The sequence below is a fragment of the Hamadaea sp. genome (assembly GCF_013362815.1).
In the GTDB taxonomy this organism is placed as follows: Bacteria; Actinomycetota; Actinomycetes; order Mycobacteriales; family Micromonosporaceae; genus Hamadaea.
In genome coordinates this window covers 1-113,030 of record NZ_JABFVK010000030.1, presented here as the reverse complement: position 1 = coordinate 113,030, position 113,030 = coordinate 1, and the positions used below count along the sequence as shown (strand labels likewise).

At 68.6% G+C, this 113,030-nt stretch carries 106 protein-coding genes and 2 tRNA genes; 68 read left to right on the top strand and 40 right to left on the bottom strand.

Annotated elements, in window-relative coordinates; genetic code table 11:
• Window positions 1-4 precede the first annotated feature (4 nt).
• The 7 genes from HOV77_RS34790 (at window position 5) to HOV77_RS16570 (ending at window position 8,688) form a co-directional block, all read left to right on the top strand.
• On the top strand, window positions 5-151 hold the full coding sequence (locus tag HOV77_RS34790; RefSeq protein WP_363260386.1) for a DoxX family protein: 147 nt from the start codon (window positions 5-7) through the stop codon (window positions 149-151).
• 66 nt (window positions 152-217) lie between these two features.
• On the top strand, window positions 218-1,450 hold the full coding sequence (locus HOV77_RS16595; protein ID WP_290863215.1) for a mechanosensitive ion channel domain-containing protein: 1,233 nt from the start codon (window positions 218-220) through the stop codon (window positions 1,448-1,450).
• Between the two features lie 112 nt (window positions 1,451-1,562).
• Window positions 1,563-2,093, top strand: a complete 531-nt coding sequence (locus HOV77_RS16590) for a hypothetical protein (RefSeq protein WP_290863213.1) — start codon at window positions 1,563-1,565, stop codon at window positions 2,091-2,093.
• Window positions 2,093-3,445, top strand: coding sequence for a hypothetical protein (locus HOV77_RS16585; RefSeq protein ID WP_290863211.1), 1,353 nt, complete (start codon window positions 2,093-2,095; stop codon window positions 3,443-3,445). The genes HOV77_RS16590 and HOV77_RS16585 overlap by 1 nt, the downstream gene beginning before the upstream one ends.
• A complete protein-coding gene (locus HOV77_RS16580; RefSeq protein ID WP_290863209.1) occupies window positions 3,442-4,752 on the top strand; it encodes a VWA domain-containing protein in 1,311 nt (436 codons plus the stop codon). The genes HOV77_RS16585 and HOV77_RS16580 overlap by 4 nt, the downstream gene beginning before the upstream one ends.
• Window positions 4,753-4,765: 13 nt before the next feature.
• Window positions 4,766-5,881, top strand: coding sequence for an AAA family ATPase (locus HOV77_RS16575; RefSeq protein WP_290863207.1), 1,116 nt, complete (start codon window positions 4,766-4,768; stop codon window positions 5,879-5,881).
• On the top strand, window positions 5,878-8,688 hold the full coding sequence (locus HOV77_RS16570; protein WP_290863205.1) for a DUF5682 family protein: 2,811 nt from the start codon (window positions 5,878-5,880) through the stop codon (window positions 8,686-8,688). Before HOV77_RS16575 ends, HOV77_RS16570 begins: the two co-directional genes overlap by 4 nt.
• Before the next feature lie 24 nt (window positions 8,689-8,712).
• On the opposite strand, the gene HOV77_RS16565 is transcribed toward HOV77_RS16570, so the two are convergent.
• The 4 genes from HOV77_RS16565 to HOV77_RS16550 all read right to left on the bottom strand — a co-directional run bounded on the left by HOV77_RS16565 (window position 8,713) and on the right by HOV77_RS16550 (window position 11,556).
• Window positions 8,713-9,213, bottom strand: coding sequence for a universal stress protein (locus tag HOV77_RS16565; RefSeq protein ID WP_290863203.1), 501 nt, complete (start codon window positions 9,211-9,213; stop codon window positions 8,713-8,715).
• Window positions 9,214-9,279: 66 nt separating this feature from the next.
• Window positions 9,280-10,095: a PHP domain-containing protein gene (locus tag HOV77_RS16560; RefSeq protein ID WP_290863201.1), complete on the bottom strand. Its 816-nt coding sequence runs from the start codon at window positions 10,093-10,095 to the stop codon at window positions 9,280-9,282.
• 23 nt (window positions 10,096-10,118) lie between these two features.
• Window positions 10,119-10,286: a hypothetical protein gene (locus HOV77_RS16555; protein ID WP_290863223.1), complete on the bottom strand. Its 168-nt coding sequence runs from the start codon at window positions 10,284-10,286 to the stop codon at window positions 10,119-10,121.
• A gap of 88 nt (window positions 10,287-10,374) precedes the next feature.
• Entirely contained in the window at window positions 10,375-11,556 is a 1,182-nt protein-coding gene (locus HOV77_RS16550; protein ID WP_290863199.1) for a serine hydrolase domain-containing protein, read from the bottom strand.
• Window positions 11,557-11,674: 118 nt separating this feature from the next.
• On the opposite strand from HOV77_RS16550, the gene HOV77_RS16545 reads away from it, so the two are divergent.
• The 5 genes from HOV77_RS16545 (at window position 11,675) to HOV77_RS16525 (ending at window position 15,597) form a co-directional block, all read left to right on the top strand.
• A complete protein-coding gene (locus HOV77_RS16545) occupies window positions 11,675-12,331 on the top strand; it encodes a response regulator transcription factor (RefSeq protein WP_290863197.1) in 657 nt (218 codons plus the stop codon).
• Window positions 12,328-13,482 (top strand): HAMP domain-containing sensor histidine kinase, encoded by a 1,155-nt coding sequence (locus tag HOV77_RS16540; protein ID WP_290863195.1) that lies wholly within the window; start codon window positions 12,328-12,330, stop codon window positions 13,480-13,482. Before HOV77_RS16545 ends, HOV77_RS16540 begins: the two co-directional genes overlap by 4 nt.
• A 57-nt stretch (window positions 13,483-13,539) precedes the next feature.
• A complete protein-coding gene (locus HOV77_RS16535) occupies window positions 13,540-14,019 on the top strand; it encodes a hypothetical protein (protein WP_290863193.1) in 480 nt (159 codons plus the stop codon).
• A gap of 85 nt (window positions 14,020-14,104) precedes the next feature.
• The gene (locus tag HOV77_RS16530; RefSeq protein WP_290863191.1) at window positions 14,105-14,692 is read left to right on the top strand and encodes an isochorismatase family protein; all 588 of its coding nucleotides are present in this window, start codon (window positions 14,105-14,107) and stop codon (window positions 14,690-14,692) included.
• Window positions 14,689-15,597 carry a DJ-1/PfpI family protein gene (locus tag HOV77_RS16525; protein ID WP_290863188.1) on the top strand — a complete coding sequence of 303 codons (909 nt, stop codon included), beginning with the start codon at window positions 14,689-14,691 and terminating at the stop codon, window positions 15,595-15,597. The genes HOV77_RS16530 and HOV77_RS16525 overlap by 4 nt, the downstream gene beginning before the upstream one ends.
• Window positions 15,598-15,720: 123 nt before the next feature.
• On the opposite strand, the gene HOV77_RS16520 is transcribed toward HOV77_RS16525, so the two are convergent.
• From HOV77_RS16520 to HOV77_RS16510, 3 genes are all read right to left on the bottom strand, one after another.
• Entirely contained in the window at window positions 15,721-16,716 is a 996-nt protein-coding gene (locus HOV77_RS16520; protein WP_290863186.1) for a LacI family DNA-binding transcriptional regulator, read from the bottom strand.
• Between the two features lie 81 nt (window positions 16,717-16,797).
• Window positions 16,798-17,232 carry a YdeI/OmpD-associated family protein gene (locus tag HOV77_RS16515; RefSeq protein WP_290863184.1) on the bottom strand — a complete coding sequence of 145 codons (435 nt, stop codon included), beginning with the start codon at window positions 17,230-17,232 and terminating at the stop codon, window positions 16,798-16,800.
• Entirely contained in the window at window positions 17,229-18,185 is a 957-nt protein-coding gene (locus tag HOV77_RS16510) for a GntR family transcriptional regulator (protein WP_290863182.1), read from the bottom strand. The genes HOV77_RS16515 and HOV77_RS16510 overlap by 4 nt, the downstream gene beginning before the upstream one ends.
• Before the next feature lie 228 nt (window positions 18,186-18,413).
• Between HOV77_RS16510 and HOV77_RS16505 the strand changes: the two genes are divergently transcribed.
• Window positions 18,414-19,619, top strand: a complete 1,206-nt coding sequence (locus HOV77_RS16505; RefSeq protein ID WP_290863180.1) for an FAD-dependent monooxygenase — start codon at window positions 18,414-18,416, stop codon at window positions 19,617-19,619.
• A gap of 59 nt (window positions 19,620-19,678) precedes the next feature.
• Window positions 19,679-21,046, top strand: a complete 1,368-nt coding sequence (locus tag HOV77_RS16500) for an exonuclease domain-containing protein (RefSeq protein WP_290863178.1) — start codon at window positions 19,679-19,681, stop codon at window positions 21,044-21,046.
• 90 nt (window positions 21,047-21,136) lie between these two features.
• Here the strand turns inward: HOV77_RS16500 and HOV77_RS16495 are convergent, their stop codons facing one another.
• The 4 genes from HOV77_RS16495 to HOV77_RS16480 form a co-directional block, all read right to left on the bottom strand.
• Window positions 21,137-22,396 (bottom strand): WD40 repeat domain-containing protein, encoded by a 1,260-nt coding sequence (locus tag HOV77_RS16495; RefSeq protein WP_290863176.1) that lies wholly within the window; start codon window positions 22,394-22,396, stop codon window positions 21,137-21,139.
• Window positions 22,393-22,914, bottom strand: coding sequence for a SigE family RNA polymerase sigma factor (locus tag HOV77_RS16490; protein ID WP_290863174.1), 522 nt, complete (start codon window positions 22,912-22,914; stop codon window positions 22,393-22,395). Before HOV77_RS16490 ends, HOV77_RS16495 begins: the two co-directional genes overlap by 4 nt.
• Window positions 22,915-22,951: 37 nt before the next feature.
• Window positions 22,952-23,024 (bottom strand) — tRNA-Arg (locus tag HOV77_RS16485).
• A gap of 10 nt (window positions 23,025-23,034) precedes the next feature.
• Window positions 23,035-23,108, bottom strand: a tRNA-Arg gene (locus tag HOV77_RS16480).
• Between the two features lie 449 nt (window positions 23,109-23,557).
• Here HOV77_RS16480 and HOV77_RS16475 point away from each other — a divergent pair.
• The 6 genes from HOV77_RS16475 (at window position 23,558) to HOV77_RS16450 (ending at window position 28,809) form a co-directional block, all read left to right on the top strand.
• Window positions 23,558-24,511 carry a threonine/serine dehydratase gene (locus HOV77_RS16475; RefSeq protein WP_290863172.1) on the top strand — a complete coding sequence of 318 codons (954 nt, stop codon included), beginning with the start codon at window positions 23,558-23,560 and terminating at the stop codon, window positions 24,509-24,511.
• A gap of 9 nt (window positions 24,512-24,520) precedes the next feature.
• Window positions 24,521-25,294 (top strand): hypothetical protein, encoded by a 774-nt coding sequence (locus HOV77_RS16470; protein WP_290863170.1) that lies wholly within the window; start codon window positions 24,521-24,523, stop codon window positions 25,292-25,294.
• A 24-nt stretch (window positions 25,295-25,318) separates the two neighbouring features.
• On the top strand, window positions 25,319-25,981 hold the full coding sequence (locus HOV77_RS16465; protein WP_290863168.1) for a nitroreductase: 663 nt from the start codon (window positions 25,319-25,321) through the stop codon (window positions 25,979-25,981).
• A 111-nt stretch (window positions 25,982-26,092) separates the two neighbouring features.
• On the top strand, window positions 26,093-27,091 hold the full coding sequence (locus HOV77_RS16460; protein ID WP_290863166.1) for a hypothetical protein: 999 nt from the start codon (window positions 26,093-26,095) through the stop codon (window positions 27,089-27,091).
• Between the two features lie 201 nt (window positions 27,092-27,292).
• Entirely contained in the window at window positions 27,293-28,255 is a 963-nt protein-coding gene (locus tag HOV77_RS16455) for a hypothetical protein (RefSeq protein ID WP_290863164.1), read from the top strand.
• Window positions 28,174-28,809, top strand: a complete 636-nt coding sequence (locus tag HOV77_RS16450; RefSeq protein WP_290863162.1) for a vanadium-dependent haloperoxidase — start codon at window positions 28,174-28,176, stop codon at window positions 28,807-28,809. Before HOV77_RS16455 ends, HOV77_RS16450 begins: the two co-directional genes overlap by 82 nt.
• A gap of 202 nt (window positions 28,810-29,011) precedes the next feature.
• Here HOV77_RS16450 and HOV77_RS16445 read toward each other — a convergent pair whose 3' ends face one another.
• A complete protein-coding gene (locus HOV77_RS16445; RefSeq protein ID WP_290863160.1) occupies window positions 29,012-29,761 on the bottom strand; it encodes an SDR family NAD(P)-dependent oxidoreductase in 750 nt (249 codons plus the stop codon).
• 116 nt (window positions 29,762-29,877) lie between these two features.
• On the opposite strand from HOV77_RS16445, the gene HOV77_RS16440 reads away from it, so the two are divergent.
• From HOV77_RS16440 to HOV77_RS16430, 3 genes are all read left to right on the top strand, one after another.
• On the top strand, window positions 29,878-30,456 hold the full coding sequence (locus tag HOV77_RS16440) for a dihydrofolate reductase family protein (protein WP_290863158.1): 579 nt from the start codon (window positions 29,878-29,880) through the stop codon (window positions 30,454-30,456).
• A 70-nt stretch (window positions 30,457-30,526) separates the two neighbouring features.
• Complete coding sequence (locus tag HOV77_RS16435) at window positions 30,527-31,264, top strand: CPBP family intramembrane glutamic endopeptidase (RefSeq protein ID WP_290863156.1); 738 nt, start codon at window positions 30,527-30,529, stop codon at window positions 31,262-31,264.
• A 49-nt stretch (window positions 31,265-31,313) separates the two neighbouring features.
• A complete protein-coding gene (locus tag HOV77_RS16430; protein WP_290863155.1) occupies window positions 31,314-31,850 on the top strand; it encodes a dihydrofolate reductase family protein in 537 nt (178 codons plus the stop codon).
• Window positions 31,851-31,860: 10 nt separating this feature from the next.
• Here HOV77_RS16430 and HOV77_RS16425 read toward each other — a convergent pair whose 3' ends face one another.
• The 3 genes from HOV77_RS16425 to HOV77_RS16415 are packed head-to-tail and all read right to left on the bottom strand — an operon-like array spanning window position 31,861 to window position 35,364.
• Complete coding sequence (locus tag HOV77_RS16425) at window positions 31,861-32,148, bottom strand: hypothetical protein (RefSeq protein ID WP_290863153.1); 288 nt, start codon at window positions 32,146-32,148, stop codon at window positions 31,861-31,863.
• Window positions 32,149-32,182: 34 nt separating this feature from the next.
• Window positions 32,183-33,028 (bottom strand): hypothetical protein, encoded by an 846-nt coding sequence (locus HOV77_RS16420; RefSeq protein WP_290863151.1) that lies wholly within the window; start codon window positions 33,026-33,028, stop codon window positions 32,183-32,185.
• The gene (locus HOV77_RS16415) at window positions 33,025-35,364 is read right to left on the bottom strand and encodes a hypothetical protein (RefSeq protein WP_290863149.1); all 2,340 of its coding nucleotides are present in this window, start codon (window positions 35,362-35,364) and stop codon (window positions 33,025-33,027) included. Before HOV77_RS16415 ends, HOV77_RS16420 begins: the two co-directional genes overlap by 4 nt.
• Window positions 35,365-35,534: 170 nt before the next feature.
• On the opposite strand from HOV77_RS16415, the gene HOV77_RS16410 reads away from it, so the two are divergent.
• Genes HOV77_RS16410 through HOV77_RS16385 form a run of 6 tightly spaced genes read left to right on the top strand, consistent with a single transcriptional unit; the run spans window position 35,535 to window position 42,240 of the window.
• Window positions 35,535-36,581: a LacI family DNA-binding transcriptional regulator gene (locus HOV77_RS16410; protein ID WP_290863147.1), complete on the top strand. Its 1,047-nt coding sequence runs from the start codon at window positions 35,535-35,537 to the stop codon at window positions 36,579-36,581.
• Window positions 36,581-38,176, top strand: coding sequence for an FAD-dependent oxidoreductase (locus HOV77_RS16405; protein ID WP_290863145.1), 1,596 nt, complete (start codon window positions 36,581-36,583; stop codon window positions 38,174-38,176). The genes HOV77_RS16410 and HOV77_RS16405 overlap by 1 nt, the downstream gene beginning before the upstream one ends.
• A gap of 36 nt (window positions 38,177-38,212) precedes the next feature.
• The gene (locus tag HOV77_RS16400) at window positions 38,213-39,472 is read left to right on the top strand and encodes a sugar ABC transporter substrate-binding protein (RefSeq protein ID WP_290863143.1); all 1,260 of its coding nucleotides are present in this window, start codon (window positions 38,213-38,215) and stop codon (window positions 39,470-39,472) included.
• A gap of 26 nt (window positions 39,473-39,498) precedes the next feature.
• Window positions 39,499-40,425: a sugar ABC transporter permease gene (locus tag HOV77_RS16395; protein ID WP_290863141.1), complete on the top strand. Its 927-nt coding sequence runs from the start codon at window positions 39,499-39,501 to the stop codon at window positions 40,423-40,425.
• Window positions 40,415-41,260, top strand: coding sequence for a carbohydrate ABC transporter permease (locus HOV77_RS16390; protein ID WP_290863139.1), 846 nt, complete (start codon window positions 40,415-40,417; stop codon window positions 41,258-41,260). The genes HOV77_RS16395 and HOV77_RS16390 overlap by 11 nt, the downstream gene beginning before the upstream one ends.
• Window positions 41,257-42,240, top strand: a complete 984-nt coding sequence (locus HOV77_RS16385; RefSeq protein ID WP_290863137.1) for a LacI family DNA-binding transcriptional regulator — start codon at window positions 41,257-41,259, stop codon at window positions 42,238-42,240. Before HOV77_RS16390 ends, HOV77_RS16385 begins: the two co-directional genes overlap by 4 nt.
• Here HOV77_RS16385 and HOV77_RS16380 read toward each other — a convergent pair.
• From HOV77_RS16380 to gap, 7 genes are all read right to left on the bottom strand, one after another.
• Entirely contained in the window at window positions 42,228-42,974 is a 747-nt protein-coding gene (locus HOV77_RS16380; protein ID WP_290863135.1) for an isocitrate lyase/phosphoenolpyruvate mutase family protein, read from the bottom strand. The genes HOV77_RS16385 and HOV77_RS16380 overlap by 13 nt on opposite strands.
• Window positions 42,971-43,633 (bottom strand): hypothetical protein, encoded by a 663-nt coding sequence (locus HOV77_RS16375; RefSeq protein ID WP_290863133.1) that lies wholly within the window; start codon window positions 43,631-43,633, stop codon window positions 42,971-42,973. Before HOV77_RS16375 ends, HOV77_RS16380 begins: the two co-directional genes overlap by 4 nt.
• Before the next feature lie 149 nt (window positions 43,634-43,782).
• The gene (locus HOV77_RS16370; protein WP_290863131.1) at window positions 43,783-45,345 is read right to left on the bottom strand and encodes a lipase family protein; all 1,563 of its coding nucleotides are present in this window, start codon (window positions 45,343-45,345) and stop codon (window positions 43,783-43,785) included.
• A gap of 31 nt (window positions 45,346-45,376) precedes the next feature.
• Window positions 45,377-45,760, bottom strand: a complete 384-nt coding sequence (locus HOV77_RS16365) for a hypothetical protein (protein ID WP_290863129.1) — start codon at window positions 45,758-45,760, stop codon at window positions 45,377-45,379.
• A 232-nt stretch (window positions 45,761-45,992) separates the two neighbouring features.
• On the bottom strand, window positions 45,993-47,432 hold the full coding sequence (locus HOV77_RS16360; RefSeq protein ID WP_290863128.1) for an MFS transporter: 1,440 nt from the start codon (window positions 47,430-47,432) through the stop codon (window positions 45,993-45,995).
• Window positions 47,433-47,434: 2 nt separating this feature from the next.
• Window positions 47,435-47,623, bottom strand: coding sequence for a heavy metal-associated domain-containing protein (locus tag HOV77_RS16355; protein ID WP_290863221.1), 189 nt, complete (start codon window positions 47,621-47,623; stop codon window positions 47,435-47,437).
• Between the two features lie 183 nt (window positions 47,624-47,806).
• Window positions 47,807-48,808 (bottom strand): type I glyceraldehyde-3-phosphate dehydrogenase, encoded by a 1,002-nt coding sequence (gene gap / locus HOV77_RS16350; RefSeq protein ID WP_290863127.1) that lies wholly within the window; start codon window positions 48,806-48,808, stop codon window positions 47,807-47,809.
• 98 nt (window positions 48,809-48,906) lie between these two features.
• Between gap and HOV77_RS16345 the strand changes: the two genes are divergently transcribed.
• On the top strand, window positions 48,907-49,479 hold the full coding sequence (locus HOV77_RS16345) for an ABATE domain-containing protein (protein WP_290863125.1): 573 nt from the start codon (window positions 48,907-48,909) through the stop codon (window positions 49,477-49,479).
• Between the two features lie 13 nt (window positions 49,480-49,492).
• Here the strand turns inward: HOV77_RS16345 and HOV77_RS16340 are convergent, their stop codons facing one another.
• A complete protein-coding gene (locus tag HOV77_RS16340; protein WP_290863123.1) occupies window positions 49,493-50,191 on the bottom strand; it encodes a hypothetical protein in 699 nt (232 codons plus the stop codon).
• Window positions 50,192-50,512: 321 nt separating this feature from the next.
• The gene (locus HOV77_RS16335) at window positions 50,513-51,190 is read right to left on the bottom strand and encodes a response regulator transcription factor (protein ID WP_290863121.1); all 678 of its coding nucleotides are present in this window, start codon (window positions 51,188-51,190) and stop codon (window positions 50,513-50,515) included.
• A 66-nt stretch (window positions 51,191-51,256) separates the two neighbouring features.
• Here HOV77_RS16335 and HOV77_RS16330 point away from each other — a divergent pair, with 66 nt between their 5' ends.
• Both HOV77_RS16330 and HOV77_RS16325 read left to right on the top strand, forming a co-directional pair.
• On the top strand, window positions 51,257-52,426 hold the full coding sequence (locus tag HOV77_RS16330) for a sensor histidine kinase (RefSeq protein WP_290863119.1): 1,170 nt from the start codon (window positions 51,257-51,259) through the stop codon (window positions 52,424-52,426).
• A 155-nt stretch (window positions 52,427-52,581) separates the two neighbouring features.
• Window positions 52,582-53,538, top strand: coding sequence for a linear amide C-N hydrolase (locus tag HOV77_RS16325; protein WP_290863117.1), 957 nt, complete (start codon window positions 52,582-52,584; stop codon window positions 53,536-53,538).
• Between the two features lie 71 nt (window positions 53,539-53,609).
• Here HOV77_RS16325 and HOV77_RS16320 read toward each other — a convergent pair whose 3' ends face one another.
• Window positions 53,610-54,899 (bottom strand): hypothetical protein, encoded by a 1,290-nt coding sequence (locus tag HOV77_RS16320; protein WP_290863115.1) that lies wholly within the window; start codon window positions 54,897-54,899, stop codon window positions 53,610-53,612.
• A 65-nt stretch (window positions 54,900-54,964) separates the two neighbouring features.
• Window positions 54,965-55,474 carry a hypothetical protein gene (locus HOV77_RS16315; protein ID WP_290863113.1) on the bottom strand — a complete coding sequence of 170 codons (510 nt, stop codon included), beginning with the start codon at window positions 55,472-55,474 and terminating at the stop codon, window positions 54,965-54,967.
• A gap of 199 nt (window positions 55,475-55,673) precedes the next feature.
• Between HOV77_RS16315 and HOV77_RS16310 the strand changes: the two genes are divergently transcribed.
• Window positions 55,674-56,390, top strand: a complete 717-nt coding sequence (locus tag HOV77_RS16310; protein ID WP_290863111.1) for a VOC family protein — start codon at window positions 55,674-55,676, stop codon at window positions 56,388-56,390.
• Here the strand turns inward: HOV77_RS16310 and HOV77_RS16305 are convergent.
• Both HOV77_RS16305 and HOV77_RS16300 read right to left on the bottom strand, forming a co-directional pair.
• Window positions 56,387-59,197: a BTAD domain-containing putative transcriptional regulator gene (locus HOV77_RS16305; protein ID WP_290863110.1), complete on the bottom strand. Its 2,811-nt coding sequence runs from the start codon at window positions 59,195-59,197 to the stop codon at window positions 56,387-56,389. The genes HOV77_RS16310 and HOV77_RS16305 overlap by 4 nt on opposite strands.
• An 87-nt stretch (window positions 59,198-59,284) precedes the next feature.
• The gene (locus HOV77_RS16300; protein ID WP_290863108.1) at window positions 59,285-60,244 is read right to left on the bottom strand and encodes a cellulose binding domain-containing protein; all 960 of its coding nucleotides are present in this window, start codon (window positions 60,242-60,244) and stop codon (window positions 59,285-59,287) included.
• A 198-nt stretch (window positions 60,245-60,442) separates the two neighbouring features.
• Between HOV77_RS16300 and HOV77_RS16295 the strand changes: the two genes are divergently transcribed.
• Complete coding sequence (locus HOV77_RS16295; protein ID WP_290863106.1) at window positions 60,443-61,381, top strand: hypothetical protein; 939 nt, start codon at window positions 60,443-60,445, stop codon at window positions 61,379-61,381.
• 2 nt (window positions 61,382-61,383) lie between these two features.
• Here the strand turns inward: HOV77_RS16295 and HOV77_RS16290 are convergent, their stop codons facing one another.
• Complete coding sequence (locus HOV77_RS16290; RefSeq protein WP_290863104.1) at window positions 61,384-61,884, bottom strand: hypothetical protein; 501 nt, start codon at window positions 61,882-61,884, stop codon at window positions 61,384-61,386.
• A gap of 175 nt (window positions 61,885-62,059) precedes the next feature.
• Here HOV77_RS16290 and HOV77_RS16285 point away from each other — a divergent pair, with 175 nt between their 5' ends.
• A complete protein-coding gene (locus HOV77_RS16285) occupies window positions 62,060-65,107 on the top strand; it encodes a glycoside hydrolase family 9 protein (protein WP_290863102.1) in 3,048 nt (1,015 codons plus the stop codon).
• 89 nt (window positions 65,108-65,196) lie between these two features.
• On the opposite strand, the gene HOV77_RS16280 is transcribed toward HOV77_RS16285, so the two are convergent.
• Window positions 65,197-66,225 (bottom strand): LacI family DNA-binding transcriptional regulator, encoded by a 1,029-nt coding sequence (locus HOV77_RS16280; RefSeq protein WP_290863100.1) that lies wholly within the window; start codon window positions 66,223-66,225, stop codon window positions 65,197-65,199.
• Window positions 66,226-66,535: 310 nt separating this feature from the next.
• On the opposite strand from HOV77_RS16280, the gene HOV77_RS16275 reads away from it, so the two are divergent.
• Window positions 66,536-67,597 (top strand): lipocalin-like domain-containing protein, encoded by a 1,062-nt coding sequence (locus HOV77_RS16275; protein WP_290863098.1) that lies wholly within the window; start codon window positions 66,536-66,538, stop codon window positions 67,595-67,597.
• Window positions 67,598-67,631: 34 nt separating this feature from the next.
• Window positions 67,632-68,258, top strand: a complete 627-nt coding sequence (locus HOV77_RS16270; protein ID WP_290863096.1) for an LUD domain-containing protein — start codon at window positions 67,632-67,634, stop codon at window positions 68,256-68,258.
• Window positions 68,259-68,327: 69 nt separating this feature from the next.
• Here the strand turns inward: HOV77_RS16270 and HOV77_RS16265 are convergent, their stop codons facing one another.
• A complete protein-coding gene (locus HOV77_RS16265; protein WP_290863094.1) occupies window positions 68,328-68,591 on the bottom strand; it encodes a hypothetical protein in 264 nt (87 codons plus the stop codon).
• Between the two features lie 83 nt (window positions 68,592-68,674).
• Window positions 68,675-69,124 (bottom strand): MarR family transcriptional regulator, encoded by a 450-nt coding sequence (locus tag HOV77_RS16260; RefSeq protein WP_290863092.1) that lies wholly within the window; start codon window positions 69,122-69,124, stop codon window positions 68,675-68,677.
• 98 nt (window positions 69,125-69,222) lie between these two features.
• On the opposite strand from HOV77_RS16260, the gene HOV77_RS16255 reads away from it, so the two are divergent.
• From HOV77_RS16255 to HOV77_RS16195, 13 genes are all read left to right on the top strand, one after another.
• Window positions 69,223-70,359, top strand: coding sequence for a substrate-binding domain-containing protein (locus tag HOV77_RS16255; protein ID WP_290863090.1), 1,137 nt, complete (start codon window positions 69,223-69,225; stop codon window positions 70,357-70,359).
• 358 nt (window positions 70,360-70,717) lie between these two features.
• Window positions 70,718-71,962 (top strand): urea ABC transporter substrate-binding protein, encoded by a 1,245-nt coding sequence (urtA, locus tag HOV77_RS16250; RefSeq protein ID WP_290863088.1) that lies wholly within the window; start codon window positions 70,718-70,720, stop codon window positions 71,960-71,962.
• A 75-nt stretch (window positions 71,963-72,037) separates the two neighbouring features.
• Window positions 72,038-72,922, top strand: coding sequence for an urea ABC transporter permease subunit UrtB (urtB, locus tag HOV77_RS16245; protein WP_290863086.1), 885 nt, complete (start codon window positions 72,038-72,040; stop codon window positions 72,920-72,922).
• Window positions 72,919-74,043, top strand: coding sequence for an urea ABC transporter permease subunit UrtC (gene urtC, locus HOV77_RS16240; protein ID WP_290863084.1), 1,125 nt, complete (start codon window positions 72,919-72,921; stop codon window positions 74,041-74,043). The genes urtB and urtC overlap by 4 nt, the downstream gene beginning before the upstream one ends.
• Window positions 74,040-74,801 carry an urea ABC transporter ATP-binding protein UrtD gene (urtD, locus tag HOV77_RS16235; protein WP_290863082.1) on the top strand — a complete coding sequence of 254 codons (762 nt, stop codon included), beginning with the start codon at window positions 74,040-74,042 and terminating at the stop codon, window positions 74,799-74,801. Before urtC ends, urtD begins: the two co-directional genes overlap by 4 nt.
• Entirely contained in the window at window positions 74,801-75,493 is a 693-nt protein-coding gene (urtE, locus tag HOV77_RS16230; protein ID WP_290863219.1) for an urea ABC transporter ATP-binding subunit UrtE, read from the top strand. Before urtD ends, urtE begins: the two co-directional genes overlap by 1 nt.
• Before the next feature lie 148 nt (window positions 75,494-75,641).
• A complete protein-coding gene (locus HOV77_RS16225; protein ID WP_290863080.1) occupies window positions 75,642-75,944 on the top strand; it encodes an urease subunit gamma in 303 nt (100 codons plus the stop codon).
• Complete coding sequence (locus HOV77_RS16220; RefSeq protein WP_290863078.1) at window positions 75,941-76,246, top strand: urease subunit beta; 306 nt, start codon at window positions 75,941-75,943, stop codon at window positions 76,244-76,246. Before HOV77_RS16225 ends, HOV77_RS16220 begins: the two co-directional genes overlap by 4 nt.
• A complete protein-coding gene (locus HOV77_RS16215) occupies window positions 76,243-77,946 on the top strand; it encodes an urease subunit alpha (RefSeq protein WP_290863076.1) in 1,704 nt (567 codons plus the stop codon). Before HOV77_RS16220 ends, HOV77_RS16215 begins: the two co-directional genes overlap by 4 nt.
• Window positions 77,946-78,605 carry an urease accessory UreF family protein gene (locus HOV77_RS16210; protein ID WP_290863074.1) on the top strand — a complete coding sequence of 220 codons (660 nt, stop codon included), beginning with the start codon at window positions 77,946-77,948 and terminating at the stop codon, window positions 78,603-78,605. The genes HOV77_RS16215 and HOV77_RS16210 overlap by 1 nt, the downstream gene beginning before the upstream one ends.
• The gene (gene ureG, locus HOV77_RS16205; protein WP_290863072.1) at window positions 78,595-79,293 is read left to right on the top strand and encodes an urease accessory protein UreG; all 699 of its coding nucleotides are present in this window, start codon (window positions 78,595-78,597) and stop codon (window positions 79,291-79,293) included. The genes HOV77_RS16210 and ureG overlap by 11 nt, the downstream gene beginning before the upstream one ends.
• Window positions 79,293-80,015: an urease accessory protein UreD gene (locus HOV77_RS16200; protein ID WP_290863070.1), complete on the top strand. Its 723-nt coding sequence runs from the start codon at window positions 79,293-79,295 to the stop codon at window positions 80,013-80,015. Before ureG ends, HOV77_RS16200 begins: the two co-directional genes overlap by 1 nt.
• Before the next feature lie 93 nt (window positions 80,016-80,108).
• Complete coding sequence (locus HOV77_RS16195; protein WP_290863069.1) at window positions 80,109-81,395, top strand: DUF1343 domain-containing protein; 1,287 nt, start codon at window positions 80,109-80,111, stop codon at window positions 81,393-81,395.
• Between the two features lie 86 nt (window positions 81,396-81,481).
• Here HOV77_RS16195 and HOV77_RS16190 read toward each other — a convergent pair whose 3' ends face one another.
• The 3 genes from HOV77_RS16190 to HOV77_RS16180 form a co-directional block, all read right to left on the bottom strand.
• A complete protein-coding gene (locus HOV77_RS16190; RefSeq protein ID WP_290863068.1) occupies window positions 81,482-82,012 on the bottom strand; it encodes a hypothetical protein in 531 nt (176 codons plus the stop codon).
• A gap of 95 nt (window positions 82,013-82,107) precedes the next feature.
• Window positions 82,108-83,073: a helix-turn-helix domain-containing protein gene (locus HOV77_RS16185; RefSeq protein ID WP_290863067.1), complete on the bottom strand. Its 966-nt coding sequence runs from the start codon at window positions 83,071-83,073 to the stop codon at window positions 82,108-82,110.
• A gap of 34 nt (window positions 83,074-83,107) precedes the next feature.
• Window positions 83,108-84,529, bottom strand: a complete 1,422-nt coding sequence (locus tag HOV77_RS16180) for a PLP-dependent aminotransferase family protein (RefSeq protein WP_290863065.1) — start codon at window positions 84,527-84,529, stop codon at window positions 83,108-83,110.
• Window positions 84,530-84,576: 47 nt separating this feature from the next.
• On the opposite strand from HOV77_RS16180, the gene HOV77_RS16175 reads away from it, so the two are divergent.
• The 12 genes from HOV77_RS16175 (at window position 84,577) to HOV77_RS16120 (ending at window position 100,162) form a co-directional block, all read left to right on the top strand.
• Window positions 84,577-85,173: a dihydrofolate reductase family protein gene (locus HOV77_RS16175; protein ID WP_290863063.1), complete on the top strand. Its 597-nt coding sequence runs from the start codon at window positions 84,577-84,579 to the stop codon at window positions 85,171-85,173.
• Window positions 85,174-85,240: 67 nt separating this feature from the next.
• Window positions 85,241-86,278, top strand: a complete 1,038-nt coding sequence (locus tag HOV77_RS16170; protein ID WP_290863061.1) for a LacI family DNA-binding transcriptional regulator — start codon at window positions 85,241-85,243, stop codon at window positions 86,276-86,278.
• Window positions 86,279-86,512: 234 nt separating this feature from the next.
• On the top strand, window positions 86,513-87,865 hold the full coding sequence (locus tag HOV77_RS16165) for an extracellular solute-binding protein (protein WP_290863059.1): 1,353 nt from the start codon (window positions 86,513-86,515) through the stop codon (window positions 87,863-87,865).
• Between the two features lie 59 nt (window positions 87,866-87,924).
• The gene (locus tag HOV77_RS16160; RefSeq protein ID WP_290863057.1) at window positions 87,925-88,863 is read left to right on the top strand and encodes a sugar ABC transporter permease; all 939 of its coding nucleotides are present in this window, start codon (window positions 87,925-87,927) and stop codon (window positions 88,861-88,863) included.
• 1 nt (window position 88,864) lies between these two features.
• A complete protein-coding gene (locus tag HOV77_RS16155; protein WP_290863055.1) occupies window positions 88,865-89,752 on the top strand; it encodes a carbohydrate ABC transporter permease in 888 nt (295 codons plus the stop codon).
• Between the two features lie 103 nt (window positions 89,753-89,855).
• A complete protein-coding gene (locus tag HOV77_RS16150; RefSeq protein ID WP_290863053.1) occupies window positions 89,856-92,786 on the top strand; it encodes a CBM35 domain-containing protein in 2,931 nt (976 codons plus the stop codon).
• 97 nt (window positions 92,787-92,883) lie between these two features.
• Window positions 92,884-94,515 carry an alpha-amylase family glycosyl hydrolase gene (locus HOV77_RS16145; protein WP_290863051.1) on the top strand — a complete coding sequence of 544 codons (1,632 nt, stop codon included), beginning with the start codon at window positions 92,884-92,886 and terminating at the stop codon, window positions 94,513-94,515.
• Between the two features lie 2 nt (window positions 94,516-94,517).
• Window positions 94,518-96,941 carry a glycosyl hydrolase family 28-related protein gene (locus HOV77_RS16140; RefSeq protein ID WP_290863049.1) on the top strand — a complete coding sequence of 808 codons (2,424 nt, stop codon included), beginning with the start codon at window positions 94,518-94,520 and terminating at the stop codon, window positions 96,939-96,941.
• 83 nt (window positions 96,942-97,024) lie between these two features.
• Window positions 97,025-98,029 carry a LacI family DNA-binding transcriptional regulator gene (locus tag HOV77_RS16135; RefSeq protein ID WP_290863047.1) on the top strand — a complete coding sequence of 335 codons (1,005 nt, stop codon included), beginning with the start codon at window positions 97,025-97,027 and terminating at the stop codon, window positions 98,027-98,029.
• A 271-nt stretch (window positions 98,030-98,300) separates the two neighbouring features.
• Complete coding sequence (locus tag HOV77_RS16130) at window positions 98,301-98,639, top strand: hypothetical protein (RefSeq protein WP_290863045.1); 339 nt, start codon at window positions 98,301-98,303, stop codon at window positions 98,637-98,639.
• A 10-nt stretch (window positions 98,640-98,649) separates the two neighbouring features.
• Window positions 98,650-99,621, top strand: a complete 972-nt coding sequence (locus tag HOV77_RS16125; RefSeq protein ID WP_290863043.1) for a hypothetical protein — start codon at window positions 98,650-98,652, stop codon at window positions 99,619-99,621.
• Between the two features lie 16 nt (window positions 99,622-99,637).
• Window positions 99,638-100,162 (top strand): hypothetical protein, encoded by a 525-nt coding sequence (locus HOV77_RS16120; RefSeq protein WP_290863041.1) that lies wholly within the window; start codon window positions 99,638-99,640, stop codon window positions 100,160-100,162.
• 10 nt (window positions 100,163-100,172) lie between these two features.
• Here HOV77_RS16120 and HOV77_RS16115 read toward each other — a convergent pair whose 3' ends face one another.
• Both HOV77_RS16115 and HOV77_RS16110 read right to left on the bottom strand, forming a co-directional pair.
• A complete protein-coding gene (locus tag HOV77_RS16115; protein WP_290863039.1) occupies window positions 100,173-101,153 on the bottom strand; it encodes an L-threonylcarbamoyladenylate synthase in 981 nt (326 codons plus the stop codon).
• Between the two features lie 4 nt (window positions 101,154-101,157).
• Window positions 101,158-102,051: an NAD(P)H-binding protein gene (locus HOV77_RS16110; protein ID WP_290863037.1), complete on the bottom strand. Its 894-nt coding sequence runs from the start codon at window positions 102,049-102,051 to the stop codon at window positions 101,158-101,160.
• 82 nt (window positions 102,052-102,133) lie between these two features.
• Here HOV77_RS16110 and HOV77_RS16105 point away from each other — a divergent pair, with 82 nt between their 5' ends.
• On the top strand, window positions 102,134-102,727 hold the full coding sequence (locus tag HOV77_RS16105; protein ID WP_290863035.1) for a TetR/AcrR family transcriptional regulator: 594 nt from the start codon (window positions 102,134-102,136) through the stop codon (window positions 102,725-102,727).
• A 90-nt stretch (window positions 102,728-102,817) separates the two neighbouring features.
• Here HOV77_RS16105 and HOV77_RS16100 read toward each other — a convergent pair whose 3' ends face one another.
• Window positions 102,818-104,200: a hypothetical protein gene (locus HOV77_RS16100; protein WP_290863033.1), complete on the bottom strand. Its 1,383-nt coding sequence runs from the start codon at window positions 104,198-104,200 to the stop codon at window positions 102,818-102,820.
• 210 nt (window positions 104,201-104,410) lie between these two features.
• Here HOV77_RS16100 and HOV77_RS16095 point away from each other — a divergent pair, with 210 nt between their 5' ends.
• The 4 genes from HOV77_RS16095 (at window position 104,411) to HOV77_RS16080 (ending at window position 107,865) form a co-directional block, all read left to right on the top strand.
• Window positions 104,411-104,968, top strand: coding sequence for a dihydrofolate reductase family protein (locus HOV77_RS16095; RefSeq protein WP_290863031.1), 558 nt, complete (start codon window positions 104,411-104,413; stop codon window positions 104,966-104,968).
• Window positions 104,969-105,095: 127 nt separating this feature from the next.
• Window positions 105,096-105,914 carry an alpha/beta hydrolase gene (locus tag HOV77_RS16090; protein WP_290863029.1) on the top strand — a complete coding sequence of 273 codons (819 nt, stop codon included), beginning with the start codon at window positions 105,096-105,098 and terminating at the stop codon, window positions 105,912-105,914.
• A gap of 113 nt (window positions 105,915-106,027) precedes the next feature.
• Entirely contained in the window at window positions 106,028-107,053 is a 1,026-nt protein-coding gene (locus tag HOV77_RS16085) for an ATP-binding cassette domain-containing protein (protein ID WP_363260355.1), read from the top strand.
• Window positions 107,050-107,865, top strand: coding sequence for an ABC transporter permease (locus HOV77_RS16080; protein WP_290863027.1), 816 nt, complete (start codon window positions 107,050-107,052; stop codon window positions 107,863-107,865). The genes HOV77_RS16085 and HOV77_RS16080 overlap by 4 nt, the downstream gene beginning before the upstream one ends.
• 260 nt (window positions 107,866-108,125) lie before the next feature.
• On the opposite strand, the gene HOV77_RS16075 is transcribed toward HOV77_RS16080, so the two are convergent.
• Window positions 108,126-109,724, bottom strand: a complete 1,599-nt coding sequence (locus HOV77_RS16075) for a cellulase family glycosylhydrolase (protein ID WP_290863025.1) — start codon at window positions 109,722-109,724, stop codon at window positions 108,126-108,128.
• 26 nt (window positions 109,725-109,750) lie between these two features.
• Window positions 109,751-111,454, bottom strand: coding sequence for a cellulose binding domain-containing protein (locus tag HOV77_RS16070; RefSeq protein ID WP_290863023.1), 1,704 nt, complete (start codon window positions 111,452-111,454; stop codon window positions 109,751-109,753).
• 681 nt (window positions 111,455-112,135) lie between these two features.
• On the opposite strand from HOV77_RS16070, the gene HOV77_RS16065 reads away from it, so the two are divergent.
• Window positions 112,136-113,030 (top strand): sigma-70 family RNA polymerase sigma factor (locus HOV77_RS16065; RefSeq protein ID WP_290863021.1); only part of this gene is annotated, 895 nt, incomplete at its 3' end.

The following is a 113,030-nucleotide window of genomic DNA, read 5'->3' as shown; positions in this document are numbered from 1 at the left end:
CGGGGTGGCCGCCGGGATCGGCCTGGTGCTCTACTTCGCGCTGGCGGTCGGGGCGCACGTCCGCTTCCGCGATCTCGCCCACATCGGCACGCCGATCGTCCTGCTCGTGCTCGCAGTAGCCGCCGTCGTCCTGCGACTTCTCACGGACTAGGGGTTTACCAGCTCGGCTGCGCCGGAATATGGGATCTTCAAAGGTGCCGGTGAAGGGAGTTGCACGGTGCCGTTGTCGATCGCGGCCGTCGGCGCGGCCGTGGCCGCGCTCATCGTCGTGGAGATCATCCATCGGGCGGTACGCCGGGCCGGGCGCCGTTCGCTGACCATGGCCGAGCTGGCCGACCACGCGCACCGGGCGTTCCAGGTCTTCGCGGTGCTCTTCGCCGTCCGGGCCGTGGTCCTCGTCTCACCCCGTACCTTCGAGCTCAAACACGGGGTCCTCCACACGATGGGCATCGGCCTGATCGTCGCCGGGGCCTGGCTGGTCGCGACGATCCTGCTGGCGCTGGAGGACGTCGCCGAGGCGCGGTTCCGCATCGACGTGCCCGACAATCGCTCGGCGCGGCGCATCCGCACCCAGATCGTGGTGGTACGCCGGGTCACCATCGCCGCGATCGTGCTGCTCACCGTCGGCGTCGTGCTGATGACCTTTCCCGAGGTACGCACCATCGGGGCCAGCCTGCTCGCCTCGGCCGGCATCATCGGCATCATCGCCGCATTGGCGGCGCAGAGCGTACTGGGGAACGTGATCGCCGGGCTGCAACTGGCGTTCAGCGACGCCATCCGGATCGACGACGTGATCGTGGTGGAGAACGAATGGGCCCGGGTCGAGGAGATCACCCTCAGCCACGTCGTCCTCCAAGTCTGGGACGACCGCCGGCTCATGCTGCCGACGTCATACTTCACCACCAAGCCGTTCCAGAACTGGACGCGTACGCGGTCGGAGATCCTCGGCTCGGTCGAGTTCGACGTCGACTGGGCGGTGCAGGTGCAGCCCATCCGCGACGAGCTGCGACGACTGCTCGAAGGCAGCGATCTCTGGGACGGGCGGGTCTGCGTACTGCAGGTGACGGACGCGATCGAGGGCCGGGTGCGGCTGCGGGCGCTGTGCAGTGCGCGCGATGCTCCGTCGCTGTGGGACCTGCGCTGCCTCGTTCGCGAGCACCTCGTCGGCTGGGTACGCGACCAGCAGCCGTCGGCCTTTGCGCGTACCAGGACGGAAATGGCCTGGATCGACGCGCGCCGGGAGTGGGCCTGGGTGGCCGCCACCCCCGCAGTCTTCCCGGCCGTGGGCCCCGAGCCCGCGCCGGAGGAGGACGCGCGAGTCTTCAGCGGCAGTCCGGACGGTGAGGCGCGCGGGCAGGCGTTCGGCGGACCGGAAGCGCCGCTGCACGACATCGTGCTGCACGAGCAGGCCGCGCTCGACGAGTTGGATGATCCTCCCGAGAGTCACTGAGCCCGCGGGCCGGATTGTCGGGGGCGTGCGGTAGAACTGTCGCGTTCACGGAACGTCCGTTTCCGCGAGCGTCCACTGTGGCGCGCGCGTTTTGCCTGGGGAGGTCGATGGCGTGCCGCCTGCTGAGTCGCCGGAACTGGATTGGGAGGCGCGCAGCGCCGCAGTGGTGGTTCCGCCCGCCCGGCCCCGCAAACTCGCGAAGGTGCCCTTCGTCGAGCTCGCCGAGGGGCGGCTGCAAGGGGTCGTCTCGTCGGGGTCGGACATCGACCGGGTCTACGTCTCGCAGTTCACCGCGGGCGACCACACGCTGAGCTGCTCGACCAACAACAACCGGCCGTGCGGCGGCCTATACGGCGACTACACCTGCAAGCACCTCGACTTGCTGATCGACGAGGCCGCCGTGCAGTTCGGGGCCGCGCGGGTCGCCCGGTACCTGCGTATCGAGGCCGAGGGCACGATCCTCCACGGCACCGATCTGGTCCGGATGACGACCTGGCGGGTCGAGCGCTCGTCGGCGGCCGGAGTCTTCGCCCGCTTCCTGCGGCACTTGTCCTATCTGGAGCTTCCGGGCACGGCCGAACCGTTGCCTGAGTTGCATTGGTTCCCGGCGACGCAATTGCCGTCGGCGAAGGCGGTGAGCTGATGCTCGGTGAATTCCTGGCGCAGACCCCCACGGGTGTCGCGGAGACGCTGGAGACGGTGGCGGCCTTCGACGAGGCGCTGACGCACGGCTTCGGCCGGTTGAGCGAAGCGCGGCAGGCAGCGCTGACCGGGCTGGCCGGAGCGTTCGGCGCGACTCCGCTGGGCGAGCGGCTCGCCGAGGCGGCGGCCAAGATCGTGGCCGGATCGCCCGGCGACGATCACGTCGCTGCGCTGGCCGGTGGCCGGTCGGCAGCGCTCGGTGCGGTGCACGACGCGCTGCTCACGGGACTCGACACCGCTCTCGGTCGGGACCGGGCGCAGTGGGAGCCGTCGCCGGCCCCTGACGCGGCGGGCGAGAACCTGCTCAGCGGCGTACGCACCTGGCTCGTCGAGCTGGCCGTGGCCGGGTGGCGCGGTGTCACCGAAGACCTCGTGAGCTCGGCCGATCCGCTGATCGAGGGCCTGCTGGCCGAGCCCGGCCGGCGTCGGCTCGCCGTGCTGCTCGACGGGTTCGCCGCCGAACTCCGCGCGTCGAGTCCACTGCTGACACTGCCGCAGTTGCCGGTCCGGCGCTGGGCCGACCTCTGGTCCCGGGCGATGCTGCTGGCCCAGCCCGGCCTCCCGGCTCACGCCGCGGGGCAACCGGTCTCCGGGCGGTTCCTGCCGCTCGGCGTCGACCTCCACGAGCATCCGACCGCGCTGCAAGCTCAGGTGCACGGCGTACTGGAGACCGGGGGAGCGGCCCGGCTGGTCCGGGTCTCGGTGAGCGCCGCGAAGGTCGACACCATCACCGGGGCCGCCGTCTGGCGGCTGCTGCGCGGCCATACGCAGCTGCTGGCAGCACTGGCCGAACGGCGCAGCCTCGACCTGACCGGCATGACGCTGCTCGGCTCGGGCGACCTGATCTGGGACGAGGCACATGCGACCGCCGGCGGACCGGCCGACCCGTTCGCCACCGCCCGGGTCCAGCTCCGGCAGGCGTCGGCGGCCCCGGTTCCGCCGCTGGAGCGGCATCCGGTGCGACTGGCCGAGCCGGTGTTCCTGGAGGCATACCAGTTCGCCGCCGACGGGCCGCTGACCGTCGACACCGACCGGATCAGCGCGGCGAGCCCGATCACGGCCGAACTGGCCGCGTCGGCGTCGGCGATGATCGGCCTGCTGCGCTGGGACGCCGGCCGGTGGCTGGTGCAGCCGCTGGCGGTGGAGACGACGGTGAAGAAGAAGCCGGTCGCGGTGCACAGCGGCGACTGGGCGATGGGACCGTCCGATCCGAAAGCCGCCAAAGCCGAGGCCGCGGCGGGCGACGCTGTCGGCGTACTGCGCGAGCGCGCGGGAAGGCTGCTGCGCAAATGACCGAGATGGACGCGCGACGGCAGGTGCTTTATTGGCGGCTGCTGGCCCGGATCTTCGACGGCGGTGAGGAGCAACCCGCGCTGGAGTCGGCGAGCATGGCGGCGGTGCAGGCGGCGGGGTTGCCCGCAGCGGTGCTCGACCCGTCGGTCTCGGTCGACACCGTGGTGCAGCGGTTCCCGGAGCTCGCCGCCGAGCTCGAAGGCCTCATGGTGCCGCCGGAAGACGACCAGGCCACCGGGGAGACCCGAGTACGCCGGGCCGCCCTCGCCTCGAAGGTGCTGCTCAACGTGTTCGCCACCGGGTCGGGCAACGTCAGCGCCACCCAGCTGGCCCAATGGCAGTCCGATGCGGGGTGGTTCGAGAAGGCGCTGGGCTGCGAGCCGGGGCAGCTGCGATCCCGGCCGGGTGCGGCCGGTGAGCTGGGCGGCGTACTGACCGGCCTCGAAGGCGACCTCGTCAAGCGGATGCAACTGCGGGAGGTGCTGGCCGATCCGAAACTGGCCAAGCAGCTCACCCCGAGCATGTCGCTCATCGAGCAGTTGCTGCGCGACAAGGACAACCTCTCTGGTGTGGCGCTGGCCAACGCCAAGGCGCTCATCCGGCGCTTCGTGGACGAGGTCGCCGAGGTTCTGCGTACGCAGGTGCAGCAGACCAGCGCCGGGACGCTGGACCGGTCGGTGCCGCCGAAGCGGGTGTTCCGCAACCTCGACCTCGACCGCACCATCTGGAAGAACCTGACCAACTGGAACCCCGAGGACGAGCGGCTCTACGTCGACAAGCTGTTCTATCGGCAGACCGCCAAGCGGACCACCCCGGCGCGGCTGATCGTCGTCGTCGACCAGTCCGGGTCCATGGTGGACTCGATGGTCAACTGCACCATCCTCGCCTCGATCTTCGCCGGGCTGCCCAAGGTCGATGTGCACCTGATCGCGTACGACACGCGGGTGATCGACCTGACGCCGTGGGTGCACGACCCGTTCGAGGTGCTGTTGCGGACCAATCTCGGCGGCGGCAACGACGGCCCCATCGCGATGGCGATGGCCCGGCCGAAGATCGCCGACCCACGTAACACCGTGATGGTGTGGATCTCCGACTTCTACGAGTTCGACCGGTCGCAACCGCTGTTCGACGGCATCGAGGCCGTGCACCGGTCCGGAGTGAAGTTCATCCCGGTCGGCTCGGTCAACAGCTCCGGCCAGCAGAGCGTCAACCCCTGGTTCCGGGACCGCTTCAAGCGCCTGGGCACGCCCGTGATCTCCGGGCACATCCGCAAACTCGTCACCGAGCTCAAGAACTTCCTCGATTAGGAGAGAACCGCTGATGACTGAAAACTTGCTGCGCGCTCCCGCCGAGGTGAAGTACGCCGAGGAGCTGGACTACCTGGAGTCGATCGACACCGGTGCCAAGCCGTTCACCTGGCGGTTGAGCCCGCGCATGGTCCGGATGTTCGTGCTCGGCTCGGAGCGGGCCGACGGCATCGACCGCCAGATCCCGCAGAAATGGTTCGGCGACCGCAGTTTCGTCGAGCGCGCCATCGTGACGCTGGCGTCGGACCGGGGCCTGTTGCTGATCGGCGACCCGGGGACGGGCAAGAGCTGGCTGGCCGAGCTGCTGGCGGCCGCGATCTGCCGCAACTCGACGCTCGTCGTGCAGGGGACCGCGGGCACCACTGAGGACCACATCAAGTACTCGTGGAACGTCGCGATGGTGATCGCCCGTGGCCAGTCGCGCGACTCGCTGATCCCGTCGCCCATCATGACCGCGATGGAGCAGGGCGTGGTCGGCCGGTTCGAGGAGCTGACCCGCTCGACCAGCGACGTGCAGGACGCGCTGATCTCGATCCTGTCCGAGAAGTACGTCTCCATCCCGGAGCTGGACGACGACAACATCGTCTTCGCCAAGCCCGGCTTCTCGATCATCGCCACCGCGAACAGCCGTGACCGGGGCGTCAACGACCTGTCGTCGGCCCTCAAGCGCCGGTTCAACTTCGTCCGCATCCCGGTCGTGACGAACAAGGCGAGTGAGGCGGAGATCGTCCGCTTCCGCACGGTCGAGCTGCTCAAGCGGCACCAGATCGAGCTGGACGTCCCGCCGACCCTGCTCGACATCCTGCTGCAGAGCTTCGCCGATCTGCGTACGGCGGCCGCCTCGGCCACCAGCGACGACGAGAAGCTGGAATCGGCGCTGTCGACGGCCGAGCAGATCGGTGTGCTGGAGGACGCCATTCTGCACAGCCAGTTCTTCGGCGACGCCCAGCTGCGGGCGCACACGCTGGCCGGTTCGCTGGTCGGATCGCTGGCCCGGCGCAGCCCGGAGGATCTGGCCATCCTCAACAAGTACTGGCACGGCGTGGTCGAGCCGCGCAGCAAGGCCGACGGCGGCGAGTGGCCGGAGTTCCTCGCGGGCGGCCGTGAGGCGATCGCCACTCTGTCATGACCGTCTTCGATCCCCTGAGGGACCAGCTGCTGGAGGCGGCGGCCGAGTTCGCGGGCGGCCCGGGCGATCTCGACGGCATCCTCGCCGGGATGGTCACCGACGTCGACCGGGCGCTGCGGGAGCCGCTGGAGATCTTCCCGGTCTGCCACCACTCGCCGGCCTCCGCGCTCGCCATGGCCCGCCGCCTGCGCGAGAAGCGGCCGCACGTCATCTACCTCGAACTGTGCGAGGATCTGCGGCCGCTGCTGGACGAGCTGCGCAACTGCCGGCTGCCGGTCGCGGTGCAGGCATTCGCGTCCGATGTGGACGGTTTCCCGCCGGACTGGTCGCCGCTGAGTGTGGTCGCGCCGATCACCGAGGCCTCGGCCGAGTACCAGGCGATCGCGTACGCCCTGGACACGCCCGGTGTCGAACTGGTCTGCGTCGACCGGTCGACCGACCACGTGTTCCAGTGGTCGCCGCGCGGTTCCTCCGCGGCTGACGCCGACGCCGACGCCGACGCCGAAGAGGACGCCGAAGGCAAGGACCTGCACGGCGACGCGGTCGGCGTCGAGATCGGCGACCTGCGCCCGCGGTTCAGCCAGCTGGAGGCGTACCTGCTGCACCATGGCAAGGTGCGGCACTGGTCGGAGTGGTGGGACCAGTACGTCGAGCAGCCGCTCGCCTCGGCCGACGCGGACTACGAGACGTATCGGCAGGTCATGGTGCTCATCGGCAGCCTGTTCCGGCGGCTCGCCCCCGGCGATCCCAGCCGGGTCACCGTCGACGAGGACCGCGAGCGGTTCATGTGGACGCGGATGCGCCAGCACCTCGCGGCGTCCGGGGCCGACGCCTCGCAGGCGCTCTACGTCTGCGGAGCGTTCCATGCGGCGAGCTACGTGCCGGAGTTCGGGCTCGCAGGCTCGGACTGGGAGATCAGCCCCCGGACCGGCACCCGCTGGCTCTACGGGCTCATCCCGTCCAGCCACTCGGCCATCGAGGCGCAGTTCGGCCTGGCCTCGGGCTCGGTCTCGATCGCGGCCGCGACCTGGGCCAAGGCCGTGACGCGGACCGGCGTCAAGCCGTTCCAGCTGCAAGGTCAGGCGGGTACGCGGAAACGGGCGGTGGTCAAGGCGACAGTGGCGCCGCCGGTGGCCGTCGCCGAACCGGTGACCGACAAGCTCACGAAGTTCCTGGCCAGCCCGCCCCGGCTGGACGGCATCGACGAGGCGGAGCTGCTCGGCTGGTCGGTGGAGATCGTGCGGCTGGCCCGTCGGCACGGATACCTGTCGAGCACGGCCGACGCGATCGCGGTGTTCGAGACGTCGATCCTGCTGGCCGGGATGCGGAACCGGGCCCGGCCGACCCCCTACGACTTCGCCGACGCCGCGGTGACCTGCATCGAGAAGGACACCGTGCCGGGTCGCCGGGACATCCGCCGGCTGTGCGAGATCATGCTCGGCGGCGACCGGATCGGCCAGGTGGGCTACAACGCGCTGCCACCGCTGGCCCGCGACGTCTACGACCGGCTGCAGCCGCTCGGCGTCAACGTCGAGGCCCGGACGATTCAGCGAGCGCTGCTGGATCTGAAGGCGCAGCCCGAGCTCGGGCCGTGCTCGGACCTGCTGTGGGTGCTCCGCCGCCTGATGCCGCCCGACGTCGTACGCCCGATCATGGGCGAGCGCACGCTGGGCCGGAAGTCCATTCAGGAGAGTTGGGACCTCGCGATCGGGCGCAGCCAGCGCTACCTGATCGAGCTGGGCTACGAAGGCGTCACCGTCGAGCAGGTGCTGGAGCAACGCCTGCGCCGGGAGGTGTGGACGCCGACGGCGACGGCGGCGGCCGCCCTGGCGGCGGTCGAGGATTCGCTGCTCTACCTGCGCAGCCGCCGATTCACCGACGAACTCGGCGCGCGGGCGGTCGAGCTGCTGGCCGCCGAGCGTACAGTCGACGAGGCTCCCGAGGTGTTGCAGCGGATCCGGCGGCTGCTCGCCTACTACCGGTCGGGGGAGCGCGGCGGGCTGCCCGCCTGGTGCGAGGACTTCGTCCGGACCGGATACGCCCACTACTGCACGCTGTTGCCGACGGCGTTCGTGGAGGACGAGTCCGGCGTACGCCAAGTGGCGGCGATGCTGGGCTTCCTGTTCGGGATGGAGAACCTGGCCCTGTCGCTGGGCTGCGACCGCGCGCAGCTCGAAATCGCCGTCCAGCAGTCGCATCCGGAGTCTCCGGCGAAGGTCGCCCTGCTGTGGGCGGCGCACCACCAGCTGGGTCTGCTGCCCATCGCCCGCCTGCGTGAGCGGGTGGACGAGTTGCTCGGCAACCCGATGGTGCTGCCCGCGATGCCGCAGTACATCAGCGGCTTCCTCCAGGCCCTGGTGCCGGTGCCGTCGCTGACCTCCTTCGTGGTCGAGATCCTGTCGAAGGCGTTCGCGCAGCTGCCCGACCCGGTACTGCTGCCGTGGCTGCCACAGCTGATCACGACGCTGAAGGATCAGGCCCCCGAGCTCGTCCCCGTCCTCGTACGCGAAGCGGGCCGGACCTTCCCCGGCACCTTGGCGGCCTTGGACACCTGGACGCCGCCGTGGTCGCCGGCCGAGGCCGCCCCGACGACGTCGGCTACCGGGCCGAGGGCCGGCGGGCCGATGGCGGAACTGCTCGTCGGCCATCCGGATGCGACAGACGCGGTCGCCGCGCTGCTCGGGGTGACCGGTTCGTGGAGCGCGCTCGGCACCGACGGCACCGACGACATCGGTTCACCGGTCGCGGATCTGATCGGTCGACATCCCGATACGGCCGAGGCGGTGGCGGACCTGCTGTCGGTCTGACAAGCGGGCCCCTACGGCACCGGCCTACGGGACGACGGTCACCGGCCAGCGCCCGGCGCGGACGAGCCGGGCGGCGACCGAGCCGATGAACCGATGCCCGGCCTGCTCGGACGCGCCGACGACCACCATGTCGGCGCGCAGTTCGATTGCGGCGTCGCGCAGCTCGGTGAACGCGTCGCCGCGGCGTACGAGGAACGTGGTGGAGATGCCGAACTCGGCGGCCCGATCCCGGATCTGCGTCCGCAGTTCCTGGATCTGGTCGTCGAACAACTGCTCCTGCGCGGCGGCAGCGGTGGCGGCCATCGCCGTCCACACCGACGGGGTCGCGACGTAGACGATGACGAGCCGGGATCGCTGACGGCGGGCCAGCCCACCGGCGTACGCCCCGGCGCGCATGCCGGTCGGTGAGCCGTCGACCCCGGCGAGGATGACCCGCGGGCCGTCGGTGCCTCGTTCGAAGGGCCCCGGATGCCACGCCGGTCCGTAATCCTCGATCAGTCCGCCGTCCGGCCAGCCGTCGCTCACCCCTTCATTATCGCCGTCGGGGTAAGAAATGGCGGCCTGGGAACACCTCCTGATGACGAAACGGAGTCATGCTGCGATCCAGTAGTCGTGGGGATCACGGCCAGGGCGGAATCCGTGCGCCTGCACCATGTCCACCGCGGTTGCGAAGCCGCGGGCGAGTTCGTCCGGTTCGTGTGCGTCGCTGCCGAAGGTGATCGCGGAGCCGCCTTCCTCGCGCCACCAGCGTACGATCTCCGGGTGCAGAGGCACGCAGGTGTTGACCTCCAGCGCACGGCCGCTGTCGGCCAGCAGCCGCAGTGCATGCCGGAACTCTTCCTCGAAGGCGTACGGGTCGAACGGCCCGGCGTGCGCGGGCCAGTAGCGAACCGGGAAGTCGATGTGCGCCAGCACCGTGAACACGTCACTCCCGGCGATCAGCGCGGCCACTTCGGCCAGGTACTGCCGAACGACCTCGGCTGGCGCCCGATGCCGGAACAGGTCGGGCGGCTCGGCGTAACCACCGTTGTCCGGCAGGCAGTGCAGAGAGCCGAGGACACGGTCGAACGGTCCGGCAGCGAGTATCTTCCCGATGGCAGGGGCGTGCCAGTGGGGTTCACCCGCCTCCAGACCGCTGAGGATCCGCAGGCCCGGAAACCGCTCGCGGCAGTCCTCGATCGATTCCAGGTACCCGGCTGCGTCAAACGGCGGCGGCGTCAGCCGCCCGTCCGGCCCGGCCACTGTGGCCAGGAAGCTGCCCTCGTCCAACTCGTCCCTGTCGACGGTCCAGACCGTGTGGTCGACGTGTTCGGTGAAGGCGATCGCAGGCAGCCCGAGGTCGACCGCCCGCGCGCATACGCCCTGCATCGTGCCCGCGAACGCGTCCCAAGACCACTGACTATGCACGTGGCTGTCCGCCGGAAGCCCCATCACGTCCAGTACTCCCCAACCAGATCATTGCCTGCCCGTGCGAGCACCGCCCCGACGGCGTACTCGCAGAAGGCGGCCGGGTCGTCGACCGGCCCGCCGAGCAAGCGCACCGCGGCCAGCACCAGCTGAGGCTGCCGCTTACGAGGCGGACGCCATGATTCCACCACATTCTTCACCGCAGGGGGCGTTCTTGTTCCGTGCGAAGGCGCCTGGCCGTTCATCCTTCGCAGGACCACCCATTGCGGTTCCGGTTCGCTACCCCTGCTCGACAATCAGCTTGCGAGCCAGGCTCGGGATCCCTCGGATGCTTTCCATCTCGTAGTTGGACATGATCACTGTCACGTACCCGCTGTCCGGGTAGAACACCAGCTCGACCACGCCGCCGATGCTCGAACCGCCGTTGTGTCCGTAGGACCACCTGTCGCCGGCGAGCGTGGCGCCCGGGCCATAGCCCGTGAACACCGCCGGCGGGTTTGGGCCGGGCGACGGCAGCATGGGCATCTTCGGGCTGAGCGTCAGCCAGGTGTAGGCGGGGTTCAGCAGCTTCTCCTCCCACAGCGCGTGGGCGAACCGCTCCATTTCGGCGCAGGTCGCGAACGCGCCGGGGGCGAAGATCTGTTCGTCGATGTTGTCGATACGGTCCGCCGACCCCTCCGGGCGATAGTAGCCACGGGCGATCCGGCGGTCCTCGCGCATCTGCGGCAGGGTGTAGAAGCCGGCGCTGTCCATCCCGGCGGCGCGGAAGATGTGCTCGCGGACGTAGTCGTGGTATTCCTGCCCGGACACCCGCGCGACGATCTCCCCGAGCAGGTGGTACGCCGAGTTGCTGTACTGGGTGCCCGCACCCGGAGGGAAGGCCAGCGTCTCCTTCCGGACGAACTCGCCGATGCCCTCCGTCACCTGCTGCACGCTGGTCCATGTGGGGGCCACCTCCCAGAACCCCGGGTCGCCGAATGGGTCGCCCAGGCCCGACGTGTGGGTTAGCAGGTGGTGGATCGTCACTCGGTCGGCGATCTCGGCCGGGAACCCTGCTAGGTGCCGGCCAACCGTGTCGTAGTAGTGCAGCTTGGTGCGCTGTGCCAACTGGGCCACCGACACGGCGGTGAACAGCTTGGCGACCGAGGCCAGGCCGAAGAGCGTATCGGGTCCGTTGGGCACCGACTGCGCCTTGTCGGCCATGCCGTGCGACCGGGAAGGGACAGTGCGGCCGCGATGTGTGATCAGCACGCTGCCGGAGAACACGTCCCTCGCCGCCATGTCTGCGATCAGCCGATCGAGTTCGCCGCCGGGCCGCAGGCCCTTCGGCACCCGCGCCGAAGGGGAGCCTGTCTGCGCGGCGGCGGGTTGCAAGCCCGTGGTCTGGACAGCCAGCCCCGCAGTGGCGGCGACCGAGGTGGCACCCAGCAGCCTGAGCGCCGTCCGGCGAGTCGTAGTCATGGTCGATCACCTTTCCTTCGTTGACTTTGACGGTGATCACATCTACCGGCCGGCGGCTATCGGCGGCCGATCGACGATCCATATGCGTTCCATATGTGGGCGTTGCGATACTGCGTGGATGCGTGTGCTCCTGGTCGAAGACGAGCAGCCCCTCGCCGGCTACATCGCGGCTGGGCTGCGCAAGCACGGCTTCGCCGTCGACCTCGCCGCTGACGGCCGGACCGCCCTGGACAAGTGCGACATCACCCCGTACGACGTAGTGGTGCTGGACCGGGACCTGCCAGTCGTGCACGGCGACACCGTCTGCCGCCGGCTCGCCGAACAGGGTGCGTCGCGGGTATTGATGCTGACCGCGTCCGACGCCGTCGAGGACCGGGTGGGCGGGCTGATGTTGGGTGCGGACGACTACCTGGGCAAACCGTTCGCGTTCTCCGAGCTGGTCGCGCGGGTCCATGCCCTGGTCCGGCGCAGCACCCCCGCCCGCCCACCGGTGCTGCGCTTCGCCGGTGTCACGCTGGATCAGCCGCGGCGTACGGCCGAACGCGACGGGCGGTTGCTGCACCTGACACCTAAGGAGTTCGGCCTACTCGAACAGCTGCTCGCCGCCGGAGGCGACGTGGTCAGCGCGGAAACCCTGCTGGACAAGGTGTGGGACGAACACGCGGACCCGTTCACCAACGCGATTCGGATCACCGTCGGCACGCTGCGCCGCAAACTCGGCGAACCGCCGCTGATCGAGACCGTGACCAGTGCCGGCTACCGGATCGCCGGATGAGGCTGACCGCCCGAGCACGTCTGACGCTGCTGCTGACAATGCTTGTGCTGGCCGCCGGAGGGGTGCTGACCACTCTGACCTATCTGCTGATGCGACAGAACCTGCGGCACCGGTCGTTCTTCAGCGAACTGGACCCGACCGGGAGCCCGTCCCCGGGCACACCCCAGCCGACGCCACCACCGGCACAGCAACTGCACGATCTTGCCGCCAGGGTGGCGGCCGACACCCTGTCTGCGCTGCTCACGCAGGCTGGTCTGGCGCTCATCGTGGTGACCGGGCTGGCCGCCGCACTTGGGTGGCTCGTCGCCGGAAGAGTGCTGCGCCCGATCCGGGCGATCTCGTCAACCGCGAGACGACTGTCCGCCGAGAACCTCACCGAGCGAGTGCCGGTCACAGCGCCCGCCGACGAGCTGTCCGCGCTGGCGGGCACGGTCAACGACATGCTCGACCGCATCCAGCGCGACGTCGCCGAGCGGGACCGGATCCTCGACAGCCAGCGGCTGTTCACCGCGAATGCCGCCCACGAGCTGCGTACGCCGCTGACCACCGCCCGCACCGCGATCGACGTCACCCTCGACGGCGACCCCGACCGCGACGAGCTGCTCACGATGGCCGACGACGTCCGCGACGCCGTCGAGCACGTGCAGCGCGTACTGGACGGGTTGCTGTTGCTGGCCCGCAGCCAGGCCGGCATCAGCGCGCGCGAACCGGCCGACCTCGCCGGCATCGTGGCCGCCGCCCTCGAATCCGCCGCACAGCGGTCGCCCGATCTGGTCATACGCGCGGATCTGCGACCGGCGCCGGTCCTCGGCGTACCCGTTCTGCTGGAACGGATGATCGGCAACCTTGTCGACAACGCAGTCCGCTACAACCGGCCGGACGGGCACCTCGCGATCTCGGCCGGCCCGGCGGATGGGCGAATCGTCTTGCGAATCTCCAACACCGGCCGGGAGATCCCTCCCGGCGAGGTGCAGACATTGCTGGAACCGTTCGTGCACGGGCAGGGAGCTCGGGTTCGAAGCGAGGGCCTCGGGCTAGGACTGTCCATTGTGCACGCCGTGACGCTCGCCCACCGAGGACGGCTCGCGGTCATCGCCAGGCCCGGCGGCGGCCTCGACGTCACCGTCGAGCTCCCAGGACACCCGGTGTGATGTATCCCGCCCGGGGGCACCATTTGTACCATTGTCAGGGCGAAGCAGAATGGGGCGGTGAGCCTCCGTGATCTTCCGCCCGTTGCCCGGTCGATGGCGGCGGCGAGCGCCGCCGTGACGGCGGCGCTCGCCGCCGACCCCGACGAGCTGCGAACCGCAGCTGCCGACCTCGCCGCGTTCGACCCGTCGCTGACCGGGCCGCTGCTCGGCGACGTGCTGCGGATGCTGCTGGAGGAGAGCCATCCCGACGGGCTCGACGCAGACGATCTCCGCTCGGTGCTGGAGACGACCACCAAGGCCGCGCTCGCTTGGCTGCCCGAGGCCGACCCCGAAGTGCTTCTCGTGATCCTGGCCGGTGCGTTGGGCGTACACCCGGAAGAAGCTGATGGGATCGCGCGGCCGCCGGCCCGCGCCGTGGCTCTGCATGCCCCGCTGCTGATCGCGGGTCTTCTGCCCGTGACCCGCCGTGGCCTGGAGTTTTATCTGGAGGCCGCGTTCCGTGAGATGGCGCGGTCGCAGACGATGGAAGCGCCGTAGAGTTCGCCGTCTGTGACCGGATCAGTCCGGTCCGAGGCATGATGGTGTCTGACGCCGACCGGCGTCCGGCGGCAGGATTTGAGGCATGAAGAAGCGAGCACTCATCGTCATCGACGTTCAGGAGTCGTTCCGGCAGCGCCCGATCTGGGCGGCGAGTTCCAACCCGGAGATCGCCAAGCAGGTCTCGCGGCTGGCCGAAACGTTCCGGGCGAACGACGAGAAGATCTTCTGGATCCTGCATGTCGAACCCGGCACCGGCGGCGTGTTCGATCCCGCGCTCGGTTTCGTGCGGCTGATCGACGGACTGGTTCCGGCCGACGGCGAGCCGGTCATCACGAAGACCTCGCACAACGCGTTCACCACCACGAACCTGCAACAGCAGCTGGTCGAGGCCGGGATCGGCGAGGTCGTCGTCTGCGGCATCCGGACCGAGCAGTGCGTCGAGACGACCGCCCGAGTCGCCAGCGACCTCGGTTACGCCGTCACTTTCGTGATCGACGCGACCGCCACCAACCCGATCGAGCACCGGGACGCCCCCGAAAGCCGGTCGCTGGACGAGATCCTCGCCGACCCGCGCACCCTCGGCGTCGAGGAGATCCTGGAGCGCACCGCGTATGCCCTGAGCGGCCGGTTCGCCACGATCGCGACGGTCGAGGAGCTGACCGGCAAGTGACCACCGTCGTCTTCCTGCTCGCTCCGGGGGTTCACCTGCTGGACCTGGCCGGGCCGGCCCAGACGTTCTCGTCGGCCGCCGATTTCGGCGCGGAATACCGGCTGGCGTACGTGGGTGAGCAGGAAGACGTGGCCGCCAACCAGGGGCTGCCGCTCCGGGCGGGCGTCGAATGGCCGTCGCTGACGGCTGACGACCTACTGGTGGTGCCCGGCTGGAAGGCGGCGTCGGCGTACAACCGCCACAAGTTCGGCGCGCAAACGCTGGAGCGGCTGCGTGACCACCACCGTCGAGGTGGGACAGTCGCGTCTGTGTGCGCGGGCGCGTTCGCCCTGGGCGAGGCCGGCCTCCTCGACGGCCGTCGCTGCACCACGCACCACGATCTGCAAGACGAACTCGCCGCGGTTTACGGCCGCGCGAGTGTGGTCCGCGACGTGCTCTACGTCGTCGACGGCCGAGTCGTCACCTCGGCCGGGATCGCCAGCGGCATCGACTTGGCGTTGCATTTGGTCGCCCAGCGCCACGGGCCGGCCTTGGCCGCGCGGGTCGCCCGCGAGATGGTCGTGTACGCCCGCCGCAACGGCGACGAACGCCAGGAAAGCGCGATGCTGCGCCATCGGGCGCACGTCAACGACGCGGTGCACCGAGTGCAGGACGTCATCGACACCCGGTACGCCGACCGCCTGCCGCTGGCGGAACTGGCCGCCTCCGGCGGGGTCAGCGAGCGTACGCTCACCCGGCTGTTCGACCGGGTGCTCGGGCTGACCCCGTTGCGCTATCAGCAACTGCTGCGACTGGAACGGGCCGAACACCTGATCGGGCACGGCGCCACGGTCGAGGCCGCCGCTCGGGCCGTCGGGTTCGAAGACGCCCGCATGCTTCGGCGGTTGCGCTCCCGTGCCGCTTAGCCCGTTTTACGCCGGCGCTATCTGCGCGATCATGAACCTTCGGTCATGCTCGGCCGGTGTGTCGTGTCCACAACGCCCTGATCGTTCCCGCGTCGGCATGATCGACGTGGCCGGGCCGAGGGGTCAGCCCCGGGTGCTTTCGCGTACGACGAGCTCGACTGGAAACCGCTGCCGGTGTGCGCTCGCGGGGATGCCTTCGAGGAGCAACCGAGTCGCAGCGGCGGCCATCTCCTCGACCGGCAGTCGCATCGTGGTGAGCGGCGGATTGGTGCAGACGGCGGCGATGCTGTCGTCGAAGCCGATGACGCTGACGTCGTCCGGTACGCGGCGGCCGCCTGCCGTGATGGCCTGGATCGCCCCGGCCGCCATGTAGTCGCAGGCGACGAAGATGCCGTCGATCTCGGGATGCCGGTCGAGCAGCTGCTGGGCGGCGCGGTAGCCGCCCTGGAGGTCGAAGTCGCCGTCGGCGGCGACCTCGGCGAGCCCGAGTTCGCGGATCGCCTGCCGGAACCCGGTACGCCGCTCGATCGCACAGGGATTGACGGCGGGACCGTGAATGGCGGCGATCCGGCGGCAGCCGAGCCGGTGCAGTTCCCGGACGGCCGCGTACGCACCACCGGTGTTGTCGGCCGCCATCCCCGGAACCATCGGAGCGGTCGGCACCAGGGAGACGACGCGGCGGCATCGGCGGTGGAACCGAGCGGCCAGCTCCGGGGTCGCGTCGGCGAGCACCGCACCCAGTGACGCGTTCGCCGCGATCTCGTCGATCGCCTCGGCGGTGTCGTCCCGGCCGATGGCGTGCAGCCGCAGTTGGGTGCTCGCCTCTTCGAGCACCGGCATCATGCCGGCGATGACCCGGCCGAAGTAGGGATGCGCGCCGAGCCAGCCTTTGGTGGAGTCGCAACCGGACACGACGACGTCGACGGCTCGCGTACGCCCGGAGGCCAGCGCCCGCGCGTGCTCGTCCGGCCGGTAGCCCAGGGCCGCCACCGCCGCCTCGACCCGCGCGCGCAGCGGAGCCGACGCCCCGGGCGCGTGGTTGATGACGCGAGACGCCGTGGCCCGCGATACTCCGGCCGCACGGGCGACGTCTTCGATGGTCGGTTTGAACTTGCTCATCGGATCGGCCTCCCCCAGCTCGGCGACTCCATCGTCACCGCAGTCGCAACGGTAGACCAGAGAGCGCTCTCAGCAGAAGGATCAGCCGCGCAGCATCTCCAGCGCCTTCTCGATGCGGCGGGCCCGGGTCTCCGGCTTCTTCGCGCCTTCGATCGCCAGCACGTGCTCGCGTTTGTGGGTGAACGCCAGGGCGTCGTACGCCGCCCGCGCAGCCGGATCGGCGTCGAGCGCGCGAGCGAAGTCCTCCGGCTCGACGATGACGCGGGGCTCGGTGTCGAGTTCGAGGGTCACCTCGACCTCCTCGCCGACGTCGACTCCCGCGGCCTGCCGGTTGGCGTTGCTCAGGCCGAGCAGGTAGCGGCCGCGCATGATGGCGACCCGGCTCTTCCAGGTATGCCCGTTCACCGTGATGACGACCGGTGGGCGCTTACCGCCGCCGAGGGAGTCGACCACCTCGGGCGGCACCTCCAGCCCGTGCATCCGTTCCGGCGGCTCGACCAGGGTGCGAAACTTCATGCCCCCATCCTTCCCGGTCCGGTCGTGTTGTGCTGCATGAACGCTTCCAGGCCGTCGAGCATCCGGCCCAACCCGAACTCGAACAGCTTGTCGAGGTCGAAGTCGAAGTCGGCGATCTTGGTGAATTCGAGGAACCGCTTCAGATGCCCCGCGCTGACGAAGTCGTGGAAGGACTGTTCCTGAGTCTGCATCCACTCGTCCTCGGTGAGCCCGGTCTCGCGCCGGGCCTCCTGCTCCGGCTCGAAGGCGGTGGCGATGCCGCGGACGAAGCTGAACATCAGGAGGTGGATGAGCATGGGGGTCACCAGGTCGAGGTTCTCGTCGTCGAACGCGCCGAGTATCCACTCCGTGTGCTGCAACGCGTTCGGAGCCATTTGCGGGCGGGTCAACGACAGCACCGGGGCGAGCCAGTGGTGCCGGTGGAACAGCCGCCATTGCAGACGGGCGGCCAACTCGAGCTGCGCGCGCCAGCCGGGCGGGCGTACGGGCGGAAAGTTGTCCTCGCCCATGACGAGATCGATCATGTGCAGGATCAGCTCGTCCTTGCTGGGCACGTAGCGATACAGCGACATCGTGGCCGCACCCAGTTCGGCCGCGATGCGGCGCATCGAGACCTCGCTCATCCCCTCGGCGTCGGCGATCTCGACCGCCTTGCGGATGATCTTCTCGCGGGTGAGCTCCCCCTCGGCGCGCCGGACCACACTCGCCGCGGGTCGGGCCGCCGTCGAGGGCGCCGACCGGGGTTCGGCGACGATCGTGCCGATGCCGGGCACGACGGTGACGACGCCGTCCTGCTGCAAAGCAGCGAGCACCTTCGTCGCGGTGGCGAGGGCGACTCCCCATTCGCGGGTGATCGCGCGGGCCGACGGCACTCGCTGGCCCGGCTGCAGGTCGCCGGTGGCGATGCGCCGCCGGATCTGGTCGGCGATGCGCTGGTAGGGCGGGACGCTCACGGCTCCTCCGTCACGAGTGCTGGCCGTACTAGTACACCACTGTCCGCGACCTGACTTTTGTAGGCCGGTTGTCGGGTCCCGGCAGCCCGCCGCGTACCGAGGTGTACTAGCACAGTACGCTGCGGAAAACCCGGGTGTTCTAGGCGCTTGCGCTGTTCTAAGCGGCGAACGTATGGTGTACGCATCATGATGTACAGCGTACATGAAGTAGCGGAAACTGGGGGAGTCATGAGCAAGACGGTCCTGATCTCCGGCGCAAGCATCGCCGGGCCGGCCCTCGCGTTGTGGCTGAAGCGGTACGGCTTCACACCGACCGTGGTCGAGATCGCGCCGACGTTCCGGCCCGGCGGCCAGGCCGTCGACCTGCGCGGCGCGGGCAAGGAAGTGGCCGAGCGGATGGGCATCCTGCCCCGCGTACGCGAACTGAGCGTCGACGAGCGCGGCATCGCCGGAGTGGACGCGCAGGGGCGGCGTACCTATGCGATGCCGGCCGACATGTTCGGCGGCGAGGGGATCGTCGCCGAGATCGAGATCATGCGCGGCGACCTGACGCAGGTTCTGGCCGAGGCGACGACCGACGTCGAGTACCTGTTCGACGACCGGATCGCCGAGCTGACCGAGGTCGCCGACGGCGTACGGGTCACCTTCGCCAGCGGGCTCGTGCGCCGATTCGACTTCGTCGTCGGGGCCGACGGCGTGCACTCCGGCGTACGCCGGTTGGCCTTCGGCCCGGAAGACCGATACGTCACGCCACTGGGTGCGTACACGGCCTATTTCACCGTGCCGGATCCCGGCGACCTGGACCACTGGTTCCTGATGTACAACGAGCCCGGCGGTTTGTGCGTGGGTATCCGCCCGGAGCGCGGCGGGACCGCGAAGGCGATGCTGACGTTCCTGTCGCCGCCGCTGGAGTTCGATCGCCGCGACCTGCGGGCGCAGCAGGAGATCCTGCGGCGCAAGTTCGGCCGGGCGGTGTGGAAGGTGCCGGAGATCCTGGCCGCGATGCCCGCGGCCGACGACTTCTACTTCGACACCATGTGCCAGGTGCATGTGGACCGATGGTGGCAGGGCCGCACGGTGCTGCTGGGCGACGCGGGCTACTGCGCCTCCCCGCTCGCCGGGCTGGGCACCAGCCTGTCGCTGGTCGGCGCGTACGTGCTCGCCGGTGAGCTGGCGGCGACGCCGGACGACCACGAGGCCGCATTCGCCCGCTACCAGCAGGAGATGGCCGCCTATGTGAAGCAGGCCCAGGAACTGCCGCCGGGCGGCGCGAAGGGCATGGCGCCGGAGTCGGCGTTCATGATCTCGATGCGAAACCTGTCCATGCGCATGAGCACCCACTGGCCGATGAAGAACGTGATGGCGAGGTTCATGTCCAAGGCGGACGCGATCACTCTGAAGGACTACAGCCCCGCGTTGACACCGGTCCGCTGAACGCAATCGATCGCAAGGGGGTACGACGCTGTCGTATCCTCTTGCGACAATCGGGGGCGATGGAGCTTTTCGCGTATGCCGAACTCGGCGTCGACGGCCATGACCTGCGGCGCGGCCCCTACGTCGTCATCGACCTGGAGACCACCGGGCTCTTCCCGGCGGAGGACCGGATCGTCGAGATCGCCATGGCCCGGGTGGAAGACGACCGGATCGTGGAGGAGTGGGCGACCCTCATCGATCCCGGTCGTGATCCCGGGCCGACCTTCCTGCATCACATCAGCCAAGACATGGTGACCGGCGCGCCGACGTTCCGCGAGATCGCCGGGGACATCCTCGCCCGGCTCGACGGCGCCATCGTGGTCGCCCACAACGCCGCGTTCGAGGAGGGCTTCCTCGCCGCCGAGCTGGCCCGGCTTCCGATTCAGGTGCCACCGATTCCGGCGTTCTGCACGCTGCGGGTCGCTCGGGAGGTGCTGGCCTCACCGAACTACCGGCTCGCCACCTGTTGCGAGGTCTGCGGCATCGACCTTCGCGACGCGCATACGGCGCTCGGCGATGTGCGGGCGACCGCCGAGTTGCTGCCTCGCCTGGTCGCCGCCGCGCCGAGCCTGCGCTATCCGGTCGCTCCGGCGACGCTACCGCGGCTGCCGCGCCAAGCCGGTCCGCGTACGCGGGTCACCCGGCTGCGCAAAGGCCAGGACGGCTGGATCCGGTCCATCGTCACCAAGCTTCCGATCTCGATGTCCGACCACGATCCGATCGGCGCGCAGCCCTACCTCGACTACCTGACCGAGGCGCTGGCCGACGGCAAGCTCACCGGCGACAAGGCCCGGCGGCTCGGTCGCCTCGCCGGGCGGGCCGGTCTCGGGGCCGACCAGGTCCGCGAGCTTCACCTGCGATTTCTTGATGGCGTACGCGATGCGGCGCTGGGCGACGGCGTGCTGACCCGACAGGAGCAACTGCGGCTCACCACGATCGCGCGACTGCTCGATGTGCCCGACTACTTCGCCGACGTCACGCCCGACCTGCCGGCGCAGCCGACCGGCACGGGCCCCCGTGTCTGGTGCAGTCCCCACGTTCCCCGTCAGACTCGCGTACGCCTGGAGGACGCGGGTTATCAGCTCGCCACGAACCTCACCCGTACCGTGGCCGCCGCCGTGCTCGCCGACACCGACGTACGCCTCCCGCAAGCCCGCCGAGCGGGCGAGCTCGGGGCACGCCTGGTGCCACTGGACACTGTGGACGCGTTCCTCGACGGTGGCCTCGAAGTCATCCCCGAACGGGACCGGCTGCCCGCGCCGGTCGCGCCGTCCGGCTGGTATCCCGACCCCACCGGCCGGCACGTCTACCGGTTCTGGAACGGTTCGGCGTGGACCGATCGGGTCAGCCCCGGCGGGACGGCGATCTTCACCGATCCCCTCCGCTGACGCGCCCCGCGTCGTCGGGGACCGCGTCGACCCCGCTCCGCTGACTCGCTGAGTGGAACGTTTGGGGGCTCGCAGGGCTCCTCCGACCCCTCAAACGTTCCACCCGCGAGATCGCCTCATCTTTCTGAACACCGCCGCGCCAGCCAGCACGACGAGACCCACCGCCACGTACGCCCAGTTCTGCGCTTGCCACGGAGACGGCTCCAGCGGCGGGCCGTCAAGCGTCCACTGTTCGAGCGCGTCGCGCGGATAGCTCGGGCAGCCGTGCGCAGCCGCTCGCAGCGGCAGGGTCTCCGGGTTCGGATCTTCCGGGAGACGCACGATGGCGCAGGAATCGTCGTCCGTCACCGAGAAGATCGGAGCACCCTGCCGCCACGCGATGAGCTTCGGCTGACCGGGCCGGCCACGGGCCGCCTCGTCCGTGATCGTTCCCGTCGCGACATCGAGCTGCTGCAGGTGATACCGCTGCTGGGCTGATTCCTCGCTGACCGTCAGGACGACCTGCCTGCCGTCCGGCGTCCAAGCGGCGCTGCCCGCGATCTGCTGCCGTTCGCCGAGCGAAACCGTGCGTTGCACGACTCCGGTCGCAACGTCGAGGATGAGCAACTCCTTGGTCTGCGTGTCGCTGCCGACGGTGATCGCGAGCCGGGTCCCGTCCGGTGAGAAAGCCGCCCGGAAGAGTTCGGCCGCAGCGACGTGCACGACGCGTACGCCGCCGTCCGGAACGCTGACGATGACGATGTTCTCCAAGCGAATCGGATCGTTGATCCGCTCGCCGTTCGGGCCGGTGGTGGGCACCACGTCGTCGCGTCCGACAACGGCGACGGCACTTCGGCTGTCTGGCGACCAAACGGCCGGCCAGTTCGACGAAAGGGCTGGACTGAGTCTGCGGGATCGGCCGGTGACCAGGTCGACGAGGTTGTCGCCCAGCAGGTAACGGCCATCCGGCGACAACGTGCCCAGCCAATCGCCGGGGTCTTCGTAGATGAGCCGGAAGGAGCCGTCCTGGCCCACGACCACCAGCGACGACTCCAGGTCGAGGCTGTGCCCCGTCTCGAACACGAGTTTTGCCGGGCCGTTCGGATCCTCGCCGAAGGTCCGCTGCCACAGATACGGCTGGGCGACCCAGGACGGAAGAATGCGGTCGTCGGCGCCGGCGACGTGTTCCCCGGTGGCGCCCGGCATCGGAAGCCACAACGCGGTCACGCTCACTATGAGGCAGGCGAGAACCGCAGCGACCCGCCGACTCCGGCGCCGGCGACGACCGCGTCGCCAAAGGTCCTCCGGCACGCGTACGCCGGGAGCTTCGTCCGCCAGCTCGGCCAGGGCTTGCCGCAGCGCTGTGGTCATCTCGACGCCTCCTGCAGATCGGCCAGTTCCGGCGCGACGGTACGCAGACGGGCCAGCGCGTCACGGGTCTGGCTCTTGACGGTGCCAGTCGACACGCCGAGAACCTGTGCTGTCTGTGTTTCGGTCAAGTCCTCGAAGTAGCGCAGCACCAGCACAGCCCGCTGTTTCGGAGTCAGTCTGGCCAGCGCCTGGCGGACGGCGATCGCCGTCGCCGTCAGCGCATGAGGATCGGCCCCGGCGACCTCCGGCACGGCGGCCACCGGCACCGGCTCTCGTCGCCACCTTCGCCACCAGGAGACGTGCTGGTGATACAGGACTCGGCGTACGTAGGGGTCCGGGTTCCCCGCCGCGACGATCTGTTCCCACCGCGCGGCGACCTTGGTCAACGTCTGCTGGACCAGGTCCTCCGCCAAGTGCCAGTCGCCGGTCAGCAGGAACGCCGTACGCGCGAGCGCCCCCACGCGGGCGTGCACGTAATCCCGGAACGAGTCCGCAGGAGTGGCTGTCGTCGCTGGCACACCTAAGTACACGCGAAGAAGCCCTCCGTTGGAGGGGTGCCCCCGGCTGGACTCGAACCAGCGACCCCCGAGTTCGGAACCCGGTGCTCTCTCCGCTGAGCTACGAAGGCTTGGAACCAGTACGCCTGGCAGGACTCGAACCTGCCACCTCCCGCTTCGTAGGCGGGCGCTCTATCCCGATGAGCTACAGGCGTTTACACGCGCCCGCCCCCCGACGGGTACGCCGTCGCGTACCCGCCCCCGTCGGGCGCGTTAGTCCGGAACCTCCGAGTCGAACGGAGTGTCTTGCGCTCCCAAAGCGCACGGGTTGCCGTCTCCCTCGTTCCGGTTGAATAAGACAGTCCACTATGGAGCGGCGGACTATGAGAATGACACCGATGAGGTCAGGAGAAAAGAAGAAAGCCGTCCGCCGGAGAGCCCGGGGACGGCGAAAGCCGAATGTGGCGCGCGCCTAGCGGCGTCGGCCATCCCGGGTGAGCGAGCCCCGTCGGGGGCACGGCAGTGCGGCGGCGAGTCGGGCTTCGCGCCAGCGTCGGCTTCGCATGTCTTTCCCCTTTCCGATCGGTCTCGCTTGACTGAACACAACGATAAGGCGTCCAAGCGAATAGTGCAACGAATTACAGCAAGCGGTATTCTGAACGCCGTGACGACCTTGGTGACTCTGGCCGACGTTCGAGCCGCTGCCGACCGCATCGCGGGAGTCGTCGTGCGTACGCCGCTGCTCCCGGTGCCGGCGGTCGGCCCGGATCTGTGGCTGAAGCCGGAGAGTCTGCAGCCGACGGGCGCGTTCAAGCTGCGGGGCGCGACGAACGCAGTACGCTCGCTGCCGCCGGAGGCGTTGGCCGCCGGGGTCGTGACGCATTCGTCCGGCAACCACGGCCAGGCCTTGGCGTACGCCGCCCGCGCGGCCGGGATCGCGTGCTGGGTGGTGGTTCCCGAAGGTGCGCCGAGCGTGAAGGTCGAGGCGATTCGCGCGCAGGGAGCGGAGATCGTGCTCGTCCCGCCCGCGCAGCGGCTGGCGGTCGCCGAGCAGATCTCCGCCGATCGCGGGGCCGCCCTCGTGCCGCCGTTCGACGATCCGGCCGTCATCGCCGGGCAGGGGACCATCGGTCTGGAGGTCGTCGCCGACCTGCCCGACGTCGACGTGGTCCTCGTGCAGGTCGGCGGCGGGGGACTGGTCTCCGGAGTGGCGACGGCGATCAAGGCGCTGCTCCCGTCGGTACGCGTCATCGGGGTCGAGCCGGAGCTGGCCGCCGAGACGGCCGAGGCGCTGCACGTCGGCACTCTCGTGCCCTGGCCGGTCGAGCAGACCTACCGGACCATCGCCGACGGCGTGCGTACCAGCCCGTCCGAGCTGACCTTCGCGCACATTCAGGCCTATGTGGACGACATCGTCACCGTCACGGAGGAGCAGATCCGGGCGGCTGTCGGCGTCCTCGCGTACCAGGCGAGGATCGTCGCGGAGCCGAGTGGCGCGCTCACCACCGCTGCATACCTGGCGGGGAAGGCGCCGTCCGGGCGTACCGTCGCGATCGTCTCGGGAGGAAACGCGGACCCGGCGCTGTTGCGCGACCTTCTGTCGCACCGAGCCGGATAATCGTGATCCGTGGGGTGGACAGCGGGGGCTGTGCGGATCGCGCGTGACGTCTTGCGCCGGATGGCGGAGGCCGAGTTGCTCGACCGCGTGTATGTGATCGCGGCGGGCACGTTCGTCTCGGCATTGCCGCTGTTGTTGCTGCTCACAGGGGCTTTGGGCACGTCGCGGCGCAGCGAGTCGGTGTTCGCGACCCAGCTCATCGGCCGGCTCGGCCTCGGCGGTTCCGCGGCCGACGCGGTGCGCACGCTACTGCCCGCGAGCCGGCTGCATTTCTACGCCGTCGGCATCGCGATCACGCTCTTCGGCGTCTACTCGCTGACCCGGCGGGTCGCGCGCGCGTACGCGGCGGTCTGGCAAATCCCGGAACTCCCGCGCAACCGGTGGTGGCGCGCGCTGGTCTGGCTGCTCGTGGAGCTAGCCGCGATCGTATCGGTCGCGGCCGTGCGCGACCTGGCCCGTGGGTCGGCCATGCACGCGCGGGTCTTGCTGTTCGTCGTCGCGATAATCATCTGGTACGCCGCGGAACTGGCCGGTCAGCGCTTGATCACCGACGGCCGTGTGCCGTGGCGAAGCCTCCACGTCTCCGCCGGACTGACAGCAGTCGGCCGCCTCGGCGTCGCGCTCTGGGCCGCGGTCTACCTCGGCACCTCCCTGGCCCGGCAGGCCGAGCTCTACGGCCCGATCGGGGTGGTCTTCGCCCTGTTCACGAGCCTGTTCGCGTCGATCGCGGCGACCCTGATCGCGACCCTGGTCGCAGCCACCGTCACCGGGTCCGGCCGCTGACTTGATCGCTTGTACGCTGGCGCAGTGGACATCTACGGGGCGGTCCTGACCAGGCAGTCGATTCGGAAGTTCACCGGCGAACCCGTACCGCGCGAGACTCTGGAACGCGTGCTGGCCGTAGCGGCCAACGCCCCTTCGGGCAGCAATCTTCAGCCGTGGCACGTCTACGTGCTCTCCGGCGAACCCCTGGCGGATCTCAAGAAACGGGTGGCGGTCCGGGTGACGGCGGGCGACACCGGCGATGATCGCGAGTTCGCCATCTACCCGCCGGAGCTGCGACCGGCATACCTCGAACGGATGGCGGCGCTCGGCGAAGGCCGCTACGGCGCGCTCGGCATCGCCCGCGACGACCTCGCCGGCCGGGCTCGCGTACGCGCAGAGAACTGGAACTGCTTCGGTGCGACCACCGCGTTGTTCTGTTATCTCGACCGGGACATGCCGCCCCCACGCTGGTCGGATGTGGGGATCTATCTGCAGACCGTGATGCTGCTGCTCCGTGGCGAGGGCCTGCACAGTTGTACGCAGGAGGCCTGGGCGGAATACCACCGCAGCGTCGCCGAAGTCATCGATCCACCGCCCGAGCGGATGCTGTTCTGCGGCATGTCGATCGGGTACGCCGACCCCACGACGACGCATCCGCGCATCCGTCGCGCGGCACTGTCGGAGACCGTCACCTTCGTCGGCTGAACCCGGACCCCTCCGGCGTAGCGCGCACGTACCCGTAGGAGTTCTTACAGTCCGAGGAAATCGTGGCCGTGGATCTCCTGAGTGGACGCACGCGCGCCTACGGTCGAGGCTGTGAAGGCTTCCAAGCTGTTGATCCCGGCGGTTCTCGCCGCCCAAGTATGCGTGCTGACCGTCGCGACGCCTGCCATGGCCGGGCGTACGCAGTGCCAGCAGCGGCTCACCACCTTGACCCTGTCGAGCTCCACGGTGCCGGCCGGCGCTGCGATCACCGGGCAGGTCGGCCTGGCGTGCAAGGCCGCCCGATCGGGCGTGGCGGTTGCGCTGGCCGCCGATAGCGCTGCTGCCGGCGTACCGGCGTCGGTCGTGGTGCCGTATGGCTCTCGCGCGGCATCGTTCACCCTCACCGGCGGGAACGTGACGGCGGATGTGGTCGCGACTGTTACGGCTACCTATGGCGCCGACTCGCTCGGTGCCTCGGTGACGGTTGTGGCGGCGACGCCGCCCTCCGTCCAGCTGCGGTCGCTGACAGTGACGCCCACTTCGGTCACCGCAGGCGGCGTGGCGGCCGCGACCGTGACGTTGTCCGGCGCTGCTCCGAGCGGCGGAGTGGTGATCAACCTCGGTAGCGACAACCCAGTCGCGGTCGTCCCGGCAACCGTTGCCGTCCCTGCCGGTGCCACGTCGGCCGGCTTCACCATCGCCACGGTGGCTGACGCGGCACAGGCGTACACCCAGACCGTGGGGTTGCGGGCCGGGTATGCGGGTGGGCAGGCGTCGGCAGTGCTGTTCGTGTTCCCGCCCGCGCCGCCGACGGGGATCGCCGTGCGCGCGGTGAACCTGAGCGCTGCCACGGTGGCCGGCGGAGGTGACCCGGTCACCGCGTCCGTGACGCTGACGTCGCCGGCTCCGGCGGACACGCGGATCTATTTCTACGGTTCGGCTTACAGCCCGGTACGCATGTCGGCGCAGACGGTGCTGATCCCGGCGGGCCAGCAGTCCGGCGCGATCCAGCTCTTCCCGGGCTCGGTGGACGCCGACTACACCTACACGCTGACCGCCGAGGTGCAGGGCACGACGCCGGCGGCGGCGTACCTTGTGATCACGCCGTAGACGTCCATTGAGGACGGACGTGACACGGTTGCGTCGCCGAACGGGCCGTACGGCGGGTGCTAGGCCCCGAACTGTCTGTTAGTTCGGGGCCTTTCGATATTTAGATGCTATTTCGTGATCTTCCCGTCACGTGATCGTCGCTTGTGGATCAAAGACTCGGGTCTCCCATGGCGATCACTAGACACGAGGGAGCACGAAGCCATGCGAAATCCCCTTAGACGCCTGCTGTTCGCGGCGCTCGCCGTCACGCTCGCCGCCACCGGAGCCGTGGCCACCGCCGCACCGGCTCAGGCGGCGCCGATCGGCGACCACGTCCTCTACTGGAACGACGTCCTGCTGAAGGCGTACCGCACCGCAGGCGGCGCGCCCGGACCGCTGGCCCGCGCCGGAGCGATGATGCACCTGGCGATGTTCGAATCGGTCAACACCATCAACTGCTACAAGACCGGCAGCTACGACGTGTTCAACTGCCTGGCGATCGACTACACCGGCAGCAACACGATCAGCACCTGGAACAACCCGGACGTCGAGACTGCCATCGACTACGCGGCGTACACCGTTCTGGCGAGCGTTTATCCCGGTATCGACTTCTCCGCCGACCTGACCGCGGCGCAGAGCGGCATTCCGGTGGACGCGTCCCAGCAGCAGGGCCAGAGCGTCGGCGTCAAGGCCGGTCAGAACATGATCAGCTACCGGACCAACGACAACTCCGGCGACGCCACCGTCTATACGCCGAGCACCGCCCCCGGCTTCTGGCGGCCCACCGGATCCGGTGACGCCGCCACCCCGAACTGGGGCAAGGTCACGCCGTTCTCCCGGTTCACCGACAGCTACAAGACCAGCCAGCTGCGTCCCCAGTTGCCGGCGGCTACAGCACGATGTCGGCCCTGCTGGCCAGTTCCGCGTACGCGTCACAGGTCAACGAGGTCAAGAGTCTGGGCCGGTCGACGGGGTCCACCCGGACCGCCACCCAGACTCAGATCGCGTGGTTCTGGGCCAACGATCTCGACGGCACCTACAAGCCGCCGGGTCAGCTGTTCACCTTCACCCGCATCGTCTCGGCGCAGCGCGGTCTCGACCAGATGGCCAACCTGCGTCTGTTCGCCCTGGTCGGCTCGGCGATGGCAGATGCCGGCATTCTCGCCTGGGACGCCAAGTACCTGACGCCGATCGACTTGTGGCGACCGGAGTCGGCGATCCAGCTCGCGGACACCGACGGCAATAGCGCCACCGCCGCCGACACTGCTTGGCGGCCATTGTCGGCCGACCGTAACGGGGTGAACTTCAGCCCGCCGTTCCCGGCGTACGTCTCCGGTCACGCGACCTTCGGCGGGGCGTGGGCCAAGGCGATGGCCCGTTACTTCGGCACCGACACCATCACCTTCACGGGCACGACCGAGGATCCGCATTCCGTGGGCGTCACCCGGACGTTCACCAGCTTCAGCGCCGCCGCCACCGAGAACGCCCGCAGCCGGGTCTATCTCGGTGTCCATTACCAATGGGACGGCGACTACGGCGTGTCGACCGGCACCAAGGTCGGCGACTACGTGTCGAGCAAGTTGCTGCAGCAGGTCGCCAACGGCGGGACTTACGGAACGTTCCAGTCCTGCGACGACAGCGGGGCCGAAGAGACCTACCACTACCAGAACTACAGCGCTTTCGACTGCCGCCAGGACTCGCCCACACAGTGGACCCTGGTGCTTTACCCGTGGTCCTGACGATCCTCTGAAGCACCGAGCAGCCGGCCCGCGCTCGCGCGGGCCGGCAGGCTCAGCGAGTTCGCTGGCCGGCTCGGTTGTAGGGCCACTTCGGCGTACTGGCGGTCTCGGAGGGCTCGCAGTGACGTCACCGTCGCGATGTTGTCGCCGTGGGCGTCCCACTCGGTCGGCAGGGGATAGGCGATGCCGTGAAAGACAGGCGTCAGTTGGTGATCTTTCCGCCCGCCACGTCGACCGTCACACCGGTGATCCAGCCCGCCGCGTCCGATGCGAGGAACACCGCGGCCGACGCCACGTCGTGGGGCGTACCCAGACGGCGCAGCGGATGCGATCCGGCAATGCGGTCGGCCGTCTCCGCCGGCATCAGGCGCTCGATCCGTTCGGTGCGGATCGTCGACGGCGCGACGCAGTTCACGCGTACGCCGTGCGGCCCGGCCTCGTCGGCGAGCTGCCGGGTCAGCATCACGATGCCGGCCTTCGCCGCGGCGTACGCGATGTTGGCCGGGCTCGGCTGACGGCCGGCCGCCGACGACATCGTGACGATCGCGCCCCGTCCCCGGTCGATCATGCCGGGCAGGAACGCCCGGATCGTCAGGAACACCGACGTCAGGTCGGCGTCGATCACGTCGCGCCACCGCGCCGGATCCAACTGCCAGCTCGGTGCCGGGGCGCCCTGCCCACCCGCGAACGCGGCGAGCACGTCGACCGGACCCAGTTCCTGCTCTATGCGTATCCTCGCCTGATCGATCTGGGCGAAGTCCGTGACATCCGCGCGGACCGCGAGCCCGGCGGGCAGCGCAGATGCGACCTCGCCGAGTGCGGACTCGTCGCGGCCGATCACCGCGACCCGCGCGCCCTGAGCCGCGAACGCCCGCGCGGTCTCCGCGCCGATGCCGCGCGAACCGCCGGTGACGACGACCGTCTTGCCGGAGAGATCCGGATAGCTAGCCATGCGACCAAACTATCGCCGGAATCCGGCTGCGCATTATTTCTGCGGCGCGTGTGTCGGATCGGGGGCGAGCCGTTCGTGGTAAGGGTGAAAGCTGACCACGAACGGAAGGAAATGTCATGACTGCGCTCTACACCTGGGACGTCTTCGCCACGCTCGACGGCTACGGCTCGTTCGGCGAGGGCGCCGACTGGGGCGGCTACTGGAGTAAGCAGGGGCCTGAGCTGCTCGCGCACCGAGCCGCTCTGTTCGACACGGAGCAGCGGATGGTGTTCGGGGCCACCACCTTCCGGGAGACGGCGGCGATCATGTCCTCGGGCATCGATCCCAATGCGCTCGACGAGTGGAACGTGCGGACGATGCGTTCACCCGCGACCGTCATCTCCTCCACCCTGACCGACACGCTCGGCTGGCCCGACGCCACGATCGTCAGCGGCGACGCCGTCGAGATCGTCACGCGGCTCAAGGAGGAGTCGGACGTGCCACTGCGCTCGCAGGCGAGTCTGTCGCTGAACTGGGCGCTGATGGCGGCCGGTTTGGTCGATCGATTGCAGGTGACCGTTTTTCCCGTCATCTCCGGGCGTACGGGGACCAGCCCGATCCTGGGCGGAGCGGGGGACTTCGACCTCGAGCTGCTCGAGAGCCGGACGCTGGACGGCCGCACCCTGGAACTCGTCTATCGCCCCACCGTCCACTGACGGTTACTGCGCCCGGGCATGGAAGCTATCGGTACTGTGGGCGCCGAGTGCGGACCATCAGGGGAGGGACATGTCCCGCTGGCTCCTTCGGCGGCCGTTGGCCGGCGCGGTCATCCTGACCCTGTTGTGGCATGCGGTGGTGTTCGCCGCGGACGCGGCACTGCCGCCACTGTCGCCGGACTGGTTCCCGGCGCTGGGACCGACGCTGATCAACCTGCTCGCGGCCGTCGTGCCGATCGGCGTAGCGGTCATCTCCGGGTGGTGGGGAGCGGCGGGCTTCGGCTGGCGCGTACCGAGACGAGCTTGGTGGTACGCGCTGCCGGTGCTCGTCGCTTGTGGTGCGTACGCGGTGAGCCCACTGGCCGGTGATGCCGCCGCGCTGACGTCCACCGCCGTGATGTGCCTGGCCATCGGAGTGAGCGAGGAGAGCCTCAGCCGCGGCGTCAACCAGATGATGCTGGCGCGCCTCGGCCGGTTCCGCGCCGCCGTGTGGGTGGCGGTGCTCTTCGGTCTCGGTCATGCGTTGTCGGCAGCATGGTTCGGCCGCGACCTCGACGACACCGTGATGCAGGTGATCAGCACGACCGCCTTCGGATTCTGCTTCGCCGCTCTCCGGTTTCATCTCGGGGTGATCTGGCCCCTGGTGCTGCTGCATGCGCTCGACGACTTCTTGCAACTGACCAGCCCGGGGAAGACGCCGGATTGGCTGCAGGTGGCGGAGATCGTGTTCTTCGTCGGCTATGGCTGGTGGCTGCTGACCAGGCTGCCGCGATCGGGGCTTTCTCTGAAAGTGCCACGCACCGATTAGTTTTCCGCGCCGCCTCCGTCCTAGAAGCATCGACTACAAAGGAGGCATCATGGGAAAGATCGTCGGCGGCGGGCGCGTCACGTTGGACGGCATCGCGGGCGCACCAGAGCGCTGGAGCTTCGAGTACCTCAACGAGGAGGTCCAGCAGGTGATCTCCGGGAACGCCGTGAACACCAGCACCATCATCCTCGGCCGGACCACCTACGACGAGTTCGCCCGGGTCTGGCCGGCGCAGTCCGGCCCGCTCGCGGACTTCCTCAACAACACCCCGAAGATCGTCGTCTCGACGACCCTCGACGCTCCCGAGTGGAGCAACTCGACAGTGACCGGCCCGGACTTCGCCGAGCATCTCGCGAAGGCCAAGGAGAACACCGACGGAGTTCTGCGCGTGATCGGCAGCCTGTCCGTCGCCCGGGCCCTGCTCGCCGCCGACCTGCTCGACGAACTGGACCTGCTGATCTATCCGGTAGCCGTGGGCGAGGGCAAGCGGCTGTTCGACGGGCCCGGCGTGACCGGCAAGTTCTCCGTGAAGTCCATGAAGGTTTTCGGCAACGGCGTCGTGCACGCGGTCTACGCCCGAGTCTGAAGGCGCCCTCCTATTCAGGGGCGCTGACCGACGCGTCGCGCTGCGCGACTGCCGCGGCCACAGCTGCGGCGAGAGCGTCGAGTTCGGGGCGGCGAATCGGCTCGTACGCCATGCTCAAGTACGGGCCGACCGCACAGCGGATCTCCAACCGGGGTCGCTTGCCCGCCGGGAACTCCAGACGTGGGCGCTGCCAGACATGAAAGCGATGACTGTCGCTGTGCCCGAACAGTTCGAGCACGGTTCCGTCGAACACGAGCACGCAGCCGTCATCGGGTTGCGCCTCGATCTGGATGGTCATTCGCGTTCGCGTCCTTTCGAGGAGCTCGGGGGAGTCAGTCGGACGGGGCGACGTACTTGTCGTAGAGCTCCTGGAACTGCACGCCGTCGTCGAGGTCGACATGCGCCGACCCGGCGTGGTCGGTCAGCACGATCACCGGCGAGCCGAGGACGGGCACCCGTTCGGCGTCGGTACGCATGTGCAGCCACAGCTCGCGGGGTTCGCCCCGGTCGGCGTACGAGACTCGGGCTTTGAAGACCGGCATGTCAAAGAGCCACTCGTTGAGGAACACGAGCTCGGCGATCACTCCGTCGTAGCGGGCGCCGTTCTGGCGCAGCCGCTGGATGGTGAGCTGCCGCTCGCGTACGCCGCGGAGGGTGGTCCAGAGCCGGATCAGCATCCAGGCCGTCAGGGCCGCCATGAGCGCAGTCACTGATACGCCCAGCTCACGCGGGATCGTCGGCGAGGTGGCGATGCGCTCCAGATCGAACGCCGGCGCCAAATTCCGGGCGTAGCTCGCGGCTGTCCAGGCGAGACCGCCGACCGCGGATCCGCCGATCACGGTGATGCCGTTGAACAGACCCGACGTGCGGCTCTGCCGGAAGGCCGCTGCGGCTCGCACGTGGACGCTGCCGTTGATCCCTATCGCGACAAGGGCAGTCGCGATCGCCCCCGCCAACGCCCACGGGCTTCCCAGCGCCTGTTCCAGGCCGGCAGTCGGTGCCAGCCCGAGCAGCGCCGCGTACGGGACGGACGACGCGACAGCCCACGCCGCCATGCCGAGGAGCACGACCCGGATGAGGCCGCCGCTCACTTGGCCGATCGGCTCGCCCGGCAGCAGTTGCGTCATCCGCGTACCGCGCTCGGTCACCGACAGGATCGGCGTCGCCCGGTCGCTCATCGCCGCCGGGTCCGTACGATGCGGGAACCGGCCAGCGTGTGTCTGCCAAAGCTGTCGGGACGGGGCACGAGGCCATAGTAGATTCTCGGCGCGCCGTCGAGGGTCACGGTCACCTGGCCGTCGGCGACCGGCAGTTGACGGCTCTGCCCGATGGCGTTCAGCTCGGTGACGCTGTCCCGCGCGGCGACCGTGAGACTCACCTTCGTCGGCCACGGATCGGCCCAGACCTCCGGCGCGGGGAAGTGCCAATCCGTGCGCCGGCCGGTGGTGTTGAGCAGATAGCCGTCGGCTCGGTTCCACAGCACCGCGACCGGTCCGGACGGGGTGTCGAACCAGAGGCCGAAGGTGAGCGGGTCGGCGAAGGTCAGCCAATTCCGGAAGGTGGCCTGGTCGAGCACGCGCGCGGCGGTGGCGTACGCCAGCAGGGAGGGCTTCGGGCTCAAGTCGCGGTTCATCAGGCCGTAGTGGTATTCGACGTTGTCGGGATCGGCGACTTGCGGCATGCCGAGCACGCTGTCGTGGAATTGGTACCAGCAGACGCAGGTGACGCCCTCGGCCTTCGCCAACGCCAGAGTGAGCAGGACGTTTTCGGCAGCATGGCGATAGGTGTCGTGCCACCAGCTGTTCGGCTTGGTGGGCGCGTACGCCTCGGTCAGCCAGATCTCCTTCGCACCGTATTGCGCCATCAGCGCCTTCAGCTGCTTCAGACCGCCGTAGAAGTTCCAGTATGTGCCGTCGGCTCCGGTGCTCCAGTCGTCGCCGGGCGGGATGTAGTCCGGCGTGAAGTTGCCCCGGCCGGGGTGGTAGGCGAACGCGTCGATCAGGTCCCAGCCGCCGGCTGCGATGAAGTTCTGCACCCACGGCTTGTCCATCCCGGCCAGGCCGTTGTTCATCAGCTTGATCGCCGCGCCGGTCGCGGCCCGCCGATCGAAGACGGGTCGCAAGGCTTTGTCCAGGTACGCCTGCGCGGCGGTGCCGGTGTTGAACGGGCGATTCAGCTCGTTGCCGACTTCGAAGTACCCGGCTCCGGCCGCGACGGCCACCGAAAGTTTGTCGGCCGCCCACGTCGCGGCGTCGGCGTCGGTCGCCTCCAGCGACGGTTGCAGTTCGATGTTGTGCCGGATCGACCTCGCGTCGAAGGCGGCGGGGGGCAGACCCGGCCCGCCGTCGTACGCGATGCGTACGAGGCTGATGCCGGCCCGCTCCCACAGATCCAGCACGGCGTCGGCGCTCGGACGCTGGAGCCACGGATAGTTGGCGATGCCGAACATGCTGCCCGAACCGGCCTGGTAGTCGAACGCGGCGAGGGTGGCGAGGTTGGTGCGGGCGAAGGCCGAGTCGTCGCCGGACCGCACCGTGACTTCGGCGAACACTATTCCGGTGGCGGGCGCGGGCACGGTGAAGGCGTACTGCCAGATGCTGGCCGCGGAGATGTCGCCGGTGACCGTCGTGTCGGTCACGACGTTCCCGTCGAAGTCGCGTACCGTGAGCTGGAGTTCGGCTGACCGCGCCGCGCCGCCGTTCGCCACCAAGGCGGTGAGCTCCATCAGCTCCCCGGCGACGTCGAAGAGGTTGAACGGGCGGTTGCCGGTCAGTTCCAGCCCGAGTTCGCGCCCGCGGCCGATGGTCGCGGTGGCCGACGGCCGGGTCTCGGTGAAGAAGAAGTCGGCTCGGCTGGTCCAGCCTCCGGCGGACTCCGGTACGCCGGGCGCGTGGACCCAGGTGGCGTTCGTCCAGGCCTGACGAGACCGGTCCAGCAGGAACATGCCGTGCAGGCTGCCCCAGGTCGACGTATGCGCGACGCCCACGGTGTCCTCGTACGGAATCCCACCGCCCGAGTCGCGTACCCACTCGGTGATCGCGATGTAGTCGTCCGGCGCTGTCGGCGCCTGGATCGCGCGGCTGAACAGGAAGCCGTCCGGCACGAGGGTGTCCGGGCCGGTGACGTGCCACTCCAGCTGGGCGTGGTTGGTGGCGACGCTGAACCAGCCGACCACGGTGACCGGGCCGGTCGCCGCGCCGAAGACGTAGTCCATGCGGATGGCCGGAGTTCCGTCCGGGAGCTGAGCCAGCGTGGGAGTGCCGCCGGTGGACAGGTGAATGCCCGTGACCTGGTCTTTGATCTGGAACTTCGATCCGGCGGACCGGGTGACTCCGGCCGCGTCGCGGATGGCCAGGCGTCCGCCGACGCTCGCCAGCAGGCTGATCCCGCCCGCGGCGAGGGAGACGTCGCCCGCCGCCGCGTACGCGGTGACCGGGGTGGGTTCGGCGATGAGGACGACGCCCGCCGCGAGCGTCATACCGAGGAAGCCGCGACGGCTGAGCTGGGGTGTCATCGTCTGCTCCTGTCTGCCCGCGAACTCGTTTGATAATGCCTATCTTCTTCGCGGTGAAACGGACGATGCCAACCACACAACCCATCTGTCAAGGGGAGGTTGCGCTTTCGTTTCCGGCGGCTTATGGTCATCGGCGTTCGGAGAAGATAGGCATTATCAACGGAGGGCCGATGCCAACGAGACGTCGCCGGGTGACGCAGCGCGAGATCGCGGAGATCGCGGGCGTCAGTCAGACCACCGTGTCGGTGGTGCTGAACGATCGGGACGGCACGAACGTGCGCATCCCCGAGGAGACCCGGGCCCGGGTCAAGCGCGCACTCGAGCAGGCCACCTATGTCGCCGATCCGGCGGCTCGGCGGCTGGCCGGGCTGGACAGCCAGATCATTGGCGTCTTCACCTACGAGGCGGCCCTGTCGCCCGAGAGCATGGACTTCTACGGCCCGCTGCTGAACGGAATCGAGCGCGCCGCCGAAAGCATCGGCTGTGATCTGCTGTTCTTCACGTCATCACCGGTGGAGGACGGGACGCGCAGCCTGTTCCACCGCAAGACCCGGCTCCGGCTCGCCGACGGCTGCATCCTGCTCGGCCAGCAGATGGTCGGCTCCGAGCTGGAGCGGCTGGTCGCCGAGCAGTTCCCGTTCGTCGCGGTCGGCCGCCGGGACGAGACGACCGCCGCCGTGCCGTACGTGGGCATCGACTACGTCACCCCGACCGCCCAGCTGATCGACCAGGCCGCAGAGCTCGGACATCGGCAGGCTCTGTATGTGCATCGTGGCCGGGACACCCCGACCGCGCGCGACCGGCGAGGCGCGGTCGAGGCGGCCTCCGCTGCCGGGCGGCTGGCGTTCCTCCTGGTGGGCGACGAGCGGGTCGCGGAGTTGCCGCGGCTGGCCAGAGCCACCGAGGCGACGCTGATCATCGCCGAGGACGCCTTCCTCACCGAGGACGTCATCCACGCGTTGGTCGAAGCAGGCGTCGACGTGCCGGGCGAGATCTCGGTCGCCGCGCTCGGCGAAGTACGCGGTCACCGTGCCGCGAACCGCGAACTGTCGGGCTTGCATGTGCCGAGGATGCAGATCGCCGCCGAGGCGCTGGAGTTGTTGCAGCAGCTGATCACCACCGATCCACCGGAATGGGCCGGTCTGGAGACGCAGCGGCTGCTGATGGCCGAGGTCGCGACCGGCGGCACCATCGTCGCCCGATCGGCGGCGTCCTGATGCGCGCGATCGCCACGGAAGTGGCGATCATCGGCGGTGGGCTCGGTTCGGTGGCCGCCGCGCTCGCCCTGCTCCAGCGTGGCCGCCGCGTGGTGATGACCGAGGAGTACGCCTGGCTCGGCGGGCAACTGACGTCGCAGGCAGTGCCACCGGACGAGCACATCTGGGTCGAGCAGTTCGGCGTCACCGCCCGATACCGGGCACTTCGTGACAACATCCGGCGCTACTACCGCGATCACTATCCGCTGTCGGAAGCAGCCCGCGTCGAGCGGGAACTGAACCCGGGACGTGGCCGAGTCTCCCGGCTGTGCCATGAGCCGCGGGTGGCGCTCGCCGTCATCGAAGCCATGCTCGCGCCCTATCGGTCGAGCGGCCGGCTAACCGTCTTGCAGCGTGCCGTCCCGGTCGCGGCCGACGTCGTCGACGGCGTCGTCCGCTCTGTCACGGTGAAGGATCTGCCGACCGGGGCGGAGATCGTCGTCAAGGCGGAGTTCGTCCTCGACGGCACCGAGACCGGCGATCTGTTGCCGCTCACCGGAACCGAGTACGCCGTCGGCGCGGAGGCGCGGTCGGACACGGGCGAGCCGAGCGCGGCCGAGGTGGCCGACCCGGCCAACGTCCAGTCGATCGCGTGGTGCTTCGCCTTCGACCACGTCGCCGGTGACCACACCATCGAGCGGCCGGCCGACTACGACGAGTGGGGCTCGTTCGAGCTGCCGTTCTGGGGCGCTCCGATGCTCTCCTTCGTCGCGCCGAATCCGCGTACGCTGGTGCCGGAGCAGCGGACCATGATCGTCAACCCGGATCGGGACGACTCCGGTGATCCGCGGTTCGACGCGGGCGATCGGGATCTGTGGCAGTTCCGGCGGATCGCCGCCCGGCAGACCTTCGCCGACGGCCTCTACGACAGCGACATCGTGCTCGCCAACTGGCCGCAGCTGGACTACGTCGGCGGTTCGATCATCGACACCGACGACCGGGACCGCCATCTCGCGGCGGCGAAGGCGCAGTCCCGGGCGTACGCGTACTGGCTGCAAACCGAAGCGCCCCGGCCCGACGGTGGACGCGGCTGGCCGGGCCTCCGGCTGCGCGGTGATCTCGTCGGGACCGCCGACGGCTTCGCCCAGGCCCCCTACATCCGGGAATCCCGGCGGATCAAGGCTTTGACCACCATCCGCGAGCAGGACATCTCGATCAAGGCCCGGGGATACGACGGTCCGGCCCGCTTCGACGGCTCCGTCGGAGTCGGGATGTACCGGATCGATCTGCACCCGTCGACCGGCGGCGACAACTACATCGACGTCGAGTGCGCGCCGTTCGAGATCCCGCTGGGCGCGCTGGTCCCCGTACGCACCCAGAACCTGTTGCCGGCCGCCAAGAACATCGGCACCACCCACATCACCAACGGTGCGTACCGGCTGCATCCGGTCGAGTGGAACGTGGGGGAGTCCGCGGGGGAACTCGCCGCGTTCTGCCTCGACCGGGGTCTGAGCCCACGGCAGGTCGCCACCGACGCCGAACTCGTCGGCTTGTTCCAGCACCGTCTCGTCGAGGCCGGCGTCGAGCTGCACTGGCCCGAGGTCGTCGGCTACTGAGCCGCGCCGAACACTCCACATAAGAAGGACGCAACCATGATAAATGCACGAAAGGCGCTCGGCGCTCTCGCCTTGACGGCGATCGTCGGTCTCAGCGCGGCCTGTTCCGGGACGGCGGCCGAGACCTCGGGACCCGCCGAGCTCCGGATGACGGTGTGGACCTCGAACGAGGCTCAGCTGAAGCTGCTCAACTCGATCGGCGACGCGTACCGGGCCGACCACCCCGACGTCTCGAAGATCACCTTCGAGAGCCTGCCGTTCGCCGACTACAACACGACGCTCACCACTCAGATCGCCGGTGGCAACGCCCCGGATCTGGCCTGGATGGGCGACCTGTCGAAGGATCTGATCGCCTCCGACGCCCTCGTCGGGCTGACCGACAAACTCAAGGCCACCGACGGCTGGCAGTACGACGATCTGCTCGGCAGCGTCACCGCCGAGTACAGCCGGAACGGCACGCTGTACGCGTACCCGTTCTCCAATTCGCCGTTCGCCCTCTACGTGAACACCGACCTGCTCGCCAAGGCCGGGCAGAAGATCGACCCGGCCACGCTGACCTGGGATCAGGTCGCCGCCGCGGGCGCGGCCGTGCACGAGAAGACGGGCAAGGCCGGTTTCGTCATCCGCGACTTCGACTACAAGTCGTGGAACGTGCTGGCCACCGTCTGGACCGGCTTTGGTGCGGCGGCGTGGAGCCAGGACGGCAAGACCTGCACCTTCGCCAGTCCCGAGATGCAGAAGGCCTTCTCGTTCCTGCACGATGCGGCGTTCACATCCAAGGCGATGCCCAGCCCGGGCACCACCGCGGACTTCTTCGCCGGTGACGCCGCCTTCACCATCGCTCAGGTCTCCCGCGCCTCCCTGCTCACGGGCTCGTTCAAGTTCGGGCTCCACCCGCTGCCGACCGGGCCGGCCGGCAAGTATGCCGTCCTCGGGCAGGCCGGGGTGGGCGTACTGACCTCGAGCAAGCATCAGAGCCAGGCCCTGGACTTCCTCGCGTACCTGACGAACCCGTCGAACGCCGAGAAGCTCGCCCAGTTCTTCCCGCCGCCTCGCAAGTCGCTGCTGACCGGCGCCAAGCTCGCCGCGAACAACAAGACGCTGAGCGCCGAACAGCTGCAGTCCGTCGTCGTCGACCAGCTGCCGAACGCGGTCACCCTGCCCAACCACACCAGCCCCGCCGAGATCGCCCAGAAGGGCAAGACCGCGCTGGACGCCATGTGGAAGGCCGACGCCGACATCCCCGCCGTGTTGCGCTCGGTATGCGCAGCGATCGAACCCATCCTGGCCAAGTAGTGTCGGCCACCACGAAAAACCGTGTCGTGTCCCGGGCGTCTGCCAACGTCCGGGGCACGGCCCGGCCGCCTTTCTGGACCACCCGCCGCCGAGATGTGCTGACCGGATATCTCTTCATCGCACCGCAGCTCGCCGGGGTCCTGCTGTTCGTGCTGGTTCCGGTCGGCCTGGCGATCTGGTACAGCCTGAACGACTGGAACGTGTTCACCGGCAAGCAGACCTTCGTCGGAGCCGAGCACTACACCGCTCTGGCGTCCGATCCGCAGCTGCCGTCGGTGCTGCTCGCGACGGCGATCTTCTCCGGCGGCGTGGTGATCCTCAACATCACCCTCGGCCTGCTCATCGCCGTACTCCTCAACCGCCGGTTCCGTGGCGCGACCCTGTTCCGCACGCTGTTCTTCTCGCCGGTGGTCGTCTCCGTCGTCGCCTGGACGCTCGTCTGGGGTTTCCTGTTGCAGGACAACGGCGGCATCAACGGAATGCTCGCGACGATCGGGATCGAGGGGCCGAACTGGCTCCAGCACGGCGACACCGCCATGCTGTCGGTGATCATCACGCAGGTGGTCCGTAGCGTCGGCGTCAACATGGTGCTGTTCCTGTCGGCGCTCCAGGGCGTGCCGTCTCAGTTGTATGAGGCCGCCCGCATGGACGGCGCGGGCAGCCGGACCATCTTCACCCGGATCACGCTGCCGCTGATCTCGCCGACGCTGCTGCTGACCGCGATCATCACCATCGTGGGCGCGCTTCAGTCGTTCGCCCAGATCGCCGTCCTGACCGGCGGCGGCCCGGAACTCAGCACGACCGTGCTGGTCTATTACGTCTTCCAGCAGGCCTTCGAGTTCAACGACATCGGCTACGGCTCGACGCTGGCGTTGATGCTGCTGTCCTTCGTCATGCTGCTGACCTTGCTGCAGTGGCAGCTTCGCCGGAAGTGGGTCTTCCATGAGCAGTGAATCACTGAACTCGCTGGCACGACGCGTGCTGCTGGTGGTGGCGCTCGGCGTACTGGCGATCCCGTTCGTGGTGCCGACGATCTGGATGGTGGCCGCGTCGGTCAAACCGCTGCCGGAGATCTTCGCGTCGCCGCCTTCACTGTGGACCGACCATCCCACGCTTTCGGCGTACTCCGAGGCGTTCACCTTCCAGCCGTTCGCCCGGCAGTACTTCAACAGCGTCTACATCGCCCTGCTGGTCACGCTGATCACGCTGGTGGTCTCCAGCCTCGCCGGGTACGCCTTCGCCCGCATCCGGTTCCCCGGCGCGAACGCCCTCTTCGTGGTGGTGCTCATCGGCCTGCTGGTGCCGAGCGAGGTGACCATCGTGCCGCTGTTCCAGATGTTCAAACGAGCCGGGATGATCAACACGCATTGGCCGTTGATCCTGGTCACGGCGTTGGCTGCGCCCTGCGTGCTGGCGACGTTCATCATGCGGCAATTCTTCATCGCGCTCCCGGCCGAACTCGAGGAGGCGGGCCGGTTGGAGGGCCTCGGCCGCCCCGGCATCTGGTGGCGGATCTGCGTACCGCTGGCCAAGCCCGCGCTGTCGGCGGTGGCGATCCTGACCTTCCTCACGTCGTGGAATCTCTACCTCGAACCCACCGTCTACCTCACCTCACCGGAGTTGTTCACGCTGCCGCAGGCGCTCACCCGGTTCACCGACGCCTACGGCGGGGAGATGTGGAACACGCAGCTGGCGGCCGCCACGATGACGGTCCTGCCGGTGCTCATCGTCTTCATCGTCGCCCAGCGTCAGTTCGTCGAGGGCTTGGCCCACTCGGGGCTCAAATGAGACGGCTGGCCGACATCGCCAAGCACGCCGGCGTCAGCGAGGCGACGGTGAGCCGGGTGCTCAACGGCCGGGCGGGGATCTCCGACTCGACGCGTACCGCCGTGCTCACGACGTTGGACGTGTTCGGCTACGAGCGGCCGGTCAAGTTGCGCGGCGAACGCCCTCGTCTGGTCGGGTTGGTGCTGCCGGATCTGCTGAACCCGATCTTTCCGACGTTCGCCGAGGTCGTCGGGGCGGCGTTGGTCAAGAAGGGCTTCACCCCGGTGCTGTGTACGCGCACGAGCAGAGGCGTCTCCGAAGGCGACTACGTCACGATGCTGCTCAGCCAGCAAGTGTCCGGGGTGATCTTCGCCGGCGGCGCGTACGCCCAAGCCGATGCCGACCATGAGCACTACGACCGGCTGCTGCAACGCAAGTTGCCGGTGATCCTGATCAACGCAGCCGCCGACGGTCTGAGCTTCTCCCGAGTGTCCACCAACGACGCTGCGGCGGTCGGCAAGGCGTACCGGCATCTGCGGAGCCTCGGTCACGAGCGGATCGGCCTCGTCATCGGCCCGCTGGGCCACATCCCGTCACAGCGCAAGGCCGAGGCGTTCCCTGGTGATCCGATGCTGGTCGAACGCACGATCCTCGCGCTGGAGGGCGGCCACGTCGCGGCGGTCCAGCTGATCGAGCGGGGTGCGACCGGGCTGATCTGCGCCAGCGACGTGCTCGCCCTCGGTGCGATCCGTGGTGTCCGTAGCAACGGGCTGAGCGTCCCGGACGATGTGAGCGTCGTCGGATACGACGATTCCGCGCTCATGACCTGCGTCGATCCGCCGCTGACGACGATCCGCCAGCCGATCGAGGAGATCGGGCAGACCGCCGTGTCCCTGCTGGAGGCTCAAGTCGCCGGTAGCCCGCTCGTCAGCGACGAAGTCTTGTTCGACCCCGAACTAGTGCTTCGCCGCAGCACAGCATCGGCGACTCACAAGGTTTGACGCGCTCCTGCCCAGGCGTTCACCTCCGCGTACGCGGGAAGACCGGAGTCGACGGCCGACCCGTCGCGTACGGCGACCGCGGTGCGCGTCACCGCCGCCAGCGCTGAGCGGAACAGCAACGAGCCGGTGCTGATCCGGCGTACGCCGAGCTCCGTCAGCTCGGCGACGGTGAGCCGGCCGGGCAGGAAGAGGACGTTCACCGGGACGTCGACGGCTGCCACCACGGCTGCGATGTCGGCCGGCTCGGCGAGGCCGGGGACGAACACGCCGTCCGCGCCGGAGTCTGCGTACAAGTGGATTCTTCGAAGGGTTTCACTGAGATCGCCGGGCCGCAGCCAGTGCGTGTCGGTGCGGGCGTTGACGAACAGGCCGGGCGCTTCGCGCTTCACGGACCGGATGAGCGCGGCCTGCGTCTCGGCGGGGCCGAGCGCGTCCTCGAGGTTGACCCCGGCGGCCCCGGCCTCGGCTGCCGCAACCGCGGCGGCGACCGACCCCTGTTCGAGGTCGGCCGTGATGAAAGCCGGAAGCCCGGCCAGCCGGCGGACGAGATCGAGCGTCGCGGCCTCGGCCGCGCCCACCCCGTCGGGCAGCCCGGACGCGGCGGCGACCCCGAGGCTGGTCGTGCCCACGGCCGGGAAGCCCGCCTCGACCAGGCAGTACGCGGACGCGACGTCCCAGGCGTTCGGCAGCACCAGCGGATCGCCCGCGCGGTGAAGATCGGCGAAGGTGGTCACGACGTCGCCCCTTCCACCAAGGCGAGCGCGTGCGCCCGGCCCGGACAGCGCCGCGGCCCGGCGCCGAAGGCCAGCTCACCCCCGAGCGGAATCTGCACCACCTCACCGGCTTCGACGGTGAGGCCGCCGACCGTCGTCCGGGTGAGCGCCTGACGTTTCGTCGCGCGTACCGGCGGCTGGTCGCGCATCACCTCGTCCACGGACGCGCCATGTCGTACGCGGTCGATCAGTGTCGCCGTCGCGTCGCACGCCTGCACCAGTACGCCGATCCGGGCAGCCGTAGCCTCGTCGAACTCGCCGCCGAAGAGGATGACGAGGCGGTCGACGGCGGCATCGGCTCGCAGAGTGTCACCGGTGCCGGGCTGGTACGCCTGCGCGGCGTCGCGTACGAGGCCGACGATGTCCACGGTGCTGCCGAGTGCTTCGGCGAGCGTCGCGACCGGATGACGCGAGTTGTTGTGCCGCAACGACTCCAGCGGAATCGAGTCGATCACTGCGACGGACAGCGCTCGCCGTCGCACGTGGTCCGCGCCCGAGCTGAACCGGCCGACGGTCGCCCGCAACCAGGCGATACCGCGTACGCCGGACGGCACCGGCGGTACGCCGAAACCAGGATCGTTCAGCACGGCTTCGGCGTACGCCGTGGGTATCTGCTGCATACCTCGACGCTACGGCTACGAAAGTTCGGTGACCGCCGAACTGACGTCTCCGGGCGCCGAGATCAACGGAGAAAATGTGGGGTTATGGCACCGCGAATCTTCCGCTGATCATGGCCGCCCATGATCAGCGCTCGGCGGACACGCGAGGGTCAGATGCGGCCGAACAGCCAGCCGCCCGCCCTCCCGTCGCCGAGGCAGAAGTCGCGTACCGCCAGCTCGATCTCGTCGGCGGTGATCGTGCCCGACCCGTCGGCGTCCAGCTCCGTCATCGTGCGATCGATCTGCTCCGCCGTCAGGTTGCACGCACTCAGCAGCCGGGTCAGCTCGGCGCGGTCCAGCGCTCCGTCGCCGTCCGCGTCGACCAGCTCCACGACCGAGCGGGCCAAGGGGCGTACCGCGTCGTCGAAGAGCGAGGTCCGCGCGGCGGTCGCGGTCCACGCCAGGTACTCCTCGCGGCTGACTCGTCCGTCGCCGTCCGCGTCGGCCTCGGTGGCGATCGCCCGCCACAGTCGCGAGTAGCCCTCCCGCACCGCGTCGGCCTGCGGCGAGCGTGGCGCTTCGCCCAGCGCGAGGACCAGCCGCAACGCGAACCCGGTGTAGTCGTCCCGCGCCAGGAATCCGTCCCCGCTCGCGTCCAGCAGGCTGAATCGGCACTCCCGCGCCGGTCCCGGTGGGTGGTCCATCGATCGCGCGGCCCACTCCAGCGCATTCGGCAGGCCATCAGCGAGTACGCCGATGTGATCGGCCTCGGCGCAGTGCACGAGGTCGGCCTCGGTGCCCGCCGTTCGGAGCGCCTGGACGAAGGGTTCCATGACGGCGACGGGCACGATGGTGTCGCGTACGCCGGCGTGCACGAGCGTGGGCCGGTCCAGCGCCGTGACGGGCGCGTCGATCCGGTCGAGCAGGTCGGCGACCTGACGGCGTTGACCGAGGCCGGCGGTGCCGGCCGCGTCGTTGGTGACCTCGGCACACGCCCGGGCCATCTCCTTGAGCGTCGCCCGCTGCGCGAGCCGGGTCAGCCGCATGCCTTCGCCGGTGAGGAACTCCTCCGGCCGCAGCTGGGGATGGCTCACCTGCAGCCCGGCCAGGAAGATCGGGATCACCCAGGGGGTGGGCGCATCGCCGTCGGCGGTCAGCACGGTGAACATCTCGCGCAGCCCGATGGCCGGCCCGAAGGTGACCGAGCCCCGGAAGTCCAGCTCCGGGGCGTACGCCGTGGCGATCATCGCGGTGTAGTGAGCGGCGTGACCGCCCTGCGAGAACCCGGCGACGATCCAGCTCCGGCTCAGCGGGCGATCCAGCCCGTGTGCGGCGCGGACGGCGTCCACGATGTCGTCGGCGACCGCCTCGCCGTTGAAGTACGGATGTTCGCCCTGACCGGCGAGACCTTCGTAATCGGTTGCGGCGACGGCGTACCCGGCGGCCAGCCAGCCGTCGACGTGCGCTCGCTCCGGCTTCGACAGACCGGTACGCGACGGCGACGCCCGGTGGTGCAACCCGGTCGTCCCATGGGCGAACGCCACCACCGGCCATCCGTCGGCGGGTGGGGTCCCGTGCGGCAGGAAGGCCGAACCAGTGATCAGCTTCGGCAGCCCGTCATATCCGGTGCCCTGATAGAACAGCCGGTACGCAGCCGCCGCCCGATCGGGTCGCAGCGCCGGAGGCAGCGACTCGTGCTTGATCAGAGTTCCTGGTGAACGGCGCGTCGGCATACGCAAAACAGTACAAAACAGACTGTCGGCCTCAGCGGAGCCAGGGGCGTACGCGCCGAGCCGTGACCAGCACCGCGATCGCGATCGCCGTGATGACCGCTTGCGAGACGACCGCCATTCCGGACGCCATGTGCAGTCCGTAGGTGGCATACGCGTTAGCCGCCGCGTCGGTGACGAACACGAAAGCGCTGAGATACAGACCGGCCGCACGCCGCGACCACAACAGCGCTGCGGCCAGGGGATCGAGCAGGGTCAGCGACGTGAAGTACGCCGCGAGCCAGCCCGGCGCCCAGGCATACGGCGGCCAGCCGCCGGTCGCGAGCTGTACGACGTGGACGATGCCGCCGTAGCTCAGGACCACGATCTGCGCGCCCAAGATCCACCGAATCGGGCGGGGCACCTCTCGCCAACTCACCGGCTCAGTATCGGCAAGAGGAGCAACGGTGCCGAGCCTCCGGGACTTGTGTGCCCGTGGTGTGCGATTTCGAGGCGATTTTCATGATCGAGTACCGCTGGTATGCGCTGACGGGCCGATTTGCGCATATGAAGGGCGCTTGTTGCCCGCGATCGGCTCGAAAACGCATACCACCGGCACGGAACGTGCGACGGCCCGGAGCTGACTGCTCCGGGCCGTCGTCGGGAGGGGGTCAGACGGAGGTCGTCGTCCGCTGCTCGGCGGGCACGATCTCGGTCGATCCAGTGTGGACGGACGGACGCCGTAGGGTGAGCGCCGCCAGCACCGCACCGGCCAGCGCGACCAGCGCCGTGACGGTGAACGCGGTGGTGTAGCCGATGGTCAGCTCGACCGGGTCGGTGGTCTGCCCCGCGCCGTTGGCGACCGCGACGGCGGTCATCGCGGCGAGGCCGAGCGCCGAGCCGACCTGGTAGGTGGTGTTGACGATGCCGGATGCGAGGCCGCCCTCGGCCGGGGCGACGCCGCCGATCGCGGTCATCGTGGCCGGGATGAAGGCCAGCGCCATGCCGGCTGCCGCGACCAGGGAACCCGGCAGGACGTCGGCTGCGAAGGACCCGTGCGGGTCGGCCAGGGCCAGCAGCCCTAGTCCGGCCGCGAGGACGAGCAGTCCGGTGATGATCAGCGGGCGGGCGCCGAATCGGGCCAGCAACCGGCCGGTGACCCCGATCATGCCGATCATGATGAGGGCGGTCATCGGCAGCAGGGCCGCGCCGCTGGCGAACGATCCGAAGCCGAGAACCTGCTGGATGTACAGGTTCAGGAAGTACCACATCGGAATCCAGGCCGCGCCGAGCAGCGCCATCGAGATGTTGGCCGCCGCCAGTCCGGGCGTACGCCAGATGCGCAGGGGCATGAGCGGTGCGCGTACCAGTCGCTGAAGAAGCAGGAACCCGGCGATCAGCGCGACCGAAGCCGCGAGCTGGCCCAAGGTCGTGGCCGAGGTCCAGCCGTTGGCCGGCGCGGTGACCAGCGCCGCCACGGCGAGCGCGAGACCCGCGGTGACCGCGAGCGCGCCTGCGAGGTCGGTGCTGCTGCGGCGGCCGGGGACTGCGGGCAGGGTGGCCGGGGTGAATGCGAGGGTGAGCAGGCCGATGGGCACGTAGATGACGAACACCCACGGCCAGGTCAGCCACTCGGTGATGACGCCGCCGAGGAAGACGCCGGCGGTGCCACCGGCCGGGGCCGCCGCGCCGTAGAAGGACATGGCCTTGGGCAGCTCGGTCGGCTGACCGGCGAACAGCACCATGAGCAGTGTCATCGCAGCCGGGGCGAGCAAGGCCGCGCCGGCGCCCTGGACAGCGCGGCCGGCGATCTCGACGCCGGGCGTCGTGGCGGCCGCGGCGAGGACGGAACCGGCGATCAGGACGAGCCATCCGGTGGCGAACACGCGGCGCGCGCCGAACAGGTCGGACAGCCGGCCGCCGAGCAGCAGGAGCCCGCCGAACGCGACGGCGTAGCCGTTGAACACCCACTGCAAACCGCTGGGGCTGAAGCCCAGGTCTTGCTGCATGCGGGGGAGCGCGACGGCGATGATCGAGGTGTCCATGATGACCATGAACTGGGCGGTGGCGAGGACGGCGAGGGCCCACCAGCGCCGGGGATCGGGGTTCATGACTAGCCTTTCGAAGTTTCGAGGTGGTAGCCGGCCGCCGTGACGGCGGCGGCGATCGCTTGCTCGGACGCGGGGCCACCGACGGTGACTCGCCCGGCCCGGAGGTCCACGCTGACGCCGGTGACTCCCGGTACGCCGCTGACGGCGTCGGTCACCTTCGTCGCGCAGGACTGGCAGGTCATGCCCGCCACGCTGAACTCACGGCCGTCGACGACGGCGGGCGTGGCGGAATCGCTTGTCTGGCAACAGGTGCACATGGCTTGCCTCCTCGAAAGGATACCCCCCATGGGTATCCTGCCCGGAGACCGTAGCATACCCCCTGGGGGTACGCAAAGGGGCGGCCCGAGTGGGCCGCCCCGTCAGGGAAATGGCTGTCAAGCGGTCATATGCACCATGGTGTCGAGCAGGCGGTTGGCGAAGCCCGTCTCGTTGTCGTACCAGCCGTAGATCTTGGCCTGCGTACCGCCGACGACCTTGGTCAGGCTCGCGTCGAAGATGCAGGAGGCGGGGCTGCCGACGATGTCGCTCGAGACGATCGGATCCTCGGTGTACTCCAGGACTCCGCGCAGCGGACCTTCGGCGGCTGCCCGGAAAGCAGCATTGATCTCGTCCGGCGTGGTCTCCCGGCTGAGCTCCGCGGTCAGGTCGGTGAGCGAACCGACGGGCACCGGCACGCGGATCGAATAGCCGTCGAGCTTGCCGCTCAGCCGCGGCAGGACCAGGCCGATCGCCTTCGCCGCCCCGGTCGTGGTCGGGATCAGATTCAGCGCCGCGGCGCGCGCTCTCCGCGGGTCGCGATGCGGCCCGTCCTGCAAGTTCTGATCTTGCGTGTACGCGTGAATGGTGGTCATCGAGCCGCGCTCGATGCCGAAGACGTCGTCGAGCACCTTCGCCATCGGGGCGAGACAGTTCGTCGTGCACGACGCGTTCGACACGATCGTGTGGCGGTCCGGGTCGTACAGGTCGTCGTTGATGCCGATCGCCAGCGTGAGGTCCTCGTTCTTCGCGGGCGCGGAGATCAGCACCCGCTTCGCACCCGCGTCGAGATGCGCACGAGCCTGGTGTGCGTCGGTGAACCGGCCGGTCGACTCGACGACGAGGTCCACGCCCAGCTCTCGCCACGGCAGCCGGGCCGGATCCCGCTCGGCCAGTACGGCGATCTTGGTTCCGTCCACCTCGATGGCGTCGTCGCCACCCGAGACGCTGACGGGCAGGGTACCGGCGGTCGTGTCGTACTTGAGCAAGTGCGCGAGCGTACGCGCGTCGGTCAGGTCGTTCACGGCGACGACTTCGACGTCCTCGCGGCGGCGCAGCTGAGCCCGGAGCAGCGCCCGGCCGATGCGGCCGAACCCGTTGACGCCCACACGGACGGTCATGATGACCAACCCCCATCACGTAACCATTAGGTCCGGTTACATGATGGCCGTCTTCGCGAAACCAGTCAAGGTGGTTACACGCTGGCTACCATGAGGTGGTGGAATTCAACTTCTTCGGCGGCGACCTCGCGCTCGATCTGACCGGCACGCTGGGCCGGCGGCACGGTGGCACCCCCGTGGAGTTCCTGCCCGCCGCTGCCGACCTGGAGCGCTGGCTCATCGCGGCCGGCATCGGCGACCCCTCGGCGCGGGCCGACGACTCAGATCTCGCGTACGCCAAGACTCTCCGCGAAGCCGTTTACCGCCTCGCGTACGCGGCGATGACGGGAGCCGCCTTCGACCCAGGTGACCGCGACATCGTGAACGAGGCGGCGGCGGTCGCACCCCCGCTCGTGCAGATCGACGACGCCGGGGTGCTCGTCCGGTTGGGCTCGGTGCGGGCGTCGCTGTCGCTCGCCGCCCGGGCCGCCATCGCGCTCGTCACCGGCCCGTCGGCGACCCAGTTGCACGAATGCGAAGGGCCCGCCTGCACGCGGATGTTCCTCGACAACTCCGCCCGGGGAACCCGCCGCTGGTGCGACATGAGCCGGTGTGGCAACCGGGCCAAGGTCGCCAAGTTCCGCGCCCGTCATACCGCCGAATCGGCCGTCTCGGGCCAGGCAAAGTCTTGATCGGCGGCTGGCGTCACTCCCAGGGAGATGTGAAGTAGACACCGAACACCGACACGATGATGAGCGCCTGATTCTTGTAGCCTGCCGTGGCAGAGGCGCGATCGAGCGGTTCGCGACGGACGACATAGGGACCGCCCACGTCCGGCGATGGCCACACGAACGGCGATGCGTCGATGTGGCAATGCGTGGGTTTCGGTCGGCGGTCGTCGATCCAGTCGACGGCGATCGACCAGTCCCCGGCGGAACGCACCTCGGCGGGCGGCGACGGTCCGAGGTACGAGTAGACGAGTTGCGGGCAGGACATCAGCCGACCATCGGCGTCGATGCCGTTGCGCTGCAGGAAATTCTCAAGTCCGTCGAGGTTTCCGGCGCTGTAACTGCCGGCGTGCTTGGCCGCGGCGTCGACGCGACGCAGGATCGACACCAGGTCGGCCCTTCCGCCGGACAGTACCGTCTCAGTCCGTTGCGTGCATTTGACGCGGTATTCGGTGTGCCGGCCCGCCATCTCGCCTTTGCCACCGATGCACCAGTCTTCGGCTCCTGTGGCAACTTCGAGTAGCTCGGTGTCACGGGTGATGCTTCTGAGCAGGCCGGCGGCGTACGCCTCCGCGGCGGTTCGGGCCGCTTTCGTGGCGGTTTCCTCGGCGGTCGCTCGGATCTCGTCCGGAGTCGGCCCGCGGTCGTAGCGGAGGAGGCCGCAGCTGCCGACCATGACGGCGGCGAGGACCCACGCCGTGCCCCTGATGATCGACAATACCCGATGCATGATTCAGCTTAAGGCGGCCTGCATGGACGAAACATCCGTCGTGGAACTCATGGTTGTCTAAGCCGTGCAACTCACCCGCCACAGCGCCCGGCCGACGTGCAGCGGCTGCCTGCATGCTGTGGTCGTGCCGCCTGCGCGAATACTTCGCCATTCTCAGCCAGGTCCGCGACGAGCGGATCACCGGAGAACCGGCTCCGGTCGCCCGCGCCCAGCAGGAATTGGTCGACCGCCGGGCCGAGACCTCAAGATCGAATTCGGTGAGCAGCTTTAGGCGTCAGGCGCTTCGCCGCGGGATCGGCGCGGAACCACCAACCCGGCCTCGTACGCGAGGATCACCGCCTCGGCTCGGCTAGCCAGCCCGAGTTTCGCCAGCACCCGGTTGACGTGTGTCTTCACGGTGGCGTCCGTGATCTCCAGCCGATCACTGATGTCTCCGTTGGACAGTCCGTGGGCGATCAGCCGCAGGATCTCCGTCTCGCGGGAGGTCAGCGTACGCAGCTGAGCCGGGTTCTGCGACGGCGTTGGGGCGTACGCGTCGATGAGGCTCCGGACGACCGTGGGGTCGAAGAGCATGCCCCCGTACGCAACGGTGGTGATCGCATTGAGGAGGCGCTCCGGCGTAGTGTCCTTCAGCAGGTAACCACTCGCGCCCGCAAGCAGCGCTCGATAGACGTATTCGTCGTGGTCGTAGGTGGTCAGGACCAGTACGCGCGGCGGAGTCTCGCCGGCCGCCGCGAGGATGCGCCGAGTGGCCTCGATGCCGTCGACGCCCGGCATCCGTAGATCCATCAGCACCACGTCGGGGTTCGTGCTCGCGGCGAGCTCGACGGCCTGCTCGCCGTCACTGGCGTCGCCCACCACGCTGAGTTCGGGTGCGGTCTTGATCAGTGCCACCAGGCCGCCGCGGATGAGGACTTGGTCTTCCACGACGAGCACCCGGATCACCCGAGAAGGGTGCCGCACCGGCCCCGGACGGTCAAGCCTTCCCAGCTTCCGGCGCTATGGTGTCGCGTGCCCTTCTCCCAGCTGCGCCGCCACCACGGGCCGGTCATGCTCGACATCGGACTCGCGGTCGGCTGCACGACGGTGGCGATGCTGCTCGGCCGGGAGATCCACGAGGACTTCAAAGCGTTCGACGGCCCGGGGTATCTGCTCACCGTGGCGGCGAACATGCCGCTGTTGTTCCGTCGCCGGGCACCCCTGACCACCCTGATCTGCTGCGCCGCCGGTTGGCTGGCGTTCATCGTCGCGGGATACTGGCCGGCCCTCAACCCGTACGCCACCGAGGTCGCGTACTTCACCGTCGCGTCGGACCGGCCGCGGCGCGTCTCGATCCCGGCCGGTGCGATCGGCGCGAGCGTGTGGACCTACGCCGGACTCATCAGCCGCCATGCGTCGATGGCCAGCGTCGGCGCGCTCAGCATCGCCGTCACCGCCATCCTGTGGAAGTTCGGGGACAACGCCCGCCTGCTCGCCATCCGCAATCGGGAACTGGCCGAGGCGACCGAGCGGCTCCGCCGCGAGCAGGCCGAGCGCGCCCGCCGGGCCGTCGTCGACGAGCGGCTCCGCATCGCCGGAGAGCTGCACGACATCGTCGCGCACCACATGTCGGTCATCTCGATCCAGGCAGGTGTCGCCGGCCGGGTCCTGCCCGCCGACCCGCCCACCGCCCAGGACGCCGTCGAGGTGATCGCCACCTCCAGCCGCGAGGGCCAGCAGGAGCTGCGGCGCATGCTGGGACTTCTGCGTACGCCGACCGCCGTGGTCGAGGACGAGGACGCCGCGCTGCCCGCTCCCGGTCTCGCCCGGCTCGACGCGCTGCTCAGTCGCGTACGCGCCGCGGGGGTCGACGTCACGGTCGACGTGATCGGTGTACGCCGGGCGCTCCCACCGGGGCTGGATCTGTGTGCGTACCGCATCGTGCAGGAGTCCTTGACCAACGTCCTCAAACACGCCGGTCCGACAAGCGTGACCATCACGTTGGTCTTCGACACGGACCGGTTCACCGCGACCGTTCGCGACGAGGGCCGCCGTCCGGGTACGCCGTCCGTCATCGCGGAACCGGACGGTTCGGGACACGGCCTCATCGGCATGCGTGAACGGGCCGCCCTCTACGGCGGGACGCTCGACGCCGGACCGGACGGCCCGGGGTTCGCGGTGCGGCTGACCTTGCCGCTCTAGATCAGGCCACGCCGTTGACCACGAGGTTGATGATTCCGCTATTCGTGGTCACCGATGTCCCTCGAGCGAGTCGGCCCCTGCGATCCCGAATCGGCGTAGGCGCTGTGGCTTTTGTCCTAATCTGAGCGAGACGGAGGAGAAGGCCGGAGGCTGAGATGTGTACGCGTGTGTTGTGGGACAGCGGTCAGGGCATGCTCGTCGGGCGCAACATGGACTGGCGGGAGGACCTGGGCACGAACTTGTGGATGATGCCGAGGGGTGCGCAGCGGACCGGATTCACCGACGACCCTCATCCGCTGACGTGGCAGGCGGAGCAGGCGAGCGTCATTGCCGGGGTCTTCGACAAGGCCGCGACAGACGGCATCAACGAGGCGGGACTGGGCGCGCACCTGTTGTGGCTGGCCGAGTCCGACTTCGGCGACCGGGACCCGTCGTTGCCCGCGCTTCCGGTGTCGATGTGGACGCAGTTCTTCCTCGACCGGTTCGCGACCGTCGCCGAAGCCGTCGACTACCTGGAGCAAAACCCTTTCCAGGTACGCCCCCAGGGCGGACCGTCCGGCACGACCGCGACGGTGCACCTGGCGCTGGACGACGCGAGCGGAGACTCTGCGGTCTTGGAGTATCTCGGCGGTCGGCTGAAGGTCCACCACAGTCACGACTACGACGTGATGACGAACTCGCCGCCGTTCGAGGAGCAGCTGGAGCACCTCAAGCAGTACGAAGGGTTCGGTGGCGACCGCCCGCTGCCCGGCACCACGGAGGCGGCGGACCGTTTCGTCCGGGCGGCTTACTACGCCGAGCGGCTGCCGAAGGTGGACAACCCGCCCCGGGGATACGCTGCCTTGCTGAGCGTCATGCGTAACGCCGCTCAGCCGTTCGGCACCGCCGATCCGGCTCGGCCGAACATCTCGATGACCATCTGGCGTACGCTCGCCGACCTGTCGCGGCGGGTCTACGCCTTCGAGTCGTCGTTCAGCCCCGACATCGTCTGGGTGCACCTCGACCGGCTCGATCCGACGATCACGCAGCGTCTGGAGCTCGTCGGTCATGACCTCGCCGGCGACGTGACCGATCGCTTCGAGCCGGCCGAGTTCGCTTTCAAGGGGATCTAGCGCGTTACGTGCAGATCATGGTTACGCATGCCTCCAGTGCCCGGGAAGCATGCGTAACCGTGATCCGCAGCTCAGAAGCGGGTCAGGCCGTAGAGGACTCGTTTGCCGTAGTACTCCGCCACCGAGTACAGCCGATTGCTGGAGCCGTCATAGGACAGGTCTTCACATCCGATGGCGGTCGTTCTGCTCGATGTGGACAGAATCGTCCCGGCCGTACTGCTGTAGTCGAACCGATGCGTCGTTCCATAGCTGCCACCGTTGCTGGCGTTGAAGTAGTACGTGTTGCCGACGGTCACCACGCCCTGAACGCGTTCGAGGCCGTGGGCGTATGCGTCGGCGGGGGTGCCGTTGGTCAGGCCGCTCCCGCTGAGGTTCCAGCGAGCCACCCGGCTCGTCGTGTTGCCGGTCGGGCAGTACTCCGCGACGCTCAACCGCGCCGGGGAGGTGCTGCGGTCCAGACCTACATTGGAGAACCGCAGCGGGCCGTAGCCGAGGCAGGTGCTGCCGTTCCAGGTGGTGGCCTGACTCCAGCGGCCGATCTGCGGAAGCATGAAGCGGTAGCCGAAGCTGTAGAACGTGCCGCTCTGCCGGCCCATCTGCGTCTTGTCGCCATAGTCGGTGGGGTATCCGCTCTGCTGCTGCTTGCTCATGTCGAAGAACTGGTTCATGTTGAAGACCCGGAAGCCGTTGTCGGTGTCTGCGACGTACAGCAGGTTCCCGTACCAGGCGATCCCACCGGCGTGCACCGGCACGGCCTTGTAGGAGGCGTTGCCGTAGCTGTTGTAGAACGGCTCGACCAGGATCACGTTGCGGTAGTCGAGAGTGAGCGGGTCGAGCAGGCTGATGCGAGTGCCCTTGCTGCGATACATGTCCGTCGACACCTTGTTCGTGTCGGTGCATCCTTGCGTGCTGTCGGCGTCGTCGGTGCTGCTGCAGTTGTCGTACCAGCTGACGACGATGCGTGAGCCGCTCGCGCTCAGCGCCGTGCCGGACGAGTCGTAGCTGGTCGTCACGCCCTGGGGCACCCACTCGGGGGAGTTGTCGTCGCCGTCGGTGAAGCACACCGGGCTGAGGCCGGCGGGCAGCGCCTCGCTGCACGAGGACTGGTTGGCGGTGTCGGGCAGGCTGACACCGCTGCGGGTGACCGCGCCGACGAATCCGGTCAGCGCGTTGATCACGGTCTGCATGGAAGCGCCGGAACCGTTGAGGTTCTCCGCGGTCGTGGAATAGCTCAGCACGAAGTCCGAGGTGCTGACGGGACTGGCGACGGCAGCGGACGGGCTCACGATGATCGCCGCCAGCGAACTGGCGGCGATCATCGTGGTCACGGCGGAAATGCGTAACGATGTATGGAAAGACATGAAGATATAGTAAAGACTTCACGAATTCTCCGGTAGAACCGTGAAGACTTGACGGGTGCGGCCGGTCATCCGTCGAGCCGCCACAATGCCTGGTCGGCGCGGGCTGTCGCCGGAACGCGGTGCCGGACGAGGATCGCGAGGTTCTCGAAGTAGCGCTGCCACCGCTGGTCGTCGTAGGTCTGCGCGTGGCGGAGCGTACGCTCGGCGACGATCAGCGGTTCCAGCCGGTCCCACATCGACACGACCGACGAGCCCATGTACCCGGCGACCAGATCGAGATCGACGATACCGTGGGCGACCAGTGCTCCCAGGTTGTCGTAGTAGCACGACAATCGCCGGATGAGTTCGCGACCGTCGCCGGGGATGCCGCTGAGCCCATGATTCGTCTCGAACTCGGTGTACGAGGTATAGACGAACCGGCGGGCCTCGGCCAGGTCGCTGCCGCGATGCTCACGGAAGAGGTCGACGACCATATCGACCGAGTTCGCCTGCCGGGACAGGGTTATCGCGCGCCAGCCGACTACCGCCGACAGGGCCAGCGATAGCAGTGAAAGAACCAGCGCCGTGATCTCCATCGGTCCTCCCCGCGCCCTCGGCCTGATGATCACATACAGTGACAGGTGAGCTACGGCGAGCCTAGGCAGCGCCGCTGGCCTGGTGGAATGCGCCGGACAGTGGACTGTGGACGGGAATCGGGCGGCGGGATCGGCCCAGTTGGGCGGACTTCGTCCCACCGGTGCGGACTTCGACTTACCAGTCAGCGAGGATGGCGGGATGATCGGCGAACTGAAGACCATCGTGATCGACGCGCCCGACATCGCGGCGCTGTCGTCGTTCTACACGTCGCTCGTCGGCTGGACTCAGCGGTACGCCGACGCCGAGTGGATCACGCTCACCAGCGACGACGGCTGGCGGATCGGATTGCAGGCCGCTCCGGACCATCGCCCGCCGACCTGGCCGACGCAGGACCGGCCGCAGCAGGCGCACCTCGACTTCCGGGTGCCCGACGTCGCGGCGGCCACCGCGCAGGCGGTCGGGCTCGGGGCGACGCTGCTGCGCGAGAACGACACCTGGAACACCCTGGCCGACCCGGCCGGGCATCCGTTCGACCTGTGCCTCAACCGCGACGATCTGCGTACGACGATGCTCGGAATCATGCTGGACTGCCCGGACGCCAAGGCGCTCAGCACCTTCTACAGCGAACTGCTCGGCAAACCGATCACCTACGACGTCGACGGCATGGTGATGATCGGCGAAGAGGGTGCGCGCCCGGTCTGCTTCCAGCAGGTCGCGGAGTACGCACCACCGCGGTGGCCGGATCCGGCGTACCCGCAGCAGTTCCACCTGGACATCATGGTCGACGACATCGAGACCGGTGAGCAGCAGGCGCTCGCGATCGGAGCCACCCGGCTGCCCGGCGACGGCGAGAACTGGCGGGTCTACGCCGACCCGGCCGGCAAGCCGTTCTGCCTGCTGTGGAGCGTCGCCTAGGCGGCCAGCTTCGACCGGATCGCCGCCGCTTCGGGGTGCTCGATGTCGTCGAAGATGGCCAGCGCCGCCCGCCAGCTCCGGCGAGCGGTGTCATGCTCCCCGGCGCTCGCCTGGGTGTCGCCGAGCCGTGCGAGGTGCGACGCCTCATGGCGGCGGTCGCCCATCTCCCGGCTCTGCCGGACGGCCCGCTCGTAGTAGCCGATCGCTTCCGGGAAACGCCCAAGCTGGTGGTACGCGTGTCCGAGGCTGTCCCAGACGTCCGCCATGGTGGCCCGTTCGCCGAGTTCCTCCAAGATCGGCAGTGCCCGCTCGCAGTAGGCGATCGCAGTCTCGTGGTCGCCGACGAGGCTGTGCGTCCACCCGACACCGTTGTACGCGACGGCGAGGACGCCCCGGTTCCCGGACGCTTCGGCGAACTCAAGCCCCTTGAGCGCATGTCGTAGCGCGTCATGATGACGCCCCTGCTGCTCGAAGAACCACATCAGGCCGATGTGCGTACGCGCGCTGCCAGTGTGGTCGCCTGCTTCGGCGTACAAGTCGATGGCTTGCAGGCTGTGCTTGTGCGCCTGGTCGGTCTGACCGAGCATCATGTACGCGTAGACCAGCCGCCGGTGAATGTCGGCCTGACCGACCGCGTCGCCGAGCCGGGACGCGGCCCGCAGCGCCGCCTCCTGGACGCTGACCTGATGCGGCCAGTAACCGCGCCACAGGAGGAAGGTCGCCATCGACCAGCCCAGCTGCTGGATGTGCCGGTCGAAGCGGGGATCGGTGGTGCCGTCCATGACGGCCAGCAGGATGGCCAACTCGTCGGTGAGCCACTGCCGGGCGCCGGTGTTGTCGGTGAACGTCGTGACGACGACGTCGGCGGACGCCGGCACGGGCGTGATCGGATCGCGGGCCGCGGGCAGCCAGGCGTCGGTCGCGTGCGCGCTGAGCAAGTAATGGTCGAGCATGCGCCGCTGGGCGGCGTGCCGGTCGTCCGCACTGTCGTCGGTTCGGCCGAGTTCGGCGGCGTAGGCGCGGACCAGGTCGTGCAGGCTGTAGCGGCTGGGGACGTGCTCGGTCAGCAGGTGCGCGGCGCACAGCTCGTCGAGCTGCCGGCGGGCCCGCCCGACCGGGAGACCGGCGAGGCTGGCCGCCGCCGCCAGGCCTATGTCGGGACCCGGATGGAGGCCGAGCATCCGTAACAGCCTCGCCGTCTCCGGACTCAGCGCGTGAAAGGACCACGAGAAGACCGCCCGCAGGTCGGTGGCGGCGTCCGGCCCGGTGAGCGCGTCGAGCCGGTTGGCCGTGTCGGTCAGTTCCGCCGCCAGCGCCGACAGCGGCAAGGTGGGCCGGGTGGCCGCCCGGGCGGCGACGATCGCCAACGCCAGCGGGAGCCCCGCACACGCCGTGACGATGGTGTCGACCGCGTCCGGTTCGGCGGCGAGCCGATCCGGGTCGAGCCGGCGGGCCAGCAGGTGCCGGGAACGATCGCCGTCGAACCCCTCCAGCCACAACGGCCGGGCGCCTTCGGCGGCGACCAGGCTCGCGAGGTCACTACGGCTCGTGACCAGCACCATGCTGCCCGATGAGCCGGGCAGCAACGGCCGGATCTGCTCGGCGTCCCGGGCGTTGTCGAGCACCAGCAGCATCCGGGCGTCGGCGAGCCGTCCCCGGTAGAGGCCCATCTGAGCCTCCATTGTGGTCGGAAGCTTCGCGGGCGGCACGCCGAGCAGTTCGAGCAGCGTACGCAGGGCGTCGCCGGACGACATCGCCTGCCCGCCGGGATCGAATCCCCGCAGGTTGAGGTAGAGCTGACCATCCGGGAACCGATCGCGTACGCGGTGTGCCCAGTGCACGGCCAGCGCGGTCTTGCCGATGCCGCCGCCGCCCCCGATGGTCGCGATGACCGTCGCCGACGGGGGATCCCCGGCGCGATCCAGGATGTCGTTGAGCTGTTTGAGCCCGTCGTCTCGCCCCACGAATCCGGCGATGTCGGCGGGCAGCTGCGTCGGCGCGTCGATTCTCGATGCGGCGTTCGCCGGCGTCTTCTGCGCGGGCGCAGCGGCCGGCCGAGCACGCTCCGGCCCGCCGACGAGGTGCGGGTCTTGCTGTAGCACTCGGTTGTGGAGGTCGCGAAGCGCCGGACCGGGTTCGCTGCCGACATCGTCGACGAGGCGTTGCCGCAGCGTCCGGTAGTGCGCCAACGCATCCGCCTGGCGGCCTGACGCGTACAGGGCGAGCATGACCTGACCGGCGAGGCGCTCGTCGAACGGATGCCGGTCGAGCGCGGCGGTGAGCTGGGGGAGGAGCGCGGCGTGTTGCCCCGTACGCAGCAGCACGTCGTTGTGGTCGAGCACGGCCGCCCAGTGTTCCCGGTCGAGCCCGTCGGCGACCGTGTGCAGCCATTCGCTGTCGAGATCGTCGAACGGCGTACCGCGCCAGAGCGCGAGCGCGTCGCGCCAAAGCTCGGCGGCTTCGGCGTCGGCGGCGGCACGCGCCCGTCCGACGAGCCGGCGAAAGCGATGCAGGTCAACGGTTTGCGGATCGACGTCGAGCAGGTAGCCCCGGCCGCGCCGGACGAGGGCCGGCCCGCCCGCCGCCTCCAGCGCCGTACGCAACCGCGACAGGTAGGTGTGCAGGGTTTCCCGGGCTCGTTGCGGAGCCCGCTCACCCCAGACACGGTCGACGAGTTGCTCGGTGGTTATGGATGTGCCCGGTTCGACCAGCAGCACGGCCAGAACAGTACGTTGCCGGGTGGGCCCCAACTCGACAGTCCCGTCGAGTCCGTCGGCCACCACCGGTCCCAAGACGCAGAACCGCAAGACGCCCCCTTTCCGCCCGAGTGCGGGCGGTGTGTGCGGATAACACCGTAGGCGATAGCCGCCAGGGGATCTACGCGTACGCCGTGGTCAAACCGTCAGGCAGGGCACTCCGTTGAGGGTGAACGCGGTCGGGGCCGGGTTGGCGCCGCTCCAGGTGGCCTGGAAGCCGAAGGACTGCGAGCCGCCGCCCGCCGCGATGGAGGCGTTGTATGCGAGGTTGGTGACCGCGACCGCTGCGCCCGTTTGGGTGTGGCTTCCGTTCCACACCTGAGAGATCTGCTGGGTGCCCGGGTAGGTCCAGCCCAGGGTCCAGCCGGTGAGCGCGGCCGGGCCGGTGTTGGTGATCCGCACGTCGGCGTTGAAGGCGCCGTCCCATTGGCTGGTGACGCGGTACGCCACGGTGCAGGTGGGCGTCCCGACGTCGGTCGTCGTCACGGCGAGCGGAGGTTGCGGCATGAGCGGGGACTGGTTGCCCGCCGCGTCCAATGCTGCAACGGCGAAGCCGTAGGTGGTCGCCGGGCTGAGCCCGGTGACGACGATCGTGTGAGCCGTCGTGCTCGCGACGGGGATCAGCGGTCCACTGCCCTGCGATCGATAGATGCGGAAGAGCGCGGCCACATCCCACGCCGGGCCTTGCCAGGTCAGCCGGACGGAGGTGCCGGTGATCTCGGAGGCCGCGAGCCCGAAGATCGGCCCGGGTGGTTCCAGATCGCCCGGCAAGGTGGTGACAGTGAGCGCTCCAGAGGGTGTCGACCGGTTGCCCGCGGCGTCGAACGCGATGACGTAGAACGTGTTCACCGAGCCGCGCAGCAGGCCGGTCACGGTAGCGGTAGGCGCTGTCGGGGTGGCGACGCGCTGGATGTAGTCGGTGTGCTGCCGGAACAGCTCATAGTGGTCCACGCCGACGTCGTCGGTGGCCGGGGCCCAATTGAGGACGACGCTGGTCTCGGTGAGATCGGACGCGATCGGCGTTCCAGGCGCGGTGGGCGGTGCGGTGTCGGCGGCGTGAGCCGGCGCGGCGGACAGGAGAACGAGCGCACTCGCCATCGCTGCTAGTGAGACCAACCTGCGAATGCGCATGATCATCCTCCGGAACCGGGCGGGATAGGGCATCTTCGATGGAAGCGCTCCCAGTCTCGCCAGAACCGTGCCGTGTTGTCAACGCGACGCTTGCCGGCGCTGGTCGCGGGATGCAACCGACCCGGTGGTTGTGACGTCGAACGCCGGGTGATGATCGTTGGGAGCGTGCTCGTTCTACTCGCGTTGTCGGCCGGTTATGTCGCCGGTCGGCGGTCCCCGGATCTCGGCGGATCCGTTCGCCGGTGGATCCGGCGGCGGCCCGCTCCATCCGCGCCGACGCGAGCGTGGCGGGGACGGTCGCGGCTGGCGGTGGTCGCGGTCGCGTTCCTGGCGACGGCTCCGGTGTGGCCGCTGATTCAGCCCGGCCGGATGGGGGACGAACTGCTGGAGCTGGCTGAGGTCGCGGTGCTCGTTCCGATCGTGCTGCTGTTCCCCATCGCCTGGAGTCTGCTCGGCGGATCGTTGCCTTACGCCCGGCGCATCGCGCTGTTGCTCGCCGCGTCCGTCGCCGGATGGTCACTGTGGACGGTCACCTTCGGTACGTACGCCTCGCCGCCGACGGTCGACGACGGGCTGCGGTGGCACCTGCTCGGGACAGGCGTCGTCGTCGTGGCGGCCACCGTCTATGAGGCGCGTTGGCGGGGAATCCAGAACAGCCGCCGATGGCTGGCCGGCGTCGTGGTGGGGATGGCCGGACTGGCGGTGGCGGTGGTGGTCCCCGTCGTCGGCGCGGTGCGTACGCCGCCGCCGGCCGACGCGATCCTGCCGCTGCCCGCGGCGATGACCATTGTCCAGGAGGAAGTCGGGTGTGGTCTTCCCGAGCCGGGCGGCTTCGGCCCGTACACCTGCTCCCGGCGGTATACCGTTCGAGCCCCGTCCGCGCTGAGCAGCCAGGAGATGATGCGTACGCTCGCCGACCACCTGCGGCGGGCGAAGGGCTGGCCGATGGAGTCCGCCGGTTCGGGCACGTTCCAGTTCGCCTGTCGCCGGGTCGGCTGGCTCAACCCGTACGCGTCCTGCGTGGAACTTCGGGTCGGCCAAGAGCCGGCGACCGTGAAGATCGCGCTCAGTTATGACAACGTGCGCGACCACGTCGTCTACTGACGCTACTTCGCCGTGGGCAGGCCCCATTGGTCGAACTCCCGGCGCAGCCGCGCCGCAGCCTGCTTCCCGGCGGTCATCCGGACCATCAGCACGAAGTTCGCCCGCCACGCGTGATGGTGTCCTTTGCTGCTGCCGCGGCCGAGTCTGGGTTCGCGCAGCCGGCCGTCGGCCTCGACGTCCGAGGTGACGAGGTGGGCGAGTTCATGCAGGCACGCGTGTTCACACCGGCTGACGTCCCGCCGATCGGCCGCGGCGATCTTGATTCGGCGCTCGGCGGCGTCGGCGTGACTCCTTCCCCGGCCGCCCACCACGGTGACGGGTGCATCGTGGGCTGGAAACGCGGCGGTGAACCAGCCGAGCCGCTGAACGACGGCGAGGTAGCGAGCGCAGTCCTGGAGGGCTATCGCACCGTCCCTCGGGACGAGTAGTTCGAGGCCGAGCCGGCTGGCCGGCAAGCTCGCCGCCAGCTGTGCGTCGTACGCCGACTGCTGGAGCCTGGTCAAAGAGCTCTCTCACCCGTTCATGTCGAGATGGTGCCCGTGCGATAGGAAACGGTAGGCGATGCCGCGAGCGAACGGTGGCCATCGATTGACATGCGCTGCGAAGGCTGGCAACATGCCCAGAATGCTGGGAGCGCTCCCATTCTCTCAGCGCGACTTTCCGGGAAGGGACCGCCCCATGTCTCATGCCTTCCGGCGGATCGGTGGTGCGCTCGGCGCCGCCTTGCTCGCCATCATCTCGGCCAGCACCTCGGCAGCGCCCGCTCAGGCGGCGCCGGTCGAGCACATCTCGAACGGCTCGTTCGACACGGGCACCGACCCGTGGTGGGCGACCGCCAACACCGCCCTCACCGTCGACTCTGGACGGATGTGCGCGGACGTCCCGTCCGGCAGCGCCAACCCGTGGGATGTCAGCGTCGGCTACAACGGCGTACCGCTGATCGACGGGGCCGACTACACGCTGCGCTTCGCCGCCTCGGCCAGCGTCGCGACCACCGTCAAGGCCAACGTCCAGCTCAACGAAGCGCCGTACACGGCCGCACTGTCCCGCGACGTCGCGCTCACGCCCACGGCGCAGACGTTCACCTACACCTTCACGGCCGGGCTCGACTCGGCCAACGGCACGCTGACCTTCCAGCTCGGCGCGGCCACGGCGTACACCTTCTGCGTCGACGACGTCTCCCTGTCCAGTGTGGATGCCACTCCCGGCGGCGGCGGCGCCGAGCAGGTCGACAACGGCGACTTCGGCGACGGAACCTCCGGCTGGTACACCTACGGCACCACGGGAACCGGTGTCGTGGACGGACGCCTGTGCACCACCGTGCCGAGCGGGCTGGCCAATCCGTGGGACGCCGGGCTCGGCCAGAACGACGTGTCGCTGCTCGCCGGGCACGAATACGCGTTCTCCTTCGACGCCTCCGCCGATCCCGGTGCCACCGTGCGAGTCGTCGTCCAGCTCGGCGCTTCGCCGTACACCTCGTATTTCGCGCGCGACATCCCGATGACCGCGGCCGGTGGGCACTTCGCGTACACCTTCACCGCCACCGAGGACACCGACGCCGCGCAGGTCGCCTTCCAGGTGGGCGGCAACACCGCGGCCTACACGCTGTGCGTCGACAACGTCTCGCTGCTCGGCGGCGAGGAGGAGCCGCCCTACGTCCCGGACACCGGTCCGCGGGTGCGCGTCAACCAGGTGGGCTACCTGCCGACCGGCCCCAAGCACGCCACGCTGGTCACCGACGCGACCACCGCACTGCCGTGGGAACTGCGCAGCAGCGCGGGCTCCGTCGTCGCCTCCGGCCAGACCACGCCGCGCGGTCTCGACGCCGCTTCCGGGCAGAACGTCCACACGATCGACTTCAGCGGGTACGCCACGGCCGGAACCGGGTTCACGCTAGTGGCCGACGGGCAGACCAGTCATCCGTTCGACATCGGCGCGGTGTATCAGCAGCTGCGCTCGGATTCCCTGCAGTTCTTCTACATCCAGCGCAGTGGCATCGCCATCGACGGTTCGCTCGTCGGCGACCAGTACGCTCGCCCGGCCGGGCACGTCGGCGTGGCCCCCAACCAGGGGGATGTCGACGTGCCGTGCCAGACGGGTGTGTGCGACTACCGGCTCGACGTACGCGGTGGCTGGTACGACGCCGGTGACCACGGCAAGTACGTGGTCAACGGCGGCATCGCGACGGCGCAGCTGCTGAGTGCGTACGAGCGGACGAAGACCGGGGTGACCGGCCGGTTCGGTGCGGGACTCGGCGACTCGACGCTGCGCCTGCCCGAACGGGGCAACAAGGTGCCGGACGTGCTCGACGAGGCGCGCTGGGAGCTGGAGTTCCTGCTGCGTATGCAGGTCCCGGACGGTCAGGCGCTGGCCGGGATGGTCCACCACAAGGTCCACGACCGGAACTGGACCGGCCTGCCGTTGCAGCCGCAGGACGATCCGCAGCCGCGTGAGCTTCATCCGCCGTCCACGGCGGCCACTCTCAACCTCGCAGCGGTGGCCGCCCAGGGCGCTCGGCTGTTCGCCCCGTACGACAAGGCGTTCGCCGATCGCGCGTTGGCGGCGGCGAAGAAGGCGTACGCGGCGGCGAAGGCCCACCCGGCGATGTACGCCGACCCGAACGACGGCAACGGCGGCGGTACCTACAGCGACAACGACGTCAGCGACGAGTTCTACTGGGCTGCGGCCGAGCTGTACCTGAGCACCGGTGCGGCGGCATACCTCGCCGACGTCACCGCGTCGAGCCACCACACCGGCGACGTGTTCAGCGCGACCGGGTTCAGCTGGGGCAGCACCGCCGCCCTGGGCCGGCTCGACCTCGCCACCGTCCCGAGCGGTCTGCCGGCGGCGGACAAGTCCCGCGTACGCCAGTCGGTGCTGACCGCCGCCGACGCGTACCTCGCCACCCAGGCCGGTCAGGCCTACGGGCTGCCCATGCCCGGCTCGGCCGGATCGTACTTCTGGGGCGGCAACAGCAACGTCATCAACAACGCGATCGTCCTCGCGACCGCGTACGACCTGTCCGGCGTGGCCGCGTACCGCAACGGCGCGGTCGAGGCGATGGATTACATCCTCGGCCGCAACGCCCTCAACCAGTCCTATGTGACCGGCTGGGGTGAGCACGCGTCGGAGAACCAGCACACGCGCATCTACAGCCACCAGCTGAACGCGGCCCTGCCGCACCCGCCCGCCGGATCGCTCGCCGGTGGTGCGAACGCGGGCCTGGACGATCCGTTCGCGCAGAAGCTGCTGGCCGGGTGCAAGCCGATGTTCTGCTACGTCGACGACATCAACTCGTACGCGACCAACGAGGTGGCGATCAACTGGAACTCCTCGCTGGCGTGGCTGTCGTCGTTCCTCGCCGACCAAGGCGCAGCCCAGCCGACCGGGGGACCGGCCTGCCGGGTGACCTACGACAACTACGGTCCCTGGGCCGACGGCTCGGGCTTCACCGCCCAGCTGGCGGTCACCAACACGGGTACGACCACGGTCGACGGCTGGACGATCCGGTTCGCCTTCACCGGTGACCAGAAGATCCGGGAAGGCTGGATGGGCCGGGTGACCCAGTCCGGTGCCGTCGTCTCGGCCGCCAACGAGTCCTACAACGCCCGACTGCAGCCGGGTGCTACCGCTTACGTCGGCTTCAATGCGACAACGAGCGCTACGTACGCCAATCCGAAACCGGCGCTGGTGACCCTCAACGGAACACCCTGCACCGGACCGTGATCGGCTCCGCCTGAGTCATCGTGACTGGCGTAGCAGGATCGCAGCCAGCTCGGCCCCGTGCGGGCCGAGCTGGCTCACGAGCGGGAACCTCACGCCGGCGGCGCGGTGCTGCCCCGCACGACGAGGGTCGTGGCGAGTTCGACGCGGGTCTGTTTCGGGGTCTGCCCGGCGGCCAGGGCGACGGCGAACTCCGCGGCGGCGGCGCCCATCGCCGCGAACGGCTGGCGCACCGTGGTCAGCGGCGGCGCGCACCAGGCGGCCTGTTCGACGTCGTCGAACCCGACGACGCTGAGCTGCTCGGGTATGCGCAGCCCGGCCAGCCGGGCGGCCTCGTAGACGCCCAGCGCCTGAAGATCGTTGCCACAGACGACGGCAGTAGGCGGTTCGGAGCGGCGTAACAGTTGGAGCGCGAGGTCGCGGCCCTGCTCGAAGCTGAACAAGCCGTTTCGCAGCAGCTGCTTGTCGAACGGTACGCCCGCAGCATCCATCGCGGCACGCACGCCGTCCAGGCGAGCCCGGGCCGAGAGGTCCTTGGCCGGTCCGGAGAGCACGCCGATGCGCCGATGGCCGAGATCGAGCAGGTGCCGGGTGGCGTTGAGCGCGCCGCTCCAGTTCGTCGAACCGACGGAGACGGTGCTGAGCAGGTCGCTGGTGGGGTCGAGGGCGACCAGTGGGATGCCGTTCGCCATCAGGGTCTCGCGATGTTCGGCGGTGATGGCCGAGGAGACCGCGATCACCGCGGCAGGCTGCCGGATGAGCAGGGCGTCCACCCAGAGCGGGCCCGTTTTGGCTCGCCGGAGAACTTCCAGGTACCCGAAGGTCATCTCCTGCGCGGTGGCGACCACCTCGATGCCGCGCATGACCTCCATCGCGATCGAACTCAGCATGCCGTGGAACACGACTTCGAGATGGCGCGTCGACCGGGCGGGCGTCGACTTGCGGAAGCCGTGGTCCCGCAGCAGGGCTTCCACGCGGCGGCGGGTCTCCTCGCTGATGCCGGCCCGGCCATTGAGCACTTTGGACACAGTGGGTGCCGAGACGCCCGCGAGTTCGGCGATCGCCGTGACGGACAGGTCGCCACCGCGCCGTCGCCGGTAGGGTGCGGGGCTCTCCGACATGGCAGCGAGTGTACGCAGGAGCGCCTCCGCGCAGCGGTCGGCTGGAACGCCTACGGATTACCCCTCGCGTTATCCGGGACAAGGCGGTATTCCACGCGGGAATAGCCGCGATATCCCGGGATGATGCGCAAGCAGCAACCACCATCCGGCGGCGGCTGAGGGCCCGGATGGATAAGTCCTCGTTATGGCAGCCATCCAACAAACATCGTTGATCTTCGCCCGTGACTCCCAGAAGACTGGTCACAAGCGAATCCAGGCCTTCTCGCCTGCGTGTTCTCGCTTGTCCAACCCCCCTTCGCTAGGAGTAGAAGTGCGAAGTCATCGATCAAAGGCGGCCGTCGTCGCGGTCGCGCTCTCGGCGCTGGCCGTCACCGCCGCCACGGCGACGATGCCGGCGACCGCGCAGTCCAGCCGGCTCGCCACGACCGCCGCGCCCGCAACGACGGCCCTGTCGGCGACGTCAGCACCGGCGTTCCCGACGTTCGCCCAGCTGCCGGCCGACCAGGCCGCGCACCCGGACGCGCCGCAGGAGTGGTGGTACGTCGTGGGCCACCTCAACGCCCACGGCCACGAGTTCGGGTACGAGGTCCAGATCGTCGCCGGTGCGACGCCCCGGACCCTGATCGCCATCACCGACAAGACCACCGGCCAGTACTACACGCAGAGCCAGGTCTATCCGGTCGATCAGACGAGTTTCTCGGCCACCGAACTCGACGTGCGGGTGCCGTCGGCGACCCTGTCGGGTCCCACCGACGCCATGCGCCTGCACGCCACCCTGCCCGCCGGAACGGTCGACCTGACGCTGAGCGCGGCGGGCCCGGCGATGTACAACAACGGGACCGGCCTCATGCCGTTCCTCGGCGGCACCAGCTACTACTACTCGCTGCCTCGTCTCGTCTCCCGGGGAACCGTGACCGTCGGCGGTACGGCGTACCAGGTGACCGGGCAGTCCTGGTTGGACCGCCAGTGGGGCACGTGGGACTGGACCACCAACGACAAGTGGACGTGGATGGCACTCCAGTTGTCCAACGGAGACACGATCAACTTCTGGGACATCCTCGACCGCACGGGCGAGCACTCATACGCGACTGTGCTGCGGCCCAACGGTACGCACGAGATCGTCGCGGTCACGCCGCTCGCGGGCGGCACCGGCGACTGGTGGACCAGCCCCACGACCGGAAAGCGCTACGGAACCCGCTGGACCGTGACGATTCCCGGGCTGGACACCGCGCTCACCGTCGTCGCGATCCCGGGCCAGGAGATCCAGTCGTTCGGCGGGATCTTCGAGGGCGCGGCCGGCGTGACCGGCCGCTATCACGGCAAGCAGATCAGCGGACAGGCGTACGTCGAGCAGCTCGGCAATTGGTCGTAGACCGCGGTCCGGCACGACGAAAGGCATGCATGTGATGACCACTGCAATTTCGGAGACGCCGCCGGTCGCGGCGGCTGCGGCGAGTCTGGAGCGGGCGGCGGTGGCGCTGACCGCGCACGGGTTCACCGTCGAGATCCTCGAAGACGCTGCCGCGGCGCGTACGCGGGTGGGGGAACTGATCCCCGAGGGCGCGCTCGTGTTCACCGGGGCGAGCGAGACGCTGCGTCTGTCCGGCATCGACGACGACCTCAACGCCAGCGGCAGATACGAGTCGGTCAAGGCCCGCACGCGCACCATGGACCGCGGTACGCAGTTGACCGAGATCTGGCAGTTGCTCGCCTGCCCCGACGTCATCGTCGGCAGTGTCGCCGCCGTGACCGAGACCGGTTCGCTGGTGGCCGCCTCGATGACCGGCAGCCAGCTGGCCGGCTACTCAGGGGCGGCCGCGCGGGCGATCTGGATCGTCGGTGCGCAGAAGGTCGTGCCCGATCTCGCGAGCGCGCTACGGCGGGTCGAAGAGCACTGCCTTCCGCTGGAGAACGAGCGCGCGCTGAAGGCGTACGGGAAGCCCAGTGCGGTCAACCGGCTGCTCGTGCTGAACGCCGAGCCCCAGCCCGGGCGCGGCACCGTCCTGCTGCTGCGGGAAGCCATCGGCTTCTGACCGAGCGAGGCCCGGGGCGGCTCGCATTCCGGCGGAGACTTCGCCGGAGCGGGCCGCCCCGATCGGTGTTCAGGGTGTGACGACCACTCCGCCGAGCCCGGTCCGCCCGGCCGGCGTGCCCACGAATTCGATCAGGACACCGTCGCGGACGCGCTCACCGACTACGTCGGCGATGGCGTCGGTGACCCCGGAGACGAGGCGGGCCACGATCTCGTCGGCGTCAGGGCGATCGAACACGCCTTCCTTGATGCCGAAGGTGACGCTGGGCGACGGGGATTGCGCCGGTACGCCGCCGATGCCCCAACGGCCGGGCGGTAGGCCGATCAGCCGCACGTCTGCGATGCTCCGAGCCCACTCGCCGTAGACGGCGACGACCGCGACGGTCAGTTTCTCGATCAGGGCGGTCTCCCGGCCGGTCAGGCGGACGCCATGGTGGTGGCGTCGAGCGCGCCGGTGAGTCCGGCCAGCAGCTGCTCGAGCAGGCTTCGGTCCGTGTCGGAGAGCGGCAACGTGGACAAGTCGGCCTCGAGCCGGTCGCTTATGCGGTTGTGCAGCCGGCGTCCGCGGGGCGTCAGGTGGGCCCGGATCCGCCGTCGGTCCACGTCGTCGACGCGGCGATACACCACGTTGTCGTCCACGAGCCGATCGATCAGCTTCGTGAGCGTTGCCGGTGGCAGGAACGCCTGCTCGGAGAGGTCTGTCATCGGATGACCGGCACCGTCGGCGAGCAAGCTGATGACCCGCCAGCCCTCGGTGGTGACGTCCTCGGCGGCGAGAATCGGGAGCATCCGGCGGCTCACCAGCCGCTCAGCCCGGGTCAGCAGGCGGGCGAGGTCGGCAGGCTGATGCGGGGGCGGGACAGGCATGGCGCTCCTCAGGCTCGCGAGCAGAATCATGCTACAGAACGGCCGCAGTTGCCAGGAGGGCTCTGGAGATCATGCGTAGCAGCCGGAAGCATGTCGCTATGCGCGACGACTGGGCGGTCGGCGGTCCGGGGACGTCCGGACTGCCGGATCCGCCTGCTCGTCCACCGGCGGAGCTGTGGGACGTGACGAGCGCGACGATCGGTGTGGCCCTGGTCGTGCCACTACGAGGCCCAGCCGGAATCTTCGGGCCTAGCTGCGAGTTGTGCGCTGAACTGGCGGTTGAGCAGGTCAATCGGGCGGGCGGGGTGTTGGGCCGGGAACTGCGGCTCGTGACGGTCGACGGGGGCGCGCCGCCGAACCGAGTCGCCGCCGAAGTCGAGGCGTTGGTGTCCGTCGGCGCTGTGCACGGAGTGACGGGCTGGCACATCTCGTCGGTCCGGCAGTCGCTGGCTCCCCGCATCGCGCATCGGGTGCCTTACGTGTACACCGCGCTCTACGAAGGCGGTGAGCATACCGACGGTGTGTTCCTGACGAGCGAGACGCCGGACATCCAGCTGGCTCCGGCGATGTCGACACTGACCGGGGAACTGGGCTTACGCCGTTGGTTCATCGTCGGCAACGACTACGTCTGGCCCCGCCGAACAGCCGTGGCCGCGCGCGGCTACGCCGCTCGTGGTGAAGCGCGGATCTGCGGCGAGGCATATGTCCCGTTGGGAACACACGACTTCACCTCGGTCCTGCGGCGCGTCGAGGAGTCCGACGCCGACGCGGTGCTGATGCTCCTGGTGGGCAATGACGCCGTGCGGTTCAACCGGGCCTTCGCCCGGAGCGGCCTCGACGGGCGCTGCGTACGCCTGAGCACGCTCATGGACGAGAACATGTTGCTCGGCAGTGGAGTGACGGCGACCAGCGGGCTGTACAGCGCGGCCGGCTTCTTCGCGTCCCTGGTGACGGCCGAGAATCTCGACTTCCACGGTCTGTATGCGCGCCGTTTCGGGGTGGACGCTCCGCCACTCGGCAGTCTCGGCGAGTCCTGTTACGAGGGTGTCCTCCTGCTGTCGGCCCTCATCGAACAGGCGCGGTCGCTGGATGTGCAGGCGATCGGAGCCAGCGCGGGCGCGGTGTCCTACGAAGGTCCCCGCGGCTTGTTGAGATTACGCCGCAGGCACGTCGGCCAGCGAATTTATCTGGCTGAGGCGCGCGGTCTCGAGTTCGATGTGGTCGCTCAGCTCTGACCTTCCACGAGTCGCCTCTTGACAGGCGGTGTCCGACGTCGCAAAAATACTTCCTGCGTGAAGTATTCCGGCTGAGCGAGCCTGTCGTGGCAGGGATTCACATCGCCGCGATCATTGTTGCGCATTCTTTTCGCCGACCATTGGTCGGCTATTTGCATTTGCCCTTCCAATTGCTTTCGAATGAGTTGTCGGAAACGGTGAATTAAGAGCTGCGAAACAGGCTCGAAACGACCCTCTCGGACGCTGACTGTGCCCATTCGACGGTCCCGGCGACCGCAGGGCGCCGCTCCGCAACGAGGCGAGCACCCCTTCGGGCGACTATCGGGAATTGCGCTCCAGCCGGAGCAAGGAGGGTTTCATGACCAGGTTTCGCGGACGCCGCCTCGCGGCATGCGCGGCGATTCTCGTCGCCGCGGTAGCACTCGCGGCGTGCGGGAGCAAGACGGGGCAGAACACGTCCAGCGGCGGGGCGGTCGCCGACACGTCGGGCGACACCGTCAAGGTCGGCCTGCTCAACTCGCTGTCCGGAACCATGGCCATCAGCGAAGTCACCGTACGCGACTCGCTGCTGCTCGCCATCGAGGAGATCAACGCGGCGGGTGGCGTACTGGGCAAGAAGATCGCCCCGGTCAGCGAGGACGGCGCCTCCGACTGGCCCACCTTCGCGGAGAAGGCGGAGAAGCTCATCCAGCAGGACAAGGTGGCCGCTGTCTTCGGCTGCTGGACCTCGGCCAGCCGGAAGGCGGTCAAGCCGGTCTTCGAGAAGAACAAGTCGCTGCTGTTCTACCCCGTGCAGTATGAGGGTCTGGAGCAGTCGCCCTACATCTTCTACACCGGCGCGACCACCAACCAGCAGATCGTGCCGGCTCTGGATTATCTGAAGAGCCAGGGCAAGACCACGATCTACCTGGTCGGCAGTGACTACGTGTTCCCGCGGACGGCGAACAAGATCATCAAGGCGTACGCCGCGGCCAACGGGATGAAGGTGCTCGGCGAGGACTACGCGCCGCTCGGCTCGACCGAGTTCGGCACGATCGTCAACAAGGTCAAGGCGTCCAAGGCCGCCGCCGTGTTCAACACCCTCAACGGCGACAGCAACGTGGCCTTCTTCAAGGAGTACAAGTCGGCCGGGCTGACCGCGGCGAGCATGCCGGTGGTCTCGGTCTCCATCGCCGAGGAGGAGGTCAAGAGCATCGGCACGCAGTACCTCGACGGCCAGCTCACCGCCTGGAACTACTACCAGACCACGGCGGGCGCGGCCAACGACAAGTTCGTCAAGGCGTACAAGGCCAAGTATGGGGCCGACAAGCCCACCAGCGACCCCATGGAGGCCGCTTACGTGGCGGTCTACCTGTGGAAGGCGATGGTCGAGAAGGCCGGCTCGTTCGACGTGGAGAAGGTGAAGGCCGCCGCTGACGGCATCACCTTCGACGCCCCCGAGGGCAAGGTCACCGTGGACGGGGCGACGCAGCACATCTCCAAGACCGCCCGGATCGGCAAGGTCGGCTCGGACGGCCTGATCACCGAGGTGTGGAACTCGGGATCTCCGGTGAAGCCGGACCCGTACCTCAAGGGCTATCCCTGGGCGACCGGGCTGTCCTGATCGAAACCGGCGGCGCGGCCCGGCCGCGCCGCCGGGACCTCGTGTCCTCGTCCCCGCCTGAACGGACCCTCTCCCATGGTCATCCTCAGCCAGCTGTTCACCGGTGTCAGCATCGGCGCGGTACTGCTGCTGATCGCGCTCGGACTGTCCCTGACCTTCGGCCAGATGAACGTCATCAACATGGCGCACGGCGAATTCATCATGGCCGGCGCGTACACCGTCTACGTCTTGCAGCAGAGCATCACCGATGCGGGTCTGTCGTTGCTCGTCGCCCTCCCGGTGGCGTTCGGCGTCACCGGCGTACTCGGGGTGATCCTCGAATTCCTCCTCATCCGCCGGCTGTACACCCGTCCGCTCGACACACTGCTGGTCACGTGGGGCGTCTCGCTGGTTCTCCAGCAGGCCGCCCGCGACGTCTTCGGCGCACCCAACGTCCAGACGCGGGCGCCCGACCTGCTGACCGGCAACGTCCACATCGTCGGTGACCTCGTGCTCGCCACCAACCGGCTGTTCATCCTCGGCCTCGCGCTGGCCGCCGTCGTCGTGCTGTCCGGCGTACTGCGCTTCAGCTCGCTCGGCCGGCGGATCCGGGCGGTGGTTCAGAACCGCGATCTCGCCGCAGTCTCCGGAATTCCGACCGGCCGGGTCGACCGGCTGACCTTCTTCATCGGCTCCGGCGTGGCCGGAGTGGCGGGCGTCGCCCTCACTCTGCTCGGCCCGATCGGCCCGACCATGGGCACGAACATCATCATCGACGCGTTCCTGGTCGTCGTGGTCGGCGGCATCGGCCACCTCAAGGGCAGTGTGATCGTGGCGTTCGTGCTCGGCGTCCTGCAGTCGATGATCGAGTACTCCACGACGGTGAGCGTCGCCAAGGTCGGCGTCTTCATCGCCATCGTGGCCTTCCTGCAGTGGCGGCCCCAGGGGCTGTTCACTCTCCGCACCCGGAGCCTGGCATGATCCGATCGACGTTTTCCAGCGCCTCGTTGCGCGTCTCCGCCGGGTTCGCGGCTGGGGCGGTGCTGCTGTTCGCGGTCGCGCCCGCCGCCTTGTCCGACTTCCGGCTCGGTCTGCTCGCCAAGTATCTGTGCATCGCGATGGTCGCGGTCGGCATCGGCCTGGCCTGGGGCCGCGGCGGCCTGCTCACCTTGGGTCAGGGGGTGTTCTTCGGCCTCGGCGGCTACGCGATGGCGATGCATCTCAAGCTCACCGACGCCGGACCCGGCCAGCTGCCGGATTTCATGCAGTTGTACGGGCAGCTGGACGAGCTGCCGGCCTGGTGGCGCCCGTTCGCCAGCCCGTATTTCGCATTGCCGGCCATCGTGCTGCTGCCGATGATCGTGGCGTTCGGGCTCGGTTCGCTGGTGTTTCGCCGCCGCGTGCGGGGTGCGTACTTCGCGATCTTGTCGCAGGCCCTCGCCGCGGCGATGGCGATCTTCCTCATCGGACAACAGGGAACGACCGGCGGGACCAACGGGCTGACCGACTTCGAGGGCTTCTTCGGCTACGACCTCGACGATCCGATCAACCAGCGCATGGTGTATTTCATCATCGCGGGCACGTTGCTTGCCCTGCTGCTGCTGACGCGTCAGCTGATCCGCAGCCGATACGGCGAACTGCTGGTCGCGGTACGCGACAGTGAGGAACGGGTCCGCTTCCTCGGCTACAACCCGGCGAACGTCAAGCTCGTCGCGTACGTGGTTGCGGCTGGGATGGCCGGCCTGGCCGGTGCGTTGTTCGTCCCCGCCGTCGGCATCATCAATCCGGCGCTGATCGGAATCGTGCCGTCGATCGAATTCGTCATCGGGGTGGCGGTGGGCGGGCGTGCGACCCTGCTCGGCCCGGTCTTGGGCGCGGTCGCGGTGGCGTGGGCGAAGACCGCGTTGTCCGAACAGTTCCCGGCCGCCTGGACCTATCTGCAGGGACTGCTGTTCATCGTCGTGGTCGCCTTCCTGCCCGGGGGACTGGCTTCGCTCATCACGCTGGCCCGGCGCCGCTTTCGGCGTACCAGTGAAGAATCCACGGCCGTCGGCAAGCCGCCGAGCCCGGCCCCCGCGGCGGCCGAGGAGGTGGCGGCGTGAGCGACCAGCTTGCCGGCTTGCGCATCCGCGACCTGCGGGTGGTTTTCGACGGCTTCGCCGCGGTGGACGGGGTGAGCCTGGACATCGGCCCGGGTGACATCCGATTCCTGATCGGCCCGAACGGCGCCGGCAAGACCACCCTGGTCGACGCGGTGACCGGATTGGCCCGGGCGACCGGATCGGTGACGTTCGGCGAGCAGGAGCTGCTCGGGCGGCCTGTGCATCGCATCGCGCGGCTGGGCGTGGGCCGAACGTTCCAGACGGCGACCGTGTTCGAGGAGCTGACGGTCCTGCAGAACCTCGACATCGCGGCAGGAGCCGGGCGCGGCGTGTTCACCCTCGCGCGGCGGCGCAAGGGCGTGCCGCCCGCGGTGAGCGAGGCATTGGAGACGATCGGCTTGACCGGTCAGCGTGACCGGCTCGCGGGCACCTTGGCCCACGGGCAGAAGCAATGGCTGGAGATCGGCATGCTGCTGGTGCAGGACGTCCGGCTGATGCTGCTGGACGAACCGGTCGCCGGGATGAGCCAGGACGAACGCGACGCCACCGGGGAGCTGCTCGGCGTGGTCAGCGCCGACCGCACGGTCGTGGTGATCGAGCACGACATGGATTTCCTGCGGCGATATGCCCGCACGGTCACCGTGCTGCACGCCGGGAAGATCCTCTCGGAGGGCACCGTCGCCCAGGTGCAGGCGGACCCGCGGGTGCAGGAGGTCTACCTCGGACACTCCGCGAGCCCGGCCGGGCGGGAGGCGTGATGCTGCAGATCGATGATCTCCATGTCGGCTATGGGCGTAGCGTCGTCCTGCACGGGCTGTCGATCGCCGTGCCGCCGGCTGCGGTGACGGCTGTGCTGGGCCACAACGGCGCCGGCAAGAGCACCTTGTTGCGAGCCGTCATCGGATTGCTCAGACCGCGGCAGGGCAGTGTGCGCCTCGACGGCGAGGACATCACGCGGCTCGCGCCGCACCAACGGGTCGCCCGGGGCTTGGCCTATGTGCCCCAGGGACAGCAGTGCTTCCCGCACTTGACCACGGCCGAGAACCTCCGCCTGGTCGCGGACGGGCGGCCTGGCGGCCGCGCGTCGATGGCGGAAGCGCTCGATCTCTTCCCGGCGCTGACGGGGCTGCTGTCGAGGCGCGCCGGGCTGTTGTCGGGCGGCCAACGGCAACAGCTGGCGATCGCGCGTGCGCTGATCACGCGGCCCCGGATGTTGCTGCTGGATGAGCCCACCGAAGGCATCCAGCCCACGGTGGTGGCCGAGATCGAGCGCATCGTGCTGGCCGTGGCGGCGCGCGGTGACACCTCGATCCTGCTGGTCGAGCAGCACATCGGTTTCGCCCTGGCGGCCGCCCGCGAATATCACGTCCTGGCGGCCGGTCGGGTCACCTCGGCAGGCCGCGGCGGCGAGCAGGCGCAGGCCGCCGTCCGGCAGGCACTCACCGTCTGACCCCTCCTTAATCTCGTTGATCATGAACTAGCGGTCGTTGTCGACCGGCGTGTCGCGTCCCCCAGTCCCTGATCAACTCCGCAACGGACTGATCAACAAACCGTCCTCCGCCCACACCGTCTTCACCGTCTGATCTGGAGTCCGACTCGTGTTTCTGACCCCGCATGAGCAGGATCGGCTGCTCATCCACGTCGCGGCCGACGTCGCCCGGCGGCGGCGCGACCGCGGCCTGCGGCTCAACCATCCCGAGGCCATCGCGGTGATCACCGCCTTCCTGCTGGAAGGCGCCCGAGACGGCGAGACCGTCGTCGACCTGATGGCGGCCGGGCGGCAGGTGCTCACCCGGGACGACGTGCTCGACGGCGTCCCCGAGATGCTGAAGGAGGTGCAGGTGGAGGCGACGTTCCCGGACGGCACCAAACTCGTGACGGTGCACCACCCCATCGCATGATCCCCGGGGAGATCCTGTTCGCCGAGCAGCCGGTGCCGATCAACGCCGATCGCCCGGTCACCACGCTGACCGTGACCAACACCGCCGATCGGCCGGTGCAGGTCGGCTCGCACTATCACTTCGCCGAGGCGAACCCCGGTCTGGCGTTCGATCGCACAGCGGCGTGGGGGATGCGGCTGGCCGTGCCGGCCGGCACTGCGGTGCGGTTCGAGCCCGGTCTGACCCGGGAGGTCGACCTGGTGCCACTCGCCGGCCTGCGAGTCGTCCCCGGGCTGCGCGGAGAGTGCGGAGGCACGTTGTGAGCCTGATCGATCGGCGGCGGTACGCCGCGCTGTACGGACCCACGACCGGTGATCGCATCCGGCTGGCCGACACCAACCTGCTCATCGAAGTCGAAGCCGACTACTGCGCGGGCGGCGATGAGGTGGTGTTCGGCGGCGGAAAGGTCATTCGGGAGTCGATGGGCCAGTCCCGGGCCACCCGTGCGGAGGGAACGCCGGACTCGGTCATCACCGGCGCAGTCATCGTCGACCACGGGGGCATCGTCAAGGCCGACGTCGGCGTACGCGACGGCCGCATCGTCGCGATCGGCAAGGCAGGCAATCCCGACACCATGGACGGTGTGCATCCCGGCTTGGTGATCGGCCCGTCCACCGAGATCATCGCGGGCAACGGCAAGATCCTCACCGCGGGAGCAGTGGACACGCACGTGCACCTGATCTGCCCCCAGGTCGTCGCCGAGGCCCTCGCAAGTGGAGTGACCACCTTGGTCGGCGGCGGTGTCGGCCCGGCGGAGAGCAGCAAGGCCACGACGGTGACGTCCAACGCCTGGCACCTGGCCCGCATGCACGAGGCGCTGGACGTCTGGCCGGTCAACATCCTGTTGCTGGGCAAGGGCAACACCGTCTCCGAAGAGGCGATGTGGGAACAGCTCCGCGCCGGAGCGGGCGGTTTCAAACTGCACGAGGACTGGGGCACGACACCGGCTGTCATCGACGCCTGTCTCCGGGTCGCCGACGCGTCGGGCGTGCAGGTCTCCATCCACACCGACACGTTGAACGAGGCGGGGTTCGTGCAGGACACCCTCGCCGCGATCGGCGGCCGGGCCATTCACGCGTACCACACCGAGGGCGCGGGTGGCGGTCACGCTCCAGACATCATCACGGTCGCCGGGCAGCCCAACGTCCTGCCGTCCTCGACCAATCCAACCCGGCCGTACACCCGGAACACCCTGGCCGAGCACCTGGACATGCTGATGGTCTGCCACCACTTGTCGCCGTCGATCCCGGAAGACCTGGCGTTCGCCGAGAGCCGCATCCGGCCGTCCACGATGGCCGCCGAGGATCTGCTGCACGACCTGGGCGCGATCTCGATCATCGGATCCGACTCGCAGGCGATGGGCCGGGTCGGGGAGGTCGTGCTGCGTACGTGGCAGACGGCACACGTGATGAAGGCGCGCGTCGGAGCACTGCCCGGCGACGGGGCGGCCGACAATCTGCGCGTCCGCCGGTACGTCGCCAAGTACACCATCTGCGCGGCGATGGCCAACGGGCTGGAGCAGGAGATCGGCTCGGTCGAGCCGGGCAAGCTCGCCGACCTCGTGCTGTGGGACCCGGCCTTCTTCGGCGTACGCCCGCAGCTGGTGATCAAGGGCGGGATGATCGCCTGGGCGCAGATGGGCGACGCGAGTGCCTCGATCCCCACACCGCAGCCCATCCTGCCCCGGCCGATGTTCGGCGCATTCGGCGTGGTGCCGGCGGCGACGAGCATCTCCTTCGTCGCCCCCGCAGCGATCGATGCGGGACTGGAGTTGGACGTCCGCCGGCGGCTGGCGCCGGTCGCCGACGTACGCTCCCGGGGTAAGGCCGATCTGCCGCTCAACGACGCGATGCCCCGGATCGAAGTGGATCCGGACACGTTCACGGTCCGGATCGACGGCGAGGTGGTCGACCCGGAGCCGGTCACCGAACTGCCCATGGCCCAGCGGTATTTCCTGTTCTGATGGACACGACGCTGCTGCTGCTCGCGGACGGGCGCTTCCCGGCGGGCGGCCACGCGCATTCCAGTGGACTGGAGGCCGCGGTCGCCGCCGGCCGGGTCGCCGGACTCGCCGAGGTCGAGGCGTTCCTGCGGGGACGATTGACCACCGCGGGTCCGGTGGCCGCCGCGTTCGCCGCCGCGGCGTGCCAGGGAATCTCGCCGGCCGTGCTCGATGTCGAGCTCGACGCGCGTACGCCGTCACCGGCGGCCCGCCTGGCGTCTCGACGGCAGGGCCGGGCCTTGTTGCGAGCCGGCCGTGCCACCTGGCCGTCGGCGCGCTACGACGACGTACCGCACCACCCCGACGGCTGCCATCAGCCGATCGCGCTCGGCCTCACCGCGGCCGCGGCGGGGCTCACCGCTGAGCAGACCGCGCTCGTCGCCGCGTACGGCGTGCTCACCGGGCCGGCCAGTGCGGCGGTCCGCCTTCTCGGCCTCGATCCCTATCAAGTCCAGGCCATGCTGGCCCGGCTGGCCACCGCCTGCGACGAGATCTCGTCGGACGCGGTGGCCGCCGCGGCCGGCGGTCCACCGTCCGACCTGCCGTCGGCCAGCGCTCCGTTGGCCGACATCCATGCCGAAACCCACGCCACCTGGGAGGTGCGTCTCTTTGCGTCCTGATTCGCCGCACGAGCACGACGACGTTCCGCACGGCCACCCACATCCGTCGGCCGACCCGCACGCACCGCTGCCGGCCGACGCCCGGGCGCTGCGCATCGGCATCGGCGGTCCGGTCGGCTCCGGCAAGACCGCGCTGGTCGCCGCGCTGTGCCGGGCGTTGGGCGGTGAGCTCCGCCTGGCCGTCGTCACGAATGACATCTACACCACCGAGGACGCCGACTTCCTCAAGCGCAACGGCGTCCTGCCGCCGGAACGGATCCGGGCGGTCGAGACCGGGTGCTGTCCGCATACGGCGATCCGGGACGACATCTCCGCCAACCTCGACGCCATCGAGGAACTGGAGGCGGCCCTCGGGCCGTTGGACCTGCTATTGGTGGAAAGCGGTGGGGACAATCTGACGGCCACCTTCAGCAAGGGCCTCATCGACTTTCAGATCTTCGTCGTCGACGTCGCCGGTGGTGACAAGGTTCCCCGGAAAGGCGGTCCCGGAGTGACCACTGCCGACTTGCTCGTGGTCAACAAGACCGATCTGGCTCCGCTGGTCGGCGCTGACCTGTCCGTCATGGAGCGCGACGCGCGCGCCCGCCGTGGTGAGCTGCCGACGGTCTTCCTCTCGATCGCCGCTGACCGGCAGGCGACTCCGGTCGCGGACTGGGTGCGCGGGCTCGTGGCCGCGGCCGTCCGCTGATGCGGGCGTACGCCCGAGTCACGGCCCAGGCCGTCAAGCGCGGCGGCGGCACGGTTCTGACCGAGTTGCGCGGGGATAGCCCCCTGTTGCTGCGGCGTACGCACGACGAAGACGGAATCGTGACGGTCCACTTGGTCGGCGGGGCGGCCGGGCCGCTCGGTGGGGATGAGCTGCGCCTCGACGTGGTGGTGGGATCGGGCGCGGCGTTGCGGCTGCGGAGCGTGGCGGCGTCGATCGCGCTCCCCGGCCGGGCCGCTGCCCCGTCGCAGTTCACGGTGACTGCGCGGGTGGCTTCCGGCGGATCGCTCCAGTGGCTCCCCGAGCCGACGGTCGCTGCGGCGCGGTGCCGGCACAACGCGTACGCGTCGATCGACGTCGCCGAGGAGGCCGATCTCCTGTGGCGAGACGAGCTGATCTGCGGCCGGTACGCCGAGACACCCGGCTCGCTCACCATGTCGACATCGGTCGCCTACGCCGGAGCCCCGCTGCTGCGCCAGTGCCTGCGAGTCGGGCCGGACGCCGACGGCTGGGCCGGGCCAGCCGTGCTCGGCGCGGCCAAGGCGACCGGGTCGCTGCTGCAGGTCCACCCCGGCATCTCGGCGGGCGGGCCGATCGTCCTCGGCCCGACTGCCGTCCGCACCCCCCTTCGCGGGCCGGCCACGCTGACCACTGTGGTGGCCGACGACGCGCATGCCCTGCGGGCGTACTTGGGTCGCAGGTGACCGCTCCGGACCGCGATGAAGATTAGCTTCTTGACCGGATGGTGAGCTGTAGGTAACTTTCGCAGGATCGCAGCCCGACTGGTAGGAGGAACCTTGCAGCGCAGAACTCTTCTCGCCACCGGTGCCGCAGGCGCCCTGGGCGCGGCGATGACGGCGGCCGAACCGGCCGTCGCAGCACCGCCGGCCCGCCGCGTCGACACCGGGCTTGACCGCCTCGTCGCCGATGACTTCGCCACTCTCGCCGGCCACAAGGTCGGCATCCTGTCCAACCCGACGGGCGTCGACTCCGACTACCGCCATCTCGTCGACCTCATCCACGAATCCGGCCGCGTCGACCACCTCGCCGCGTTCGGGCCCGAGCACGGGTTCCGCGGCTCGGCCCAGGCCGGTGGCAGCGAGGGCACCGGGATCGACGCGCGTACCGGCATCACCGTGTTCGACGCGTACGGCGCCTCGCAGGCGAAGTGGGCGCAGATGCTGACCGCGGCGGGCGTCGACACGCTCGTCTTCGACATCCAGGACGTCGGCGTACGCTTCTACACCTACATCTGGACGATGTACACCTCGATGGTCGCGGCGGCTCGCCTCGGCCTTCGCTATGTCGTCCTCGACCGGCCGAACCCGATCGGCGGCAAGGCATACGGCCCGCTGATGACCGCGCCGTACACCTCGGGCGTGGGGCTGAAGGAGATCATCCAGCAGCACGGCATGACCGTCGGCGAACTCGCGCGCTACTTCAACTCCGTGTTCCTGCCCACCGAAGCCGGTCGCGCGGTCGACCTCGAAGTGGTGGAACTGCGGCACTGGAAGCGCACGATGTTCGCCGCCGATCTGGACCTCCCCTGGGTAATGCCCAGCCCCAACATGCCCACCCCCGACACGGCTCTGGTCTACCCGGGGACCGGCCTGTTCGAAGGCGTTTCGTCCATTAGCGAGGGTCGCGGAACGACGCGTCCCTTCGAGCTCATCGGTGGCCTCGCGACCGACTTCGACTACCACTGGTCCGACCGGCTCAACGCCCGCGACCTGCCCGGAGTGCGGTTCCGGGAGGCGTACTTCGTCCCGACCGTCGCCGGGCAGCATCCGCCGATGCTCAACCAGCTCTGCGCCGGAGTGGAGGTCAAGGTCGTCGACCGGGCGGCGTACGACCCGATCCGGACCGCTGTGGCGATGCTCGTGGAGGCCCGGAAGTATCCCGCGTTCGCGTGGCGGTACGACTCGTACGATCCCATCCGCCCGTACTGGGTCGACAAGCTCACCGGCTCGACCCGGCTGCGCACGATGATCGACGCTGGTGCGGACGTGGACGACGTGGTCGGCGCGTGGTCCGGCGAACTGGCGGCGTTCGAGCGCCAGCGCCAGCCGTTCCTGCTCTACTGACAGCCTCTTTGACCGCCAGATCACGGATATCCATGCCAAAGCGGTCCATGATCGCATGGATATCCGTGATCTGGTGGTAGTGCGCTTCAGCTGCCCGTGATCGCGAGGACGATCGCGCCGATGCCCAGAGGCACGTCGAGGACGATGCAGAACTCCGCGAGCGATCGGGCCACGACCTGGTTGCGGCGATAATGGATCACATCCCAGACGGCGTGCGCGGCCAGCGCGACGCCCGCCAGCGCCAATCCCAGGCGCGGCGACAGGACGAGAGCAGCCCAGACCAGGCCGCCGTACCCCACGAACGCGGCCGTCTGCCACGTCAGTGCGGTTCGCGGAACACCGCCCACGACGCCGACCGCGACCAGGATCAGCGCGGTGAGCCCGACACCCGACCACCAGGGAAGTCCGGCGAGCTCACTGACGACGACGACCACGCTGCCGCCGAGAATCCCGGCCCACGCCACCCACGGCCGCCCCAGCGCGGCCGCGCCCAGATAACAAAGCAACGCGACGCTCAAGGTCACGGCGACCGTCTCGCGCTGCACGCCGGTGCCGAGCTGGAAGACGGCGGCGGCCAGGCCCACTGCCGCCGGCCAGCGATGTCCGAGGTTCTTCATGATCGCCAGGGTGGCGACAGCCCATGGCCCGCGTCGAGGTCACAGCGGGTTCATGTCCGTTATTTTGGTACGCGTGGCGGCGTACCCGTCGTCGGTCAGCCAGTGGTGGTCTGCGTCGCCCGGAAGTGCGCCGGGGAGACGCCGTAGCGCTGGGCGAACGCCAGCCGTAGCGTTTCCGACGATCCGAAGCCGCAGCGGCGGGCGACGGCGGTCAGCGGCAATCCGGTGGAGGTGAGCAGGTTCGCCGCCGCCTCGGTCCGAACCCGCCGTACGTAGCGGCCGGGTGTTTGTCCGATGTGTTCGGTGAACAGACGGTTCAGATGGCGTTCGCTGACGCCCGCGTACGCCGCCAGTCCGGCGCTGGACAGATCACCATCCAAATTGGACGCCACGTGATCGGCGATTCGGCGTACCAGATGATCACCTGGCGGCGGAGGCGCGGTGAAGATGCTCATCTGGGCCTGGTTGCCGGGGCGCTGGAGATAGGTGACCAGATGGCGCGAGACGGTCCGGGCGACCTCGGGGCCGTGATCTTCCTCGATGAACGCGAGCGTCATGTCGAGCGCGCTGGTCACCCCGGCGGCCGTGCAGACCCCGCCGTCGCGGATGTAGATCGGGGCCGGATCGACCGTGACCTGCGGATATCGCGCGGCCAGCTGTGCGGCGAACCCCCAATGCGTGGTTGCTCGCTTCCCGTCGAGCAGCCCGGCCGCCGCGAGCACATGCGCGCCTGTGCACACCGAGGCCACCCGGCGGCTCTCCTTGGCCAGCCGCCGGACGTGCCCGACCAGCCGCGCGTCGGCCGCAGCCTGTTCATGGCCCAGACCACCGCTGACGATCAGGGTATGCACGGGGCCGGTGAGCCGTTCGAGCGGCTGCTGGCCGGTCAACGCCAGACCGGAGTGCAACGCGATGGATCGACCACCTGGCGTGGCGATCACCTGCCGATACGGCGTTCGCGCGCCCAACTGCCCGGCCATGGCGAATGCGGTGGTCACACAGGCGATGTCGAGCAGCTCCGCGTGGTCGTACGCGACGGTCACCACGACGTGCTCCCTCACGCCGACGATCGTACGCAGCCGGTGTGACACACCTTCAGCGTGGCTGCAGGAGGTCGGCGACGGTCTCGACGCCTTCGGCGATCGCGGCCGGGGTGAGGTTGCCGAACCCCAGGACGAGCTGCGCGGGTCCCCGGCGGCTGCCGAAGAGGTACGCGCTCATCCCGTAGAGTCCCACGGACCGTTGCCGGCCGGCCGCGATGACGGCCTGCTCGGCGGGGTCGGCGGCTTCGCCGGTGCCGGTCGGGAGCCGGGCGACCGTGTGGAATCCGGCCGCCAGCCCACTCAGTTCGACGTCAGGGGCGTACCGTCGCATCGCCTCGACGAGAGCCGTACGCCGGGCGGCGTAGCGCTGCCGCATGTGCCGCAGATGCCGGTCGTAGTGGCCGCTTTCCAGCAGGTCGGCGAGGGCGAGCTGGTCGATGACCGGGGAGCCGCGATCGAGGAGTTGCTTGTAGTGCGCGACGGCCGCAGCGAGGTGCGGTGGGCTGAGAATCCAGCCGAGTCGCAGCGCCGGTGCCAGGGACTTGCTGACCGAGCCGACGAGCGCCACTTGGTGCGGGGCCAGGCCTTGGAGAGCTCCGACGGGTGCGCGGTCGTAGCGGAACTCGGCGTCGTAGTCGTCCTCGATGACGGTCGCGTTCCGAGTGGTTGCCCAGGCGATGAGTGCCTGCCTGCGATCCGGGGCGAGCAGCACTCCGGTTGGGGATTGGTGAGTCGGCGTCAGCACGACGGCACGCGCGTCGGTGGCGGCGAGCGCTTCGACGTCGACGCCGCCCTCGTCGACCGGTACGCCGACGACGCCGAGTCCCAGCATCTCGGCGATGGCGCGTTGATCGGGGTCGCCGGGATCTTCGAAGGCAACTGTGCGTACGCCGCCGTCCATCAGCGCTCGGAGCACGAGGTGGAGGCCTTGGGCGTACCCGGCGCAGACGACGGTGTGCCCCGGATCGGCGGCGGCCCCTCGAACTCGCCGCAGGTATGCCGCCAGCACCTCGCGTAGCGTCGGATCGCCATAGGGGTCGAGGCTGCCGAGCAGGTCGCTCGGTGCTTCCCGGCAGGCCCGGCGCAGGGCGCGGCTCCATTGCTCGCGCGGGAAACTCGACAGATCGGGTATGCCCGGACGGAAGTCGATCCGGACGGGTTCGGTGGGCGGACTGGGCGGAAGCCCTACCGAAGACACCTGCGCTGTCGCGGCCACCCGAGTGGCTGAGCCGCCTTGGGTGACCAGGTAACCCTCGGCTTGCAGTTGCGCATAGCACTCGGTCACCAGCCCACGGGAGATGCCGAGATCGCGAGCCAGCGCGCGGGAGGAGGGCAGTCGCTCGCCGGTGCTCAGGCGGCCCGCCCGGATGCTCTCGCGCAGGGCGCGTTCGAGTTGGTCTCGCAGGGGCTCCGGTCGATTTCGATCGACGTTCAGCAGGAGCTCCGGCCCCGAACCGGTCCACTCGATCGGCATGAAACTGGACCTTACCGCTGGACCGGTCGGCGCTCTACCGTCGGTGTATGACGAACAGTACGGGCAGCATCGTGGTCAGCCTGAGCATGTCGCTGGACGGCTTCAGCGCCGGGCCCGACGTCGCCGTCGAACGTCCGATGGGCGAGGGCGGCGAACGGCTCCACGAATGGCTCTTCCAGGGCGACGCCGATCCCAGCGGGGTGGACACCCGAGTGGCACAGGAGCTGTCCGCAGTGACCGGAGCGGTTGTGCTGGGCCGGCGTACGTTCGACGTCGGCGTGGGCTTGTGGCAGGACACCCCGTTCCCCGTGCCCTCCTTCGTGCTCACTCATGAAGTACGCGAACAGCAGCAGATGAAGTCGGCGGCGTTCACCTTCGTCACCGACGGCATCGGCAGTGCGCTTCGGCAGGCCAGGGCGGCGGCCGTGGACAAGGACGTCCTCGTCATGGGCGGTGCGCGTACGGCGCAACAGGCCATCGCCGCCGGGCTCGCCGACGAGATCCAGATCCAGCTGGTGCCCGTGTTGCTCGGCTCGGGCGTCCGGCTGTTCGACCAGTTGGGCACCGAGCACATCGAGCTGGAACGCACGCGGGTGCTCGGCTCGCCGCACGTCACGCATCTGCGGTTCCGCGTCCGGCGTTGAGCGATCACTTACGAAGTCTTGCAGAAGCTCTGTCGTTTTTTGCATGGATCGTTGTACGCTCACCGGCGTGGCGACGAGACTTTCTGCGGTGGCGAAGTTCGCCGGGGTGTCCGAGGCGACCGTGAGCCGGGTGCTCAACGGCAAACCCGGCGTCTCGCAGGCGACCCGGGACACCGTGCTGACCGCCCTGGACGTGTTCGGCTTCGCCCGGCCCGAGCCGGTACGCGCCGAGCGGGCCCGGCTGATCGGCTTGGTGCTGCCCGATCTGCAGAACCCGATCTTCCCGGCGTTCGCCGAAGTGCTGGGCGTCTCGCTGATTCAGCGGGGTCTCGTGCCGGTGCTGTGCACCCGGACCGCCGACGGCGTCTCCGAGGCGCACTACATCCAGATGCTGCTCGCCCAGCAGGTCGGCGGGATCGTCTTCGTCGGAAGCAGCTATGCCGACGCCGGTCCGGAGCAGTGCCGTCAGCTCGTCGAGCGCAAACTGCCCGTCGTCCTGATCAACGCGGCCGACGAGAACCTCGGCGTGGCCCAAGTCTGCGTGGACGACGCCGCCGCCGCGGAGCAGGCGCTGGTCCACCTCACCGGGTTGGGGCACGAGCGCATCGGCCTCATCCTGGGCCCCAGTGGCCATGTGCCGTCGGTCCGCAAGCTGGCGGGCTTCGGCCGGTTCTGGCAAGCGCGGGGCGAGCGGCGCTGGCGAAGCTGGGTGGATCACACCGTCTTCAGCGTCGAAGGAGGGCGGCTGGCCGCGACGCGCCTGGTCACCGCGGGAGTGACCGCGCTGGTCTGCGGCAGCGACGCACTCGCGCTGGGCGCCGTCCGGGCGGTACGCCGGCTGGGGCTGGAAGTGCCGCGTGACGTGTCCGTCGTCGGCTTCGACGACTCGACGTACATGGCGGTCACCGATCCGCCGCTCACCACCGTCCGGCAGCCCGTACGCGCCATGGCGACCGCCGCGATCTCGTCGTTGACGGCGCAGCTCGACGGCCGTCCGCTACCTGGCGGCGCGGCTGGTCACGAGGTCTTGTTCGAGCCGGAGCTGATCGTCCGGGGGACGACCGGGCCGGCCCCGGTCGACCGGACGCTCGCATCAGCACATTGACCCATCTGAAAAATGCAAGGCTGTGCAAACGGATGACAGTCAGGTGCGAAGTTTTTTGCGCTAACCTCTGGACTTCCCAGCGACGCGGTCCCTATTCTTCTGCCTACGCCATCGCCGTGTAACCGGCGGGCGACAAACAGGAAACGCGCAGTTGACAGCCGTCGTGTCCAGGGCATCGACGGCAGCCGTCGGGCGGGCATGGCGCCCGGGTAGGTGCGTACGAAGGGACTGCAAATGAAGCGACGCTTGCTGGGCAGATCGGTGGCGCTGGCACTCGTGGCCGGGGTCGCGCTGACCGCGGCCGCGTGCGGCGACAGCAAGGACGAGGCCACCGGCGGGCCGGTGACCATCACCGTCAACGGCATGCCCCCGGCGACCGAGGCGTCCAACCGGGCCAACTTCGAGGCAGACGTCAAGGCGTTCGAGGCGAAGTACCCGAACATCAAGATCGACGCCAAAGAAGGGTTCATGGACCCGAAGACATTCGCCGCGAAGCTGGCCGGCGGTCAGCTTGAGGACGTCTTCTACGTCTACTTCACCGACCCGCAGTCGCTGATCGCCAAGCGGCAGGTCGCCGACATCACCTCGTATCTGAGCGAGTTCCCGAACGTCAAGGACGTCAATCAGGATCTGATGAAGGTATTCAGCGACGGAGCCGGCAAGGTCTACGGGCTGCCGTCGGCGAACTACTCGCTCGGCCTGGTCTACAACCGCACGCTGTTCACCAAGGCCGGCCTCGACCCCGACAACCCGCCGAAGACCTGGGCCGAGGTGCGTGAGGCGGCCAAGAAGATCACCGCGCTCGGCGGCGGGATCAACGGTTACGGCGACTACAGCAAGTCCAACACCGGCGGCTGGCACTTCACCGCCGAGCTGTACTCCGTCGGCGGGGACGTCGCGGTGAAGGACGGCGACACGTGGAAGGCCGCCTTCAACAACGACAAGGGCAAGCAGGTCCTGCAGCAACTGCACGACATGCGGTTCGTCGACAAGACCATGGGCGAGCGCCAGCTGCTCGAGTACGCCGACCTGCTGCAGAACATGGCGGCCGGCAAGCTCGGCATGTACGTGGGCTCGCCGGACAACATCCCCACCATCGTCAAGCAGTACAAGGGCAAGTATGAGGACTACGGGCTGACCGCCATCCCGGACGGCCAGGGCACCCTGGGCGGCGGCGACGGCTTCATGTTCAAGGCGGGCCTGAGCGCCGAGAAGATCCGCGCCGGTCTGACCTGGCTCAACTTCAAGACGGTCAACCCCGACCGCATCGCCTCGGACAACGAGCGGGCCAAGGGCAAGGGCGAGCCGGTCGGCCTGCCGCAGCCGAACATCTGGACCGGTGCGTCCGAGCAGAAGTGGGTCGACGCGACGGCCAAGTTCGCCAACATCCCGGCGCAGAACTTCCAGCCCTTCGTCGACGGCAGCAAGACCATCCCGCTGAAGCTGGAGCCGCCGAAGGCGCAGGAGATCTACGCCGCGCTCGACACGGTGATGCAGAAGGTGCTGACCGATCCCAACGCCGACCTCGGCAAGCTCCTCTCCGACGCGGAGAAGCAGGTCAACACGATCCTCGCGACCGTCAAGTGAGACACCGCCCCGGGTCGCGCAGCGGCCCGGGGCCCACAACCGAGGCGAAAGGCACCCCGATGACGATCACCGCCACCCGGCCTGGGCGCGTCACCGCGCGAACGGCGGGCGCGGGCCGGCGGCCGGGCCGCTTGCGCCGCAAGCTCGCCGACAACCTCCAGGCGTACGCCTTCCTGACGGCCGGTCTGCTGTGCTTCGCGGTGTTCTCCTGGTACCCCTTGGTACGCGGGATCGTCCTGTCGTTCCAGCAGGACAACTTCGTCACCGACCCGATCTGGGTCGGGCTCGACAACTACCGGGCGGTGCTGTCGGACCCGCTGTTCTTGACGGCGTGGAAGAACACCTTCGAGTTCACCGGGCTGGCCCTGCTCTTCGGGTACGCCATCCCGTTCGTCCTCGCCCTGGTGATCAACGAGTTCAGGCATGCAAAGGGGTTCTTCCGATTCGCCGTCTACCTGCCGGTGATGCTGCCGCCCATCGTCAGCGTCCTGTTGTGGAAGTATTTCTACGACCCCGGCTCGGGCCTGTTCAACTCGTTGCTGTCGAGCGTCGGGCTGCCCACGTCACAGTGGACGCAGTCCCCGAAGATGGCGATGATCTCCCTCGTTCTCGTCTCGACCTGGGCGAACATGGGTGGCACCGCGATCATGTACCTCGCCGGGCTGTCGACCATCCCGGGCGAACTGTACGAGGCGGCCGAGCTCGACGGCGCGAGCGTGTGGCAGCGCATCCGGCACGTCACCATCCCGCAGATGCGCTTCCTGATGCTGGTCCTGCTGCTGTTGCAGATCATCGCGACGATGCAGGTCTTCATCGAGCCGTACCAGCTCACCGGCACGACCAGCCCGGACACCATCACCGTGATGATCCTGATCTACCGGTACGCGTTCACGGTCAACAACGACTTCGGCCTGGCAGCGGCAATGAGCGTACTGCTGTTCGTCGTGCTGGCCGCGTTCTCGGCGCTGTACCTGCGGCTGACCCGGAAGGCCGACTGACATGAGTTCTTCGACCCGAACCCTCGTCTCCGACGCCGACCTCAACCGTGGCCGCGGGCGGGTGATCTACCGGATCGTGCTGGCGGTCATGGCGATCCTGTTCGTCGCCGTCTTCTTCTTCCCGCTCTACTGGATGATCACCGGGGCGGTGAAGTCTCCGGTCGAGCTGGCCCAGCCGGTGCCGACCCTGTTCCCGCACAGCTGGCATCCGGAGACCTTCGCCGACGCCTGGCAGAAGCTCGACATCGGCCACTTCCTGCTCAACACGGCGTACTACGCGGTCGGCGGCTGGCTGATTCAGATCATCGTGGACGTCGCGGCGGCGTACGCCCTGTCCAAACTGCGGCCGGTGTTCGGCGGCGTGGTGCTCGGCGGCATGCTGGCGAGCCTGATGCTGCCCGCCGCGGCGCTGCTCGTACCATCCTACCTGACCGTCTCCGACGTGCCCGTGATCGGCGTGAACCTGCTGAACACACCGTGGGCGCTGTGGCTGCCCGGAGCGGCCAACGCCTTCAACATCTACGTCCTGAAACGGTTCTTCGACCAGATCCCCGACGATTTGCTGGACGCGGCGAGCATCGACGGAGCGGGCCGGTTCCGTATGTTGTGGAACGTCGTACTGCCGCTGTCGCGGCCGGTCCTCGCCGTCGTCTCGATCTTCGCGATCATCGGCTCCTGGAAAGACTTCCTATGGCCGCTGCTCGTGCTGCAGGACCCGCAGGCGCAGACGTTCAGCGTGGCGCTGAGCCGGCTGGCCTTCACCGGATACGTGACGCAGAACGAGATGTTCGCGGGACTCGCCATCGCCAGCATCCCGATGGTGATCATCTTCATGATCTTCCAGCGCAGCATCCTCAACGGACTGTCCGCCGGAGCCCTCAAGGGCTGACGGCACGAACCGAACGTCATCAGCCGGTCCGGGCCAGCCCGGTCGGGCCGGCCGATGACGCCCACGGGGGACCACACCCACCCCTTCCGAAGGGAGCACAGCGATGAAGCTGCACCGTCCCGCGCTCTTCGCGGCGTTTGCGGCGGCCGCTCTGACCGCGGCGGGCATCCTCGCCGCCAGCGCCGCGAGCGCCGGCTCCACCACCTATCAGGCCGAGTCGGCCGCGCTCTCCGGCGGCGCGGTCGTGGCGACCGACCATAGTGGATATACCGGCTCCGGATTCGTCGGCGGGTACACCGACGCCAACAAGGGCAACGCGGCCACGACCTTCACCGTGAACGCGGTGACTGCGGGCGGTTATCAGCTCGCGCTCCGGTACGCCAACGGCACCAGCGCCACCATGACGCTGTCCCTCTACGTCAACAACGTCAAGACCGGGCAGATCTCGTTGCCCGCCACGACGAACTGGGACACCTGGGCGACGCGTACCGACACGGTCACCCTGCCGGCCGGTTCCAGCAGCATTCGCTACAAGTTCGACTCAGCCGACTCGGGCAACGTCAACCTCGACAGCCTGACCGTCACCGACGTCCCGGCCGCACCCGCCGGACAGTATGAAGCCGAGTCGGCGACATTGTCCGGGGGAACGGCGATCGCGACCGACCACAGTGGATATACCGGCTCTGGATTCGTCGGCGGGTACACGGATGGCAACAAGGGCACCGCGGCCACGACCTTCGCGGTGAACATCGCCAATGCGGGCTCCGCCACCGTCACCGCCCGGTACGCCAACGGAACCGGTGGCGCGATGACGTTGTCGATCTACGTCAACGGAGCGAAGGTTCGCCAGACGACCTACCCGGCGCTGGCCAACTGGGACACCTGGGGGACCGTCGCCGAGGCGCTGACCTTGGCCGCAGGCGCGAACACGATCGCGTACAAGTTCGACACGACCGACTCCGGCAACGTCAACCTCGACAACATCACCGTCGCCGGGGCGAGCCCGACCCCGAGCGGCAGCCCGAGCCCGACCAGCAGCCCGACTACGCCGCCGTCCGGGCAGGCGTACGAGGTCGAGTCGGCCTTCTTCTCCGGCGGAGTCACGACGGCGACCAGCGTCTCCGGCTACACCGGGACCGGATATGTCACCGGCTTCACCGCCGTCGGAGCGCGCGTCATCCGTACCGTCAACCTCCCGAGCGCGGCCACCGCTGCGGTCACCCTCCGGTATGCGAACAGCACCGGTTCGGCGAAGACGCTGAGTGCGTACGTGAACGGGGTGAAGGCCGGGCAGATCTCGCTTGCCGCCGGTTCGGGCTGGCTCACCGCGTCGCAGAACCTCGGGCTGCGCGCCGGCCTCAACCTCATCGGCTACCAGTACGACAGCGGCGACTCTGGTGGCGTACAGCTCGACAACGTCACGGTCGCCGGTGGAGCCGCGCTCGCGACGCGCGGCGCGACCGCGCCCTACACCGAATACGAAGCCGAAAGCGGCAGCACCAATGGCGTCGTCCTCGGACCCGACCGCACCTACCGCACACTCGCCTCGGAGTCGTCCGGCCGCCGCTCGGTACGCCTCGACAGCGCGGGCAAGTACACGCAGTTCACCTTGACGAAGGACGCGAACGCGATCGTGGTCCGGGCGTCGATCCCCGACAACGCCTTGGGCACCGGCATTACCGCTCCACTGGCCGTGTACGCGAACGGCACGAAGATCACCGACCTGACGCTGTCCTCGAAGTACAGCTGGGTTTATGGCAGCTACCCGTTCCCGAACGACCCCTTGCTCGGCGGCGGACACCGGTTCTTCGACGAGACCCGGGCGCTGCTGGCCGCGACGTATCCAGTCGGGACAGTGCTGAAGCTTCAGAACGACGGCAGTACGCAGATCACCGTCGACCTGCTCGACACGGAGCTCGTGGCTCCGGCGTACGCCGCCCCCGCCAACTCGGTCGACGTCACCGCGTACGGAGCGACCTCGGGTTCGGGCGACGACACGACGGCGTTCACGAACGCGATCAGCGCGGCCAAGTCGCAGGGCAAGAGTGTGTGGGTGCCGGCCGGCACGTTCGACGTGACGGCTCGGGTGTCGATCGACAACGTGACGATCCGGGGCGCCGGGATGTGGCACACCACCATCCGGGGCAGCGCGGGCAAGGGCGGGTTCATCGCCACCGGTGGCAACGTTCAGCTCGCCGACTTCACCATCGCCGGAGATGTCACCACCCGGGAACCCGACGGTGCGGACAACACCGACGCGGCTATGCGGGGCAGCTTCGGCACCGGTTCGCTGATCCACAACGTCTGGGCCGAGCACACCAAGGTCGGGCTCTGGGTCAACGCCGCCGATGGGCTTTACGTCGTCGGCGTACGCGTCCGCGACACCTTCGCCGACGGCATCAACCTCAATGACGCCGTCAGCAACACCCGCGTCGACCAGAGCGTGTTCCGCAACACCGGCGACGACGCGATGGCGATGTGGTCGCACACCTCGTCGGTCACGAACAGCGCCTTCACCTTCAACACGGCCGCGCTGCCGATGCTGTCCAACACCGCCGCGATCTACGGCGGCAACGGCAACCGGATCGAAGACAACCTGTTGTCCGACACGGTTTACACCGCTACCGGCATCGCGATCAGCACGTGGCACGAGGCCCAGCCGTTCTCGGGCACGACGTCGGTGCAGCGCAACACGATCACCCGGGCCGGTGGCTGGAACACCGACTGGGCCAGCAGCCAGGGCGGCCTGTGGATCTACGCCGAGTCCCGGGACATCACCACTCCTGTCCTGGTGAAGGACGTCGAGATTCTCGACAGCACCTACCAGGGCCTGCTCATGAGCTGGCAGAAGAACATCACCAACCTCACCCTCGACCACGTCACGATCTCCGGCGCCGGCACCTACGGCATCGAGATCTCGGCGTACGGCAGCGCAGCGGTCAGCTACGTGACCGTCAGCGGAGCCACTTCCGGCGGGCTCAACAACACCAGCGGCTACACGCTCAACCGTGGCGCCGGAAACAGCGGCTTCTAGGCCACATCCAGCTCGTTGATCATGAACCTAGGTACTGCGACACACCGTCGACAACGACCGTTAGTTCATGATCAACGGGACAATAGAGGAGGTATTCGTGCTTGACGACGACACCCGCGATTGGTGGCGGCACGCCGCCATCTACCAGGTCTATCCGCGGTCCTTCGCCGACGGCGACGGGGACGGAGTCGGTGACCTCGCGGGTATCCGCGCCCGGCTCGGGTACCTGCACGACCTTGGGATCGACGCCATCTGGTTCAGTCCCTGGTTCCCCTCGCCGATGGCCGACGCGGGATACGACGTCGCGGACTATCGCGACATCGACCCCGTGTTCGGCACCTTGGCCGAGGCCGAGCAGCTTATCGCCGAAGCCCGGCGGCTCGGCATCCGCACCATCATCGACATCGTCCCCAACCACTGCTCCGATCGGCACGCCTGGTTCCAGCAGGCGCTGGCCGAAGGACCCGGCTCACCCGCGCGGGAGCTGTTCTGGTTCCGGCCCGGCCGCGGCGAACACGGCGAACTGCCGCCCAACGACTGGCAGTCCATCTTCGGTGGCCGGGCCTGGACGCGCGTACGGGATGGCGAGTGGTATCTGCACCTGTTCGCGGCGGAGCAGCCCGACCTCAACTGGGACCACCCCCGCGTACGCGCGGAGTTCGAGGACATCCTGCGGTTCTGGTTCGACCGCGGGGTCGACGGCATCCGCATCGACTCCGCCGCCATGTGCGCCAAGGACCCGTACCTGGCCGACTTCGATCCAGCCGCGCCGCCGGAGCCGCACCCGTACTCCGACCGCGACGAGGTGCACGACATCTATCGCGCGTGGCGGCAGATCGCCGACAGCTACGAACCCAAGCGCGCTCTCATCGGCGAGGTCTGGCTCGGCGACACCGAACGGTTCGCCCGCTATCTGCGGTCCGACGAGATGCATACCGCCTTCAACTTCGACTTCCTGGGCTGCCCGTGGGACGCGAAGGCCCTGCGGGGGTGCGTCGACGCGACGCTCGCGTCGCACGCTCCGGTCGGCGCGCCCAGCACCTGGGTGCTGGCCAACCACGACGTCACGCGGACCGTCACTCGCTACGGCCGCGCCGACACCGGCTTCGAGCACGCCTTGCGGCAAGCGCGGCACCAGGTCCACACCGATATTCCGACTGGTACGCGCAGAGCCCGAGCGGCGGCGTTGCTGACCCTGGCATTGCCCGGCGCGGTCTATCTCTATCAGGGGGAGGAGCTCGGCCTGCCGGAGGTCGAGGACCTGCCGGACCACGCCCGCCAGGATCCCTTCTTCTTCCGTACGCAGAAGACCGATCCCGGCCGCGACGGCTGCCGGGTGCCGTTGCCGTGGTCGAAGACGGGCGCGAATCACGGGTTCTCCCCGGCCGGTGGAGCCCCGGCCTGGCTGCCGCAGCCGACGGAGTGGGCCGAGCTGACCGCCGACGACCAGGCTGGCGACCCGGACTCGATGCTCACCCTCTACCGGACGGCGTTCGCCGTACGCGGAGCCGAACCGGGTCTCGGCGACGGCCCGATGAGCTGGCTCGACATCGACGCGGCCGATGTGCTCGCGTTCGCCCGGCCCGGCGGATTCGCCTGTGTCGTGAACCTTTCCGGCGGGCCGGTCGAGCTGCCCGCGTACGAGGAGATTCTGCTCGCCAGCGCTCCACTCGACGGTGGACGACTGCCCGTCGACACCGCCGTCTGGCTGCGCATACCCAAGGAGTGATCATGCGAACGCGTACCATATTGGTGACGGCCTTGACCGTCGCGAGCCTGGCCGTCGCCGCGCCCGCCGAAGCCGGGCGACCGGCACCGACCCTCGCGACGGTGTCCGGAACCGCGCTGGCGCTCGACGGCGGGGGACGGGGCGCGGACGTCGCGTTCACCGAGTACGAGGCGGAGAACGCGCGGACGACCGGGCGGATTCTGGGGCCGAGCCGGGCCTACACGTCGATCGAGGCCGAGGCGTCCGGACGGCGCGCGGTGGCCCTGGACGCGGGGGAGTACGCCGAATTCGTGCTGGCCGCCCCGGCTGACGCGATCGACGTCCGATACTCGTTGCCCGAGGGAGCCGACTCGGCGCTGCGCATGACGATCGACGGCCGCCGTGGGCCGGACCTGCCGTTGACCGCGCGATTCTCGCACGCCTACGGATTGTTCCCGTTCACGAACGATCCGGCGGACGGCGGCCGTCACCACTATTTCGATGACACCCGGATGCTGCTGGGCCGGACCTGGCCGACTGGCACGAAGGTACGCCTCCAGGCGCAACGCGCGACCGTCGTGGACCTCGCGGACTTCGAGGTGGCCGGCGGCCCGGCCCTGCGACCGGACGGAAGCCTGGACGCGACCGAGTTCGGGGCGGACCCCACCGGCGGGTCCGAAGCCGGTGGCGCGCTGCAGAACGCGATCGACGCCGCGCGTACGCAGAACCGGACACTGTGGATTCCGGCCGGGACGTACCAGGTGAACCGGAAGCTCTACGTCGACCACGTGACCGTGCGGGGAGCCGGGCCCTGGCGCACGACGCTGACCGGTTCGGGCATCGGAGTGTTCGGCAGTGCCGGGGCTTCCGGCGTCCATCTGGCAGGGTTCGCCCTGTTCGGCCAGACGACCGTACGCGATGACTCCACGTCGGACAGTGGCCTCGGCGGAACCCTGAGCGACTCCACCGTGGAAGATCTGTGGATCGAGCACACCAAGGTCGGCATGTGGTTCGACGGCCCGTCCACCGATCTGACCGTACGCCACACCCGGATCCAGAACGTGTGGGCGGACGGAATCAACCTGCACGCCGGAGTCGCGAACACCGTCGTGGAGCACACGTTCGTCCGCAACACCGGCGACGACGGTATGGCGATGTGGTCCGACCGCGAAGCCGACCACCACAACGCCTTCCGGAACAACACCGTCGTCCTTCCCTTGCTGGCCAACGGATTGGCGATCTACGGCGGGCACGACAACACCGTCAGCGGCAACATCGTCGCCGATACGGTGACGCAGGGCGGCGGAATTCACGTCGGGAACCGGTTCGGCGCGGTCCCGGTTGCCGGGACCACCACCATCGCCGGGAATGTGCTGGTGCGTACGGGGTCGTTGGTGCCGAACAAGCCGGTGCAGATCGGCGCGATCTGGTTCTACGCCGCCGATGCGCCGATGGACGGAGCGATCGCCGTACGCGACGAGCGCCTGATCGACAGCTCCTTCGCCGGGTTGCAGTTCTTCGGTTCGGCTATCACCGGTGTCACCGCCGACCGGGTGCTGGTTCTCGGCGCGGGCAGCTTCGCCGTCCAACTGCAGTCGGCGGGCGCGGCCACGGTCAGCAACCTCGTCGCGGTCGGACTGGGCGCAGCCGGAGTCCACGACTGCGGCGACGGCTTCACCCTCACCCGCGGTACGGGCAACGTCGGCTGGTCCTCCGTGGCGTGCGGCCTCCCTGCCGCGGGGCAGTTGGCGATCGCCGAGGCGGACGGCGTCGACTTCGGCTTCCGGGCCATCGGCACGGCGGCGACCCTGCCGATCCACCTCACCAACCCCGGCCCGCGACCGATCACCATCGGCACAGTCCGCCCGCCCCGCGGCTACACCGCCGAATCCGGGTGCGGTGTGCTCGCCGTCGGGGCCAGCTGCACCATCACCGTGGGCTTCACACCCGGTGCGGCGGCCAACTACGCCGGGCAACTGACCATCGAAAGCACCTCGCCGGCGGGTCCCTACGTCGTCGGAATCAAGGGCATCGGCTTCGACCCCGACGGCAACCTCGCCTTGGGGCGTACCGCGACGGCCAGCTCCAGCTGCTGCTTCTGGCTCTCGCCGGCCAACCTCGTGGACGGGGACGCGGCGACCTACTTCGAGTCGGCCAACAACGCCTTCCCGCAAACGCTCGCCGTCGACCTCGGGCAGACCGTCACGGTCAGCCGGATCGTGCTCAAACTCCCGGGCAACTGGGGTGCGCGTACCGAGACGCTCGCCGTCGGCGTCGACGGCTCCCTGCTCGTCGCGGCCGCGGACTACCTGCTCGATCCAGCCACCGGCAACGCGGTGACCATCACCTTCCCGCCGGTCAGCGCCCGCGAGATCACACTCACGGTCACCGGCAACACCGGCTGGCCGGCGGCTCAGGTCTCCGAATTCGAGGTGTACGCGCACTGACCACCACTGCACGGGTGAGGAAGGGCAGCGTGACCGGCGACGGCACGCCGCCCGGCTCTGCGCGCGTGACCTACACTGGCGGCGTGGCGCGGCGGCTGGCAGAGGTGGCGAAGCACGTCGGCGTCAGCCAAGCCACCGTTTCCCGCGTCTTGAACGACAAACCGGGCATTTCGGTAGCCACTCGGGCCGCCGTGCTGACCGCGCTCGACGTGCTCGGCTACGAACGCCCGGCCAAACTGCGCGGCGATCGGGCCCGGCTCGTCGGGCTGATCCTGCCCGAGATGCAGAATCCGATCTTCCCGGCGTTCGCCGAGGTCGTCGCGGGAGCACTGGCCAAACGCGGGCTGAGCCCGGTGTTGTGCCCGCGTACGGTGGACGGCGTCTCCGAAGCCGACTATCTGACGCTGCTGCTCGACCAGCACGTCTCCGGCGTGATCCTCGCCAGCGGCAACTACCAGTACGCCCACGCCGACCACACCCCGTACGCGGTGATCCGGGATCGCAGCCTTCCCGCTGTGCTGCTGAACGCGGCCGTTCCCGGACTCGGCCTGCCACGGGTGTCCACTGACGACGATCACGCGCTGGAACAGGCGTACCGGCATCTCGTCGCGCTCGGGCATCAGCGGATCGGCCTCATCGCCGGACCGTCCGACCACGTTCCCTCGGTTCGCAAGATCTCGGCGTACCGCCGCTTGAACCCGGGCGCGGGCTTGATCGCGTACGCGGGCTTCAGCATGGAAGAAGGACACGCGGCGGCCCAGAGCCTGCTCGACGCGGGCGCGACCGGCATCGTCTGCGCGAGCGACGCGATCGCCCTGGGTGTGATCCGGGCCGCGCGGCGACGCGGCCTGAGCACGCCCGCGGACGTCTCCGTGATCGGCTGCGACGACTCGAGCCTGATGACCTACACCGACCCGCCGCTGACCACCATCCGGCAGCCGGTCCTGGCGATGGGTGAGGCGGCGGTGGCGCTGCTGCTCGGCCAGCTCGACGGCGCACCGCCCGGCGACGACGAGCTGCTGTTCGAGCCGGAACTGGTCGTACGCGAGACGACCGGCCCCGCCCCGCAGCGATCGCCGTCATTCTGATCGTCCGGCTGTCGGAGTGGCCGGGAAACGGCCGGGGCGAAGGGGCGAGCGCGTTCTCTACGGCGGTGGCTTGATGGCCGGATCGCTTGAGAGCAGCGGTTTTGAGGTCGTGGTAACACTGCCGAAACCTCCGGCGGACTGGCCTACCGTACCCGTTTACGCGGTCTCCACCAGCGGCGGTATAGATAAGTCGATCTCCCGTGTGACGCCTGCGCCAGGGCGCGCATGACACATTCGGCAGCGAGCGTGTCATTCCTGGGGAGGGGCCTCCATGTCGAGTTTCGCGGCGGACATCGCGCGGTTGTGGGTCGTGGCCCGGCATCAGTTGCCGGCCGCGACGAGTGAGATCAAGGCGGCGGAGTCGGCGCTGACCGGGACCGCCGGCTCGGACGGGTCGTTCGCCGCTCCTGCGGTGTTCGGCGGGGGCAACGGCCCGGTCATGCAGGCGTGGGCGGACCTTCGGGAGGGCCTGGAATCCGCGTTGAAGAAGACCGTCGACGCGCTCGAAGACACGACGACTGCCCTCGGGTACGCGGTGCGCCGGTACGAGAACACCGACGCCGACGTGAAGTCCGAGATCGAGAAGATCAAACCGCAGTACGGGCTGTGAGGGGGCCGTCATGGTGGAGAAGCTTCCGTCGAACGCGGGCAGCGTCCTGGTGGACAAGCTCGTCCACGCGTACTACCAGGATCACGGGTATCGGGGCACGAGCTACGAGGGCATGCACGCCAAGTACGCCGACATCGCGGCCGCGCTGCAGCCGTTCGTCGACATGCCGGACGCCGGATCGATGGCGCCGATCGTCGGCGGACTGGACGGCACCTTGCCGCACTTGAGCTATCACGGCGATACGCAGCTGAACGACCTGATCACAGCGCCGACGAACGCGAACATCAATCTGGTCAACTTCGGTGGTTCCAGCCAGCAGATCCTCGCCGACTGGGACGGTGACGCGGCGAAGAACTTCGTCTCGGGCTTCGTCGCCCCGTTCGGCGCGCGTACGCAGAACCAATACATCATGGCAGCGGTGCTGAAACGGGCCGCGCAGCTGCACGGGGAGATGTGGGACCACGCCCACGAGAGCGCCGTGAAGCTGTACAAGCAGGCCTGTGCGGCGGCCGACTCGATCGGTGGGATCAGCATGCCGTGCAAGGGCGACGCCTGGTCGATCACGTTCACGGTGATCGCCTCGGTCACCGCGCTGGTGCTGTTGCCGGAGCTCGCCGTGCCCGCCGGCATCGGGCTGGCGAGTGCGGGAACGAAGCTGACGGAGCTTGCGCCCAAGACTCTGCAAGGCATCGGTGCGGCAGGTGCGGCGTCGCAGGTGATCGCCGGTCTCGGGCCGGATGAGAACAAGAAGGCACGGTTTTCCAACAAGGACGCCGACACTCTGGCCGGCGAAATCCGTACGGCGCTACAGGACCTGACCAACGAGGTCAACCGCCAGCAGCAGCGGCTGGCCACGGTCCTACGGGTGTGCGCGGCGACTGTGCATTCCAACAAAGCGTACTTCGAGGCGCCCTACCCGAATCTGGCCCACGCCGGCGCGAGCACGATCTTCAACGACGACAATCTCGGGCTGCCCGACTGATTCGTAGGGGGACTCCATGAGCGACTTCGACGATCTCGTCCGCGCGCTGCACGTGCGGGTCGTGGTCCCTGGCACTGGAATCACGGCGACGCTGACCAATCACCACGAGCTCGTGGTGGAGTTTCCACTCGGCGCCTACGACGAGAGCTCCGAGCGTGCCCTCGAACGGCACATGGCGGCGATGGCCCGGCTGGTCTGTGCGGCGCGGATCGACGCGTACGACCGGATGATCGCGACCATGTCGGACGGACCGGCCTGGTCCGACGCCGGTCAGGAGGAGCGGGACATCATCGAGCGATTGGCCCAGCTGACCGTCTCCGGAGAATCATCCGACGGCCGGGTCCGGTTCGAGACGCAGGGCATGCGGTCGTGGAGCGTGACGATCGCGGACGGCACCGTGCGGGCACTCAACGAGTTCGAGTTCGCCCAGCGCGTCGGGGAGGCCGCTGGGCGGGTGATCGATGAGTGGTTCCAGCGAGGGCACGCCGTACGCGCCGAAGTGCTGGAGGAGTACGCCGGTTCCTCGCCCTCGTGGGCGTAGGCGAAGGCTGTCAGGCCCTCTCGGACCGCGGCCCGGCCGCGCGGCGCAGCCGGTTGGCGATCGCCAGCCCTAATCCCGTTTCGGTTGGCAGCGACGCGATGATGAGGTCGCACCCCCGCTGGTCGAGATCTCGCAGGTACGCGTACAGACTGCGGGCGTACGCGGTCATCGACTCCGGAAGTGCGATGACCTCGTACGCCTCGACGTCGGCATCGGTCTGGCCCGGCGGCACCAGTACGCCCACCCGATGGCCGAGCTGAGCAGCGTGTTCCGCTTCGACGGCGATCTTCTCCGGCTCGACCAGAACGACGCGCGCTTGAGGTGCGTAGTGCGACGGGTGCTGCCCCGGCACCCGGACCGGGCCGGCCGACGGCAGTTCGAGCGGGTGCCCCAGTGCGCTTTCAAGATCCTCACGGGTCACCCCACCGGGCCGCAGGACGCTCGGGATCGCACTCGTGAGGTCGACGATGGTCGACTCCACCCCGACCTGGCACGCGCCACCGTCGAGCACGAAATCGACACCCTCGCCGAGCTCTGCGCGGACGTGCTCGGCCGTGGTCGGGCTGACCGACCCGAACCGGTTGGCAGACGGTGCCGCCACGCCTCCGCCGAAAGCCGCCAGCAACTCCAGGGCCACCGGATGGTCGGGAACTCGGACGGCGACGGTCTCCAGACCACCCGTCGCTTCCAGCGACACTCGGGGTCCACGCCGCAAGACCAGCGTGAGTGGTCCCGGCCAGAACCGTTCGGCCAGCAGCCAGGCCGTCGGCGACACCTCGGCGACCCAGTCCTCCAGCTGCTCGGCGGCGCCCAGGTGCACGATCAGCGGATGCGTCGGCGGGCGGCCCTTCGCCGTGAAGATCCGCCGGACCGCTGCCGGGTTCTCCGCGTCAGCGCCGAGTCCGTAGACCGTCTCGGTCGGAAACGCCACCAGGCCACCGGCGCGCAACGCCTCGGCCGCCGCCTCGATGTCACTTGCTGCTGCACTCACCTCGTCATCTTCCCATTGGTGCAGGTTCAGCCCCGATCAGGCCGCTCGCCGGCCTGGTGGCCAGCCATTCGGTCACCGAGGTCGGCGCGACGCCGAGCTCCCGCCACGCGTCGGTCGAGTCGACTACCTGCGGCTGCGTGTCCAGCAAGGCGGCCAAGCCCAGCTGCCGCGCCGGGACCTCCGCGAACGGCCGCATCAGAACAGAACCCGCGCGAAGCACCGCCAGCGGAATCCGCCGCGTGCTGCGCACGGTCACGCCGTAAGCCTCGGCGATCGTCTGATTCAGTTCGATCAGCGTGTACGCCCGAAGCCCACCCAGGTCGACGCTCAGCGACCCGGATCCCAGCGCCAGCGCGGCGACCGCTTGGGCGATGTCGTCGGCGGCGACGAACGACACAGGATTGCGACCTCGGCCGAACAACATCGCCTCGCCCTCGGTCACCAGCGGCCGGCCCAGCAGACCGGCCCAGGTCTCCAGCAGATGCGTCGGCCGCACGATCGCGTACGCGTCGCGGCTGTCCCGGATCCGCTGTTCGACGGCGGCCTTGAGCCGGAACAACTCCGACGGGCTGTCCGATCGGGCGCTCGCCGACGAGACGTAGACGAACCGCGGGACGGCCGTGACCGCGTCGACCAGGTGCAGCATTGCCTTGCCCTCGATGTGTCGAGGTCCGTCCGCCCCAGCGCCACCGCCGCCGTGCGCGGTGCTGATCACGGTGTGCACCCCGTCGAGCGCTCGCCGCACCGAGTCCGGATCACGGAGGTCGCCGGCCGCGTACTCGACGCCTTCACGGTTCGGCCGGGCGGTACGCGTCAGGACGCGTACGGGACCGGAGGGTTTCAGCAGATCCACGATCTTTCCGCCGAGCAGGCCGGTTCCGCCGATTATCAGGATCATGTTTTCTTCCTTAGGCAGAAAATCTATCTTTGATAGCAGTAGAGCACTGGCACACTGACGGTGTCAACGGCGGAGGTATGAGGTGAACGAGACCAGCGGGAGCCGGCTGCGCCGGGATCGAGAGCGCGCCGACATGCGAGTACGCCTCCTCGCTGCGGCGCGGCAGATTGCGGTGGAGGAAGGCTGGCCGGCGGTCACCATTCGCCGGATCGCCGATCGGCTGCAGTACGCGTCGCCGATCCTCTATCAGCACTTCGCGGGCAAAGACGGGCTGCTGCTGGAGCTGGCCCGAGACGGGTTCGCCCAGGTCGCCGAGGTGCTGCGGGCCGCCGTCGACGACGCCCCCGCCGACCACGTCGCCACCCGGCTGGCCGACGCGTACTGGGAGTTCGCCTTCGCGTCACCCGAGCTGTACCAGGTCATGCACGGTCTGGCCGGAGTGCCGTTCGGGACGGCCGACACTCCGAGGGAAGCCCGGGAAGCCTTTCAGGTATGCCGATCGGCGCTAGTCACCGTCCGCCCCGGACTGTCCGATCCGGACGGTGCGGTCGACACACTGTGGGCGTATCTGCACGGCTGGGTGGCCCTGACGATGAGCGGCCGCATCGCAGGCTCCCGTGACCGCGCGCGTACGCTCATGCTGCGCGGCCTGCCCGGCCTGCTCGGCGGCCTGTGAGAGGGCCGATCCCGTTCGCCGCCGGCACAGGACCGCGGCATGGTGACGGACCGGCCGCCGGGTGTACGCGCCCCCGGCGGCCGGGTGAAGTCAGCCGCAGTATCCGCCGCAGCCGCCGTCCCTCGGGGCAGCCTGTCCAGGCTGGGGAAGCCCGGGGTGGCCCTCCGGCTGGGCCTTGGTCACCCGAGGCGGCGACACCAGCAGGTAGCTGGTTTGCAGATCGGAGTCGATAAATCCGATCAGACCCGGGTCGTGGGGGTTGGCCGGGTCGTTCTCGAAGCCGGGTGCGGCCCAGCCGTTCATCACCTTCACCGCCGCGCCGCGGGTGCGCAGAACGTTGTCCTGCATCTCGAAGGTGATGATCGTGGTGTCGGCGTCGGGGTTGTAGTACGTCTCATCGTTGGCGGTGTCGGAGTCTTCATAGCCGGAGGCGATCACGGTGCAGGTGTCGCTGTTGTCGCACTGCTCGATCGTGACGTCCGACGAGCTGTACTCGCCGTCGGCGGAGGTGATGGTGACGATCGTCGTCTTGTACGTGCCGGTGACGTCGCCGTTTTCGTCGCGGACAACCTGCACGACCGTCGTCATGCTGCTGCTTCCGCCGCCGGGCGCGTCATGGGTCTCGCGGTACACGACCGTGTCCACATCGTCGTTGGGGTTGGTGGTGGTCTCCTTCTCCCGGTGGACAGTGCCGCCCTCGCCGTCGCTCTCCGTTTGGGACTGCCCCGTCGTCGTAGGTCCGGGGCTGTCGTCAGGGTTGGTGGTGGTACGCACGAAGCCGCCCTGGCCGTCGGGGTGAGTTTCCCGGCTGGCACCGTCGTTGAACACGAAACGGCTGCCGCCGTCCTTGTACCTGTCGACGGACTTGACACCGCCGTGCTCCTGCCCGAACGAGTACTGCGGCTCGTCGAATCCGGCGGCGATCAGCCCGACGGAGACACCGCCGACCCGCAGACCCGGCTTGGAGTCCGGCCCGCCCTTCCCGGCCAGGCCGAGCGAGAAGCCACGCGTCGGGTCGAGGTCGACGCCGCCGGTCGTGATCTCACCGAAGGTGAGGCTGAAGTGGTGCAGCGTGTCGTGCCGGGAGGCCATGTCGAAGGCGCCCAGCACATCCATGCCAGCCTTGCCGCGTGCCTCGATGATCTCCTGCGGGAGGGCGAGGAACACGCCCAGCCCGTTCTCGAAGGACGGCAGCTTGCGCTCGCGGGCGATCTCTACCACCACCTTCAGCCCGGGACGGCTGGTCGGGTCATACGGGTCGGTGCCCGCCATCAACTCGTCGGCGTCGCAGACTCCGTCGTGATCGGAGTCGACGACGCGCCACGCGACGTAGCAGCCGGTGGGGTCGCACAGGCGCAGCGACGAGGTGCGGACGTCATCGGCCGCCGACGCGGGCTGCGCCACCACGGTGGACAGCAGCAGCACGGCTGCGGCAACAGTCGCGGCGGCACGCCGCGAGAAGTCGAGATTCATGCGCCGAGATTGGAACCAGGACACCGGCTCTGTCCACGGCCTGTGTGAAACCCGTCTCTGTCCGAAAATGGTCCGACGCTACAGGCCTCGTCCGCTTGTGACGGCGAAGACCGAAGTCGTCCGGCCCCGACGGCTGGCCCGGTGGACCGGCGTACCACGCGACCCGTGTGAAAGCCGGACCGTGGCCTGGCCTTTCATTAGAATCACCGCATGGGCCTCATGACGTTCAGCATCAACGTGACCCTGGATGGCTGCGTCGACCACCAGGAGGGAATCGCCGACGACGAGACACACGCCTTCTTCACCCGTCTCATGGACGAGAGTGCTGCGATGCTGTGGGGACGCGTCACCTACGAGATGATGGAGAGCTATTGGCCGTTGGTCGCTCGCGGAGACGAGCCGGCACCGCCGGCGATGCGCGAGTGGGCGGTCAAGCTGGACGCCAAGCCGAAGTATGTGGTGTCGTCGACCCGGAGCGACTTCCCGTGGGCCAACAGCCACCACCTCACCGGCGACCTGCGTACGAGCGTGCAGAAGCTCAAGGATGAAACCCCGGCCGGCGTGCTTCTGGGTAGCGGCAAGCTGGCGACCGAGTTGGACCGGCTCGACCTGATCGACGAGTACAAGTTCCTCGTCCATCCCCGGATCGCCGGCCATGGTCCCACCCTGTACGAGAGTGGGTTGCCCGGCACCCGACGGCTTGACCTGGTCTCTGTGGAGCCGCTGAGCTGTGGTGCGGTCGCCATGCACTACCGGCGCGCGGCCTGAGCCGGCGCGCCGTATCGCTGCAGGCTCGTGTGGGGTGCGGAAGAAATCTGTCGCTCACCGATGAGTTTCGCCGACGAGGGTCGTCTGAGCCCGTGTAACCAGTGAGCGACGGTTTGAGGAGCACATCATGACGTGGACAAGCGACATCGCCGGCAACGGGCAGTACGCGGACGTCAATGGGCTACACATGTACTACGAGACCCACGGCGAGGGGCAGCCGCTGATCCTGCTGCACGGTGGGCTCGGGTCGGGCGAGATGTTCGGCCCGACGACGGCGGCTCTGGCGCAGCATTACCAGGTCATCCTGCCCGATCTGCAAGGCCACGGCCGCACGGCCGACATCGACCGGCCAATCGACATGCGGCTGATGGCCGACGACATCGCCGGACTGATCGACGCGCTCGGCCTTGAGCAGCCGCACTTGGTCGGCTACTCCCTCGGCGGTGGTGTTGCCCTGCAGACAGCTGCCAAGTACCCGGCAAAGGTCGGCAAGCTCGTGGTCGCGTCGGGGTTCTTGCAGCGCACCGCGGTCTACCCGGAGATGCTGCCATTGCAGGCGCAGGTGTCGGCGGCTGCCGCCGAGTTCATGAAAGACACCCCGATGTACGAGCTGTATCAGCGGGTTGCCCCACGCCCGGAGGACTTCGGCCGGCTGCTGGACAAGATCGGCCAGTCGATGCGGCAGGACTTCGACTTCTCCGCCGACGTACGCGGCCTGCAGGTGCCGACGCTGGTGGTCGCCGCCGACGCAGACATGGCTCCGCCGAGCCACTTCGTCGAGTTCTTCGGCCTGCTCGGCGGGGGGCAGCGCGACGGCGGCTGGATGGGCGAGGGCCGGCCCGTCGGCGGGCACGCGCTGGCCATCCTCCCGGGGACCACGCATTACAACAGCGCCGAATCCCCGCTGTTCGTCAGCGCGGTGCTGGACTTCCTGCGCAAGAACTGAACCTCATCCATCGCGGTGTGCATCCCGGTGCACACCGCGATTGCTGTGGACCTGACCGGTCATCAGGGTGGGGTGAAACCATCCCGCAAGCTGTGTCGGCCAGACTGGTGCGCATGAACATGACTGACACCCTCACAGGTCAGGTGTCCGCGGCGGAAGCGAGCCTGCGGCAGGGTGACCTGGCAGTCGAGGCGACGGGGCTGGTGAAGCGTTTCGGAGACGTGGTCGCTGTCGATGGCATCGACTTACGTGTGAACATCGGCGAGGTGTTCGGCGTGCTCGGCCCCAATGGCGCGGGTAAGACCACGATGTTGCGGATGCTCGCGACGTTGCTGGCGATCGACGGTGGGCGGGCGAGCATCTTCGGCGTCGACGTGGCGGCCCGGCCTCACCAGGTCCGCCAACTGGTCGGCGTGACCGGCCAGTACGCATCCGTCGACGAGAATCTCACCGCTGTCGAGAATCTATGGCTGTTCGGGCGGCTGGTCGGCTTGAAGTCCCGGTCGGCCAAGGCCCGGGCCAGTGAACTGCTGGGCCGATTCGGTCTCGAAGACGCCGCGCATCGGCAGATCAAGACCTTCTCCGGTGGTATGCGGCGACGGCTGGATCTGGCCGCCTCGTTGATCTCGCGGCCACCGCTGATCTTCCTCGACGAGCCGACGACGGGGCTCGATCCGCGTACCAGGGGCCAGATGTGGGACACCATCCGCGAGTTGATCCGTGATGGGGCCACGGTATTGCTGACCACCCAATATCTGGATGAGGCCGACCAACTCGCCGATCGGATCGCCGTCGTCGACCGTGGCCGCAAGGTGGCCGAGGGAACACCGAACGAGCTGAAGGCGAGCGTGGGGAATTCCACGCTCTACGTGCAGCTCACCGACGTGAATCGCACGAGCGAGGCGGTGGAGCTCGCGATGCGGATCCTGGGGCAGGCTCCGGCGCTCACCCCGGAGGCGGGCGGCATCTCGGTCGCGCTGCCCGATCCGAACCGGGCGGCAGACGTGCTGATCGCCTTGCGTACGGCCGAGATCGGCATCGCGACGGCGTCGGTACGCCAGCCAACGCTCGACGAGGTCTTCCTGGCCATCACCGGTCATTACACCGATGCCGCCGCCGAATCCGAGGAGTCCCGATGACTACGCTCATCATCCCCGCCTCCGAACGTCGGCTGAGCGGCCACACGTCGCTGGCTGACACCGTCACGCATACGATGTCGATGGCCTGGCGCGCGCTGAAGAAGATGCAACGCAATCCAGAGCAGTTCTTCGACGTCATCATCCAGCCGTTGCTGTTCACGGCGATGTTCACCTATATCTTCGGCGGGGCCATCGCCGGAGACGTCAAGAGCTATCTGCCGACCATCATCACGGGCATCCTGGCCCAGACGTCGCTGACGGCATGCATGGCCACGGGTACACAGATGCGCGAGGACATGGACAAGGGCGTGTTCGACCGGTTCCGTTCCCTGCCGATGTCTCGCATCGCGCCCCTTGCCGGGCCGATGGCGGCCGATGTCCTGCGCTACGGGATCGCGGCGACGCTGACCATCCTCACCGGGTTGCTCATGGGTTACCGCCCGGGCGGCGGCCTCGCCGGGGTGATGGCGGGCTGGTTGCTGGTCGTCTTCGCCGGCTGGTCCTTGTCGTGGATCTTCGCGTGGCTGGGAACATTGCTGCGTACGGCGCAGGCCGTGCAGGGCATCGGAATGATGATCATGTTTCCGCTGACGTTCCTGTCGAACGCGTTCGTCCCCTTGCAGACGCTCCCGGGATGGCTGCAGGCGTTCGTGAGAATCAACCCGGTGACGCTCGTCATCAAGGCGACCCGTGACCTCATGAACGAGGGTTCCATGACGGCGAATGTCGGCTGGGCCGTGCTCGGCTGCTCAGTGGTCGTGGCAGTCTTCGCCCCGCTGGCGGTGGTCTCATACAACCGGAAGATCGGCTAGGTGGTCTGGGCCGGCTGCCCGTGCAGCTGAGCCGGCTCCCCAACGGAATCTTGGCCACGTCAGCCTCTCCTGCCCGATGACCTGCGAATTCAACTCCTTCTCAAGATCCTTGCAACTCTCGGCCGATACGTTTCGGGGTCGTAGCCGCAGACGTGGAACGAGTGTGCCTCGGTCGTGCTCTACGAGTAGAGCCGCCGGTCTGGCAGACGTCAGGCGGCCCAAATGAGGTTGGGCGGGCAGCAAGCTGCCCGCCCTCGCTTCTAGGATGTCGCTGTTTCCAGGTAGTCGATGTTGGGCAGGCCGCCGGCCGTCGTGGGATTGAACCGGATGGTGTTGCTGCCGGCGTTCAGCGAAACGGTGAGGGTCTTGGTGACCCAGGTGCTCCAGGTGCCGGTGCCTTCGAACGAGGGTGTCTGGATGGTCGATCCGTTGACGATCAGGGACGCGGGGCGCGCGCTGGTGGTGCCGTTGGCGAACCTGACTCGCACCGTCGCCGTGCCGGCTGCACTCACATTGACCGTGAACTGGGCGTACGCGCCGACCGTGTTGTTGCCGTTGCAGAAGCCGCTGCCGGAGTAACCGGCCCAGTTGGAGTCGATCGTGCCCGTGCATACCGCCGGCGACGTCTCCGCCTCATAGCGGGTGACCGATCCGGAGCCGCCGACCGCTCCCATGATGGCGCTGATGATCCCGGGCTGGGTCACGGTGTAGGTGCTTCGGTTGAACAGCCCGAAGCCGTACTGACCGTTTACACCGTTGTCCCAGTAAATGGTGGTGGCTCCGTACTTCTTGGCAGTGGCGACCAGCGTGCGGGCGAAGTCGGCCCGGTACCGGTTGTTCGACGAGTCGAAGGACGACTTGTCGATCGAACCGTATTCACCGACGACCACCGGGAAACCTCTGACGACGAATTTGTCGTACATCGCCTTCAGCTGCGAATCCATGTAATCCTGCTGTCCCCAGGTCGACGTCCTGGACGGATTGGTCGCGGCCGGTCCCCATTGGGTGATGGTGCCGTTCTCCTCGCCGGCGAAGTCCCATGGCGCGTAATAGTGAACGGAGATCATGATCCGCTGTTCGGCGCTGGGAATGGAGGACGACCGGTAGGTGTCGCTCGGAATCACGAACCCATAGTTCCCCGCGGTGTAATCGATGTTCGTGTTCCAGCCGGGCACGAGTAACCACCGGGAGTCGTTGTTGCCGCCGGCTCTTCTCGTCGTGTCGACGAAGATCTGGTTGTAGCTGTTGATGTTCGAGTAGCACGGTTGAGTCGGATTGCCGTACTGTCCGTCGAACTCTTCGTTCATGGATTCGAAGATCAGGCGTTGGTCGTAGCTCTGAAACCTGGCGGCGATCTGCTGCCAGGCCTTCTGATACTGGGCTCTGATCGCGGTTTGACTGGCGGAGTCGCAGATCAGCCAGGAGTAGGGGATGGTCTTGTAGCCGTCGCCGTGCATGTTGATCACCACATACATGCCGCGGTTGTACGCGTAGTTGACGACCTCCTGGATTCTGTTGAGCCAGGCGGAGTTGATGGTGTAGTCCGGGCCCGGTCCGATGTACCTCAAGTAGGAGACCGGGATCCGGATGGTCTTGAAGCCCGCCGCCTTGACCTGGTCGATGAGAGCCTGTGTCACCGTGGGGTTACCCCACGCCGTTTCGCTGGGGTATCCGTTGGAGTTCGATTCCAGCTGGTTCCCCAGATTCCAGCCCGCGCCCATGTCGGCGACGATCTGCGATGCGTTCAACTGCGTCATGGCGTCGGCCGACGCCTGACTGCTCAGGCCTGACACCGATAGGGCGGCCGTCAGCGTACCGGCCAGGAGAATGCTGCTGATTCTCCTGAGGTTGCGAGCCAAGGGTGGCTCCTTTCGTTGAGGCGCAGTCAGGAAACGGTGCAAGGGATGCCGTTGAGGGTGAACGCGGTCGGCTCGGCGGTATTGCCGGTGTGTGTGGCCTGGAAGCCGATGTCGATGCTCGTACCGGGGGGCAGCGTCGCGTTGTAGCTGACGTTGCGGGCGCTGACCTGGCCACTGGCGGGTGTGAAGGTGGCGTTCCAGCCGGAGGTGATCGCTTGACCGGCGGGCAGGGTGAAAACCAGCGTCCAGCCGTCGATCGTGGTCGGGCCGGGATTAGCGATGTTGATGTTCGTGGTGAAGCCGGAATCCCAGGCGTTCATCGTGTAGGTGACCCGGGGAGCGGTGCCGCTCGCAGACGGAGTGGGCGACACGGTCGGGGAGGGGCTGGTCGAGCCGCTGGGTGACGGGCTGGGTGACGAGGTGCCGTTCAGGCTGGTCACGAGGGTCATGACGCTTCGGGCGGGAAGCGTGACGGTGACCGTGCCGTTGGACATGCTCAGCGCGCCCTGAGCCGCGACGTTCCTGCTTCCGTCGGTCAGCCAGTTCGCGACGGTGCCGGACGCGTTGGCGTTCGCCAGGGTGAACTGCTGGCTCACCGAAGAGGTGTTCTTGTTGACGGCGACGATGACGACGGTGTCGCCGCCCCGGTACGCCGAGACGAAGACGTTCGACGCCGGGTTCGCGGTGGCGTCGATGCGCACGTAGCCGGGCCGTACGAACCTCGCGAACTGGGCCATGACAGCGCCCCGCTTGCTGATCTGGCCGTCCTCGCGCATCGGGCCGTAGCTGCGCCGGATGTACCACCAGACATAGGTCTGGAACTGGGCGTCGACCATGGCATGGTGGATGTGCTCACCCACGTCCAACGCACCGGGCCAAGAGTCACCCGAGTCCGTGCTGTTGGGGTAATAGACCTCGGTCATCCAGAGCTCTTTGCCCGCTCCCTTCTGCTGGAAGAGCGGGTAGGGGAAGTTCGAGTAAGGCGTACCGTAAAGATGCGCCCCGATGATGTCTACATTGGCCAACGCCGTGGCGTCGTTGAGAATCGGGTCGGACATGGACTTCACGTATTGGAAAGACTCGGGCGCGATGACTTTGGTGCTGATCGCGCCGGCGTTCTGCCGCAGGAAGTTGACCATCTCGGTAGCCGTCCACCAGGTCCAGGTGTAGGCGTAGTCGGGTTCGTTCTGCACGGAGATGGCGTACAGGTTCACTCCGTTGTTTCGCATGTAGGTGGTGAAGTTGTTGAGGTGCTGGGAATACGCGCCATAGGAGCTGTACTTGAGGCGCTTCGCGTCGGTCTGGCTCCCACGCGTGAAGGTCTCCGTCATGCTCGCCGGAGGGTTCCACGGCGACGCGAAGACGGTGACGCCCAGCGCGACGGCGCGCTGGGCCGTCGCGAGGTCCCGGCTCCAGTCCGACTGATTCTCGTTGACGGGTATCCGAAGCACCGAGAATCCCAGGTGGCCGTCGCCGGTGCCGAAGGCGGTGTCGCGTTGAGCGGTGGTCAAGTCACCGATCCAGGCGGCGTGGGCCATGCCGCCGAAACCACGGATGGTCTGCTTCGGCGCCGACGGATTGATGTTCGCCGTGGCCGCCGAGGCATCGGTGGTGCCCAGTGCCGTGGCGGCGAGCGTGAGAACCGGCACGGTCCCCAGCGTGGTCAGGACGGCCCGGCGGCTCAGCAGCCTGCGCTCGTCGTGGCCCGGCTTGTTCGGATCTTGGATCATGTCACGTCCTTCTGGTTGTGGATGCTCGCGGTGATGGGGCCCCAGGTTGTCGGTGCTGGTGTCGGCGCGTTCGAGGCGTGATTCATCCGCACACCGTGGTGCGGCATGCAGAAGAAGGCGCGGCTTCAGGCACCGAATACCGATGACACAGGCGCTTTCGCGGTCAGAATCGGTGGGGGAGGAGCGCTCCGTCGATCGGGGCGGCTGGGGCGTCATGCCTGACGCGAGGGCGCGGCTGCCGTGGCGGGGAGGCGGAGGGGGACCGACTTCGTCCGGTGGAGGTCTTCATGGTCGTCCGTTTCCGTGGGCGCGGAATGGGTGCCTGGTCGGGATGGCGAGGGCGAATCGGCCTGGGATCGCTTCCATCGACAATCGCGAGATTGCCAGAATGTCGACTCGGGTTCAAGGCATCCGTAACTGCAAATTTTCAGCCACGTTTCGCCGACGGATCCGGATCCGAGTTTGCCCAGGTAAAACGGCTTACGAAGGCATTGTGGCGTCTCGTCGAAAGCGACGATAACGCTTTTCGCTCGACGGATTTGGAGGTAATGGCCCGCGAAACTTGCGGCGAAGTTTGTGTTATGTCAGGCAGGCCGACAACGTCGCAGTCGGCATCCCCTTGACGGATGCGGCGGCCTGCATCACAGTCGACACCCCACGTACTCGACCTTGAAGAAAACGATGCCCGCCGAGAACTTCACCGACGCATACCTGATCAACGCTGCGCACAAGGGCGACCGGCTAGCGGCTGACCAGCTGCTGCGCAGGTATCTGCCGTTCGTCTACGCGCTCGTGCGCCGAGCGGTCGGTGACAGTCCCGACGTCGACGATGTGGTGCAGGAGACCATGGTGCGGGCGCTGGCCGACCTCGGCACTCTGCGTGCACCGGACCGCTTCCGAGCGTGGCTGGCCACGATCGCCGTACACCAGGTCAGCACTTATCTGCGCCGACGTCGGCGGATGTCCGATCGTCGCGCCGGACTGGCCGAGGCCGACGACCTTCAGCCGGGAGCGTCTGTCGAGGACACCGCGGTCTTGCAGCAGGCGCTGTCGCACGAACGCCGTCAGGTGGCCGACAGCGCTCGCTGGCTGGATCCCGCCGATCGCCTGCTGCTGTCGCTGTGGTGGCTCGAGGTGGCCGGGTACTTGTCACGCAGCGAGGTGGCAGCTGCGACCGGTGTCGGCCTGGCCCACGCCGCTGTACGCGTACAACGGATGCGCGCTCAGCTCGACACCGCTCGATCGGTGGTCGCCGCATTGCAGGCGCACCCGCGGTGCCCGGTCCTGGCGACCGTGGCCGAGGGGTGGAACGGCCAGCCGAATCCGTTGTGGCGTAAGCGCTTCGCTCGGCACCTCCGAGACTGCCGTGCCTGTTCACGATTCAGCCAGGCGCTGATACCGCCAGAACAGTTACTCGCCGGCTTTGCCCTGCTGCCAGTGCCGGCTGCGCTGAGTGCCGACCTGTTCGGCAAAGCGGCCGGTGGCGCTGCGGTGGCCGGCGCGGCGAAAGGAGGGCTCCTGGCGCACTTGGCTCATCTGGTGGCGGCACACCCCGTGGCCGCCATCGTGGCCGGCG

Coding starts and splice junctions, on each gene's coding strand:
- HOV77_RS16090 (WP_290863029.1), top strand. CDS start 105,096: ATGACGTGGACAAGCGACATCGCCGGCAACGGGCAGTACGCGGACGTC.
- HOV77_RS16100 (WP_290863033.1), bottom strand. CDS start 104,200: ATGAATCTCGACTTCTCGCGGCGTGCCGCCGCGACTGTTGCCGCAGCC.
- HOV77_RS16545 (WP_290863197.1), top strand. CDS start 11,675: ATGCGTGTGCTCCTGGTCGAAGACGAGCAGCCCCTCGCCGGCTACATC.
- HOV77_RS16220 (WP_290863078.1), top strand. CDS start 75,941: ATGATCCCCGGGGAGATCCTGTTCGCCGAGCAGCCGGTGCCGATCAAC.
- HOV77_RS16140 (WP_290863049.1), top strand. CDS start 94,518: ATGCGAACGCGTACCATATTGGTGACGGCCTTGACCGTCGCGAGCCTG.
- HOV77_RS16280 (WP_290863100.1), bottom strand. CDS start 66,225: ATGTCGGAGAGCCCCGCACCCTACCGGCGACGGCGCGGTGGCGACCTG.
- HOV77_RS16155 (WP_290863055.1), top strand. CDS start 88,865: ATGAGTTCTTCGACCCGAACCCTCGTCTCCGACGCCGACCTCAACCGT.
- HOV77_RS16370 (WP_290863131.1), bottom strand. CDS start 45,345: ATGCCGACGCGCCGTTCACCAGGAACTCTGATCAAGCACGAGTCGCTG.
- HOV77_RS16570 (WP_290863205.1), top strand. CDS start 5,878: ATGACCGTCTTCGATCCCCTGAGGGACCAGCTGCTGGAGGCGGCGGCC.
- HOV77_RS16520 (WP_290863186.1), bottom strand. CDS start 16,716: ATGAGCAAGTTCAAACCGACCATCGAAGACGTCGCCCGTGCGGCCGGA.
- HOV77_RS16070 (WP_290863023.1), bottom strand. CDS start 111,454: ATGATCCAAGATCCGAACAAGCCGGGCCACGACGAGCGCAGGCTGCTG.
- HOV77_RS16375 (WP_290863133.1), bottom strand. CDS start 43,633: ATGCAGCAGATACCCACGGCGTACGCCGAAGCCGTGCTGAACGATCCT.
- HOV77_RS16175 (WP_290863063.1), top strand. CDS start 84,577: ATGACGAACAGTACGGGCAGCATCGTGGTCAGCCTGAGCATGTCGCTG.
- HOV77_RS16415 (WP_290863149.1), bottom strand. CDS start 35,364: ATGACACCCCAGCTCAGCCGTCGCGGCTTCCTCGGTATGACGCTCGCG.
- HOV77_RS16495 (WP_290863176.1), bottom strand. CDS start 22,396: ATGACCACAGCGCTGCGGCAAGCCCTGGCCGAGCTGGCGGACGAAGCT.
- HOV77_RS16210 (WP_290863074.1), top strand. CDS start 77,946: ATGGACACGACGCTGCTGCTGCTCGCGGACGGGCGCTTCCCGGCGGGC.
- HOV77_RS16420 (WP_290863151.1), bottom strand. CDS start 33,028: ATGAGCGACCGGGCGACGCCGATCCTGTCGGTGACCGAGCGCGGTACG.
- HOV77_RS16430 (WP_290863155.1), top strand. CDS start 31,314: ATGGGAAAGATCGTCGGCGGCGGGCGCGTCACGTTGGACGGCATCGCG.
- HOV77_RS16085 (WP_363260355.1), top strand. CDS start 106,028: ATGAACATGACTGACACCCTCACAGGTCAGGTGTCCGCGGCGGAAGCG.
- gap (WP_290863127.1), bottom strand. CDS start 48,808: ATGACCGTCCGTGTGGGCGTCAACGGGTTCGGCCGCATCGGCCGGGCG.
- HOV77_RS16440 (WP_290863158.1), top strand. CDS start 29,878: ATGACTGCGCTCTACACCTGGGACGTCTTCGCCACGCTCGACGGCTAC.
- HOV77_RS16530 (WP_290863191.1), top strand. CDS start 14,105: ATGAAGAAGCGAGCACTCATCGTCATCGACGTTCAGGAGTCGTTCCGG.
- HOV77_RS16200 (WP_290863070.1), top strand. CDS start 79,293: ATGCGGGCGTACGCCCGAGTCACGGCCCAGGCCGTCAAGCGCGGCGGC.
- HOV77_RS16120 (WP_290863041.1), top strand. CDS start 99,638: ATGAGCGACTTCGACGATCTCGTCCGCGCGCTGCACGTGCGGGTCGTG.
- HOV77_RS16160 (WP_290863057.1), top strand. CDS start 87,925: ATGACGATCACCGCCACCCGGCCTGGGCGCGTCACCGCGCGAACGGCG.
- HOV77_RS16310 (WP_290863111.1), top strand. CDS start 55,674: ATGATCGGCGAACTGAAGACCATCGTGATCGACGCGCCCGACATCGCG.
- HOV77_RS16320 (WP_290863115.1), bottom strand. CDS start 54,899: ATGTCTTTCCATACATCGTTACGCATTTCCGCCGTGACCACGATGATC.
- HOV77_RS16325 (WP_290863117.1), top strand. CDS start 52,582: ATGTGTACGCGTGTGTTGTGGGACAGCGGTCAGGGCATGCTCGTCGGG.
- HOV77_RS16125 (WP_290863043.1), top strand. CDS start 98,650: ATGGTGGAGAAGCTTCCGTCGAACGCGGGCAGCGTCCTGGTGGACAAG.
- HOV77_RS16500 (WP_290863178.1), top strand. CDS start 19,679: ATGGAGCTTTTCGCGTATGCCGAACTCGGCGTCGACGGCCATGACCTG.
- HOV77_RS16575 (WP_290863207.1), top strand. CDS start 4,766: ATGACTGAAAACTTGCTGCGCGCTCCCGCCGAGGTGAAGTACGCCGAG.
- HOV77_RS16585 (WP_290863211.1), top strand. CDS start 2,093: ATGCTCGGTGAATTCCTGGCGCAGACCCCCACGGGTGTCGCGGAGACG.
- HOV77_RS16360 (WP_290863128.1), bottom strand. CDS start 47,432: ATGAACCCCGATCCCCGGCGCTGGTGGGCCCTCGCCGTCCTCGCCACC.
- urtB (WP_290863086.1), top strand. CDS start 72,038: ATGGTCATCCTCAGCCAGCTGTTCACCGGTGTCAGCATCGGCGCGGTA.
- HOV77_RS16450 (WP_290863162.1), top strand. CDS start 28,174: ATGGCCAACCTGCGTCTGTTCGCCCTGGTCGGCTCGGCGATGGCAGAT.
- HOV77_RS16165 (WP_290863059.1), top strand. CDS start 86,513: ATGAAGCGACGCTTGCTGGGCAGATCGGTGGCGCTGGCACTCGTGGCC.
- HOV77_RS16580 (WP_290863209.1), top strand. CDS start 3,442: ATGACCGAGATGGACGCGCGACGGCAGGTGCTTTATTGGCGGCTGCTG.
- HOV77_RS16180 (WP_290863065.1), bottom strand. CDS start 84,529: ATGCCGATCGAGTGGACCGGTTCGGGGCCGGAGCTCCTGCTGAACGTC.
- HOV77_RS16435 (WP_290863156.1), top strand. CDS start 30,527: ATGTCCCGCTGGCTCCTTCGGCGGCCGTTGGCCGGCGCGGTCATCCTG.
- HOV77_RS16400 (WP_290863143.1), top strand. CDS start 38,213: ATGATAAATGCACGAAAGGCGCTCGGCGCTCTCGCCTTGACGGCGATC.
- HOV77_RS16390 (WP_290863139.1), top strand. CDS start 40,415: ATGAGCAGTGAATCACTGAACTCGCTGGCACGACGCGTGCTGCTGGTG.
- urtC (WP_290863084.1), top strand. CDS start 72,919: ATGATCCGATCGACGTTTTCCAGCGCCTCGTTGCGCGTCTCCGCCGGG.
- HOV77_RS16505 (WP_290863180.1), top strand. CDS start 18,414: ATGAGCAAGACGGTCCTGATCTCCGGCGCAAGCATCGCCGGGCCGGCC.
- HOV77_RS16080 (WP_290863027.1), top strand. CDS start 107,050: ATGACTACGCTCATCATCCCCGCCTCCGAACGTCGGCTGAGCGGCCAC.
- HOV77_RS16150 (WP_290863053.1), top strand. CDS start 89,856: ATGAAGCTGCACCGTCCCGCGCTCTTCGCGGCGTTTGCGGCGGCCGCT.
- urtA (WP_290863088.1), top strand. CDS start 70,718: ATGACCAGGTTTCGCGGACGCCGCCTCGCGGCATGCGCGGCGATTCTC.
- HOV77_RS16515 (WP_290863184.1), bottom strand. CDS start 17,232: ATGAAGTTTCGCACCCTGGTCGAGCCGCCGGAACGGATGCACGGGCTG.
- HOV77_RS16405 (WP_290863145.1), top strand. CDS start 36,581: ATGCGCGCGATCGCCACGGAAGTGGCGATCATCGGCGGTGGGCTCGGT.
- HOV77_RS16130 (WP_290863045.1), top strand. CDS start 98,301: ATGTCGAGTTTCGCGGCGGACATCGCGCGGTTGTGGGTCGTGGCCCGG.
- HOV77_RS16300 (WP_290863108.1), bottom strand. CDS start 60,244: ATGGCGAGTGCGCTCGTTCTCCTGTCCGCCGCGCCGGCTCACGCCGCC.
- HOV77_RS16385 (WP_290863137.1), top strand. CDS start 41,257: ATGAGACGGCTGGCCGACATCGCCAAGCACGCCGGCGTCAGCGAGGCG.
- HOV77_RS16455 (WP_290863164.1), top strand. CDS start 27,293: ATGCGAAATCCCCTTAGACGCCTGCTGTTCGCGGCGCTCGCCGTCACG.
- HOV77_RS16255 (WP_290863090.1), top strand. CDS start 69,223: ATGCGCGACGACTGGGCGGTCGGCGGTCCGGGGACGTCCGGACTGCCG.
- HOV77_RS16315 (WP_290863113.1), bottom strand. CDS start 55,474: ATGGAGATCACGGCGCTGGTTCTTTCACTGCTATCGCTGGCCCTGTCG.
- HOV77_RS16270 (WP_290863096.1), top strand. CDS start 67,632: ATGACCACTGCAATTTCGGAGACGCCGCCGGTCGCGGCGGCTGCGGCG.
- HOV77_RS16425 (WP_290863153.1), bottom strand. CDS start 32,148: ATGACCATCCAGATCGAGGCGCAACCCGATGACGGCTGCGTGCTCGTG.
- HOV77_RS16445 (WP_290863160.1), bottom strand. CDS start 29,761: ATGGCTAGCTATCCGGATCTCTCCGGCAAGACGGTCGTCGTCACCGGC.
- HOV77_RS16285 (WP_290863102.1), top strand. CDS start 62,060: ATGTCTCATGCCTTCCGGCGGATCGGTGGTGCGCTCGGCGCCGCCTTG.
- HOV77_RS16540 (WP_290863195.1), top strand. CDS start 12,328: ATGAGGCTGACCGCCCGAGCACGTCTGACGCTGCTGCTGACAATGCTT.
- HOV77_RS16110 (WP_290863037.1), bottom strand. CDS start 102,051: ATGATCCTGATAATCGGCGGAACCGGCCTGCTCGGCGGAAAGATCGTG.
- HOV77_RS16410 (WP_290863147.1), top strand. CDS start 35,535: ATGCCAACGAGACGTCGCCGGGTGACGCAGCGCGAGATCGCGGAGATC.
- HOV77_RS16550 (WP_290863199.1), bottom strand. CDS start 11,556: ATGACTACGACTCGCCGGACGGCGCTCAGGCTGCTGGGTGCCACCTCG.
- HOV77_RS16260 (WP_290863092.1), bottom strand. CDS start 69,124: ATGCCTGTCCCGCCCCCGCATCAGCCTGCCGACCTCGCCCGCCTGCTG.
- urtE (WP_290863219.1), top strand. CDS start 74,801: ATGCTGCAGATCGATGATCTCCATGTCGGCTATGGGCGTAGCGTCGTC.
- HOV77_RS16095 (WP_290863031.1), top strand. CDS start 104,411: ATGGGCCTCATGACGTTCAGCATCAACGTGACCCTGGATGGCTGCGTC.
- HOV77_RS16190 (WP_290863068.1), bottom strand. CDS start 82,012: ATGAAGAACCTCGGACATCGCTGGCCGGCGGCAGTGGGCCTGGCCGCC.
- HOV77_RS16340 (WP_290863123.1), bottom strand. CDS start 50,191: ATGGTCGGCAGCTGCGGCCTCCTCCGCTACGACCGCGGGCCGACTCCG.